This is a genomic window from Streptomyces sp. CB01201 (assembly GCF_002803085.1).
GTDB lineage: Bacteria > Actinomycetota > Actinomycetes > Streptomycetales > Streptomycetaceae > Streptomyces > Streptomyces hundungensis.
On record NZ_NNBJ01000006.1, the window covers coordinates 1 to 113,596 of the forward strand.

Below are 113,596 nucleotides of genomic sequence, written 5' to 3' on the forward strand. Positions count from 1 at the left end.
GCGCGGGGGACGCGGGGGCCGGGGCAGCGGGGGGCGGGGTCGCGCGCAAGGGGGCCGGGGCAGCGGGCCGGGCGGCGGCGGACAGCCGGCCGGGGACGGGCGGGGTCGACCCGGCGCTCGCCTCCCCGGGGGTCCGGCCGCGCCCGACCGGGGTAGCGGTGGACCGTGCGCCGGTGCGGGTGCCCGGCGCGGGGCGCGCGTCCCCGGCCGCGGGCGCGGGGGACTCCCGCCGGGTCAGCAGGCGAGTGTGCAGGGCGGTCAGTTCCGGGCCCGGCGGGACGCCGAGGTCCTCGGCGAGGGTGCGGCGGGTGGCCTCGTAGACCGCGAAGGCGTCCGCCTGCCGGCCGGCCCGGTGCAGGGCCAGCATCAGGAGGGCCTGGGTGCGCTCGCGCAGCGGATGTTCGGAGGCGAACGCGCGTAGAGAAGCGATGGTGGAGACGTGCCGGTCCAGCGCGAGGGCGCCGTGGAAGTGGTCCTCGCGGGCGGACAGCCACAGCTCGGTGAGCCGGTCGCGTTCGCGTTCGGCGTGCGGACCGGGCAGCCCGGCGAGCGGGCTGCCGCCCCACAGGTCGAGCGCGCCGGAGAGTTCGCTGTGGGACGCCGCGACGTCCCCCGCACCGCGCAGCCGGGCGGCCTCGGCGAGCCGCGCCTCGAAGACGCTGGTGTCCAGCGCGGTCGCGGGCACCCGCAGGGCGTAGCCGTCGTCGGCCGACACCAGGAGCCGGGCCGGGGTGCGGGCGGGGCGGTTCGGCTCAAGCAGGGTGCGCAGGCGCGAGACGTAGGTGCGCAGGGTGCCCACTCCGCGCGGGGGCAGCCGCTCGCCCCAGATCGCGTCGAGGAGTTCGGGCATGGACACGGGCCGGCCGCCGCGCAGCAACAGCACGGCCAGCAGCGCCCGTTGCTGGGGCGGACCGAGTCGTAGGGGCCGGCCGTCGAAGTCGCCCTCGACCGGCCCGAGCATCCGGAACCGCAGCCCGCCGGCCCCGCTGCCGGTTATGCCGCCTTCGCCCGTTCCGCCGGAATCCGTCACGCGCCGCCGCCTCTTCCTCTCACTCGTCCCGGCCGTTTCGTCCCCCGACGTTTGCCCTTCCGGCCCCCCGGATCCTGTTCGTCCGGTCACCGAAACGCTACGCCAGGACCTCCCACAGGCCCGCATCAGCACATGTATCGCAAGGAGAAGTTGGCTTGAACTGCCCCCGTATCGCGTGCGCAACCGGACGAAAGGGCACCCTCCCTGCCCCCAAGACGGTCCGGACGCCTCTTCCGTTCCGTAGGAGCGGCGTAAAGAATCGCGAGGCAACGAGCGAGGGGAGTGCATCACCGTGCGGGTCCAGCAGGAACAGCAGGCCGAGCGGAGGCGTACCGCCCCACCGGGCCGCCCCGCGCGCGGATCCGCCTCGGCGCTCGCCGCGCTCCACGCCACGGCCGGCAACGCCGCCGTGGCCCAGCTGTTCGCGCCGGCCGCCTCCCACACCCGGGAACCCGCCCCCGTCCAGCGGATCACCGACCACCCCGGCGGCTCCTACGACGCGCAGCCCCAAGCCGGTGAACGAGGACCCTACTTCGTCTCCCAGGGTCCCGAGGCCCGCTGGGCCATGGGCGCCGGTGACGGCCGCGAGCCGCGCGACATCCGGGAGCGGCTGCGCTACGAACTCGCCGAGGTGGGCCCGGCCGACGCACCGCTGCGGGTGGCCGACGACGGCACGCTCGCCGTGCACGGGGTGGACGAGCCCAAGGAGTTCTACGCCACCCAGGCCGTGGTGGATTCGGCCAATGCCTCGCTGCGCGCGGTCAACAGCACGGTGGAGCTGACCACCGGCGGCCGCAGCATCGGCGTCGGCGGGCTGCGCCTGCTGCGGGTCCAGCCCACCGTCCTGAGCGAGCAGTCGACCGAGGGCCAACTGGGGCAGTTCGCCTCGCTGTTGCGTTCCACCTGCATCTCCGTGGCGTGCAGCCTGATCGGCTCCGAGCACTCCAAGCGCGCCCGCGCGGTGCTCGGCGACGGCACCGACTTCCTGCTCACCCCCGGCTCCGACAGCGACGACCGGGCCAACCGCCTGGCCGACGCGGTCGCCGGGGACACCGCCGGCACGCTCGACACGGCCGGCGCGCTGGCCGCCGCAGGGGGCAGCCAGGCCCCGGGCGCCGACCTCGGCAAACGCTATGGCGAGGCCACCCGGGACGGCGGCCGGGACGCCACCGAGGAACGCCTGGGCATCAACAAGTACGCCTCCCCCGGCCCCGGGGAGGGCTTCGCGATCTTCAGCATGCTGGCGGCCGACGACCGCGACCACTCGGTGTCGCCCCCGGTCGAGCGCGGCGAGAACGTGTGGGGCTACCACTTCGCGGCGGTCGTCGCCCGTTCCCTGGACGGCAGTTGCCAGGTCACGCTGGAGAACTACAGCCGCAACGAGTTCGGCGAGAAGGCCCGCTCGGACCTGTACGACGTGCTGCTCAAGCGGGCCAAGAGCGGCGGCGGCTGGTTCTCGCAGCTCAAGCCGCTCCTGGAGAGCGACGACCAGCAGGCGTTCAAGGCCAAGTTCGACGAGGTGCTCGCCGCGCTGGTCCGCGACCCCGAGGTCAAGAAGAACCGGGGCCTGCCAAGGCTCCAGCTCCAGCGGGACTTCGAGGACCACACCTGCCGTTCCTGGTTCTTCCGGGTCTACGGCGGCGGCGCCGGCGAGAGCTTCCACGAACAGCAGGCCGCATCGGGGTACTTCAACAACCCCATGACGCTACGGGTGGCCCGCCCGGATCCGGCCGGACCCTAGCGCCCGGCCCCACCGGGCTTGGCGCGTAAGGGAGTTGGGGAGCCGCTCCCACTGGCCAGGGGCACCATCGGGGGAGCACGCTGCTTGCAGCACGTACGTACGGACGGTTACTGCACGATCACGGGCTGGGGCGGCGGCGTGGACGGCGTCCGCGCACGTGCCCAGGGGGTGCGCGCCATGGGTGACAGCAGTGCGGAACAGCAGGCGGCGGAGGACCGGCGACGGAGGGAGGAGCTGTTGGAGAAGGTCCGCGAGGCGAACCGGCTGAGCACCGGGCGGCCCTGCCCGCCTCCGGGTGCGGCGATGGGGAACGACGACGAGGACGAGGGCTGACCCGCCCCCGTCCGGAGTCTTCCCCGCGGGCCCCGCCCGCCCCCCTTCCGGGGTTTTCGCCACGAGCGCCGGGGCACCGGTCGGGTACGCGCCGACGCAGGACGGGTTCACGCCAGGTACGGGCCCGGCACGGGTCCGGTGCGCGCCGTACCCGATCCGGCCGGACGAACCCTCCGCGATGACCGGAAGGGCAGCTTGTGCTGCCCTCGCCCACGCACCTTCTTCCCTCCCCGTGCCGCCCGCGCTACGCGAGGCTGGTCCGGTAATTGGCCGGTGGCAGCGTTTCGGGGGGCGGGACGACCGCATGCAGCTCGGATTCGGAGCGAGCCGTCCGCTCCGCTTCGTGGGCCCCTCAGCTTCTGGGCGCTAGCCCACCTCCGTACACCCAGCATCAAGGAGCAGCTTCCCGTGCCCAACTACCTGTCCCCCGGCGTGTACGTCGAGGAAGTCGCCAGCGGATCCCGCCCCATCGAAGGGGTCGGCACCTCGGTGGCCGCCTTCGTCGGGCTCGCGCCCGTGGGGCCGCTCAACGAGCCGACGCTGGTGACCAACTGGTCGCAGTACGTCGCCGAGTTCGGCGAGTTCACGGACGGGTACTACCTGGCGCACTCCGTCTACGGCTTCTTCAACAACGGCGGTACGGCCGCCTACGTGGTCCGTGTCGGCGGCACCGACGACGGCGCCGGAAAGGCCGCCGCCCCGCAGGCATCGGCCACCGCCGCCCCGCAGGCGATCACCGCCGGTGAGGCCGTGGCGCTCGGCACGTTCAAGGTTTCTGCGATCACGGCCGGCACCGCCAACAACGGCGCGCTGACCGTCGAGGTCCAGGACGCCGAGGGCGAGGGCAACGGCGACCGCTTCAAGCTGATCGTCAAGGACGGCGAGACGGTCGTCGAGAACTTCGACGTCAGCGCGAAGAAGTCGGCCCGCAACTACGTCGTCACGCAGGTCAAGCAGCGGTCCAAGACGATCACCGTCGAGGAGGCCGTGGCCGGTGGCCAGCTGGCCAAGCCGGACGCGCAGGCCGTCACCCTGGCCCCGCCGACCCCCGCCGCCGTGCCCGCCCCGACGAGCAACGGCACGGTCGCCCGGATCGAGTCCGGCCAGTTCATCGGCGACTCCGCCGACCGTACCGGCTTCGGCGGCCTGGAGGCCTACGACGAGATCAACATGGTCTCGGTGCCGGACCTCATGTCCGCCTACCAGCAGGGCCTGATCGACCTGGAGCAGGTCAAGGCCGTCCAGCTCGGCCTGGTCTCGCACTGCGAGCTGATGGGCGACCGCATGGCCGTCCTCGACCCGCCGCCCGGGCTCAACGCCCGTGACATCCGCAAGTGGCGCATGGACGTGGCCGGTTACGACTCGCGCTACGCCGCCCTGTACTACCCCTGGATCAAGGTCTTCGACCCGTCCAGCGGCCAGACCAAGGTCGTCCCGCCGTCGGGGCACATGTCCGGCATCTGGGCCCGCAACGACTCCGAGCGCGGTGTGCACAAGGCCCCCGCGAACGAGATCGTGCGCGGCGCCGTGGACCTGGAGCTCCAGATCACCCGCGGTGAGCAGGACCTCCTGAACCCGGTCGGCGTCAACTGCATCCGCGCCTTCCCGGGCCGCGGCATCCGCGTCTGGGGCGCCCGCACCCTCGCCTCCGACCCGGCGTGGCGCTACCTGAACGTGCGCCGCTACTTCAACTACCTGGAAGAGTCGATCCTCATCGGCACCCAGTGGGTGGTGTTCGAGCCGAACGACCAGGCGCTGTGGGCCCGCATCCGCCGCAACATCTCCGCGTTCCTGGTCAACGAGTGGCGCAACGGCGCCCTCTTCGGCCAGCGTCCCGAGGACGCCTTCTACGTGAAGTGCGACCAGGAGACCAACCCGCCGGAGTCGGTCGACCTCGGCCGCGTGGTCTGCGAGATCGGCATCGCGCCCGTCAAGCCCGCCGAGTTCGTCGTGTTCCGACTCGCCCAGTTCTCGGGCGGTGGCGGCGAGCTGGAGGAGTAGGTCACACCCCAACTCGCCCGTCCCCCAGCAGCTTTCGCACGAACAGGAGTAAACCAGCATGTCGCTTCAGCCTGGTGATGCGCTCACTACCCACAACTTCGGTCTTCAGATCGACGGTGTGATGGTCGAGTACCTTCAGGAAGTCAGCAGCCTCTCGATGGAGCAGGACGTCATCGAGTACCAGCAGGTCTCGGCCGACGGCAAGCCGATCATCAAGAAGCTCCCCGGCGTCAAGAAGGCCGGCGAGTGCACGGTGACCCGCGGTGCCACGCAGTCCGCCACGTTCTCCGAGTGGATCAAGCAGTCCATCGACGGCAACATGGGCTCGGCCCGCAAGAACGCCTCGATCATCATGATGGACTACCAGGACAACCCGGTGAAGCGCTACAACCTGCGCAACGCCTGGTGCACCAAGGTGGAGGTCAGCGCGGTCAAGGCCGGCGACGCCTCGGCCATGACCGAGCAGGTCACCATCACCTTCGAAGAGCTGGTCATCGAGTAATGCGCCGCGAAGGTCCTGGAACGGCCGGCGCGCCCGGGGTGGACACCACCACCCCGGCCGTGTCCGGCGCGCGGGAAACCCTGCGCACCGAGTTCGAGTTCGAGCTGCCCCGCGGGTACGTCGACGAGTCGGGCACCGTGCATCGGCGCGGCGCGATGCGGCTCGCCACCGCCCGCGACGAGCTGGTCCCGCTGCGGGACGTACGGGTCCGCGAGAACCCGGCGTACCTCTCGGTGGTCCTGCTCGGCCGGGTCATCACCCGGCTCGGCACGCTCGGGGACGTCCACGACGGCACGGTGGAGAGCATGTTCGCCTCCGACCTGGCCTTCCTCCAGGACTTCTACCGGCAGATCAACGCCGAGGGCCACACCCGCGCCGCGGTGGCCTGCCCGCACTGCGAGCAGTCCTTCGAGGTCGAGCTGGCCGGGAGCCGCCTGGGGGAATCGTGACGTACGCGGCCGACCGGATCGAGGAGGAGACCGCGTACCTCGCCTACCACTTCCACTGGGACATGGACTCCATCCTCGACCTGGAGCATGCGGACCGGCGGGCGTACGTACGGCGGGTGGCGGCACTGGTGGAACAAGGCGAAGGGGAGCGGTGACGGGGGATGGCCCTGTTCAAGCGCCGGCGTAACCGGCCGTCCGAGGCCGGGACGGTCACGACGGCCCAGGCGGCCACGGACGCCGTGACCCCGGTCGCCCCGTCGCCGTCCCCCGCCCAGGGGGACGGCGGCTGGGCCGCCGCGCCCGTGATGCAGCGCGCCCTTGCGGCCCCCCGCCTCACGGCCGAGTCGGGCTTCGGCTCGACGCTGGCCGCGCACCAGGACCTCTCGGTCGTCCGTCCGCTGACCCACGCGGTCTCCCCGACGGCCCCGCACGGCGTCCTCCACAACGCCCTGACCCCGGTCGCGGGCAGCCCCTCGCCCCACCCCCTGCCGGTGCTCCGGCTGCCGGTGGCGGTACGGGAGGCCCAGGGCGGCGGCGCGGGTGCCGACGGGTCCGCTGCGGCGCCGTTCGGCGGGCCCGCGGTCCAGCGGTCGGCCACCTCCGCGGCCCCGGCCGCCAACACCCCTGCGGGTGGCCGTAGTTCGGCCCCCGTCGCTGGTGGTTCGGCCCCGGCGCCCGTACGCCCCGCCACCGCACCCGGCTCTTCGGCTCCGGGCTCCGGCGGCTCCGCTCCGACTTCCGCTCCGGCTCCGGCTCCGGCTCCGGCTGTGCAGCGGTCCGCCTCGCCTTCCACTGGTTCCACGAGGTCCACGGGGTCCACGGGGTCCACGCGCGGCCCGGCCAAGAGCGGCCCGGCCCAGGGCGCTCAGGCTCCCGCGGTGCAGCGCTCGGCCGCGCCTGCCGCCACCCCGCCGATCTCCGCGGCCCCGACCCCGGCCCCTGCCCCTGCCCCTGCCGTACAGCGGGCCGCCACCCCTCCGCGTGGCGCGACGGGGAACGCCGCCGGCACGACGCCGGGTCCGGTCGGGTCGGCCGCTGCCCCCACGCCGTCGACGCCGCCTTCCGCGTCGCCGGTCACCCCGCCAACTGACGCCTCACGCGGCACCGTTGGCCCAGCGGCACGCCCGGCGAGCAACTTCGGGCCGTCGGCTCCGGCGACCCCGGCCGGGCCCGGTACCGGCCCCGCCGTGCAGCGAGCGGCTCGGCCTTCGTCCCCGCAGCCTTCGTCCCACCCGTCCTCGTCGGCTCAGCCCATGCCGGTCAAGCCTTCGCCCGGTGCGGCCGGTGCGCCCGCCGTGCCGAGTGCTACGAACGCTCCGGCGCCGACGACTGCGGCCACCCCGGCGGCTCCGAGCACCCCGGCCGTCCAGCGTGCGGCCACCCCGCCGAACCCGTCGGCGAGCGGCCCCGCCGGTACGCCTCCGTCGGCCGCGCCCCGCTCGGCCCCGGCCGCCCAGCGCCCGGTTCAGCCCTCGCAAGGCGCCCCCTCGACCGCGAGCCCCGCTCCCGGTGCCCGACGCGCCGACGCGCCCGGGAACCCGACTGCCGGGTCAACAGACGCCGTACAGCGGCGGGTTGAGCCGTCGACCAAGCCCGCACAGCCGACCGCCCCCGCGCCCGCGACGCCCCCGACGGCCGCCATTCAGCGAGCCCGGACCGACCGGCCGACGGCTCCGGCGACCCCGGTGCCCCCCGTGCCCCCGGTCTCCCCCGCTCGGCCGGACGCCCCGCAGGGCGACACGGACCTTCCCGTGCGCAGGAGCGGGCGCGACGAGCCCCGATCTCCCGGGTCGTCCGGCATTCCCGCCGTGCAGCGGACCGCCACGCCGCCCGGAAAGTCCCCAACTGGTCAGCCGGGAACGGCCCATGCCCCCGCCATCCCGTCGAACCCGGCCCCGTCGGCCGGCACCAACCCCGGCCCCGCCCCCGCCGTGCAGCGCCCCGTGCCGCCGAGCCCCGCCGCACCCGAGGCCATGCCCGTACGCGGCGAGGGGGCGAAGCCCGGCGCCACACCAGCGCCGGCTCCCGCACCGGCACCGAGTCCCGGGCCGGCTCCGGCGGCCCCGGTCCAGCGGGCCGCACCCGCTCCCGGGCCGGGGGCCACCCCGCCGGCCCGGCCCGGCCGCGCGGACAAGCCCGTTCCGGCGAGCCCCATCGGGCCCCCGATCCAGCGTTCCGCCATGGTGCCGCCCAGCGCCGCGAGCACTCCTGCGAACACCGGCCCCGCCAACCGGCCGGGCACGACCCCGCCCAACCGCGGCGCATCGGCACCGGCCCCTCGGACCGCCGACGCCCCCGCCGTCGTGCAGCGGGCCGGTACGGAAGCCGGTCCGGCGGAGACTCCGCGTGCCGCGACCCGGCCCAAGGTGGGGTCAACTCCGCCGATTCACATGCCGGTTGCGCCTTCGGCCAGCTCCCCCACCCCGGCAAGTCCGGCGAGTCCGGCGAGCCCGTCGGGCAGCGCCGGGCACGGGGTGTCCGGGGTGACGCCGGGGGGTGGGACACCCGGGTCGCGCCCGACGGCCCCCCGCTCGGCGGCTGCTCCGTCCGGCGGGTCCGGGGCGAGTCCCGCGGTGCAGCGGGCTGTCACGGCCCCGCCGAGCCACCCCGGTTCGGCTTCCCCCTCCGCGGTGCCGCAGCGCCAGACCCGCCCGGCCGCGCCCTCGGCGACCCCGGGGAGCACGACCCCGGCAAGCGCCACCCCGGGGAGCACGACCTCTGCGGGCAACGCCGCGCCCGCCACGTCCGCTACGTCCGCCACGTCTTCCGCGTATTCCGCGTCTTCAGCGGCCCCGCAGACCGCGCCCGTGCGTCCTGCGGCACCGGGCGGCTCAACTCCCGTGCTGCCCATGCCCGTTCAGCGGGCCTCGGCTCCCGGTGGGCGGTCGCTCACCTCCGCCCCGCGCGCGGTGGTTCCCTCGTACCAGCTCGACCCCGTCGGCGTGGTGCGGCGCCCTGCCGCGCCCGCCGAGCCCGCCCCCGCTCCCACCCCTGCCACGGCTACCGCCCCCGCTCCCGCCCCTGCCCCTGCCCCGGTGGAGGCCGCGCCGCCCGTGCAGCGCAAGCCCATGGTGCGGCGGGTCAGCCGGGTGCAGAGTGCGGCGGCTCCCGAAGCCGGTCGGCGGCGGCCGCTCATCGGGGCGCCCATCACCCCGGCCCCCGCCCCCGCCCCCGCGCAGACCCCGGCTCCCTCGCCCTTCGCCACACCGGCACCGGCGAGCGCCCCCGCCGTCCAGCGTTCCAGCGCCCCCGAACCGGCGGTCCCGGCGGCCCCGCCGACCCCGGCCGTCCCCTCCGCACCCGTCGAGCCGCTCCGCAAGGTCCGCCTTCCCGGGCCGGCTCCCTTGCAGCGCGCGCTCGCCGCCGGGCCCCCGCTCGCCTCCGCGCGCCCGCTCACCACCCGGCACCAGAGCGCGCCGAGCCTGCCCGGCGTGCCCGACTCCGTTGCGCCAGGCCGGAGTTCGGCCGCATCCCCGGCCCCGCTCAAGCAAGCGCCCGCCTCCGGCGACAGCCGGCCCGTCGTGCCGCTGCGGGGTCCCGCGCCGCGGCCCGGCATCCCGCAGCCCACGGTGCAGCGGGCCGTCGCCGAGCCGGCCCCGGCGCCCGTCGTCCCCGTACGCCGGAGCAGCCCGATGCCCGCCGCGCCGGCCCCGGCGCCCGCGCCGAAGCCCGCGTACTCCGCCCCCGTACAGCGGCAGGCCGATCCGGCCTCCGTGCAGCGGACGGCACCGGCCGCGCACGCCACCGCGAACGCCGCGCCGGCCGCGGACGCCGAGCAGCACTCGCCCGACATCGACGCCCTGGCCCGCAGACTCGTCGCCCCGCTCTCCCGGCTGCTCCGCGCCGAGCTGCGCGGCGACCGCGAACGGATCGGGCGGCTGCGCGACCGCTGACCGGCCACCACCTGCCCGTAACCACTCCCACCGACGGAAGACCACCCCATGCCCTCCACCCTTGACCCCGGCTCCACCGTCTTCTTCAAGCTGACCATCGACGGCCAGAACCTCGGCCTGTTCAACGGGTGCGACGGTCTCGCTTCGGAGGTCGAGGTGGAGCAGCGCCAGGAGGGCGGCAACAACGGGTTCGTGTGGCAGCTGCCCACCCGGGTCACGTTCTCCACGATCCGGCTGACCCGGCCGCTGACCGCCGACACCTCCAAGGTGGCGTCCTGGATCTCCTCGCTGGCCACCGGCATCACCCGGCCCACCGCGCAGATCGCGGCGCTGCGCGCGGACGGTTCGATCGTCGCGCAGTGGGGTCTGGTCGAGGTCCTGCCGGTGCGCTGGACGGGCCCGAGCCTGGACCCGGCGAGCCCGAGCGTGGCCACCGAGACCCTGGAGATCGCCCACCACGGATTCACCGACGCGGGAGGTGCGTGAGCATGGCCGCTCCCACCGGAGGAAAGTCGGCGGGCCTGTCCCGCGCCACCCTCGCCATCCACCAGCCGCCCACCGATCTGGGCGGTTCGATGGGCGGCCGCATCGGCGAGGTGAAGTTCCAGTTCAACCCGTCGCAGGTGCAGCTGGGCCGGTCCGCGAACTGGATCACCACGCCCGCCATCTCCTACAGCAGGGGCGCGCCGCCGAAGTTCACCGGCGCGATGCCTGCCTCGCTGCAACTGGAGGTGTTCCTGGATGCCTCGGGCACGCCCAGCTCCAACACCGTGCAGAACCAGGTGGAGTTGCTCCTTTCCTGCTGCGAGGTGACCTCGCAGAGCATCAGCGCGAAGGCGCCGTCGCCGCCGTGGGTGGAGTTCAGCTGGGGTTCGTTCTCGACGGTCCAGTTCGTCGCGTACGTCACGAGCGTGAATGCCAGTTACACGCTGTTCAGTCCCAACGGCATGCCGCTGCGCGCCACGTGCACGCTGTCGCTGACCGAGGTGTCCAGCGAGACCAAGCGCCAGAACCCCACCTCGGGTGCCCTCTCCGCGCGCCGGGTGCACCGCACGGTGGCCGGGGACACCCTTGCCTCGCTCGCCTGGCGCGAGTACGGCGACGCCACCCAGTGGCGGGTGATCGCCGAGGCCAATGAGATCGACGACCCGATGCGGCTGCGGCCCGGCACGGAACTGCTGCTGCCCGCTTCCTCGGAGGACATCGCGTGACCGAGAAGACCTTCACCACCGTTCTGCACGTCCAGCTGAACGGCACCGTGCTGCCCGACCCGCTGGCGCTGCGCCTCATCGAGGGCTGGGTGGACGCCTCGGTCAATGTGCCGGCCGCCTTCCAGCTGACCTTCAGCGACAAGGACAGCCAGCTCACCACCAAGTTCCCGATGCTGAAGATCGGGGCGAAGGCGGTCCTGAGCCCGTTCACCGACGGCAGGCGGGGCGACCCGATGCTGACCGGCGAGGTCACCGCGATGGAGGTCGACGCCGAGCCCGGCGCCGGCCGCACCCTGGTCGTGCGCGGCTACGACCCCGGCCACCGGCTGCTGCGCAACCGCCGGGTCGAGGGCTACCCGAACATGACGGCCTCCGACATCGCGCGCCGCGTCGCCGGGATGAACGGCCTGTCCATCGGGAAGATCGAGTCGACGTCGACGGTGTACGACCTGGCGACCCAGCCCAACATCACCGACTGGGACTTCCTGTCCCGGCTCGCCGCCGAGAACGACGTGCGCCTGTCCTTCGACAACAAGGGCAAGTTCAACTTCGCGGGGCTGACCCCCGCGTCCGGCGCGCCCTCCGACACCACGGCGGCGGCGCAGAGCCCCTACGTCCTCGACTTCGGCGCGAACACCCTGCACAGCCGGGCCTCGATGACGGCGGCCGGGCAGGTGCGGAAGGTGAACGTGCGCGGCTGGGACATGCGCACCCGCCAGCAGCTCAACGCGCCCTCCCCGGCGGTCACCAGCAAGGACATCGTCGCCGACATGACCCCGGGCCAGGTGACGCTGCCCTTCGGCCCCGCCGAGCTCACCGCCACCCAGGTCCCGCACACCACCCTGTCGGAGGTCACGCACGCCGCGCGCGCCCTCGCCGACGACGTGACGGGCGCGTTCGCCGAGCTGGAGGTCGCCGTCACCGGCAACCCCGAGCTGAAGCCGGGCACCCCCATCGCCGTGAAGGGCGCGGGCTTCCCCTTCGAGGGCAAGTACACCGCGACCGGAGTCCGCCATGTCTTCGCGTCCGGCGAGAAGTACACGACCTGGCTCAACGTCTCGGGCCGCCAGTTCCGTTCGCTGTACGGGCTCGCCTCGGGCGGCACCGACCAGGCACCGCAGATGCCGGGTGTCGCGGTCGCCCTGGTCACCAACACCAAGGACCCGCGGCGCATGGGCCGGGTCAGGCTGCGCTTCCCGTGGCTGTCCGCGACGTACGAGAGCGACTGGTGCCGGGTGGCCCAGTTCGGCGGCCGGGACGGCGGCGGGCTGCTGCTTCCCGAGGTCAACGACGAGGTGCTGTGCGCCTTCGACCGGGGCTCCCTTGAGCACCCGTATGTGATCGCCGGGCTCTACAACGGCATCGACAAGCCCACCCGCGAGCCCGACAACTACCCGGCCGTCGACCCGACCAGCGGCCAGATCAACTGGCGTTCCCTGACGGCCCGCAGCGGACACACCGTCGAGCTGCTCGAAAACGGCGGGGCGGCCCGCATGTCCAGCGGCATCCGGCTGCGCACCGGCAAGGGCAGGCTGCACATCCAGCTGAACGAGGCCCGCACCTCCCTGACGATCAACAGCGACGGCAGCGTCGAGATCAAGGGCATGCGCACCGTCGACATCGAGGCGGGCGGCAACCTGTCCCTGAAGGCCGGCGGCAACCTGAGCCTGAAGGCGGGCGGGGCCATCGAGATCGACGCGGGCATGGCCATCAACGTGAAGGCGGGCCTCGCCCTGGACATGAAGGCGGGCGGCGAGGCCTCCATCGGCGCGGGCGGCCTGATGGCGCTGAACTCGGTCGGCGCGACGACCATCAACGCGATCGCCAACCTCACCATCGACTCGGCGACCGTCCTCGTCAACGCCCCCGCCTTCTCGATCCAGTCGGCCGCCCCGCTGGTCAACGGCGCGCCGATCGTCTAGGAGAGTTGAGATGAGCGAACACTTCGTCGGGGCCGGCTGGGCCTTCCCGATGCGCACCGAGCCGGGCGGCGGCATCGCCCTGGCCCGGCGCGACCGTGAGATCGAGGAGTCCATGCGCCTGGTGCTCGCCACCGCGCCGGGCGAACGCCCCATGCGTCCCGAATTCGGCTGCGCGGTGCACGACTTGGTGTTCGCGCCCGTCAACGACGCCACCGCCGGGCGCATCCGCTACGAGGTGCGCACCTCGCTCGACCGCTGGGAGCCGAGGATCGAGGTCGAGGACGTCACGGTGACCCCGGCACCCGACGAGCCGACCGTGCTCCACATCGACGTGCGCTACTCGGTGCGCGGCACCAACAACCCGCGCAGCCTCGTCTTCCCCTTCTACGTGATTCCCTCCGAGGGCGGCGACCAGCCAGGCCCGACGCCCGGCGAAAGCGAACGAAACTGATGGCCCTGCCCGCACCCCACCTCGACGACCGCCGCTTCCAGCAGTTCGTCGACGACGCCAAGCGCTACGTCCAGCAGCGCTGCCCCGAGTGGAGCGACCACAACGTCTCCGACCCGGGTGTCACCCTGATCGAGGCCGTCGCGCACATGGCGGACCAGCTGGTGTACCGGCTCAACCGGGTTCCGGAGAAGAACCAGCTGGCCTTCCTCGACCTGCTCGGCGTGACGCTCTTCCCGCCGTCGGCGGCCAAGGCGTCGGTGACGTTCTGGCTGTCCGCCCCGCAGTCGGAGCCGATCGTGCTGCCCCGCGGCACCGAGGTCACCACCGGCCGCACCGAGACCGAGGAGGCGGTGGTCTTCGCGACCGACGGCGATCTGACGATCGTGCCCTGCCGGCTCGACCAGGTGCTGCGCCAGCCGGCGGGCTCCGCACCCGAGAACTGCTCGCAGGACGTGCTCGGCGGCACCGACGTCTCGGTGTTCAGCTCCGGCCCGCTCCCCGGCGACGTGCTGCTCTTCGGCCTGTCGGCGGCCCTGCCGAACTGCACGGCCGCGCTGCGCCTGGAGAGCCGTGTCAACGGTGTCGGCGTCGACCCGCGCCAGCCTCCGCTGGTGTGGGAGGCGTGGACGGCCGACGGCTGGGCCGAGTGCGAGGTCGCCGAGGACACCACCGGTGGTCTCAACCGCCCCGGCGAGGTCATCCTGCACATGCCGCCCGCGCACACCGTCTCGCGGATGGGCGGCCTGGACGCGGGCTGGCTGCGCTGCCGCGTCGTGGAGGCGGCCCCCGGCCAGCCGTTCTACAGCGTCTCGCCGACCGTGCGCGGCGCCTCCGCCTTCACCATCGGCGGCACCACGCGCGTCTCGCACGCCGAGTCGGTGCGCGACGAGTCGCTCGGCGACTCCGAGGGCGTCCCGGGCCAGCGCCTGATGCTGGCGCACGCGCCGGTCGTCGGCGGCGTACGCCTGGAGATCTCGGCCGGCGAGGGCTGGGAGGAGTGGGAGATGGTGGGCGACTTCGCGTCCTCCTCCCCCTTCGACCGCCACTTCACCCTGGACGCGGCGACCGGCGAGCTGGCCTTCGGCCCCTCGGTGCGCCAACCGGACGGCTCGGTAAGGCAGTTCGGGGCCGTACCGATCAAGGGCGCGGCCATCCGCGCCTCCCAGTACGGCACCGGCGGCGGCCGCTCCGGCAACGTGGCCCGGGGTGCGATCCAGGTCCTGCGCAGCTCCATCCCGTACATCTCCCGGGTGGAGAACCGGGAGGCGGCGCGCGGCGGGGTGGACGGCGAGACCGTGGAGGAGGCCAAGACGCGGGCGCCGATCGCGCTGCGCGCCCAGGAGCGCGCGGTGACCGCCCGCGACTACGAGGAGCTGGCCCGCAGGGCCGCCCCCGAGACCGCCCGCATCGCGTGCCTGGCGGCGGACGTGGACGAGTCCGGCGACAACGCGGTGCGCGTCCTGGTCGTCCCGCAGGCCGTGCCGGACCGGGGCGGCCGGCTCCGCTTCGAGCAACTGGTGCCCGGTGACGAGCTGTTGGGCCGCGTGACGACCTTCCTCGACGACCGCCGCCCGCTCGGCACCCGCCTCGCGGTGGGCCCGCCGTTCTACCAGGGCGTCACGGTGGTGGCGACGCTGCACTCGTTCCGCGCGGCCAAGGCCGACCACGTACGCGACGAGGCCCTGAACGCGCTGTACTCCTACCTGGACCCGCTGACCGGCGGCGCCCACGGCACGGGCTGGCCCTTCGGGCGTCCGTTGCGGGCGGGCGAGATCTTCGCGGCGCTCCAGCGGGTGCCGGGCGTGGAGCTGGTCGACGAGGTGCTGTTGCACCCGGCCGACCCGCTGACCGGCCGGCGCGGCGACGCCACGGACCGGATCGAGCTGTCCCCCTCCGCCCTGCTGTTCCCCTTCGACCACCGCGTCCGCGTCATCGAGGCCCGATGAGCGCGCGCGGTTCCGTCGACGGTCTTGCCTCCTCGCACCCGCTGGGCGGCCAGCTGCCCGCGGTGTACGCGGACGACGACTTCGCCCAGCGTTTCGTCGAGGGCCTGGACGTGGTGCTCGCCCCGCTGTTCAACGTCCTGGACTGCCTGGAGGCGTACTTCGACCCGGCGATCGCGCCGGAGGACTTCGTGGACTGGCTGACGGGCTGGGTCGGCACCGAGCTGGACGGCACCGAGCCGCTGGAGATCCGCCGGCACGCGGTGGCGACGGCGGTCTCCCTGCACCGGGTCCGGGGCACCGCCGAGGGCCTGTCACGGGCGGTCGAACTCGCCTTCGGGGTACGGCCCGAGATCAGCGAGAGCGGCGGCGCGACCTGGTCGGCGCGGCCGCTCGGGCCGTTCCCCGGCGACGCCAAGCCGTCCCTGCGGGTGACCCTGAAGGTGTCCGACCCGTCCACCGTCGACCCCCACCGCCTCGAAGCGGTGGTGGCGGCCGCCCGTCCCGCACACCTCCCTTTCACGGCCGAGGTATCCGCTCGCAAGACCCTCACCCCCGAAGGGAACTGACCTTTCATGTCCACCCCGGCCATGGTCCCCTGCCCCGACTGCGGCACCCCGGCCCGCGCCACCGGGCAGTCGTTCTGCGACTCCTGCGGGGCGTTCCTCCGCTGGACCGCGCCGGCGGCCCCCGCGAGCCCGCCGGCCGCGGATGCCGCTCCGCCCGCCTCGGCACCGCCCGCCGCAGCACCGCCCGCCTCGACGCCGCCCGCCTCGACGCCCTCCCCGGAGGCCGCCCGGCGGAGCATCGCCCCCGACGCCCCGACGCCGCCGAGCGGCACCCCGGTGTTCGTACCCGGCACGCCCCGCCCCGCGCAACCGGCGACCCCGCCCGCCCGCCCCGACGCGATGACCGTCCCGACCCCGGCGGTGCCGGGCGACGCCCGGGACAACCGGGGCGCGCAGGACACCACCCCGGTGCCCGAGACGCGGGCCGCCTCGGCGTCCGACGCCGCCCGGGCCCTGCTCGTCCCCGTGGCGGAGGCCTCCGCGCCCGCCCCGACGCCCGAGACCCCCGGCACCGTGCTCCCCGGCCGCCCCGAGGCGGCCCGCCCCCGCGTGCGCGCCGCCGGCCCCGTCGAGGAGACCGGCGAGCCGTGCCCGGCCTGCGGCACCGCCAACCACCAGCACCGCAACTTCTGCCGCAGCTGCGCGACGCAGCTCACGCCGCGCCGCCAGGACCACTCGTCCGGCCCGTACGCCGGCCAGCGCCCCGCGCTGCACCGCAACCGCAAGCGCTGGATAGCAAGGGTCCTGGTCGCGATGGCCGTCGTGGCTCTCGTGGCGGGCGGCATCTTCGGCGGCCCCCCGGCCGCGCGCGCGGTGCAGGACCACTTCGCCAAGCGCGTGGCCGTCCACCCCACGGAGTGGAAGGCGTCCCACTCGGACCCCAAGCACGGCCCGGAACTGGCCTTCGACAGCTACTCCAACACCTGGTGGGGCACGGGCTACGCGGGCGACGCGGAGGGCACCTACCTGGAGGCCACGTTCGGCCAGCCGACCGACCTCCTGGCGCTCCTGATCACCCCGGGCACCTCCAAGCGCACGGGCCAGCAGTCGGAACAGGCCCGCCCGCAGGAGTTCGACCTGATCGTCACCGACACGAGCGGCAAGCAGCACCTGTCGCACCGCTCGATCAACGACGGCGGAGTCCAGCAGATCAACGTCCGCGTCCGCGACGCCGCCTCGGTCCGCCTGATCCTCCGCTCGGCCTTCGGCGCGGCGAAGGACAAGCAGGTGGCGATCGCGGAACTGGAGTTCTTCGCCCGCTCGAAGAACAACAACTAGCCCTCGGGGCCCTGCCGTTGGGACCCCCTGCCCCGCCTCGGGGCGGGGGTCCTGCGGGAACCGGTCACCCTCCCGGCATCACGAACCCACGCGTGGCCCCGCTTCCGGCGCCGCGCCGGGAGGCGTGGACACCCTCTGCCGGCTTCATCAACTCCGACGCCGGAGCATCGGCCTCGATGCGATCCCGAACCAGGGGATCAACGCAGTCGTACCCGCCCCACGGCCCCGTCGGGCCGTCCGGATCCACAGGCGCGACCACCGGGGGAAGCCCCAATCGCCTCAGCCTCGCGCCGACTTGCCGAGCCTCTTCCGCGTCCACCGTCCCACCTCTTCGTCTTGCGTACGCACAGCCGAGCTACTCGCCGTCGCCGCCGTGCGTCGCACACCGACCGGGGTTGATCGGTCCGCGGCCCCGCACCCGGTCGGCCCCGGGGGGGGGAGTTGCCGCATCCCACATTCCACCCCACCGCCGGAGGCTTTCGGGAAGGGGCGGGGTGGGGAACAAACAACCCCCCGGGCCGAGGCCCAGGGGGTTGAAAGGGGGGGCAACTGCCCCTACAAGGCTGCTACTTGTCGGCGACCGGCTTGCGCAGCGCGATGTTCAGCTCGCGCAGGCGCGACTCGTCCAGCTCCGTCGGCGCACCCATCATCAGGTCCTGCGCGTTGCCGTTCAGCGGGAACGCGATGGTCTCCCGGATGTTCGGCTCGTCCGCGAGGAGCATCACGATGCGGTCGACACCGGGGGCGATGCCGCCGTGCGGCGGGGCGCCGAGGCGGAACGCGCGCAGCATGCCCGCGAACTCGTGCTCCACCGTCTCGCGGTCGTAGCCCGCGATCTCGAACGCCTTGAGCATCAGCTCGGGCTCGTGGTTGCGGATCGCGCCGGAGGACAGCTCGATGCCGTTGCAGACGATGTCGTACTGCCAGGCCAGGATGTCGAGCGGGTCCTTCTCCTCCAGGTCGGCGAGGCCGCCCTGCGGCATGGAGAACGGGTTGTGCGAGAAGTCGATCTTGCCGGTCTCCTCGTCCTTCTCGTACATCGGGAAGTCGACGATCCAGCAGAACCGGAACACGCCCTCCTCGAAGTGCCCGGCCCGCTTCGCGGCCTCGACGCGCACGCCCGACATGATCTTGGAGACCTCGTCGAACTCGCCCGCGCCGAAGAACACCGCGTGCCCGGGGACCAGGCCGAGGCGCTCGGTGAGCACCTTGACGTTGTCGTCCGTGAGGAACTTGGCGATCGGCCCGGACAGCGAGCCGTCCTCGCCGACCCGCACCCAGGCCAGGCCCTGCGCGCCGAGCGAGACGGCGTACTCGCCGAGCCCGTCGAAGAACTTCCGGGACTGCCCGGCCACGTCCGGCACCGGCAGGGCACGCACGTGCTTGCCCGCGAACGCCTTGAACTCCGAGCCCTCGAACACGTCGGTGATGTCGGCGAGTTCGAGCTTGGCGCGCAGGTCCGGCTTGTCGTTGCCGTACTTCAGCATCGACTCGCGGAACGGGATGCGCGGGAAGGGCGAGGTGACGTGGCGGCCACCGCCGAACTCCTCGAAGAGCTCGGTCATGAGCTTCTCGATGGGCTGGAAGACGTCCTCCTGCTCGACGAAGCTCATCTCGACGTCGAGCTGGTAGAACTCGCCGGGCGAGCGGTCCGCGCGGGCGTCCTCGTCGCGGAAGCAGGGCGCGATCTGGAAGTACCGGTCGAAGCCGGAGATCATGAGCAGCTGCTTGAACTGCTGCGGGGCCTGCGGCAGGGCGTAGAACTTGCCCGGGTTCAGGCGGGAGGGGACCACGAAGTCGCGCGCGCCCTCGGGCGAGGTCGCCGTCAGGATCGGGGTGGCCATCTCGTTGAAGCCGAGCGCGACCATCTTCGAGCGGATCGCGGCGATCACGGCGCTGCGCAGCATGATGTTGCGGTGCATGCGCTCGCGGCGCAGGTCCAGGAAGCGGTACTCCAGGCGCCGCTCCTCGTTGACGCCGTCCTCGGCGTTGATCGTGAACGGCAGCGGGTTCGCGGTGCCGAGCACCTCGACCTCGCCGACCTCGATCTCGATCTCGCCGGTCGCCAGCTCGCCGTTCACGTTCTCGGTGCCGCGCGAGACGACCTTGCCGTCGACGCGGACGACGGTCTCCTTGGACAGCTTGTCCAGGGCCTCCGCGCCGGCCGTGCCGGGCCGGGCGACCAGCTGCGTGATGCCGTAGTGGTCCCGCAGGTCGATGAAGAGAATGCCGCCCAGGTCTCGGCGATTGTGCAGCCAGCCGCTCAGCCGGACGTCGCTGCCGACGTCGGAGGCGCGGAGCTCGCCGCAGGTGTGGGACCGGTAGCGGTGCATCATTCATCCAATTCTTCGCGCGACGGCGCGACTCTTCGCGAGATTCTTCGCGAGACAGGCGGGAATCAACCAGTCCAGGTTACCGCCCGGTGCGCGGCCCCCTCGCGGGTCCGGTCCCCGCCCCGCTCACGACCCGCTCTCGGTGGCGGTGCGTCCCCGGATCTTCTTAAATAGGGGCAATGCGCACAGAGGACGTCCTGGCCGCGATCGCGACCGGCCTGTGGCGCTGGGACAACGGATCCGGGACGGTCACCCTCGACGCGGAGGCCGCCCGGCTCCTCGGGCTGCCCGCCAAGCCCGCCACCCTGACGGAGTCCGCCGTACGCTCCCGGTTCCACCCCGTCGACTGGAACGAGGTCGACGGCATCGTGAACCTCGCCGTCGCCGAGGGCACCCTCGCCGAGGTCCGGCTGCGGATCATGGACGAGCACGGACACGTCCTGCGCACCGTGCGCAGCCGTTCCAAGCCCATCATCAGGGGCGGGGACTACCTGCTGATCGGCACCATCCAGGAAGTCGCCGAGCCCCAGCCCGGCACCACCGCCGCCCATCCCTCGATCACCGGCGACTGGCGGCGCTCGCGCGAGGCCTTCCTGCTCGACGCGGGCCGCGCGCTCGCCGAGGCCCGCTCCACCTCCGAGGTGCTCCGGGTCGCCGCCTCCCTGTCCATGCCGGGGTTCTCGCCGGACGGCCTCGCGGTGTTCGGGGTGGCCGGCGAGCGGCTGACGATCATCGGGCACCACGGGCACAACCCCGGGGACGACGGCCCGTTCACGGACATGGCGCTCGACACCGACTATCCGGCCGCCGACGTCGTGCGCAACGGGCGGGCGATCTACCTGCCGACCCCGCAGGAGTACCGGCGCCGCTTCCCCGCCACCTGGCCGCTGGCCCAGCGCTTCGACCGCCACTCGTGGGCGTTCGTGCCGCTGATCGTCGCCGGGCGCACGATCGGCGCGTGGATGGCCGCGTTCAAGCACCCCGTCGCCTTCACCCCCGACGAGCGCTCGGTCCTCACCACGGTGGCCCGCATGCTGGCGCAGGCGCTGGCCAGGGCGGGCGAGGCGGAGAGCGAACGCGAACTGTCGCTCGGCCTCCAGCGCGCGATGATGCCGACGCTGGGCCCCGAGATCCCCGGCATGACGGTCGCCGCCCGCTATGTGCCGACCGGCGGCGGCCTCCAGGTCGGCGGCGACTGGTACGACATGATCCCGCTGCCCGGCGGCGGCTCCCGCACGGACGGCGACGGCGGCAGGTTCGCCCTGGTCATCGGTGACGTACAGGGCCATGACGTACGGGCGGCCGGCCTGATGGGCCAGCTGCGGATCGCGCTGCGGGCGTACGCGAGCGAGGGCCACAGCCCCGACGCGGTCCTCTCGCGCGCCTCCCGCTTCCTGTACGGGATCACCGAGTCGTACGGGGTGCCCGACCCGTACGGCGACGGGTACGAGGACTACGCGCCGCGCTTCGCGACCTGCCTGTACATCGAGGTCGACCCGGCCACCGGCACGCTCGACATCGCCCGGGCCGGCCACCCCGACCCGGTGATCCGCACCGCCGACGGCACCGCCCTGATCCGCTCCACGGCGGGCGGCCTGCCGCTCGGCATCGAGGCGGACTCCGACTACCCGACGACCCGGCTGGTCCTCGACCCGGCCGAGACGATCATGATCTGCACGGACGGTCTGATCGAGACCGGCGGCCACGACATGGCCAGCGGCTGGACGCGGCTGCGCCCGGTCCTGGAGAAGCACACCGGGGACAGCCTGGAGCAGCTGGCCGACGAACTGGTCCAGGCCGTGCACGGCCCCTCCTCGCACCACACCACGGGCCCGCTGGTGGACCGCCGCGAGGACGACATCGCGCTGCTGCTCCTGCGCCGCAACGCCGTCACCGGCCGGGCCGGTCCCGCCTCGCCCGCCCCGGTCCGCCGCACCGCCCTGACCGTCGCGCAGGCCGAACCGGAACAGATCGCGGGCGCCCGCCGCCAGCTGCGCGAGCTGCTGCACGACTGGGCGGACGACGAGCAGGTCGACTCGGCGGTCCTGATGATCTCCGAGATGATCACCAACGTCCTGGTCCACACCGACGGCGACGCCCTCCTGGTGGCCGAGGCGAGGGGCCCCCTCGGCACCCGCCGCCTGCGCGTGGAGGTCGCCGACGCCAGCGACGAACTCCCCCACCGCCGCCGCCCCGGCGAAATGGCCTCCAGCGGGCGGGGCCTGATCCTGATGGAGATGCTGGCGGACGCGTGGGGTGTGGACCCCCGGGGCGACGGCAAGTCGATCTGGTTCGAGCTCTACGAGACGGGGGCGGAGGGTTCGCTGCCGTCGGCCCCGGAACCGGCGGCGGCCGAGCCGACGGGGCCGACGGGGCCGACGGGGCCGACGGGGCCGACGGGGCCGACGGGGCCGACGGGGCCGACGGAGGGACCTTAGGGCGGATTGAGCGACGGGCCGGCGGGCCGTCCGGCGCGATGAGCGACCGGACGACATCGCGTCACCCGCTCACCCGTTGTACGTCTCGAACCTGACCACCGCGCGCTCGTCGTCCTCCCAGCGAACCTTGATGTCCACGAAGTCGATCCGGCCCTGCGAAGGCGGGACGATCGTCCAGTGGAGCTGATCGCCCCCGCGCGCCTGGACACTCGTACCGCGAAGGCTCACGAACCAGTCGTGGACGTCACGCCGGGGCATGCGGAACTCCCCGGACCAGCCACTCTCGAAGACGTTGCTGACGATCTCCGTGCAGCCGCCCCCGTCCGCGCCGGACGGGAGTTCCCAGCCGATGCTCTTCATCGCCGCCGCGCAGGCGGCCGGGCGCTCCTCGAACGTGGGGGGCTGGATGAACGCGTGGACGAACAGGACCCCCCGGACCAGCATCGCGGCGGCCAGGAGCAGGACCACGCCGATCAGCCCCTTCGCCCACCGGGTCATGGGCCGCTGCGGCGGCGGCTCTTGCCAGACCCCTCGTACCGGTCCCCCCGGATGCCGCGCCCTGTTCGCCATGCCCCCCACGGATCCCCTCCCGAAATTTGAATGTGTTCAAGATCTTTGCACAGGGAGGCCGCGCGGGGCCGGACATCTCGCGGCAAGGGCCCTCGCGCTCCGGGCCGAGCGCCTGCCTACTCCGCTACGGGGCCGGAACCGCCCGGGCCTTCGGCACACCGCTCGCGCAGCTCCCCCACCACGGCGAACCCGGCCGCCGCGACCGGGACGGACAGGAGCATCCCGACCAGGCCCGCCACGCTCGCGCCCGCCGTCAGCGCGATCATGATCATCGCGGGGTGCATCTGGACGGTCCGGCTCTGGATGACGGGCTGGAGGATGTGCCCTTCGAGCTGCTGCACGGCGAGCACGATCCCCAGCGTCCACAGCGCGGTGCCGAACCCGCGGTCGGCGAGCGCGACCAGCACGGCGACGGCGCCGGACACGAAGGCGCCCAGGTAGGGGATGTACGCCCCGATGAAGACCAGCGCGCCGAGGCCGAGGGCGCCGGGGACGCGCAGGATCAGCAGGCCGACGGTGATGCAGACGGCGTCGATGAACGCGATGAACGTGGTGCCCCGCATGAACCCCTCGACCGCCTCGAAGGCCCGGCGCGCCATGGCTTCGACGACGTCCCCCGCGCCGCGCGGGGCCAGGCTGTGGGCGAGGCCCACGGCCCGGTCGGAGTCCTTGAGGAAGAAGAAGGTCAGCAGCAGGGCCAGCACGCTGGTGGCGAGCAGCGAGCCGAGCAGGCTCAGCCCTTCGAGCACCCCGCTGGCCGCGCCCGCGCCGAACTTGGCCAGCAACTGCTTGGCGTTGTCGGCGAGGTTGGTGACGCCGTCCCCGCCGGCCACCCCGAAGTGGTCGGCGACCCACTGTCCGGCCTGCTTGAGCGAGGCGACGATCTGGTCCCCGGTGTCGAGCAGCGCGGTGACGACGACGTACCCGGCGCCCCCGACCACCGCGACGAGCGCGACGCAGGTCAGCGCGGCGGCGATGGACCGCTTCACCCCGATCCGGATCAGCCACCGGTGCACGGGTCCGAGCAGCGCGGTGCCGAGCAGGGCGAGCAGGACGGGGGTGACGGCGGTCTTGAAGATGATGCACAGCCATACGGCGACGGCGACAACGCCGGCGACGAGCAGCACGACGACGCACCAGGCGGCGGTGCGCCGGGCGGCTTCGGGCAGCAGCTGCGGCCGGGGCGTCTCCATCCCGCCAGCGGATCATGGTCCCGGCCCGCGCCGCCTCCGGGACGGTCCACCTGAGTGACGCCCCATCAGGGCGGCTTCGGGCATCGGCGGCTGACGACGAAGAGGCGCCGCCGGGAACGCACGTACGGAATCCTGAGGGCATGGCACAGGCCCCCGACCCCCAGGACCGGCCGCACAGGGCCGGGTGCGCGGCCCTGACCTTGTCGGTCGCGGCCGTCGGCCTCCTCGCCCTCGGCGCCGCACTGGTCCTGGCCGTCTCCGCCTTCCCCGACCGAACCGACACCCCGCCCGAAGAGCTGCTCGCCAAGAAGGCCGGCCTCACCGCGTACCGGCTGAACCAGGCGGCGCGGGACGGAAGCCTCACCGACCAGGAGATCGCCTGGGCGGCTGATGGCCCCTGGATCGTGCAACGCGAACCCCGGGCCATCCGCATCGTCGCCCGTTACACTCCGGGCCCCGCCTGCTACGAATACGTGCTGGTACAGCCGATGGAAGCCCCAACCTCCTTACAGTTCGCTCGACTTGAGCAGTGCCCCCTCTTTCCCGAGCGGGTGCTGTGAACGCCCTTGCCCGGACGCCGCTCCTTTTCAGCTTGCGGACCGTGTCCGCTTCTCGCGCAGTTCCCCGCGCCCCTGAGGGCCTCGATGCTGGCCGGCCCCCTTCGGGCACTTCAGCCCGTGCGGCGTTTGAGGACGAGCGCCGTTCAGGCGCGATAGCGATACGGGGTCAGGGCGGAGCCCCGAACGGGGGTGCAGGGGGCGCAGCCCCCTGCGGGGGTTCGAGGGGCGCAGCCCCTTGCGGGGGTCTGGGGCGCAGCCCCAGGGGCTGAACCCTTCAACCCCTTGCACGGGCGGGCCGGTGGGCAAACCCCCCGGGGCCGGAGCGGAGCCCCGAGGGACCCCGGGTTACATGCCGTGGACCGCCGGGATCGAGCCGAGGCGGCCCTTCTGGAAGTCCTCGAAGGCCTGCTCAAGCTCCGCCCGCGTGTTCATGACGAACGGCCCGTAGTGCGCCATCGGCTCACGGATGGGCTGCCCGCCGAGCAGCACGACCTCCAGGTCCGGCGCGTTGGAGTCCTGCTTCTCGTCCGCGCGGACGGTCAGCGAACCGCCCTCGCCGAACACTGCGGTCTGCCCCATGTGCACGGGCCGCCGCTCCGCACCGACAGAGCCGCGCCCGGCCAGCACGTACGCGAGGCCGTTGAAGTCCTCGCGCCACGGCAGCGTGACGGACGCGCCCGGCCGCAGCGTGGCGTGCACCATCGTGATCGGGGTGTGCGTGATCCCCGGCCCGTCGTGCCCGTCGAGCGAGCCCGCGATGACCCGCATCAGCGCGCCACCGTCCGGCGAGGTGAGCAGCTGAACGGAACCGCTGCGGATGTCCTGGTAGCGCGGGGCCATCATCTTGTCCCGGGCCGGCAGGTTCACCCAGAGCTGGAGCCCGTGGAAGAGCCCGCCCGACATGACGAGCTGCTCCGGCGGCGCCTCGATGTGGAGCAGACCGGCACCGGCCGTCATCCACTGGGTGTCACCGTTGGTGATCGTGCCGCCACCGCCGTTGGAGTCCTGGTGGTCGAAGATCCCGTCGATGATGTACGTGACGGTCTCGAAGCCGCGGTGCGGGTGCCACGGGGTGCCCTTGGGCTCGCCCGGCGCGTACTCCACCTCGCCCATCTGGTCCATCATGATGAACGGGTCGAGGTACTTGTAGTTGATCCCGGCGAACGCGCGGCGCACCGGGAACCCCTCGCCCTCGAACCCCTGCGGAGCAGTGGTCACGGCAAGGACGGGACGGGCCGCGACACCCTCCGGCGCGGCTACGCGCGGCAGGGTCAACGGGTTTTCGACGGTCACAGCAGGCATGGGACGGCCCTCCTTGCGGGGATGCTCTACGTTCAAAGTAGTTGAATGGTGAACAGCTTGCAAGGCGTGCCCATTCCCGACCCCTTCCGGCCCCGCCCCGGACACGCCTCGGGCCCGCACCCCCGAGGGGTACGGGCCCGAAGAACCAAAGGTCAGGCGGTCCTGCTATCCGTACATGCGCCGCATCGCGAAGTCGACCATCTGCTCCACGGCCTTCGCGTCGAAGACCATCCGGTGGTCGCCCTCCATGTCGAGCACGAAGCCGTACCCCGTGGGCAGGAGGTCGATCACCTCGGCGCCGGTGATGACGAAGTACTTGGACTCCTTGCCCGCGTACCGGCGCAGCTCCTTGAGCGAGGTGAACATCGGGATCACCGGCTGCTGCGTGTTGTGCAGCGCCAGGAACCCGGGGTTGTCGCCGCGCGGGCAGTACACCCGGGCCCCCGCGAAGATCTGCTGGAAGTCCTCGGCCGAGAGCGAGCCCGTGGTGAAGGCCCGCACCGCGTCGGCGAGCGACGGCGGCGACGGCTCCGGGTACAGCGGCTGCTCCCCGTAACCGCCCTGCATCTGCTGCTGCGGCGGGGCGTACTGCTGCTGCGCGCCCGGGTTCTGGTCGTAGCCGTACATGCGCCCAAGACTACCGACGCGGGGTCCTGGCGGACAGCGGGTCTCAGCGGCGGAGGCCCCTGCCCTTCACCGCCTCGACGAAGGGCGCCCAGGCGCTGGCCGCGATGATCAGTGCGGGGCCGTTCGGCGCCTTGGAGTCCCGTACGGGGACGACACCGGGGAGGTTGCCGGCTACCTCGACGCAGTCGCCACCGGTCGCATTGCTGTAGCTGCTCTTACTCCACAGCGCGGTGCTCAAGTCAAGCTCTGTGCTTGCCATTTCGGTAGTCCTTCGCCGCTTGCTCGATCATGGCCAGGGACGTGTCCGGCGGTAGTGCCGCGGCCCTGAGCAGATCGTACGACCTGCGGTAGTCCTTCACGAGGGCCGGATAGTCGATCAGTTGGCCGCTGTGCTGACTCTCGATGTAGACCACCGGTGGAGCATCAGGAAAGGCCATAACCTTGATAACCCCCATCATCAACGGATGGGCACCAGCGGTTTCCGGAAGGATCTGCAGAACGCTTTGCGTGGAACGGACCACATAGGAGATGTGGTCCGACTGCTCCGCCATCTCTCCGGGCGGCAGCAGCGGGTTGCGGATCAGCGACTCGTGCAGGACGCCCCAGAACGCTGGGCGATCCTCACACTCCCAGAGCTTTGCGCGCTCCAGCCGGGCCTGCACCTGCTTCTCGACATCTGCTGGACTCAGCCATGGGGCCCCGCTCTGAATGACCTTCCGAACGTACGCCTCCGTCTGTAGCAGGCCTGGGATGAGCGTAGGCGCCCAGTCCTCGATCGTCTCCGCGTGCCGTTCCATCTCCGCAACATCAGCGAAGTACTCCGCATGCCCGGACTGCTTCGCCTTCCGCGCGTCTTCACAGCGCCGCTCGAAAAAGCCGTCGGTCCCCAGCTTCTCGTCCACATGCTTGGCCAGATCCAGGGGCATGCGACGCTCGCCGCGCTCGATCTGGCTCAGGAACGGCACGCCACGGAAGCTACCGTCGGCCAGTTGCTCAAGCGTGAGGCCCGCCGCCTTCCGTTTGTAGCGCAGCTCCGCACCGTAGAAGGACGGCACGTTCGCCGACGCATCGGGATCCTTGTCAGGGGGCACAACTCACCACCGCCATTTGCCAGTTGCCGGGCGCAATGTGAACCACTTCCGACGGTAGGGCACCCAGCGTCACGCTGTGAGGGATTCGTCACACACCGCACTCACAGGAGGCACCCCATGGGCAAGACCCCCCTTCCGCCCCGCCGGGACGACACCTACGCCGTCGTCATGGAGCTGCGAGCCGCGCTCGCAGAGCACGGCATCACGCTGCCCTCCCTCGGGCGGGACTTCGGGACGCCCGCGCTCGTCATCCTCGGGAACTGCAACACCGAGACCGCGCGGGCGCTCACCACGGCACTGGAGCGCCACCCGGCCCACCAGAGTTCCCCTGCCTGACACGTCACAGTTCTCGGCCAGAGGTTGCGCGTTATTACCGGTGGGTAGCATCATCGGAGGTACTGACCTACTTGCTGGTAGATGTAACCGACACCCTGCTTACGGAGCCGTCGCCATGGGGCACTACAAGTCGAATCTCCGCGACATCGAGTTCAACCTCTTCGAGGTGCTCGGACGCGACAAGCTGTACGGCACCGGCCCGTTCGGGGAGATGGACGTCGACACCGCCAAGTCGATCCTGGAGGAGATCGCCCGTCTCGCCGAGAACGAGCTGGCCGACTCCTTCGCGGACGCGGACCGCAACCCGCCGGTCTTCGACCCGGCCACGAACACCGCTCCGGTCCCGGAGTCCTTCAAGAGCTCCTACAAGGCGTTCATGGACTCCGAGTACTGGCGGCTCGGCCTGCCCGAGGAGATCGGCGGCACCGTCTCGCCGCGCTCACTGATCTGGGCGTACGCCGAGCTGCTGCTCGGTTCGAACCCCGCGATCTGGATGTACTCCTCCGGCCCGGCCTTCGCCGGCATCCTCTTCGCCGAGGGCAACGAGCAGCAGAAGAAGATCGCCGAGATCGCGGTCGACAAGCGCTGGGGCTCGACGATGGTCCTCACCGAGCCGGACGCCGGGTCGGACGTCGGCGCCGGCCGCACCAAGGCCGTGCAGCAGGACGACGGCTCGTGGCACATCGAGGGCGTGAAGCGCTTCATCACGTCCGGTGAGCACGACATGGAGGAGAACATCCTCCACTACGTCCTCGCCCGCCCCGAGGGCCACGGCCCGGGCACCAAGGGCCTGTCCCTCTTCCTCGTGCCGAAGTTCCACTTCGACTGGGAGACCGGCGAGCTGGGCGAGCGCAACGGCGTGTACGCGACGAACGTCGAGCACAAGATGGGCCTGAAGGCGTCCAACACGTGCGAGATGACGTTCGGCGACCAGCACCCCGCCAAGGGCTGGCTGATCGGCGACAAGCACGACGGCATCCGCCAGATGTTCATGATCATCGAGTTCGCCCGCATGATGGTCGGCACGAAGGCCATCGCGACCCTGTCGACCGGGTACCTCAACGCGCTTGAGTACGCCAAGGAGCGCGTCCAGGGCAGCGACCTCTCGCAGTTCATGGACAAGACCGCACCGAAGGTGACGATCACTCACCACCCGGACGTGCGGCGCTCGTTGATGACGCAGAAGGCGTACGCCGAGGGCATGCGCTCGCTCGTCCTCTACACCGCCTCCATCCAGGACGCGATCCAGGTGAAGGAGGCGGCGGGCGAGGACGCGAAGGCGCTCGTCGGCCTGAACGACCTGCTGCTGCCCATCGTGAAGGGCTACGGCTCGGAGAAGTCGTACGAGAAGCTCTCGTCCGAGTCGCTCCAGACCTTCGGCGGCTCCGGGTACCTCCAGGAATACCCGATCGAGCAGTACATCCGTGACGCCAAGATCGACACGCTGTACGAGGGCACGACGGCCATCCAGGGCCAGGACTTCTTCTTCCGGAAGATCGTCCGGGACCAGGGCGCGGCCCTGAACACCCTGTCCGAGGAGATCAAGAAGTTCCTCGCGGAGCAGAACGGCAACGCGGAGCTGGGCGGCGCGCTCGACTCGCTCGCCAAGGCGGCCGTCGACCTGGAGGCGATCGTCGGCACGATGATCACCGACCTCACGGCGACGGGCGAGGACGTCAAGAACATCTACAAGGTGGGTCTCAACACGACCCGTCTGCTGATGGCCTCGGGTGACGTGGTGGTCGGCTACCTGCTCCTCAAGGGTGCGGCCGTCGCCGCCGAGAAGCTCTCCTCGGCCTCGGCGAAGGACGTCCCGTTCTACACGGGCAAGATCGCGGCTGCGAAGTTCTTCGCGGCGAACGTCCTGCCGGGCGTCGGTACGGCGCGTGCGCTGGCCGAGACGGTGGACAACTCCCTGATGGACCTGGACGAGGCGGCCTTCTAGGCCTCCGCCGGGAGAGGGGCTCGGGGTGGTCGGACCCCGGGCCCTTTTCGGCGTGTCCCGGGGCCGGACGGACCCCCGCGCCGGGGCGGGAGGGCAGACCCCCCGGGGCCAAACGGGGCAAGACGCTCGGGGCCCGGAGGCGGGGGCGGGGCGCCGCTAGGGTGGCGGCATGAGCACACCGCCCCGCTTCGACCGCGGCCACACCGACGACCTGCTGACCTTCCTCGCTGCGAGCCCGTCGCAGTACCACGCCGTGGCCAACGCGGCCGCTCGGCTGGAGAAGGCCGGGTTCCGGCAGGTCCAGGAGACGGATGCCTGGGACGGCACGCACGGCGGTAAGTACGTGCTGCGCGGCGGCGCCATCGTGGCCTGGTTCGTGCCCGAGGGCGCCGAGCCCCACACCCCGTACCGGATCGTCGGCGCCCACACCGACTCCCCGAACCTGCGCGTGAAGCCGCAGCCGGACTCGGGCGCGTACGGCTGGCGCCAGGTCGCCGTCGAGGTCTACGGCGGGACGCTGCTCAACACCTGGCTCGACCGCGACCTCGGTATCGCGGGCCGTCTCACCCTCAAGGACGGCAGCCACCGCCTGGTCAACGTGGACCGGCCGCTGCTGCGCGTGCCGCAGCTCGCCGTGCACCTGGACCGCTCGGTGAACACCGACGGGCTCAAGCTCGACCGCCAGCGCCACCTCCAGCCGATCTGGGGCCTCGGCGACGACGTGCGCGAGGGCGACCTGATCGACTTCCTGGAGCAGGAGGCGGGGCTCGCCGAGGGCGACGTGGCCGGCTGGGACCTGATGCTGCACTCCGTCGAGGCGCCCGCCTACCTCGGCCGCGACCGGGAGCTGGTGGCCGGGCCGCGCATGGACAACCTGCTGTCCGTGCACGCGGGAGTCGCGGCCCTCGCCGCCGTGTCCGGCGCCGACGCGCTCCCCTTCATCCCGGTGTTCGCCGCCTTCGACCACGAGGAGGACGGCTCGCAGGCCGACACCGGCGCCGACGGCCCGCTCCTGGGCAACGTCATGGAGCGCTCGGTGTTCGCCCGCGGCGGCAGCTACGAGGACCGCGCCCGCGCCTTCGCCGGGACCGTCTGTCTGTCCTCCGACACCGGCCACGCCGTCCACCCCAACTACGCCGAGCGGCACGACCCCACGCACCACCCGCGCGCCAACGGCGGCCCCATCCTCAAGGTCAACGTGAACGCCCGGTACGCCACCGACGGCGCCGGCCGTGCCGTGTTCGCGGCGGCCTGCGAGCGCGCCGACGTGCCCTGGCAGACCTTCGTCTCCAACAACGCGATGCCCTGCGGCACCACGATCGGCCCGATCACCGCGGCCCGGCACGGCATCCAGACCGTCGACATCGGCGTGGCCATCCTGTCGATGCACAGCGCGCGCGAGCTGTGCGGCGCGGACGACCCGTACCTGTTGGCCAACGCGCTCACCTCGTTCCTCACCGACTGAGCCGACCGAGCCACCGATACGGCTGATACGGCCGATACGGCTGATACGGCTGATACGGCCGGAAAGCGCCCATAAGGCCGAACCCGCTTGCCACGCACGGGGGTTGGGCGTCCGGGGCCCGGGTACTCGGACGGTCCACCACCTTTCACGGAGGCGAGTTCCATGGGCTTGGGCGGCTGCATCATCCTCATCGCGGTGGGGGCCATCCTCACGTTCGCGACGGACTGGCACACCAGCGGTGTGAACGTCCACGTCGTCGGCCTGATACTCATGGCCGTCGGCATCATCGGCGTCGCCGTCTTCACCAGCGTGCTGCGCAGGCGGCGCATGGTGCCGGGGGCGACCATCGTCGAGGAGGACCGCGACCACCTCATGTGAGCCCCGGCCCCCGCCCCGCGGGCCCGGACCACCCCAGGTGGCCGCCCTGCACCGGGGCCACCTCATGTGCCCCTTGCGCGCGCCCCGCGTATCCTCGACTCTCCGGGCCCTGACCAGGCCCGGGTGGGAACGGGGAGCAAGGGGGTGTCGCCACCGTGGAGTTCCGCGTCCTGGGAACGGTGGCCGTGGCGACGGAGGACGGCGCGTTCCTCCCGCTCGGCCCCGCCAAGCGCCGCAGCCTGCTCGCCATGCTGCTGCTCCAGCCCAACACGGCCGTCCCGGTGGAACGCCTCACCGAGGCCCTGTGGGACGAAGAGCCGCCCCTGCACTCCCGCACCGTCCTCCAGGGCCACATATCCCGGCTGCGCGCCCTGCTCGCCGAGCACGGCGCCGAGGCGTACGGGATCGAACTGGCCACCCAGGGGCCGGCGTACGTCCTGCGGCTCCCCGAGACCCTCATCGACGCGCACCGCTTCGAGGAACTCGTCTCGCTCGCCCGCGCCCAGCGCGGCCCCGGCGACGCGGTCCTGATGCTGCGCGAGGCGCTCGCCCTGTGGCAGGGCCCCGCCCTCACCGGCACCGTCACCAGCCCGCCGCTCCAGACCGCCGCCCACGCCCTCGAAGAGCTCAGACTAGCCTCCGTCGAGGCGCTCGCCGAGGCGTACGGGGAACTCGGCGAGCATGGGCGGGCCGCCGCCGTCCTGCGCACCGAGGCCGTCGCCCACCCCTTGCGCGAGCCCCTCTCGGCCGCCCTGATGCTGGCCCTGAGCCGCTCGGGCCGCCAGTCGGACGCCCTCGAATGGTTCCACCGCACCCGCCGCCTGCTCGCCGACGAACTCGGCGTCGACCCGGGCCCCGCACTCTCCGACGCGTACGCCACGATCCTGCACACCGGCACCCCCGTCGCCCCGGTGGAGCAGAGTGCGAAGAAGCCCGAACCAGCCACCTGCGTACCGGAGTTGCTGCCCCGCAGGCCGCGCGGATTCACCGGCCGGCAGGCCGAACTCGACGCGCTCGGCGCGGCCGCCGACGGGCAGTACGGCCCGGTCGCGGTGGTCACCGGCGGCGCCGGGGTCGGCAAGACCGCGCTCGCCGTGCACTGGGCGCACGAGCGCAGGGCCGACTTCCCCGACGGCCGCCTCTTCGTCGACCTGTGCGGCTACAGCGACACCCCGGCCCGCCAAGTCACCGTCGTACTGCGGGAGTTCCTGCTCGCCCTCGGCGTGCCCGTCCAGCGCATACCCGAGACCGAGGCCGGCATGGGCGCGCTGTACCGCTCACTGACCGCCGAGCACCGGATGCTGGTCGTGCTCGACAACGCCCGCGACTCCGAGCAGGTCCGCCCGCTGCTCCCGGGCGGCGACCACTGCGTCACCCTGGTCACCAGCCGCGACCGGCTCGGCGGCCTCGTCGCCTCCGACGCCGCGCGCCCGGTCCGCCTCGACGAACTGCCCGCCGCCGACTGCGCCGCCCTGCTCGGCGCGGTGCTCGGCGAGGACCGGGTCGCCGCCGAACCCGAAGCGGCCGCGCGCCTCGCCGCGCTCTGCGACGGGCTGCCGCTGGCCCTGCGCGTCACCGCCGCCCGGCTCGCCGCCCGCCCGCAGTGGACGCTGGCCGCGCTCGCCGGTGAACTCGCCGACGAACAGCAGCGGTTGGGGCTGCTGAGGGTCGAGGACACCGGAGTGGCCGCCGCACTGCGCCTGACCGTGCAGCAACTCCCGGAACAGGCACGGAGGATGTTCCGGTCGCTCGGCCTCCACACCGGCTCCGAGCTCGACCGCTACACGGCCGCCGCCCTGGCCGGCTGCACCCCGGACCAGGCCGCCGTGGCCCTCGAACGGCTCGCCGCCGCCCACCTCCTCGTGGAGTCGGGCCCGCACGGCCCCGACCCGCGCACCCGCCCCGACTCCTACGCCCTGCACGATCTCGTACGCCTCTACGCCCGCGCGCTCGCCCCCGAGGCCGACCCGGACGGCCTCACCCGGCTCCTGGACCACTACCTGCACACCGGCCTGGTCGCGACCGCCACCGCCGAACCGGGCAGCCAGCCCTGCTTCGTGCCGCCGCCCGGGTCCCGGCGGCCCGCGGCGGTGCGCGAGTTCGAGGACCGCCAGGCCGCGCTCGCCTGGTACGAGGCCGAACGGGCCACCCTGCGCGGGGCGGTGGCCGCCGCCGTCACCGCCGGAATGCACGACCGGGCCTGGCGGCTCGTGCTGCTCCAGTGGCCGCTCATCCTGTGGCGGGTCCGCGACGGCTGGGGCCCACTGCTCGAACAGGCCCTGGAATCGGCCGAGTTGGAGCAGGAGCTGGACGCACAGTCGCGCACCCGCGCGCTGCTCGGCTGGGTGCTGCACGAGGAGGGCCGCTGGGACGAGGCGCTCGCGCAGCTGGAGAAGGCACCCGATCTGGCCCGCCGGGCCGGCTGTGTCACCAGCGAGGCCATCGCCCGGATGAACCTCGCGCTCGTCCTCGCCCAGTACGGCGATGCGGACCGGGCCGGTGAACTCCTCGGCCAGGCACTCACGTTGGCCGGCCGGGCCCGCGACCGCTCGACCGTGATGCTCGCCCACCAGCACCTGGCCCGCCACTTCCTGGACGCGGGCGACCACGAACGTGCCCTGGAACACGCTTCCACGGGCCTCGAACTGGGACCCTCGCCGGAGGCCATCCCGCGCCGGGTGCTGCTGCGCACCAGCTACGGCGAGGCGCTGGCCGGCCTCGGCCGCATCGACGACGCCCGCCGCCAGCTCACGGACGCGGCCCACGAGGCCGACGACCACGGCTACGAGGAAGGGGCCGCGGCAGCCCGCGCCCAACTGGCCAAGCTGGCCTGCGCGTAGGCTCACGCGGCGTTAGCCGAGCGATAGCGGCGGGCGTGAGGCTGGTGCGGCACACGGATACCCAGGGGCACACGGACACTCGGCGGCACACGGATTCTCAGAAAGGGCGGGGCGCGATGCGCGGGGGCAGGGGGAGTACGGGCGGGGGCACGGCCGTCGTCGGCCTGGTCGCCGCCGTGCTGCTCGGCGCCCTGACCGGCTGCACGGACCGGGTGCCCGCCGCTCCCGCCACCTCCGTGAAGTCGGTGGCGCACAGCTCCCCGGCGCCGAGCGCCGCGACACCGCGGGAGCGGCCGACTCCGTCCGCCTCCGCTTCGGGGACCGGGGCGGGGACGGGCCTGCCCGGGTCCACCCCCTCGGCCGGTGCCGGGTCCGCGGCGCCTTCGGGGTCGGCCGGGGCGACTCCGCCGCCGGGGAACCCGGGCACGGGTACGGGCACGCCCACCGGCCCGGCCGACGACGGGGGCGAGGACGCCCGGGTCTTCTGCTCGCCCACCGCGCTGTCCTTCACCTTCCGCCTCGTCGACCCGCCGGGCAGGGGCGCCCCGCGCCACGGCGCCGACGCCCGGGCGGGCGGCGACGCGGTCCTGGTGGCCCGCAACACCTCCGGGCACATCTGTGTGCTGCACGGCACCCCCACGCTGACCGTCCTGGCCGACGGCGGCCGGGGCGCCCCGCTCGTCTCCACTCCGGCCCAGCCGTTCGCGAAGCCCTTCGCGCTGCACCCCGGCGCCGGCGGGGTGGCCCGCGTGCACTACTCGCCCCGCCGCGGCTGCCCGGCCGTCGGTTCGACGGTGCGGGTGACCCTGCCCGGCCACGGCGCCGCGATCATGGTCGCGGTCCTGGACGCGCACGGCCACCCGGCCGCGCTGCCGCTGTGCGGGCCGGCCCCGCGGACCGGGCCGTTCAAGCCGGGCTTCGCCTAGGACCCGGAGCGTGGCGGCCCCGGGCCCGGACGGCTAGGAGGCCTCGGCCGGGTCCATCCCGGCCAGCACCAGGGACAGCCGGCTCGTACCGCCCTCGACGAGCCGTACGGGCACGCCCCAGTCCTGCTGGTGCATGTGGCAGGCCGGGTACTCGTTGGCCCCCGCGGCGGAGCCGCTATGTGACGCAGTGTCGTCGCAGGAGGCGGCCATCGCCGACACATGCAGTACGCCCTCGGTGACCTCGGGGTTCAGGGCGAGCTCGCGCGCGAGGTCGGTGCCCGTGCCCTCACCCGTGAGCAGCAGCTCGGGCGGCGTCGAGGAGACGAGCAGCCGGGTGGAGGGCCCGTAGCGGGTGTCCAGCTTCTGACCGGCCGGCGCCTGGAACACCACGTCCAACTGGAGCCTGCCCGGCGCGACTTCGGTGGCCGCACGCTGGGTGCGGTGCGCCACCGACTCGACTCGTACCGCCTCCTCGGGCAGCCTCAGCCGGGTCAGCCGGTGCCGCGCCGACTCGACGACGACGATGTCGTCCCCGACCAGGACCGCGTCGCTCGGCTCCCTCAAGTCCGTTGCCAGCGTGGTGACTTGACCCGTCGCCGGGTCGTAGCGGCGCAGCGCGTGGTTGTACGTGTCGGACACGGCGACCGAGCCGTCCGGCAGCGCGGTCACGCCGAGGGGGTGCTGGAGCAGCGCCTGGGCGGCGTCCCCGTCGCGGTGCCCGAAGTCGAAGAGGCCGGTGCCGACGGCGGTGTGCACCGCGCCCTCGGGATCGACGTAGCGCAGCGCCGAGGTCTCCGAGTCGGCGACCCAGAGCCGGTCCTCGGTGGCCGCGAGCCCGGACGGCTGCGCGAACCAGGCCTCGTCACCCGGCCCGTCGACGAGCCCCTCGTTGGTGGTGCCGGCCGCGACCTCGACGGTCTCCGTCTCCGGGTCGTACGTCCACAGCTGGTGCACCCCGGCCATGGCGATCCACACCTTGCCCCGCCACCAGGCCACGTCCCACGGCGAGGAGAGGTCGACGTCGAGGGCGGGCCCGGAGGTGGGCTGCCCCTGCCACCACTGCCTGCCGGTGCCGGCAAGCAGCTCGATCTCGCCGGTCGCCGGGTCGAAGGTGCGCAGCGCGTGGTGCACGGTGTCGGCGAGGACGACCTTGCCGTCCGGGAGCAGCGCGAGTCCCTGCGGCTCCTTGAACTGCCCGTCCCCGCCGATCCGGCGCACCACGCCCTCGCCGTCCGGGCCGAGCTCGACCAGCTGGTGGCGGGTGGTGTCGGACACCAGGAGGTTCCCGCTCGGCAGCGCGATCGCCTTGCCCGGGAAGCGCAGGTCGGTGGCGACGGGCTCCGGCGCCACATAGGGGCCGTCGCCGCGCCGCAGCGTGCCCTTGGCGCCGTGCTCGGCCTCCAGCTCCTCGACGAGCCGCTCAATGGCGTGAGCATGCCCCTCACCGGCGTGCTGGGCGACGACATACCCCTCGGGGTCGATCACCACGAGCGTGGGCCAGGCCCGCACCGCGTACTGCTTCCAGGTCGCCAGCTCGGGGTCGTCGAGCACCGGGTGCTCCACCCCGTACCGCTCGACGGCGTCGACCACGGCCTGGTGCTCGGCCTCGTGCACGAACTTCGGCGAGTGCACGCCGACGATCACGACGGTGTCCCGGTGCTTCTCCTCCAGCTCGCGCAGCTCGTCGAGGACGTGGAGGCAGTTGATGCAGCAGAACGTCCAGAAGTCGAGGATGACGATCCGCCCGCGCAGCTCGGCGAGGCTCAGCTCCTTCCCTCCGGTGTTCAGCCAGCCACCCTTGCCGATCAGCTCGGGGGCACGGACACGGGCACGGCGGGGGGCGGGCGCGGGGGTGGGCGCCGGGGCTGCGTCGTTCATGCTTCAAGCTTGCCATCCCGGTATGAACACCCTGTGTCGCCGTTCGGCGGGGCCGTGGGGCGGGCAGGTGTGTAGCCATGAAATACCTCGTGCGGGACAAGATCTTCGCCATCGGCGACGACTACTGGATCGAGACCGAGGACGGCCGCCAGGCGTTCCTCGCCGACGGCAAGGCGCTGCGGCTGCGCGACACCCTGGAGCTGAAGGACCCGGCCGGACGGGTCCTGATCACGCTGCGGGAGAAGATGTTCAGCCTGCGGGACGCGATGACCATCGAGCGGGACGACCAGGCGCTCGCGACGGTCCGCCGCAAACGCCTCTCGCTGCTGCGCAACCACTACCGGGTCCGGCTGGTGGAGGGCACGGAGCTCGACGTCACGGGCCGGATCCTGGACCGCGAGTTCACCGTCGAGTACGACGGCGAACTCCTGGCCCATGTCTCGCGCAAGTGGTTCCGGGTCCGCGAGACGTACGCGGTGAACGTGGTGCGGGAGGACGCGGATGTGGCGCTGCTGATCGCGGTGGTGATCTGCGTGATCCGCATGGACGAGAAGGACCGCGACGACGACTGACCCCCGGGGCTCTGCCCCCAGACCCCCATGCCGGGCTGAAATGCCCGATGCCGACCAGCACCGCCGAATCCTTCAGGGGCGCGAGGAACTGCGCGACCAGCCACCCACGGCCCGCAGCCGAAAACGGGTTTTTGGGGGCGCGGGGAACTGCGCGACCAGGCACCCACGGACCGAGGACGAAAACGGGGTGAAGGGGCGCGGGGAACTGCGCGAACGGCCGCCACGGGACCGCACCCGGGACCCGCACCCCCGGCGGAGCTACCGCTTGGGCGCTTCCAGGCCGAGGACCCTGTCCTTGAGGGCCGGGAAGACCTCCCGGGTCTCGGCCACCCGCGCCGGGTCGAGATCCACGGTCAGGACCTCCTCCCCCGGCCCCGCCTCGGCGAGCACCTCACCCCAGGGGTCGACGGCGATGCTGTGCCCCGCCTGCTCGACCCCCGCGTGCGTACCCCCCGTGCCGCAGGCCAGCACGTACGCCTGGTTCTCGACCGCCCGCGCCCGCGCGAGCAGCGTCCAGTGCGCGCGGCGCCGCTCGGGCCAGCCGGCCGGGATCACGAAGGCCTGCGCGCCCGCGTCGACCAGACCCCGGAACAGCTCAGGGAAGCGCAGGTCGTAGCAGGTGGCCAGGCCGAGCGTGAGGTCGGGCAGCGGGACGGTCACGAGCTGTGAACCCGCACCCATCAGCACCGCCTCGCCCTTGTCGAAGCCGAACCGGTGGATCTTCCGGTAGCTGTGCGCGAGTTCGCCGTCGGGCGAGAAGACGAGGGAGGTGTTGTAGAGCACCCCGTCCGCGCCCCGCTCCGGCACGGACCCGGCGTGCAGCCAGACCCCGGCCTCCCGGGCCGCCTCGGACATCTCCCGCACGGTGGCCCCGGCCGGCGCCCCGCCATCCGTGCCGGCCGGCAACCCGTCACCGGCCCCGGCCGGCGCCTCACCCGTCCCGGCCAGCGTCTCGGCCTCGTCCGCGAAGAGTTCGTAAGCGAACGCCCCCACCGTCCACAGCTCGGGGAGCACGACCAGATCGCTGCCGCGCTGCTCGCGAATCAGCGAACCCACGCGTCGGCGGCGGGAATTGATGGACTCGTCCGGGTTTACGTCGATCTGAATGAGCGAGGCGCGCACGGTACCACCGTCCTGTCCTTCGAGCCGTCAGCACTATGGGAAACAGCCTACGATCGTCACACGAAAGCACTGCCGGGGTGCTGCCCGGCAGCGTAACTTAGCGACCAAGCCTCCCACGCAGTCCCGCAGTCCAGCCCGCGTACAAAAGAACCGCCGAGGGGTCCCGTGACCGTCCATCCCAGCCTTCAGACCTACGCCGATGCCTGGACCCACTCCATCGAGGCGATATCCGAGCTGGTGATGCCGCTCGTCGAGGGTGAGTGGAACCGGGCGACACCCTGTCCCAACTGGTCGGTACGGGACATCGTGTCGCACATCATCGGCATGGAGTGCGAGCAACTGGGCGATCCGAGGCCGATCCACACCCTGCCGCGGGACATCTTCCATGTGCAGACCGATCTCGCTCGCTATATGGAGATGCAAGTAGATGTGCGCCGGCACCATACGGCGCCGGAGATGACCTCCGAGCTGGAGTACACGATCATCCGCCGGGCGCGTCAGCTGCGCAACGAGAACCGCGACCCCGACACCAAGGTCCGCGCCCCCCTCGGCACCGAGCAGACCCTGGAACTCGCGCTGCGGATGCGGGCGTTCGATGTGTGGGTGCACGAGCAGGACCTGCGCTGGGCCCTCAACAAGCCGGGCAACCTGGACTCTCCGGGCGCGTACGTGGCCCGCGACATCCTGCTGCACACGCTGCCCCGCGTCGTGGCGAAGGACGCGGGCGCGCCGCCGAGCTCCGCGGTCGTCTTCGACATCCACGGGCCGGTGGAGTTCCTGCGGACGGTACGGGTCGACGCGGACGGGCGCGGCACGGTGGACGGCGCGCCCTCGCTGGGCCCGCTGGTCACCCTCGTCATGGACTGGGAGACGTTCGTGCGGCTCGCGTGCGGCCGGGTCCGCCCGCACGCGGTGGCCGACCGCATCAAGGCCGAGGGCGACCAGGCGCTGGCCGACGCCATCCTGCGGGAGTTCGCGGTCACTCCGTAGCCCCGACGGGCCGCGGCGGCCCGCGCTACACCGGCACGTGCACCGCTTCCACCCTGCTGGCCACCAGGTGGTCCCGCTCGCGGCGCTGGGCCCGCGCCCGCAGCCGCAGGATCTGTGCGAGGCCGAGGGCCTCCAGGAAGAACACCGACGAGAACGCGATCCGGTAGTTGTCCCCGGTCGCGTCGAGCAGCACACCCACCGCGAGCAGCGTCGTCATGGAGGCGATGAAGCCGCCCATGTTGGTGATGCCGGACGCGGTGCCCTGGCGTTCCGGCGGGTTGGCCGGGCGGGAGAAGTCGAAGCCGATCATCGAGGCGGGGCCGCACGCCCCGAGCACCAGGCAGAGTGTGACGAGCAGCCACATCGGCGCATGCGCGCCGGGGTAGGCGATGGTGGCGGCCCATAGGAGCGCGGTGGCTCCCACGGTGCCGAGCGCCAGCGGAAGCCGGGCCGCATGGTGGCGGGCGATGACCTGGCCGTACACCAGGCCCACAACCATGTTGGAGAGCACCACCAGGGTCAGCAGTTCGCCGGCCGTGCCCCGGCTCAGCCCCTGCGCCTCGACGAGGAACGGCATCCCCCACAGCAGCAGGAACACCATGGCCGGGAACTGCGTCGTGAAGTGCACCCACATCCCGAGCCGGGTGCCGGGCTCGCGCCACGACTCGGCGATCTGCCGGCGGACGAACGCGGCCCCGGCGTGGTGCGCGGGCGGCGGCTCGTGGCCCTCGGGGTGGTCGCGCAGGAAGAGCAGCACCAGGACCAGGACCACCACTCCGGCGAGCGAGCTGCCCGCGAAGGTCTGGGTCCAGCCGATGCCGTGCAGTGAGCGGGCGATGACGATGGTCGACACCAGGTTGCCGGCCATCCCGAACAGCGCGGCGACCTGCCCGATCATCGGGCCGTGCTTGGCGGGGAACCAGCGCGAGCCGAGCCGCAGCACGCTGATGAACGTCATCGCGTCACCGCAGCCGAGCAGCGCCCGGGAGCCGAGCGCGGTGGCGTACGAGGGTGACAGGGCGAAGCCGAGCTGTCCGACGGTGAACAGGACGGTCCCGAGGACCAGGACCTTCTTGGTGCCGAGCCGGTCGACCATGAGGCCGACGGGTATCTGCATCCCCGCGTACACGAGCAGCTGGAGTATGGAGAAGGTGGACAGGGCCGAGGCGTTGACGTGGAAGCGCTCGGCGGCGTCCAGTCCGGCGACCCCGAGCGAGGTGCGGAAGATGACGGCGACGAAGTAGACGCCGACGCCTATGCTCCACACGAACGCGGCCCGGCGCCCGCCCAGCGGCCGTGGTGCGGGCAGTGCGGCAGAACTCATCGGTCGTCCCCCCTGACCAGAACCTTGACCCAGCTGAGGTGCTGGCGCACACAGTGCGCGGCGCGCTCGCCGTCGCCGGCCCTGATCGCCTCCAGCATCTCCTCGTGTTCGGCGATGTTCTTGGCGATGCGGTCCGGCTGGGCGTGCATGACGGCGACCCCCATGCGCAGCTGGCGGTCCCGCATCTGGTCGTAGAGCCGGGCCAGGATCTCGTTCCCGGCGTTGCGCACGATCTCGGCGTGGAAACAGCGGTCGCTGACGGCGACGGCGGCCAGGTCTCCGGAGGCGGCGTGCGCCTTCTGCTCGGCGAGCAGCTCCTGGAGGCGCCCGATCAGCCGCTCCGGCGCGGGGACCGCCCTGCGTACCGCGAACTCCTCGACCAGCAGCCGGGTTTCGACGACATCGGCGGTCTCCTGCGCGGAGACGGCGAGCACCAGCGCGCCCTTCTTCGGGTAGAGCTTGATCAGCCCTTCCACTTCGAGCTTGAGCAGCGCCTCGCGCACCGGTGTCCGCGACACCCCGACCGCCTCGGCGAGCTCGCCCTCGGTGAGCAGCGTGCCGCCCTCGTAGTGGCGGTCCAGCACGGCTTGCTTGACGTGCATGTAGACGCGGTCGGCGGCGGGCGGCTGCTTGGTGGCGGGAGCCGGGGCGGGAGGCATGCGCACAGGATAGATACAACAGGGGTGCATCAGAAAGCGCCGTCCGGATCGCGGGACGGCGTCTACCTGGCGGCGGCCTTCCGGCAGTTCTCGGCCGGCCGGGGGAAGTCCTGCACCTGGTACGGGGCCTGCGCGCCGCCCTCGACCTTGGTCCGCAGCCGGGGTGCGGGCCCGTACGGGGTGAGAATCTCGGCGCTGATGCCGGCGGACGCGGGCAGCGCGGGGTGACTGCGGTCGAGCCTGCCGAGACTCGGGATCGGATGGCCGGGGCCGTCCTCGAAGGTGACCTCGGGGCCGGACGGGCCGAAGATGAGCCGCGCGGTGACACCGGCACCGATGGAGACTTCGCGGGAGGCGGTGCACGTCGTCGCGGAGGGCGCGGGGGACACGGGCGCCGGGCGCAGGGTCGACACCGGGGCCACGGACGACGCGGGGGCCATGGACGACGCCGGGGCCATGGTGGACGCGGCAGACACGGGCGGGCGCGCGGTGGCCGGGTCGAGCAGGGCTCCGGCCAGGGCGACCCCGGCGAGTGCCGCGCCGATCGGGACACGGGCGTACATCCGCATGCGCTGCTCCCTCGGCCCGGCCTGCCCCCTGCCTTCACTCTCGGCCCGGGCCGAGGCCCTGTCCACCGGGACCGGGCGCCGGTTGCTCCTCCGCCCGGCCCGGGGTGGGACCCCGGGCCTGCCTCGGCCCCCGGCGCGAGAACACGCGCCGGGGGCCGAGGCAGGGACTCGTCAGGCCCAGGTGATGAGCCGCTTCGGCTGTTCCAGGATCGCCGCCACATCGGCGAGGACCTTCGAGCCGAGCTCGCCGTCAACCAGGCGGTGGTCGAAGGAGAGCGCGAGCGTGGTGACCTGGCGCGGCTTGACCTTGCCCTTGTGGACCCAGGGCTGGAGCTTGATCGCGCCGATCGCGAGGATCGCGGACTCGCCCGGGTTCAGGATCGGGGTGCCGGTGTCCACGCCGAACACGCCGACGTTGGTGATGGTCACCGTGCCGCCCGACATCGCCGCGGGCGACGTCTTGCCCTCACGCGCCGTCGACACCAACTCGCCCAGCGACTGGGCGAGTTGGGGCAGGGTCTTGTCGTGGGCATCCTTGATGTTCGGGACGATCAGACCGCGCGGGGTCGCCGCCGCGATGCCCAGGTTCACATAGTGCTTGAGCACGATCTCCTGGTTCGCCTCGTCCCACGAGGCGTTGACGTCCGGGTTGCGCTTGATCGCCACGAGCAGCGCCTTGGCGATCAGGAGCAGCGGGTTGACCCGCAGGCCCGCCATCTCCTTGTCGGACTTGAGCTCTTCGACCAGCTTCATCGTCCGGGTCACATCGACCGTCACGAACTCCGTGACGTGCGGCGCCGTGAACGCCGAGCCGATCATGGCCTGCGCGGTCGCCTTGCGTACCCCCTTGACGGGAATGCGCGTCTCGCGGGCGTCCCCCTGAACGGGCGCCGCCGGAGCGGGAGTTGTTTCACGTGAAACGGGGGCGTCCTCGACGACCGGAGCCACCGCCGCGTGGACGTCCTCGCGGGTGACGATCCCGTCGGGGCCGGTCGGCACCACGGTGGCGAGGTCGATGCCGAGGTCCTTGGCGAGCTTGCGGACCGGCGGCTTGGCGAGCGGCCGGGCCGGTGCGGGCAGCTGCCCGTTCAGCTCGGTCTGCACGGCACGCAGCGCCTCGGCCGGGGCCTGCTCGGGGACCTGGGCGCCGCCCTTGCGCGGGCGGCGCTTGGTCGAGGCCTCGGAGACCCCGTAGCCGACGAGGACGGGCTGGCGGCCCTTGGGCGCCTCGTCCTCGGCGGACGAGGCGGGCGCGACGGACTCGGCGGGCGCGGTGACCGCAGCGGGCGCGGTGGCCTCCGCGGCCTCGGCGGGCGGGGCGTCGTTCCCGCTGCCGGGGGCCACGTCGATGGTGATGATGGACGTACCCACGTCCACCGTCACGCCCTCGTCGAAGTTCAGCTTGTGCACCACACCGTCGTAGGGGATGGGCAGTTCGACGGCCGCCTTGGCGGTCTCGACCTCACACACCACCTGGCCGTCGGTCACGGTGTCGCCGGGCTGGACGTACCACTTGAGGATCTCCGCCTCGGTGAGCCCCTCGCCGACGTCCGGCATCTTGAACTCGCGGTAGCGGGCTGCGTTCTCAGTCATTGTCGTCACGACCATTCCCTCAGTACGCCAGCGAGCGGTCGACGGCGTCGAGCACCCGGTCAAGGCCCGGCAGGTACTCCTCCTCAAGGCGGGCCGGCGGGTACGGGGCGTGATAGCCGCCGACCCTGAGCACCGGGGCCTCCAGGTGGTAGAAGCAGCGCTCGGTGATCCGGGCGGCGATCTCCGCGCCGGCGCCGTAGAAGACCGGAGCCTCGTGCACGACGACCAGCCGGCGGGTGCGCTCGACCGAGGCCTGGACGGCGTCGAAGTCGATGGGCGACATCGAGCGCAGGTCCACGACCTCGATCGACTTGCCCTCCTCCTGCGCGGCGGCCGCGGCTTCGAGGCACACCTTCACCATCGGCCCGTAGGCGACCAGGGTCAGGTCCGAACCGTCGCGCACCGTACGGGCCTTGTGCAGCGGGCCCGGGATGGAGTCGGTGTCGACCTCGCCCTTGTCCCAGTAGCGGCGCTTGGGCTCGAAGAAAATGACGGGGTCGTCGGACTGGATGGCCTGCTGCATCATCCAGTACGCGTCGGACGCGTTGGACGGGCTGACCACCTTGAGGCCGGCCACGTGCGCGAACAGCGCCTCGGGCGACTCGGAATGGTGCTCGACCGCGCCGATGCCGCCGCCGTACGGGATGCGTACGACGACCGGCAGCTTGATCTTGCCGAGCGCGCGGGCGTGCATCTTCGCGAGCTGGGTGACGATCTGGTCGTAGGCGGGGAAGACGAAACCGTCGAACTGGATCTCCACGACGGGCCGGTAGCCGCGCAGGGCCAGGCCGATCGCGGTGCCGACGATGCCGGACTCGGCGAGCGGGGTGTCGATGACCCGGTCCTCGCCGAAGTCCTTGAACAGGCCGTCGGTGACCCGGAAGACACCGCCGAGCTTGCCGACGTCCTCGCCCATGATCAGGACCTTGGGGTCGGTCTCCATCGCCTTGCGCAGCGACTCGTTGATCGCCTTGGCGATCGGCAACTTCTGTACGGCCATGGCTAGTTGCCCTCCCCGTCCGAGAACGACGCCTGGTAGGCGGCGAACTGGGCGCGCTCCTCGTCGACCAGCGCGTGGCCGTCGGCGTAGATGTTCTCGAAGATCGCCATCGGCTCGGGGTCGGGCATCGCACGCACGGCCTCGCGCACCCGCTTGCCCAGCGTCTCCGACTCGCTCTCCAGCTCCTCGAAGAAGGCGGCGTCCGCGTGCCCGGCCTTCTCCAGGTAGCTGTGCAGGCGCAGGATCGGGTCCTTGGCCTCCCAGGCCTCGCGCTCCTCGTCGGCCCGGTACTTCGTCGGGTCGTCGGAAGTGGTGTGTGCGCCCATCCGGTAGGTGAACGCCTCGACCAGGGTGGGCCCTTCGCCCCGGCGGGCCCGCTCCAGGGCGGACCGCGTCACGGCCAGGCAGGCCAGCACGTCATTGCCGTCGACCCGCACACCGGGGAAGCCGAAGCCCTGCGCGCGCTGGTAGAGCGGCACGCGCATCTGCTTCTCGGTGGGCTCGGAGATGGCCCACTGGTTGTTCTGACAGAAGAACACGACGGGGGCGTTGTAGACGGCGGAGAAGGTGAAGGCCTCCGCCACGTCGCCCTGGCTGGAGGCGCCGTCGCCGAAGTAGGCGACGACCGCGCTGTCCGCGCCGTCCTTGGCGACGCCCATCGCGTACCCGGTCGCGTGCAGCGTCTGGGAGCCGATGACGATCGTGTACAGATGGAAATTGTTGCTGTTGGGGTCCCAGCCACCGTGGTTGACGCCACGGAACATGCCGAGCAGGTTCGTCGGGTCGACGCCGCGGCACCAGGCGACGCCGTGCTCGCGGTAGGTCGGGAAGACGTAGTCGTCGTCCCGCAGCGCACGTCCGGAGCCGATCTGCGCGGCCTCCTGACCGAGCAGCGAGGCCCACAGACCCAGTTCGCCCTGCCGTTGCAGGGCGGTGGCCTCGGCGTCGAAGCGGCGCGTGAGGACCATGTCGCGGTAGAGGCCGCGCAGTTCCTCCGGGCTCAGGTCGACGTCGTAGTCAGGGTGCTCGACCCGCTCGCCCTCGGGCGTCAGCAGCTGTACGAGCTCGGGCTCGGCGGCCGTCTTCCTTGCGCCGGCCCCGGCGGTGCGCTTGCTGCTGCGGCGCGGTTTGCGCGCGGCAGTGCTCTCCACGGTCACGTGCGTGCTCCTCCGTCTGTCCGGCTCCCGGGTTCGCCGGTGAGCCTGGGGGTCCCCCCGGCTCGACCAGAGCGTGGGGGAGGCTCGCCTGTCCGTCTCAAGTGCACGGGGGTGTGCGCGCTCGGCCGGGATCAGGCGTGACAGGTGTTCCGGCGAGCGCCCTGACAAAAGCACGTTACCCAGTGCTGCGCATTACTGCGAAACCCCACTTGACCTGCGATTTTGCTTGGATTTCCAAGTAAATCGAGAAAGTGGGGAACAGTCGCTGGTCACAGCCTTGCAGGCCGCCGGAACAACGGCACGTTATCCCGGCCGCGCGGGTTCGGGAAGGGGTCTCCTACGGCACCTTCCGGCGTCCTTCGGATGAATGTGTGAGACTGATTCCGTGCGCGAAACAGGCAAAATCACCGTATTCCTGCTGGACGACCACGAGGTGGTCCGTCGCGGCGTCCACGAAATGCTGTCCGTGGAGGACGACATCGAAGTGGTCGGCGAGGCCGGCACCGCGGCGGACGCCCTGGTCAGGATCCCCGCCACCCGTCCCGATGTCGCCGTGCTCGATGTCCGGCTGCCGGACGGCAGCGGGGTCGAGGTCTGCCGGGAGATCCGTTCGCAGAACGAGGACATCAAGTGCCTGATGCTCACCTCGTTCGCGGACGACGAGGCGCTCTTCGACGCGATCATGGCCGGTGCCTCCGGATACGTCCTCAAGGCGATCCGCGGCAGCGAACTGCTGACCGCGGTCCGTGACGTGGCGGCCGGCAAGTCGCTGCTCGACCCGGTGGCCACCGCCCGGGTCCTGGAGCGGCTGCGCGACGGCGGCAAGAGCAAGGGCGACGACCGCCTGGCCAACCTCACCGAGCAGGAACGCAAGATCCTCGACCTCATCGGCGAGGGTCTGACCAACCGCGTCATCGGTGAGCGCCTGCACCTCGCAGAGAAGACGATCAAGAACTACGTCTCCTCGCTGCTCTCCAAGCTCGGCATGGAACGCCGCTCCCAGGCCGCCGCGTACGTGGCCCGCATCCAGGCCGAGAAGAACCACTGACCGCCTCCTGGAAGAGCCCGGGCGCCGCGCATTAAGGGACCTACGGCCCGCACGCGTGGGGCGCCGGGCTCTTTCAGCGGACGGGTGCCGGGCGCGAAGGTGGGGGCATGTCCTCCGAGGAAGCCCGCGCCATCGAGCTGCTCGGCCGTGTTCCGTACGGCCGCGTGGCGACCAGCATGCGAGCCCTGCCGTTCGTGGCCCCGGCCCGCCACATCGTGGTCGACGGCTGTGTGATGCTGCGGCTGCACGCGGGGCTCGGCTACCACCACGCCTGCCTGGGCAGCGTGGTCGCGTACGGCGCCGACAATCTGAGCACGGGCGAGCAGCACGTGTGGTCGGTGCAGTTCACCGGGACCGCGGAGCCCTTCGAGCCGACCGCCGCGCAGCTCAAGCTGTTCGGCAGCGACCCGCGCGAGGTGGACGGGGAGCCCTTCGACGCCGTGTACATGCGGATCGAACCCCAGTTCGTGACCGTCCATTCGCTGGACTACTCCACGGAGCGCCGACTCAAACACGCTGCGTGATCTAACATCTGACGAGTGCCGCGCTCATCTGCAATCCCTCCCGTGAGCGAGCTACTGCGCCGCTACGAGACCCCCGGTGAGCCGCTCTCCTGTGAACGGGTCGCCCAGGGCCTGCTGAACCGCGGCTACCGGCTCGCCACCACCCGCGGCGACTACTTCCTCAAGCACCACCTGGACGGCGACCACGAGGCCATCGCCCGCCAGCACCGCGCCACCGAGCGCCTCCAGACCCTGGGCGTGCCCGTGGCTCCGCCCGTCCCGGACGCCGACGGCGACACCGTCGCGGTGATCGGCGGCCACTGCTACGCCCTGCACCCCTGGGTGCACGGCCGCCACCGCGACGGGGCCCAGCTGTGCGCCGTGGAGTCCCGCAGGCTCGGCGCGCTGCTCGGGCTCGTGCACACCTGCCTTGCGCAGGTCATGGAGCCCGATGTGCCGCAGGCGGAGCACCGCAGCGCCGACCCGGCCGACACCCTCGCACTCATCGACGACCTGGTGGCACGGGCCCGCAGACACCAGCCACGGGACGCCTTCGACGAGCTCGCCGAGCACCGCCTTCTGGAGCGCCGCTTACTCCTCGGCCTGCACGCCCACCGTCGCCCGGCGGCCCCCGCGACCGGCGCCTGGGTGCACGGCGACTTCCATCCGCTGAACCTGCTGTACCGGGGCGAGGGCCGCTCGGCCGAGCCCGCCGCGATCGTCGACTGGGACCGCCTCGGCGTCCAGCCGCGCGCCGAGGAGGCGGTCCGGGCCGCGGTGATCTTCTTCGTCCGCCCCTCTGGCGAGCTGGAACTGGCGAAGGTACGCGCCTACGCCCGCGCCTACCGCCGGGCCGCCGGAGCCGACGCCGAGGAACTGGCGGCCGCCGTGCACCGGGTGTGGTGGGAGCGGCTCAACGACTTCTGGATCCTGCGCTGGCGCTACCAGCTGCACGACCGAAGGGCCGACCCGCAGTTTCCTGCGGCGTCGGCCCTTGCGGTGTGGTGGACCCGCGAGTACGAGGCGGTGTGCGAGGCCTTCGCGGGGTGAGGAGGTGCCGGTCAGGGGCTCGGCTTGGTGCCCCCGGGGCCGGCCGCGGTGCCGGTGTTCCCGGCGCTCGTGCCGGTGTTCCCGGCCGACGTTCCCGTGTTGCCACTGGAGGTGCCGGTGTTCCCCGAGGTCGTGCCCTCGGTGGTCCCGGTGTTCCCGGTCGACGTTCCCGTGTTGCCGCTGGAGGTGCCGGTGTTCCCCGAGGTCGTGCCCTCGTTCCCCGAGGTCGTGCCCTCGGTGTCCGTGCCCTCGCTCGTCCCGGACGTCGTGCCCTGGCTGGTGCCCGGCGAGTGCGAGGACTGCGACTTGCTCGGCGACGGCGAGGCGGAGCGCGAGCGGTGGCGCGAGGGCGACTCGCCGTTGCCGTTGGAGCTGCTGCCGTAGGTCTGGCCCTGGCTGGTGCCCGGGGTGTCCGGCGTGGAGGGCGTGTCCGACGGGGAGACCGACGGCGAGGTCTTCGGGGAGTTCGAGGTCGTGCCCCCGCCGCCCCCGGAGCTTCCGCCCGTGTTCTGCGTGGCCTTCAGCGCGAAGGCCACGCCCACCGCGATCGCGACGATCGCGAGCACCACGAACAGCACCATCTTGCCGCCCCGGCCGCCGCCCTGCTTGTGGCCGCCGTGGTCGTAGCCGTCGTATCCGCCGTCGTTCGGATTCATCGGCGGCAGGATCGGGCCGCCGAACTGCGAGGTCTCCCCGTGCATCGGGTGGCCCATGGCCGCCGTCGCGCCGGGGCTGCCCATCGCGGGTGTGTGGCCGCCCTCGTGCATCAGCTCGACCGGGCCGGTGTTCCAGGTGCCGGTGTGGCCGCCCTGCTGCTGGAGCATTTGCAGGCCGTACTGGACCAGGCCGCGCATCTCCTCGGCGGACTGGAAACGGTCGTCCGGGTCCTTGGCGAGCGAACGCATGACGAGGCCGTCGAGCTCCGGCGGCGCCACGTGCGCCACCTGCGACGGCGGCACCGGCATGTCCTGGACGTGCTGGTAGACCACGCTCAGCGGCGTCTCACCGATGAACGGGGGCCGCAGCGCGAGGAGTTCGTACAGCAGACAGCCCGTGGCGTACAGGTCGGAACGGTGGTCGACGGCCTTGCCGAGCGCCTGCTCCGGCGAGAGGTACTGCGGGGTGCCCATGACCATGCCGGTCTGGGTCATCGTCGACTGGGCGCCGTGCAGCGCCCGCGCGATGCCGAAGTCCATCACCTTGACCGCGCCGGTGTCCGTGATGATCACGTTGGCGGGCTTGATGTCACGGTGCACGATGCCGTGCTGGTGCGAGTAGGCGAGCGCCTCCAGGACGCCGGACACGATGATCAGCGCCTGCTCCGGCGGCGGGGCGTCCGCGTCGACCAGGAGGTCGCGGATGGTGCGGCCCTCGACCAGCTCCATCACGATGTACGGGACGGTCTGGCCGCCCACGAAGTCCTCACCGGAGTCGTACACGGCCACCACCGCGTGGTGGTTGAGTCCGGCCACCGACTGTGCCTCACGCGTGAAGCGCGCCTTGGACACCGGGTCCTCGGCCAGATCGGCGCGCAGCAGCTTCACGGCGACGGTACGGCCCAGGCGCACGTCCTCGGCGGCGAACACCTCCGCCATGCCGCCGCGCCCGAGGCGGTGCGTGAGGCGGTAGCGGCCGTCGCCGACGAGTCCGCCGACCCACGACTCGTGGTCCTGCGCATCGGCCATCCCGGCGCCGTTTCCGTCGGGTTCGGGTGCCATCAGTCCTCGCCGTCGTATCTGGCCGCGTCAGCGGTCTTCTTTACGGTCTTCCGTCGTGCTCATCACCTGGTTGTGCAGTAGTGCACGCTACAGCGTTCGCGCGGGGCGCCGGTCCGGGATGGACCGGCCATCCAATCGGTTCCGTGTGTACCCATGCAAATCCCGTACGTTTTCCATGCTGGTCCTGTAACGCTTGCGAGACTCTTCCAGCGCGTACGGTCACGGAACGGGCACGCGGCTTGACGTGTCCGACCCCTCGGGCAGACTTGGCCTGAAAAATCGAGGATCAGCACTGGCCGCCGGGCCGAGGGGGAAGCACAGTCATGAGCCAGGACGGCGCACACGGCCGGTATGCGGGCGGTTCCATCGCGGGCGGGCGCTACCAGCTGCGCGATCTCCTCGGCGAGGGCGGCATGGCCTCGGTGTACCTCGCGTACGACTCCGCCCTCGACCGCCAGGTCGCCATCAAGACCCTGCACACCGAACTCGGCCGGGAACAGTCGTTCCGCGAGCGGTTCCGCCGCGAGGCGCAGGCCGTCGCCAAGCTCCAGCACACCAACATCGTCTCCGTCTTCGACACCGGCGAGGACACGGTCACCTTCAGCGGCTCCGCCGCGGACGGCGGCGTCATGCCGTACATCGTCATGGAGTACGTCGAGGGCGAGCCGCTCGGCTCGACGCTGCACCGCGACATCCAGCAGTACGGCGCGATGCCCGCCGACAAGGCCCTCAAGGTGACGGCCGACGTGCTGGCCGCCCTGGAGGCCAGCCACGAGATGGGCCTGGTCCACCGGGACATCAAGCCGGGCAACGTGATGATGACCAAGCGCGGCGTCGTCAAGGTGATGGACTTCGGCATCGCCCGCGCGATGCAGTCGGGCGTCACCTCGATGACCCAGACCGGCATGGTCGTCGGCACCCCCCAGTACCTGTCGCCCGAGCAGGCGCTGGGCCGCGGCGTGGACGCCCGCTCGGACCTGTACTCGGTCGGCATCATGCTCTTCCAGCTGCTGACCGGACGGATCCCCTTCGACGCCGACTCGCCGCTCGCGATCGCGTACGCGCACGTCCAGGAGGAGCCGGTCGCCCCCTCCTCCGTCAACCGGTCGATCACCCCGGCGATGGACGCGCTGGTCGCCCGCGCCCTGAAGAAGAACCCGAACGAGCGCTTCCCGAGCGCCCAGGCCATGTACGACGAGATCCACCGGATCGCGGCCGCGGGCCAGACGGGCGGTGCCCCGGTCATCACCGGTGGCGCCCCGCCGGTCAGCGGCGCGGGGCTCGGCGCGACGGTCTTCCCGCCGCTCGACTCGCAGGCCGCGCCCGGCTTCCAGGGTGGTGTGCAGACGCCGTACCAGCCGGGCCCCTACGGTCCGCCCACCCCGGCGCCGACCCCGCAGCACCAGCCCTCGTACGGCTATCCGCAGCAGCACGCCCCGATGGCCCAGACACCGCCGCCGTACCCGATGTCCCCGACGCAGACACCCGCGTCCGGATCGGGTGGTGCGAAGCGGAACACCCCGGTGATCGTGGGCGCGATCGCGGTGGCCCTGCTCGCGATCGGCGGCCTGATCACGGTGCTGACGATGAACAACAAGGACAGCGGCAGCAGCGGCGGCGGCAGCGCGAAGGCCAGCGGTTCCGCGGTGGCCGGCCACAAGGGTCCGGAGCGCGACCGCACGATGGACACCAACAAGTGCACCTCGCCGCAGATCTCCACGGTGGACCCGGGCAAGGTGCAGGCGCCCGACTTCACGTACAAGGACATCCTCTCGGTGAAGTCCTGCATCCAGGCCGCGGGCTGGAAGGTCAACACCGAGACGATCGACAGCGGCCAGTGGGGCCAGGACGTGGTCGTCACCCAGTTCCCGGCGGCCGGGGTGGACGTGGACAAGAAGGAAGCGCAGTTCACGCTCCAGATCTCGTCGGGCAACGCGCCCGCCCAGTAGGCGCACAGCTCGTTCCGTGCAGGCCCGGCACCCTCGTGCCGGGCCTGCACGCGTGGGGCCGCAGGTGACGGTCCGGCTCGTTCGGCGCAGGACCGACGGCTCCCGGGATGCCGGGCAACTCCCCCCGTGTGACGCTGATTCGGTCACCCAGGCGTTTCACGTCCGTACGGGAGGGGGCCCCTCGCATGGCTCCAGGGATCCGGTCGCTGACAGCGACCGTCTCGCTGACGGGAGCGCTGCTCCTGGCACCCCTGCCGTACGCGGTCGCCGTCGATACCCCCTCACCCGGTCCGCCGTCGAGCGCGGCCCCCTCCGGCATGGCGCACGCGCACCCGTCGTCACAGGCCGTCTCCGAGGACCAGCACCTCGCCGGCAGCCGGGCGGGGGAGGGCCGCAGACGCCCGGGACGCGTGGAACCGCAGCAGAACCTGGACCCGTACGCGTTCGAGGCGGTGGCCGCCGACGAGGTGGCTCAGGCCCAGGACACGGGAAACCTGCCGCCCTCCCCACAGGTCCAGCCCCCCGAGCCCCCGGCGCCGTCGCCGCCGCAGCCGCCGTCGACGGCCGCCGCCACCCCGGACGGGACGCTGCCACCCCCGCGCCACCACCACCGCCAGCCGCAGGCCCTTCCCCGCAGCTCCGACCTGCGCGCCCACGTCCTCTCCCTGGGGGCGGGGCTGACCCTGACCGGCCTGGGACTCGGATTCCTGGCGCTGCGGCTCCGCAGGCCGTGAAAAGGGCGCGCCCGGGTGGTCGCCGTTTCACGTGAAACGTCGCCTCCTCGGCGGGAATCGTCGCCCGTCAGGGGGTGGATCACCCCTTCCCGGGGGCACAACGTGATGTGAGGCACGTGTGCGAGAGAATGGGCGGCATGGAGATGCCGAGGAACGACAAGTCGCCGGACAGCCCCCACATCCTGGTCGTAGGCCAGGACGGTATGGCCATCGGCGGTGGAGACGACGAGTCCCGCGAGGTCCCGGTGACGGAGATGGTCGAACAGCCCGCCAAGGTCATGCGGATCGGCAGCATGATCAAGCAGCTTCTTGAGGAAGTCCGCGCGGCTCCTCTCGACGAGGCGAGCCGCGTTCGCCTCAAGGACATCCATGCCTCTTCGGTGAAGGAACTCGAAGACGGTCTGGCGCCGGAACTGGTGGAGGAGCTGGAGCGGCTCTCGCTGCCGTTCACGGAAGAGGCGATTCCCTCCGAAGCCGAACTCCGCATCGCTCAGGCCCAGTTGGTGGGCTGGCTCGAAGGGCTCTTCCACGGCATCCAGACGGCTCTGTTCGCCCAGCAGATGGCGGCCCGCGCCCAGCTGGAGCAGATGCGCCGTGCGCTGCCGCCCGGCACCTCGCACGAGGACGACGAGGAGGGCGGCCCGCACGCGGGCGCACGTTCGGGCCCGTATCTGTAAGGCCGCATTCGTAGGCAGGTCCGCCGGATTCGGCGATGGAGAGGGGGCGCCTTCCCGGCGCCCCCTCTCCACGTCCCCGCGGCCGTCAGGCCGTGAGCAGGACCTTGCCGACGTGGCTGGAGGCCTCAAGCACCCGGTGTCCTTCGGCCGCGTCCGCGAGCGGCAGCGTCCGGTCCACTACGGGACGCACCCGGCCGCCCGAGATCAGCGGCCACACATGCTCACGCACGGCCGCCACGATGGCGGCCTTCTCCGCCGCGGGGCGGCCGCGCAGCGAGGTCGCGGTGACCGCGGCCCGCTTGGTGAGGAGCGCGCCCAGGTTCAGTTCGGCCTTGGCGCCGCCCTGGAGGCCGATGATGGCGAGGCGGCCGTTGACCGCGAGGGCCCGTACGTTCCGCTCCAGGTACTTCGCGCCCATGATGTCGAGAATGACATCGGCGCCGCTGCCGTCCGTGGCCTTCAACACCTCGTCCACGAAGTCCTGTTCGCGGTAGTCGATGAGGATGTCCGCGCCGAGTTCGGCGCAGCGCGCCAGCTTGTCGGGGCCGCCCGCGGTGACCGCCACCTTGGCGCCGACCGCCTTGCCGAGCTGAATCGCCATGGTGCCGATCCCGCTGGCCCCGCCGTGCACCAGAAGCGTCTCGCCGGGGCGCAGGTGGGACACCATGAACACGTTGGACCAGACGGTGCAGACGACCTCGGGCAGCGCCGCCGCCGAGGCCAGGTCCACGCCCTCGGGCACGGGCAGCAGCTGCCCGGCCGGGACGGCCACCTTCTGGGCGTAGCCCCCGCCGCTCAGGAGCGCGCACACCTCGTCGCCGACGCTCCACCCGGACACCCCGGGCCCGAGCGCGGCGATCCGCCCGGAGCACTCCAGGCCCGGGTAGGCAGAGGCGCCGGGAGGCGGGTTGTAGAAGCCCTGCCGCTGGAGCACATCGGCCCGGTTGACGGCGGCGGCGGCCACCTCGACGAGGACCTCGCCCTCGCCCGGTACGGGATCGGGCACCTCGGCCCAGATCAGCGCCTCGGGACCGCCCGGCTCAGGAATCGTGATCGCATACATGCGGCCGACGCTACTCCGGCCCGGCCTCCGCCGCCGTACCGCCGGCTCGCACGATCGTGATGAGCCGGTCGGTCAGCTGGAGCGGGCTCGCCTTGGCATCGTCGTACGCCAGCAGCCGATGGCCCCGCAGCACGCTCACCACCAGGTCCTCGGTCTCCCGCACTCCCCGCCCGACCTCGCTCTTCCGCACGGGCCGCTCCACCATGTCCAGCCCGCTGCCCTGCTGGATCAGGTCCTCCATCACGGTGCCGGCGCTCGGGCTGAGCACGGAGAGGCCGAGCAGCCGGCCGGCGGCGCTGGCACTGGTGATGACGGCGTCCGCGCCGGACTGGCGCAGCAGCGGCGCGTTCTCCTCCTCGCGGACCGCTGCGACGATCTTCGCGCCCCGGTTGAGCTGGCGGGCCGTCAGCGTGACCAGGACCGCGGTGTCGTCCCGCTGGGTGGCGATGATGACCCGGCCGGCCTTCTGCACCTCGGCGCGCAGCAGCACATCGCTGCGGGTGGCGTCGCCGATGACACCGACGAAGCCTTCCGCGTTGGCGGTCTCGATCACCTTGGCGCTCGGGTCGACGATGACGACCTGGTCCTTCTTCAAGCCCCTAGCGCACAGGGTCTGGATCGCCGAGCGGCCCTTCGTCCCGAAGCCGACGACGACGGTGTGCTGTCGCAATTGAGCCTTCCAGCGGTTGAGCCGCCACTCTTCACGCGTCCGTTCGGTGAGGACTTCGAGAGTGGTTCCGACGAGGATGATCAGGAACAGCACGCGCAGCGGCGTGATCAGCAGGATGTTGGTGAGCCGGGCGCTGTCGCTGTAGGGGACGATGTCGCCGTAGCCCGTCGTGGAGAGCGTGACGGTGGCGTAGTAGACGGCGTCGAGGAAGTCGACCTTGCCGTTGGCGTTGTCGTGATAGCCGTCGCGGTCGATCCAGACGATGAACGTCGTCAGCGCCAGTACGGCGAGCGCCATCAGGATCCGCTTGGCGACCTGGCGGAGCGGTCGGTCGACGACCCGGCGGGGCAGCGCCACTCGCCGGGTGATCAGGTTCTCGCCCGCCTGGCGTGCCATGACGTCATGGCCGGGCAGTTTCACGTGAAACACCCGCCGCCCGGACCGGCCTGTGCCCAGGGAAGGTCGAGGATCTCGACCTCCTCACCGGCCCGCGCCCCGCCGGGCGGCACGACCGCGAGGCCGTCGGCGGCCGCCACCCCGCGCAGCATCGCCGGGCCGTTGTAGTGCAGCGGCACCACCTGCTCCGCGCGGTGCACCACCGGAACGAGCCGGCTGTCGTGCGGATGCCCCTGCACCTCGTTGCGCAGCGGCGCCGTGTACGTCATCGGCGTCGGTCGCCGGGCGACTTCGCGCAGCAGCGGCTCGGCGAGGGTGAGCAGTCCGGAGACCGCGGCGAGCGGGTTGCCCGGCAGCCCCACCAGATGCTTCGCCACGTCGATGCGGGCCAGCAGCATGGGGTGTCCGGGCCGCACGGCGACCCCGTCGACCAGGAGCTCGGCCCCCGCGGTGCGCAGTACGGGGTGGACGTGGTCGAGGGGTCCGGAGGCGGTGCCGCCGGTCGTGATCACCAGGTCGGCCGAGGAGCCGGTGACGGCTGTCAGGAGCGCCCCCGCGTCGTCCTTGAGGCGCCGGGTCCCGATGACCTCCGCGCCCAGCGCCCGCAGCCAGAACCCGAGCATCGGGCCGAGTGCATCGCGGATGAGCCCGTCATGCGGGAGCCCCCGGGTGAGCAACTCGTCGCCGAGGACCAGGATCTCGGCCCGGGGCCTCGGTACCGTACTCAGCTCGTCGTACCCGGCGGCCGCGGCAAGCCCGAGCACGGCCGGGGTGACCAGGGCGGTCGCGGGCAGCAGTACGTCGCCCGAGCGGCACTCCTGGCCGCGCGGGCGGATGTCCTGGCCGTGCAGCACCACACGGTCGGCATGGAGCTGGGTGCGGGCCTCGTCGCTGCGGGCGTGTTCGCTGCGGATCACCGCGGTGGCACCGGAGGGGATGCGGGCCCCGGTGGCGATGCGTACCGCCTCGCCGTCGGCGAGGGTGCCGGCCGCCGCGTGTCCGGCGAGGACACCGCCGTCCTGCACCCTCCAGGGTCCGGGTCCGGCGACGGCCCAGCCGTCCATGGCGGAGGTGTCGAACGACGGCAGGTCGGTGAGCGCGGTGAGCGGTTCGGTGAGGATCTCGCCCAGGGCCGACTCCAGCGGCACCCGATGGGAGCGGACCGGAACGGCGCGGCCGGCCCGGGCGGCCACCGCGCGGGCGTCGGTCCAGGCATCGGCGCGATGACGGGGAGCCTGGCGGGCGGCCGGCGGCTCGGGCTCGGCGGCGCCTCCGGCGGTGGGCGGCGTCTCGCGTTGCGGGGTCTTCGGCGGCGCTTCGCGCAGCAGGGCGAGGGCTTCGTCGGATCCGTCGTCCGCCCCCGCGCTCCGGGCGGTCATCCGGCGTCGTTCTTCGGGCCGTCCGCCTCGGCCTCGGCCGCCCAGCGCAGGGCGAGCGCGGTCGCTTTGCGCGCCGCGTCCGCCACGTCCTTGCCCGAACCGCCCGCCTGTGCGGCCGCGTAGCCGACCAGGAAGGTGGTGAGGGGGGCGGCGGGCCGGGCGACGCCGTGGGCGGCGTCCCTGGCCAGGTCGAGCAGAACGCGGGTGTCGACGTCCAGCTCGATGCCGAGTTCGTCCTTGACTGCGGTGATCCATTCGTCCAGCACGTCCCCATGGTCCCTGATCCGGGCCCGAGCGGCGGCGAGGTCCTCCCAGGTGTCGCAGTCGAACGAGGCGAGCGGGTCCGCCTCGACGCGGGCGACGTCGAGTTCGCGGGTGAGCAGCCGCAGCGGGAGCCCGGCGAGCGAGCCGTGCTCGGTGGCGAGCAGCGCGAGTTCACGGCGCAGGGGTTCGGCGCGGTAGACGGCGACGAGCGGCTGGTCCCGGCCGTCGGCGTCGGTGCAGAGCACGCCGTCGCGGCCGGTGCGCCGCAGTTCCCCCAGGAGGGCGTCGACGGTCGGCGCGGCCAGGAACGGCAGATCGGCCGAGAGCACGAGCACGCTCAGGGCCGAGGTGCGGCGCACGCCCGCGTCCAGGGCGGCCAGCGGTCCGCCGCCGGCCGGTTCCTCGCGGGTCCACACCACGGGCCGTGCGGTGGGCCGGCGTCCGCCGACCACCACGGTCGTCGCGGCACCGGCGCAGGCGGTGAGCACCCGGTCGAGCAGGGCCCGGCCGCCCACGCTGAGCCCCGGTTTGTCGGCGCCGCCCAGCCGCTTGGCGGCGCCTCCGGCGAGCACCACGGCGTCGTACGCGGTGGATACGGCGTCGTACGCGGGTGCTGCGGCGTCATACGCGGTCATCTTCCGAGTATGGACCGCCGGACGATCACGGCTGTCCCCGCGAACGTCCCGAGTTCGCGGGGACGTTCGTCACAGGGTGCGCAGCAGGACGGCCGGCTGTTCCACGCAGTCCGCGACATGGCGCAGGAAGCCGCCCGCGGTGCCGCCGTCGCACACCCGGTGGTCGAAGGTGAGCGAGAGCTGGACCACCTGGCGCACGGCCAGCTCGCCCTCGTGCACCCAAGGCTTGGCAATGATGCGCCCCACGCCCAGCATCGCCGCCTCGGGGTGGTTGATGATCGGCGTGGAGCCGTCGACGCCGAAGACCCCGTAGTTGTTGAGGGTGAAGGTGCCTCCGGTCAGTTCGGCCGGGGTCAGCGAGCCGGTGCGGGCGGCCTCGGTGAGCCGGGCGAGTTCGGCGCCGAGCGAGTCGACGTTGCGGCGGTGCGCGTCGCGGACGACCGGGACGACCAGACCGCGTTCGGTCTGCGCCGCGAAGCCCAGGTGCACCTCGGGCAGCCGCACGATCTCGCGGGCCGCCAGGTCCACCGTCGAGTTGAGCTCGGGGTGGCGGGTGAGGGCCGCGGTGCAGATCCGGGCGAGCAGCGCGAGGACGGACACCTTGGGTCCGCCCGCGCTGTTCATCGCGGCGCGGGCCGCCATGAGTTCCGTGGCGTCCGCGTCCACCCAGCAGGTGGCGTCGGGGATTTCGGTGCGGCTGCGACTGAGCTTGTCGGCGACCGCGCCCCGGATGCCCTTCAGCGGGACGCGCTCACCGGCCGGAGCCGTGGAGGCAGCGGCGGGTCGGAAGGCGCGTGCGTCGGCGGATGCGGATACGGATGCGGCAGGTCGGGAGGCGTGTGCGGCTGCGGGTTCGACGATGGCCGCGGCGGGCTCGGCGGGCCGGGCCGGGGCTTGTACGGCCGATACGACGTCGGCCCGCAGGATCAGGCCCTCGGGCCCCGTGCCCCGCAACTCCCGCAGATCGAGGCCGTGTTCGCGGGCGAGCCGGCGCACCAGCGGCGAGATGACCGGCACCGGACCGGTGGCCCGTACCGGGGCAGGGGCCGCCTTGGGGGCAGGGGCCGCCTTGGGGGCAGCGGCCGCCGGGGCGGCGGGCCGCACGCGCGAGCGGCGCCGGGCGGTGGCCGCCGCGGTCCCGTAGCCGACCAGGACATTGCCCGAGTACTCGGAGGACTCGGCGCCCTCGGAGGGTTCGGTGGACTCGGTGGACTCGGCATCCTCGACGCCCCCGGTCCTGGAGCGCTCCTGCGGCGGGCCGACCGCGACCGTCAACAGGGGTGCTCCGACGGGCAGTTCACTGCCCTCCTCGCCGAATCGGGCGGTGACGACACCACCGTAGGGACACGGCACCTCGACCATCGCCTTGGCCGTCTCCACCTCGACGACCGGCTGGTCCACGGCCACGACTTCCCCGACCTCGACGAGCCAGCGCACGATCTCCGCCTCGGTGAGCCCCTCTCCGAGGTCGGGCAGCTTGAACTCAAGCACCTTCGGCATCAGTGCTCCGCCTCCCACTGCAACCGCGCCACCGCGTCCAACACCCGGTCCACTCCCGGCAGATGGTGCTTCTCCAGCATCGGCGGCGGATAGGGGATGTCGAAGCCGGCGACCCGCAGCACGGGCGCCTCCAGATGGTGGAAGCAGCGCTCGGTGACGCGCGCGGCGATCTCGCCGCCGGGGCCGCCGAACCCGGCCGACTCGTGGACGACCACGGCCCGCCCGGTGCGCCGCACCGAGGCGCACACGGTCTCGTCGTCGAACGGCACCAGGGAGCGCAGATCGACGACTTCGAGGTCCCAGCCCTCCTCGCGCGCCGCTTCGGCCGCTTCCAGGCACACCGGGAGGGACGGCCCGTAGGTGAGGAGCGTGGCGCTGCTGCCGGGGCGCCGTACGACGGCCCGGCCGATCGGCTCGACGGGCGCGGGATCCTCGGGCGACCAGTCGGACTTCGACCAGTAGAGCCGCTTGGGCTCCAGGAAGACGACCGGGTCGTCGTCGGCGATGGCCTCCCTGAGCAGGCCGTACGCGTCCTCCACGGTGGCCGGCGTGACGACCTTCAGGCCGGGCGTGGCCATGTAGTAGGCCTCGCTGGAGTCACTGTGGTGCTCGACGCCGCCGATGCCGCCACCGTAAGGCACGCGCACCACGATGGGCATCGCCATCGCGCCGCGGGTGCGGTTGCGCATCTTGGCGACATGGCTGATGAGCTGCTCGAACGCCGGATAGGCGAAGGCGTCGAACTGCATCTCGACGACCGGCCGCAGCCCGTACATCGCCATGCCGACCGCCGTGCCCAGGATGCCCGCCTCGGCGAGCGGGGTGTCGGTGCAGCGGTCCTCGCCGAACTCCTTGGCGAGCCCGTCGGTGACCCGGAAGACGCCGCCCAGGGTGCCGACGTCCTCGCCGAGGACGTGGACGGTCGGGTCCTCGGCCATGGCGTCGCGCATCGCGCGTTGCAGGGCCTGCGCCATGGTGGCGGGTTTCTTGTCGGTGGCGGTGGTCATCACCGGGCCTCGGCTTCCAGCTCGGCGCGCAACTGGGCTGCCTGCTCGCGCAGTTGGCCGCTCTGCGCGGTGTAGACCTCGGCGAACAGGTCCATCGGGTTCAGGGCCGGCTCGGCGTTCATCTGCTCGCGCAGGGCCGCGGCCATGGTCTCGGCGGCCTCGGCGGCGGCGCGTATGCCGTCCTCGTCGATCAGACCGCGGGCGGTCAGCTCGCCTTCCAGGAGGCGGATCGGGTCGTGCTCGCGCCAGGCGTCGACCTCGGCGGAGCCCCGGTAGCGCGTCGCGTCGTCGGCGTTGGTGTGCGCCTCCATGCGGTAGGTGACGGCCTCGATCAGGGTGGGGCCGCCGCCGCGCCGGGCCCGGCCGATGGCCTCGGACAGCACCTGGTGCACGGCCGGTGCGTCGTTGCCGTCCACCAGGCGGCCCGGCATTCCGTAGCCGACGGCCTTGTGGGCGAGGGAGGGCGCGGCGGTCTGCTTGGCTAGCGGCACGGAGATCGCGAAGCCGTTGTTCTGAACCAGGAAGACCACCGGGGCCTGCCAGACGGCCGCGAAGTTCAGCGCCTCGTGGAAGTCGCCCTCGCTGGTGCCGCCGTCGCCGACCAGGGCGAGCGCCACCACGTCGTCGCCCTTGAGGCGGGCCGCGTGGGCCAGGCCCACGGCGTGCGGGAGCTGGGTGGCGAGCGGGGTGCACAGCGGGGCGATGCGGTGCTCGCGCGGGTCGTAACCGGTGTGCCAGTCGCCGCGCAGCAGCGTCAGGGCCTGCACGGGGTCCAGGCCGCGGGCGACGGCCGCGAGGGTGTCGCGGTAGCTCGGGAACAGCCAGTCGCGCTCCTCCAGGGCCAGCGCGGCGGCGACCTCGCAGGCCTCCTGGCCGGTGGACGAGGGGTACACCGCGAGGCGGCCCTGCTTGGTGAGGGCGGTCGCCTGGGCGTTGAAGCGGCGGCCGCGGACCAGCTCGGCGTACAGCTTCAGCATCAGCGGGCGGTCGAGCTCGGCTCCGGTGCCGAGGACCCGGAACGGCTCGGGGTCCGGGAGGAGCGGCGCGGGGTCGGTGCGGGGCCTCCAGGCGGGGGGAGGGGTCGGCCGGTATGCGGCGGCACCGGGGAGCTCTTGGACCGTCATGCCAATGCACCTCCTTGTCGGAGCGGACATCCATGGGTGAGGCGCGACTGTGACGCCCCTCACCTACCGATTGTTCGGTCGTGGACGCATTTTGGCTACAGGCACCTTCAGCCTGTGGACAAACGGTTCTCCACAGCCTGGGATGGGAACAGGTCGTCCACAACAGGAAGGCGGGGGGACATGGCAGCTGAACAAATGGCCACCGGCGAGAACCGGCCGGTGCCGCCCCGGCCGCTGGACCAGATCGACCACGACATCCTGCGCATCCTCCAGACGGACGGCCGGGCCTCGATACGCTCCGTGGCGGACCGGGTGCACGTCTCGCGCGCCAACGCCTACGCACGCATCAACCGGCTCGTCGAGGACAGCGTCATCCAGGGTTTCACCGCGCGCGTGGACCACGAACGGGCGGGCCAGGGCGCTGCCGCGTACATCACGCTCAAGATCGTGCAGAACTCCTGGCGCACCGTGCGCGAACAGCTCAAGGAGCTGCCGGGGGCCGCCCACATCGCCCTGGTGAGCGGCGACTTCGATGTGCTGCTCCTGGTCCACACACCGGACAACCGGGCGCTGCGGGAGCTGGTCCTGACCCGGATCCAGTCCATCCCCGAGGTGCTGTCGACGCGCACGCTGCTGGTGTTCGAGGAGACCGACCTCGACCCGGCGTAGGGCCCGCCCGGCTCGGCGGTTCCGCTCAGTAAGTACGGCTCACGTGCAGTAAGTACGGCTCACGTGCAGTACTTCCTCAGGAAGGCCAGGACGGTGTCCCAGTCGGCCGGCGTGGCCAGGAGGGCCACCCCGTGCGCGGCCGAGCCCTTGACCTGCACGAGCCGGTTCTCCGGGGCCCTGGTACTGGCCGCGCTCAGCTCGCGGGCGGCCGTGGCGAAGGCGCCGTCCTGGGCGCCCGCCATGTAGAGCACCGGGACGTCGAGGCCCGCCACGGCGTCGAGAGCGTCGATCGTGCCGTACTTCTCGGGGGCGGACAGGGAGACCACCGCGTCCGGCTTCAGCAACATGCGGGCGGCCGCCCCGAGCGTGGCGGTGCCCCCCTTGGACGCGCCCATGAGGAGCAGCTTCCAGGCACCCTCGGCGCGCAAAGTGCTCGCCGCGCCCTCGATCTCGGCGGCCTCGTCGACGGTCGTACTGTTGACGGCGAGGACCCGGAAGCCGACCTTGCCGAGTTCGACGGCCTTGTCCTTCCACTGGCAGACGTTCCCGTCCGACTGGTGGGCGAGCACGATCCCGGTGTTGCCGCTGCCGGTCAGAAACCCGCCCACCGGCGCCCCGGTCGCGCTCTTGAAGACGATGGAACCCGCCGCGGCCTGCGCCGGCGTCAGACAGCCGAAATCGTCGCCCTTGGCCGGCGCGGCGGGCGACGGATCGGCCTTCTTGACGGCGGCCCGGGTGTCCTGCGACCGGGGTGCCGCGTCGTCCTTGCCGCTCCCGCCGCTGCATCCGGCCAGCGTCAGACCCGCGAGCAGCACTGTGACGCAACCGGACACGAGGGACGCGGGTGTTCGCAAGGCAGCCATGACCGTGGATGCTGATCCGCTTCGATGCCCCAGTCAACGGCACCGGAACTCAATGGCCGGTCCGCAACCCCTCGAAGGCCATCCGTACGACGGTGTCGGCCACCTGGTCCCCGTCCGCCTCCCCCTCGCGCTGCGGCCGGTACCACTCCACCAGCGAGTTGACCATGCCGAAGAGCAGCCTGGTCGCGAGGCGAATGTCCAGGTCGGCGCGGAGATCGCCGTCCGCGACGGCCGCCTTGAGCAGATCGGCGACCCGCTGGTCGAACTCCCGGCGGCGCTCCATCGCCCAGCGTTCCGTCTTGGTGTTCCCGCGGACGCGCAACAGCAGTGTGACGTAGGGAAGTTCGGCCATCAGGACCTCGACCGTACGTCGCGTGACGTACTCGACCCGCTCGATCGACCGGCCGCGCCCGGCGCCCGGCTCGTCCAGGACGCCGAAGAGCCCTTCGATGGCGCGGCTGACGGCCCGGTGGAGAAGCTCCTCCTTGCCGGCGACGTGATGGTAGATGGACGACTTGGAGATCCCGGCCGCTTTGGACAGGTGCTCCATCGAAGTGCCGTCGTAACCCCTCTCGTTGAAGATCCGGACGGCGACCGTGAGCAGCGTCTCGGGCGTGTAGGTGTCGCGCTTGGGGGTGGTCATGAGCCCGTCTCCTCGTCGCCCGCGTACGCCTGCCGGTAGAGCGCGAGCGAGGGGGCGTAGCGGCCGGTGGGGCAGCGCTCGTGCAGCGCCGAGAGCAGGTCGTACGCCCAGTCCTGGCCCAGGCGCCGGTTCCATTCGACGGGCCCCAGCGGGTAGTTGACGCCGAGCCGCATCGCGGTGTCGATGTCCTCGGGCGAGGCCACGCCCTTGGCGACGGCGTCGGCGGCGAGGTCGACGAGCATCGCGACGGTACGGGCGACGATCATGCCCGGCACGTCCCCGATGACGCTGACCTCCTTGCCGAGCCTCTGGAACAGGCCGACGGCCTCGCTGACGGCCCGCTCGGAGGTGTCCTCGCTCGCGGAGAGCGCGATGCGGGTGGCGCCCCGGTAGTCGAGGGCGAGGTCGAAGTAGACGACGTCGGCGAACTCGACGGACGTCCTGCCGTCGGCGGGGACGAGCTGTCCATCCCCCGGAAGCTCGATGTAGGGGCCGCCCTCGTTGACGGTCTTCACCGCGATGCCGGCCTCGCCCATCATCGCCACGAGATCGCGGGCCGGGCCCAGGTCACCGACCACGGTGACGGCCCCGGGCGCCTCGGCGGGCGGCGCGGTGTGCGGGGCCGGGCGCACCGCCTCCTGGGAGGACGCGCCGGGCGCCTCGTAGGCGTACCAGCCGCGCCCGCTCTTGCGCCCGTGCCGCCCGGACTCGACGAGGCGGCGCTGGGCCAGGGACGGCGTGAACTTGGGGCTCCGGAAGAAGGACTCCCAGACCGAGCGCGTCACCGCCTCGTTGACGTCCTGCCCGATGAGGTCGGTGAGCTCGAAGGGGCCCATGCGGAATCCGCCGCACTCACGCAGCACCGCGTCGATGGTGGCCGGGTCGGCGCCGCGCTCCTCGTGGATCGCGAAGGCCTCCGCGTAGAAGGGCCGGGCGATGCGGTTGACGATGAAGCCCGGGGTGTCGGCGCAGCGCACCGGCGTCTTGCCCCACGCCTTCGCCGTCTCGTACGCCCGGGTCGCCGCGGTCTCGTCGGTGGCGAAGCCGCTGACGACCTCGACCAGCGGGAGCAGCGGGGCCGGGTTGAAGAAGTGCAGGCCGACGAAGCGGCCCGGGTGCCGCAGCTTCCCGGCGATCGCGGTCACCGAGAGCGAGGAGGTGTTGGTGGCGAGCAGGCAGTCCTCGCCGACCACGTCCTCAAGCGCGCCGAACAGCTCCTGCTTGACCGGGAGTTGTTCCAGGACGGCCTCGACGACGAGCGCCGCGTCCGCGAGCTCGGCGAGTCCGTCGGCCGGACGCAGCCGGGCCAGCGCCGCGTCGCGCTCGGCGGCATCGAGCCGGCCCTTGTCGACCAGGCGGCCCAGGCGCCCGGCGAGCGCGTCGGCTGCCTCGCGCGCCCGGCCCGGCACGGCGTCGTAGAGCCGTACGGGGTGTCCGGCGACGAGGGCGACCTGGGCGATGCCCTGCCCCATGGTCCCGGTGCCGACGACGGCGACGGTACGGCTCGGCGCGATCGCTGCGGCGCTGGCGGTTTCGGTCATGAACGCGATCCTCCCCTACGGCTCGCCCAGGGGCCCGGCGGGCCCCCTCCCGGGCCGCACAGCGGGGGCCGCGGGGGGCTTGGCCGGTAGTTGTCCACAGGTTTCCCCGGGCCCCCTTGTCCCGACCGATCGTTCGGTTACTCTAACGATGTCCGGCTCTCCCTGCCCAGCTCGAAGACTCGACGAGGAGTTGCTCCATGCAGCTGACCGAGAAGCACAGGCCCACCCTGGACGGGGCCCTGGAGGCAATCCGCACGCGTGCGTACTGGTCGCCGCATCCGGAGCACCCCAAGGCGTACGGAGAGACGGGCGCCGAGGACGGCAAGGCGGCCTTCGACGCGCTCCTGAACCGCCGCTTCGACCTCGACCAGCCGGGCACGGACGACTGGACGGGCGCTGAAGTCTCCCCCTACGGCATCGAGTTGGGCGTCCAGTACCCGCACCCCGACCTCGACGTGCTGCTGCCCGCGATGCGTGCGGGCATGGCCGCCTGGCGGGCCGCCGGGCCCGAGACGCGGGCGCTGGTCTGTGTCGAGATCCTGGCCCGCATCGGCGCCCGGACGCACGAGTTCGCGCACGCGGTCATGCACACCAGCGGCCAGGCCTTCATGATGGCGTTCCAGGCGGGCGGACCGCACGCCCAGGACCGCGGCCTGGAGGCCGTCGCGTACGCCTACCAGGAGCAGACGCGCACGCCGTCGGGCAGCGCCGCCTGGTCCAAGCCCCAGGGCAAGCGCGAGCCGCTGGAGCTCGCCAAGACGTTCACGCCGGCCGGCCGCGGCATCGCCCTGCTGATCGGCTGCAACACCTTCCCGACCTGGAACGGCTACCCGGGCCTGTTCGCCTCACTGGCGACCGGCAACCCGGTTCTGGTCAAGCCGCACCCGCGCGCGGTCCTGCCGCTCGCGATGACGGTGAAGGTGGCGCGCGAGGTCCTGGCCGAGGCGGGCTTCGACCCGAACCTGGTGGCGCTCGCGGCCGAGCGGCCCGGCGAGGGCATCGCCAAGACCCTCGCGGTGCGCCCCGAGATCAAGATCATCGACTACACGGGCTCCTCCGCGTTCGGCGACTGGCTGGAGACCAACGCGCGCCAGGCGCAGGTCTACACGGAGAAGGCCGGCGTCAACACGGTGGTCATCGACTCCACCGACGACTACAAGGGCATGCTCGGCAACCTGTCCTTCTCGCTGTCCCTCTACAGCGGCCAGATGTGCACCACCCCGCAGAACCTGCTGATCCCCCGCGACGGCATCACGACGGACGCGGGAAAGAAGACCTTCGACGAGGTGGTGGGCGACCTCGCGGCGGCGGTCGGCGGCCTGCTCGGCGACGACGCCCGGGCCAACGCGCTGCTCGGCGCCCTGGTCAACCCGGACGTGAAGTCCCGCCTGGAAGCGGCCTCCGGCCTCGGTGAAGTCGCCCTGGCCTCCCGGGAGGTGACCAACCCCGAGTTCCCGGACGCGGTGGTGCGCACCCCGGTCATCGTCAAGCTGGACGGCGCGAAGCCGGACGCCGAGGCGGTCTACCTCGCGGAGTGCTTCGGCCCGGTCTCCTTCGCCGTCGCCGTCGACTCCACGGCGGACGCGGTCGAGCTGCTGCGCCGCACGATTCGCGACAAGGGTGCGATGACGGTCGGCGCGTACACCACCTCCGAGGAGGTGGAGCGTGCGGTGGAGGACGTCTGTCTGGACGAGTCGGCCCAGCTGTCGCTGAACCTGACGGGCGGGGTGTACGTCAACCAGACGGCCGCCTTCTCCGACTTCCACGGCTCGGGTGGCAACCCGGCGGCCAACGCGGCGCTGTGCGACGGGGCGTTCGTGGCCAACCGGTTCCGCGTGGTGGAGGTCCGCAGGCAGGCCTGAGCCCGCTTCGGCGGGAAGGGGCGGGCTCTCGACCCGGTCCAGCAGGAGCCCGGGGGGCGGGCCCGGTCAGGGGTGGAGCGGGGGCGGGCCCGGTCCGAGGTGGTGCGGGGGCGGGCCCGGTCCGAGGTGCTGCGGGGGCCGGCCCGGTCCGAGATGGTGCGGGGGCGGGCCCGGTCCGAGATGGTGCGGGGGCGGGCCCGGTCCGAGATGGTGCGGGGGCGGGCCCGGTCCGAGGTGCTGCGGGGGCGGGCCCGGTCCGAGATGGTGCGGGGGCGTGTCAGCCGGGGACGACGGCGTGCCGCTGCACCCAGGCGTGCATCGCGATGGCCGCCGCGGCCCCCGCGTTGATGGAGCGCGTGGAGCCGAACTGGGCGATGGAGCACACCAGTTGGGCATGCTTACGGGCTTCCTCGGTGAGTCCGGGCCCCTCCTGGCCGAAGAGCAGCACACAGCGGCGCGGCAGCTCGGTGCGCTCCAGCGGCACCGCGCCGGGCAGGTTGTCGATGCCGATGATCGGCACGCCCTCGGCGAGCGCCCACGCGGTCAGCGACTCGGTGTCCGGGTGGTGGCGTACGTGCTGGTACCGGTCGGTGACCATGGCGCCGCGCCGGTTCCAGCGGCGCCGCCCCACGATGTGGATCTCCTTGGCGAGGAACGCGTTCGCGGTCCGCACCACGGAGCCGATGTTGAAGTCGTGGCCCCAGTTCTCCACGGCCACGTGGAAGTCGTGCCGCCGGGTGTCGAGGTCGGCGACGATCGCCTCGCGCGTCCAGTACCGGTAGGCGTCGACGACATTGCGACGGTCGCCGTGCGCGAGCAGCTCCGGGTCGTAGCGCTCGCCCTCGGGCCAGGGCCGCGGGTGCGGGCCGACCCCGACCTCGGCCGGGCCGAAGCCTTCGTCGTACTGGATGGGGTCGCCGGCCGGGGCGTCCTCGGCCGGGACCGGATGATCGGTGCTGCTCACCCCACGAGCGTACGTGGCCGCCCGGGCTCCTCCGCCCGCTCCCGGCGCTGCGCGGGAAGGCGCGCGCCCGGCCGCAGCCGGCCCGCGTACGCGCCCACCCCGCGCAGGAAGGGCGTCGGCAGGAACACGGCGTCGGCCGCGATCATCGCGAGCGAGAAGAACGGCAGACCCAGCAGGACCGCGATCCCGGCGTGCTCCAGCATCATCGCCACGAGCAGCACGTTCTTGACCCGCCGGTTGAACAGCGTGAACGGGAACGCCACTTGGACCATGACCGTTCCATAGGTGAGCAGCATCACGATCACCCCGCTCGTGCCCAGGAGGGAGGAGAGTTCGGGCCACGGCGAGAAGTAGTCCAGTTTCAACGGGTAGAACAGCGCGGTGCCGTCCTGCCAGCGGCTGCCCTGGATCTTGTACCAGCCGGCCGTCGCGTAGACCAGGCAGACCTCCGCCATGATCACGACCATGGCCGCGTTGTGGACGAGGTTCGCGAGGATGTCGAGCAGCGCCCGCGCGTCGGCGTCGGCATGGCGGCCCACCGCCCACCACAGCCCCTGGGCGGCCCACATGCCCCAGAACACGACCCACAGCCACCACTCGCCGCCGCCGAAGACGCCGGATCCGGACGTGCGCCAGGTGGCGGCCAGCAGTCCGAGGCCGCACACCGCCCACAGCACCGGGCCGACGCGGTCGCGGGCCACTGCGCGCGCGGCGCGCCGCGCATCCAGGGACCAGACCTGCGCACAGCGCGTGAAGACCAGATACATCGCCATCAGATGGATGACGTTGTCACCGCCGTCGCCCATGAAGACGGAGCGATTCTGCAACGACAGCACGCCGATCATGAAGAGCACGGACATCGTGCGGGTGCGCCAGCCGACCAGCAGCAGCGCGCTCGACACGATGGCGAGCGCGTACACGAACTCGAACCAGAAGGTGCTGTCGGTCCAGAGCAGCGCGGTGAAGGCGTGGTTGCCGGACACCAGACGGTTGCCGAGGCCGAAGCTCCAGGGCCCGTCCGGGCCGTACAGCTGGTGGCGGTTGGGCAGCTCGCGCAGCAGGAAGAGCAGCCACGTCGCGGAGAAGCCGATCCGGACGACGGCGCTCTGGTAGGGCCCGAGGGCGGCGGCCGACACCATCCGCACGGCCCGCGCCGCCCGCGTCTCGCCGCCGTCCGGCGCGGAGCCGGACGGCTTGGCGGCCGCGGCGGGAACGGGAGGGGAGGCGGGAGCGGCAGCGGGCGTGGCAGCGTCGGCGCCGGAGGTGGTGTCGGAGGCGGCGTCGCAGGTGGTGTCGGGACCGGGTGCCGGGGGATGAACGGCCGGCGGGGTGGCGGGGGCGGTCCTGGTCGGGCCGTCGTGGTCGTACGTGCTCAACGCTTCGCCTCCGTACGTGCGTCACCGGCGCCCGAGGGCAGGTCGGCCGGGGTCACCGTCCACCACGGCACCTCCCGGTAGGACGGCCGCGTATCGCTCTTCTCGTCGCTCCACGGCGGGTTCTTGACCGAGGTGGTCATGGACCTGACCTGGATCCGGTCGACGGTGCCGCCGTCGCGGTGCGTGCCGAGCCGGAGCACCACGATCCGGCGCAGATACTGCTCGGACAGCTCGCCGCGCAGGCCATTGGCCTTGTTGTCGTCGGTGTGCGACCCCACGAAGAAGTCCCAGGCGCGGCGCAGTTCGTTCTGCTCGGTGTGGCTGGGCAGCGGGTTGTGCCGGATCGCGGCGCCGTCCTGTGCCGAGAAGTCGATCCAGCCGGTGGTCCGGACGCTGCCGTTCGGCATCTTGATCTCGGCGCGCGCTTGGACGTCGATGTTCTGCTGGAGCGGATTGGGCGCGAAGAGCTTCCAGTTCTGCTCGAACTCGGGGTAGATCCAGTCGTCCACGGCCTTGCCGTACTGCTTGCTGACCGTGTTGGGCGGCGCCACGTGCAGGAAGACCATCCCTATGTGCACGCAGGCGATCACGCCGATGACCGCGAGCGCGAGTGCGGCCACCACCTGGAAGCGGAAGGGCAGCCCGGCGATCCCCCGCGAGGAAACGTCCCCGCCGGGGCCTGCGGGGTTGGCGGGGCCGGCCGGCCGGGGGTCGCCGAGGCCGGTGCCGGTGCCGGTTACGGCATCGGCCGGGCCGGAGTCGGGGGCGGCCGGGCCGGGGCCGGGGGCGGCGGCCACGCCCGCGTCCAGCTTCGGCCACGGGGTGCGGCCACGGCCCGGCTGCGCGGGCCCGGTCGGCTCGGCGGGCTCCGCGGGCCCGGTCGGCTCGGCTCCGGACGGCCCCGTGGCGGGATCCGGTGCCCGGTCGGGCGCCGCCCGTGGGGCGGAAGGCGGGTCGGAGACCGCCGCCGAATCGAAAACGGCGTCCTCCGCAGGGCCGGACGCGGTTTCCGTTCCGGCGTCCCCACCCCGTTCGGCCGAACCCCCGCCCCCGCTCCCCGTAGGGCCGACAGTCTCGGCCGCAGTGGCCTTGACCTGCCCGGATTCCGCTCCGTCGGCCTTGCCGCCGGCTTCGGTCCCGTCCTTGTACGAATCCATCCCGCCCCGATCGGCACCCGCTGAGTTATCCACAGGGTTGACACCCTACGGGCCGCCGACTCACCATTGAAGTCATTGAACCGAACGATCGGTCGGTTGGTCCACAACCGCACAGCAGCTCGGCAGGGGGCCGGAATGACCGGAGTGACCGCGACAGCCACGGCAGCCGCAGGTACGGACGCGTCGTACCTGGCGGTGTTCGACGCGGCGGTCGCCGCGGACGAGCGGATCGAGCCACGCGACTGGATGCCCGAGGAGTACCGCTCCACGCTGGTCCGCCAGATGGCGCAGCACGCCCACTCCGAGATCATCGGCATGCAGCCGGAGGCGAACTGGATCACCCGTGCCCCGTCCCTGCGGCGCAAGGCGATCCTGATGGCCAAGGTGCAGGACGAGGCGGGTCACGGCCTCTACCTCTACAGCGCCGCCGAAACGCTCGGCACCAGCCGCGACGATCTGCTCGACAAGCTGCATTCGGGCCGCCAGAAGTATTCGTCGATCTTCAACTACCCCACCCTGACCTGGGCCGACGTCGGCGCGATCGGCTGGTTGGTGGACGGCGCGGCGATCACCAACCAGGTCCCCCTGTGCCGCTGCTCCTACGGGCCGTACGCGCGGGCGATGGTCCGCGTCTGCAAGGAGGAGTCCTTCCACCAGCGGCAGGGGTACGAGCTGCTGCTGGCCCTGTCCCGGGGGACGCCCGAGCAGCACGCGATGGCGCAGGACGCGGTGGACCGCTGGTGGTGGCCCTCGCTGATGATGTTCGGCCCGCCGGACGACGAATCGGCGCACTCGGCGCAGTCGATGATCTGGAAGATCAAGCGTCACTCGAACGACGAGCTGCGCCAGCGCTTCGTGGACATAGCGGTCGGCCAGGCCGAAAGCCTCGGCCTCACCCTGCCCGACCCGGATCTGCGCTGGAACGAGGAGCGCGGCCACCACGACTTCGGCGCGATCGACTGGACGGAGTTCTGGGAGGTCCTCAAGGGCAACGGCCCCTGCAACGAGCAACGGCTCACGCAGCGGCGCCGCGCCCACGAGGAGGGCGCGTGGGTACGGGACGCGGCCGCCGCGTACGCCACGAAGCAGCAGGGGCGGCAGGAGCAACAAGAGCGGCAGGAGCGGCAGGAGCAACAAGGCCGGTCGAGCGAGCCGGGCCAGCCGGGCCAGCAGAAGCAGCACGGACAGCACGGGCAGCACGCGAACGGGGAGGCGACGGCATGAGCACGCACGACTGGCCGCTCTGGGAGGTGTTTGTGCGCGCGCGCCGCGGGCTGTCCCACACCCACGCGGGGAGCCTGCACGCGCCGGACGCCGAGATGGCCCTGCGCAACGCCCGCGATCTGTACACCCGCAGGTCGGAGGGCATCTCGATCTGGGTCGTGCCGTCGAGCGCGATCAGCGCGTCCTCGCCCGACGAGAAGGACTCCTTCTTCGACCCGGCCGCCGACAAGCCCTATCGCCATCCCACGTTCTACGAGATCCCGGAAGGGGTGAAGCACCTGTGACCGCCACCGTCCCGGCGCAGGCCGCCCTCGCCCTCGGCGACGACGCCCTGGTGCTGTCGCACCGGCTCGGGGAGTGGGCCGGGCACGCCCCCGTCCTCGAAGAGGAGGTCGCCCTGGCGAACATCGCCCTCGACCTGCTCGGCCAGGCCCGGCTGCTGCTCTCGCTGGTCGGCGACGAGGACGAGCTGGCCTACCTCCGCGAGGAGCGGGCCTTCCGCAACCTCCAGCTCGTCGAGCAGCCCAACGGCGACTTCGCCCACACCATCGCCCGCCAGCTGTACTTCTCGACGTACCAGCACCTGCTGTACGGCGAACTGGCAGCGGGCGGCGGCGAGTTCGCGCCTGTCGCCGCCAAGGCGGTCAAGGAGGTCGAGTACCACCGCGACCACGCCGAGCAGTGGACGCTGCGGCTCGGCGACGGCACCGAGGAGAGCCACGGTCGGATGCGGCGGGCCGGCGAGGCGCTGTGGCGCTTCACCGGCGAGATGTTCCAGCCGGTGCCCGGCCTGGACCTCGACTGGGGCGAGCTGGAGGCCCGTTGGACGGCTTCGGTGACCTCGATCCTGGGCCGGGCCACCCTGACGGTCCCCGAAGGCCCCCGCACCGGAGGCTGGGCGGCGGGGGCGGGCCGGCAGGGCCTGCACACCGAGCCGTTCGGGCGGATGCTCGCCGAAATGCAGCACCTGCACCGCAGCCACCCGGGGGCGTCATGGTGACCGACACCGCCCCCACCGCCCCCACCCCCCTGGAGACCGAGCTGCGCCGCCTGGCCGGCTCGGTCCCCGACCCGGAACTGCCGGTCCTGAGCCTCGGAGAACTGGGTGTGCTGCGCGCCGTCCATGTCGAGGGCCCGGGCCGGGTGCGGGTCGAGCTCACCCCCACCTACACCGGCTGCCCCGCCGTCGAAGCCATGTCCTCGGACATCGAGCGCGTCCTGCACGACCACGGCATGGAGCACGTATCGGTCGTTCGGGTGCTGTCCCCCGCCTGGTCGACGGACGACATCAGCGCGGAGGGGCGGCGCAAGCTCGCCGAGTTCGGTATAGCTCCGCCCCGCCCGCACACCGCCGAAGGGCCCGTCGCGCTCACCCTGTCGGTGCGCTGTCCGCACTGCGGGTCCACCGACACGGAGCTGCTCAGCCGCTTCTCCTCCACGGCCTGCAAGGCGCTGCGCCGCTGTGTGTCGTGCCGTGAACCGTTCGACCACTTCAAGGAGTTGTAGATGTTCCATCCGCTCCGGGTCAGCGAGGTCGAGCGGCTCACCGACGACGCGGTGGCCGTCACCTTCGCCGTGCCGCCCGAGCTCCGCGAGGCCTACCGGCACGTCCCCGGCCAGCATCTCGCCCTGCGCCGCGGCGTGCGGGGCGAGGAGATCCGCCGTACGTACTCGATCTGCGCGCCCGCCGTGGAGGCGCCGGGGGAGCCGGTGCTGCGGGTCGGCATCCGCCTGGTGGAGGGCGGCGCCTTCTCCACGTACGCCTTCAAGGAGCTGGCCGTCGGCGACACCGTCGACGTCATGGAGCCGATGGGCCGCTTCGTCCTGCCCCCGCGCGCCGGGCACTTCGCGGCGATCGTCGGCGGCAGCGGCATCACCCCGGTCCTGTCGATCGCGGCGACCCTGCTCGCCCGCGAACCGGAGGCGCGGTTCTGCCTGATACGCAGCGACCGCAGCGCCGCGTCGACGATGTTCCTTGAGGAGACGGCCGACCTGAAGGACCGCTATCCCGAGCGGTTCCAGCTGGTCACGGTGCTGTCCCGGGAGGAGCAGCAGTCCGGTCTGCCTTCGGGCCGGCTCGACCGCGAGCGTCTGAGCGGACTGCTGCCCGCGCTGCTCCCGGTGGCGGACATCGACGGCTGGCTGCTGTGCGGCCCCTTCGGCCTGGTGCAGGGCGCCGAGCGGGCCCTGCACGGGCTCGGCGTCGACCGCGGCCGCATCCACCAGGAGATCTTCCACGTGGACGCGGCCCCGGCACCCGCCGCCCCGGCTGCCGCACCCGCGCACGCCACGCTCACCGCGACCCTGGACGGGCGCTCGGGCAACTGGCCGGTGCGGGAGGGCGAGTCCCTCCTGGAGACCGTGCTGCGCGCCCGCGCCGACGCCCCGTACGCCTGCAAGGGCGGGGTGTGCGGGACGTGCCGCGCCTTCCTGGTCAAGGGCGAGGTACGGATGGAGCGGAACTTCGCGCTGGAACCGGAGGAGACGGAGGCCGGCTACGTCCTGGCCTGCCAGTCGCACCCGGCGACGGGGGAGGTGGAGCTGGACTTCGACCGGTGAGGCGGAAGCGGGCTACGGGCGCGCCCACTTGAATGCCTCCTGCGCCGGAGGCGTGAGCGCGTCCTGCCCCGGAGAACCGCCGCCGCACCCCGCGCCCCCGCACCCCGGCACGGCAGGGCAGGGCGCGGCAGGGCAGGGCACGGGGACGACAGGCCTGCCTCCCCCTTCCCGTGAACGGGCCCATTCCCATCCCGTAGAACCTGTTCTATCTTGACGAACCGTCAGATCCGTTCGGGGAGCGCGCTGTTCATGCCGTGGCGCGCGCTCGGCCCGGACGGAACCGGTGCGTGCGGGAGGACTGAGCCGTGGACTTCACCTTCACCGAGGAGCAGCTGGCCGCCGTAGAGGCGGCCAAGGCGGTCTTCTCCGGCGTCGCCCCCGACGCGGTACCCAGCCCCGCGCTCACCGCGGGCGCCGTCGCCGAGGACTTCGACCGCCCGCTGTGGGCCAGGCTCGCCGCGTCCGACCTGCTGAGCCTGGTTCTCGACGCCGAGCACGGCGGGGCGGGGCTCGACCCGATCGCCCTGTGCCTGGTGCTGCGCGAATCGGCCAAGGTCCTCGCCCGGCTGCCGCTCCTGGAGACCAGCGCCGTCGCGCTGACCGTACAGCGGTACGGGCAGGCCGAGTTGGCGCGGGAGCTGCTGCCCGCGATCGGCCGGGGAGAGCTGGCGCTGACCGTCGCCGCCAACGGCCGCACCGGCCACGACGGGGCCGAACTCGCCGTCACCGCCCGCCGGGACGGCGAGCACTGGGTGTTCGACGGCATGCAGACGGGCGTGCCCTGGGCCCCGACCTGCGACCGCATCGCCGTGCCCGCCCACACCGCCGACGGCCACACCGTCCTCGCGCTGCTCCCCCGCGCCGAGCGGGGCGTGACGCTCGCCGAACAGATCTCCACCAGCGGGGAACGGTTCGCCGAACTGCGCCTCGAAGCGGTACGCGTAGACGCGGACGCGGTCATCACCGCGGACGGTGCCTGGGAGTGGCTGCGCAACCTGCTCGCGACCGGAACCTGCGCCCTGGCCCTGGGCCTCGGCGAGGCCGTGCTCACTCTGACCGGTCAATACACCGGAAAGCGCGAGCAGTTCGGGCATCCGGTGGCGACGTTCCAGGCCGTCGCCGTCCAGGCGGCCGACCGCTACATCGATCTGCGCGCCATGGAGGCGACGCTGTGGCAGGCGGCCTGGCGCATCAGCACCGGCGCGGACAGCGCGCTGCCCGTCGCCGGTGATGTCGCGGTCGCCAAGATCTGGGCCTCCGAAGGGGTGCGCCGCGTCGTGCAGACCGCCCAGCACCTGCACGGCGGGTTCGGCGCCGACACGGACTACGCGCTGCACCGCTACCACGCCTGGGCCAAACAGCTGGAGCTCGCACTGGGCTCGGCCGCGGCCCACGAGGAGGCCCTGGGTGACCTCCTCGCCGCCCACCCCCTCGGGCAGCCTGCCTGAGCCGCCTCCGACGGGGTCAGACGACCGTGCCCGGCGCGCCCTGGTCGTCGACGACCTTGCGGCCCGAGGCCTCCCAGACCTGCATGCCGCCGTCGATGTTCACGGCGTCGATGCCCTGCTGGACCAGGTACTGGGTGACCTGGGCCGAGCGTCCGCCGACCCGGCACATCACATAGGCCCGACGCCCGTCCGCCACCGCTTCGGTCACCTCGCCGAAGCGGGCCACGAAATCACTCATCGGCACGTGCAGCGCGCCCTCGGCGTGCCCCGCCGCCCACTCGTCGTCCTCGCGGACATCGAGCACCAGGGCATCGGCCGGGACCTCGGCGACATCCACCGAGGGCAGCTGGGCGAAATTCATGGGTCATGCCTTCTCTCGTACGAACCCGGCAGGTCCCCCGAACGCTACTGCACCAGCTTCGCGAGCTCAGCCTCTCGACCGGCCACCTCCGCCAGCAGCTGCTCGGCGATCTCCTCAAGGAGCCGGTCCGGGTCGTCCGGCGCCATCCGCAGCATCGAACCGATCGCGCTGTCCTCCAGCTCCCGGGCCACCAGCGCGAGGAGTTCCTTGCGCCGGCTCAACCACTCCAGCCGGGCGTACAGCTCCTCGCTCTCGCTGGGCCGCACCTCCTCCGGCGCCGGACCGGCCTCCCACTCCTCGGCCAGCTCGCGCAGCAGCGCCTCGTCGCCCCGCCCGTAGGCGGCGTTGACCCGGGCGATGAACTCGTCCCGGCGCTCGCGTTCCTTGTCCTCCTGTGCCAGGTCCGGGTGGGCCTTGCGGGCCAGCTCGCGGTAGAGCCTGCGCACCTCCTCGCTCGGCCGGACCCGCTTGGGCGGCCGCACCGGCTGGTCGGTGAGCATCGAGGCGGCCTCGGGGGAGAGCCCGTCGGAGTCCATCCAGTCGTGGAAGAGCTCCTCGACGCCCGGCATGGGCATGACCGCGGCCCGGGCCTCCTGCGCCTTGCGCAGATCCTCGGGATCACCACTCCGTACGGCTCTGGCCTCGGCGATCTGCGCGTCCAGCTCATCGAGCCGGGCGTACATCGGGCCGAGCTTCTGGTGGTGGAGCCGGGAGAAGTTCTCCACCTCGACCCGGAAGGTCTCCACCGCGATCTCGAACTCGATCAGCGCCTGCTCGGCCGCCCGCACCGCCCGCTCAAGCCGCGCCTCGGCCCGCTCACCCCCCGCACTGGGCGGGGTGACCTGCGGGTCCACGTCGTTCCGGGCAGTCGTACCGCCAACACCTTCGTCCGTCACCGCTCCAGCGTACGGGCGCCGGCTCAGCCGTCATTCCTCGGCCGGTCGAAGCCGCTGCCGAGCGGCCTCAAGCAGCTGGTCGTAGTTGGATGCGAACAGTCCGGGAAGCGACTTGTCCAGCGTCGCGGCGATGCGGTGGATCGGCGCCCAGACCGCCCGATCGTCGACAACCCGGCCCAGGTCCGTCATCTGCAGCTTCTCCAGCCAGTCCGACAGCACCAGCGCCTCGTCACCCGTCAGCTCGATCGTGACGTGGCTATCACCCATGAACATCCCTCTGGCTCGGCCCCACTTTCGACCACACGAAACCACTGGTCCTCGGCTTTGACCAAACAAACCGGGGGCCCCGCCCCCGCCCCCTCCCCCTCCCCCCTCGGCCCCTCAGACCCCCAGCTCCGCCGACACGCGGCCCGTGCGGATTGCCGCGGTCAGGGTGGCGTGGTCGGCCTCGGTGCGGTCGGCGTAGGTCACCGCGAAGGCGGCCACCGCTTCGTCCAGCTCTTCGTTCTTGCCGCAGTAGCCGGCTATGAGGCGCGGGTCGACGCTGTGGGCGTGGGCCCGGGCGAGGAGCGCGCCCGTCATGCGGCCGTAGTCGTCGAGCTGGCCGGGGGCGAGGGCGGCGGGATCCACGCTGCCCTTGCGGTTTCTGAACTGCCTTACCTGATACGGGAGTTCGTTGAGCGTCGTCCAGCCGAGCAGAATGTCGCTGACCACCTGCATCCGCTTCTGGCCGAGCACCACACGGCGCCCCTCGTGCTCCGGCTCGGGCGTCTTGAAGCCGGCCTTCGCCAGGTGCGGCAGCAGCGCCGAGGGCCTGGCCTCCTTGACCTGGAGCACCAGCGGTTCGCCCCGGTGGTCCAGGAGCAGCACCACGTACGACCGCGTCCCGACGCTCCCGGTGCCCACCACCCGGAAGGCCACGTCGTGGATCGCGTACCGGGCGAGCAGCGGCAGCCGGTCCTCGGACAGGGTGTGCAGATACTGCTCCAGCGAGGCGGTGACCGCCGCCGCCTCGGCGTCGGTCACGCGGCGCAGCACCGGGAGCGCGTCGACGAACCGCCGGCTGCCGTCCGCCACCTGTTCCGTCGCCTTCGCCGCGAAGCGCGCACTGGTGTTGTTGCGGGCCTTCCCGGAGACGCGTTCCAGCGTGCCGAGCAGGTCATGGGCGTCCGCGTGGGAGACGAGCTCCTCGTCGGCTATCGCGTTCCAGGCGTCGAGCACCGGCAGCTTCGCCAGCAGGCGCATGGTGCGACGGTAGGCGCCCATCGCGTCGAACGCGGCTGCCCGGCAGGTCTGTTCATCGGCGCCGGCCTCCCGCCCGGCGAGCACCAGGGACACGGCGAGCCGTTTGACGTCCCATTCCCAGGGCCCGGTCACGGTCTCGTCGAAGTCGTTCAGGTCGATGACGAGGCTGCCGCGGGCGTCGCCGTACAGGCCGAAGTTGGCAGCGTGCGCGTCGCCGCAGATCTGTGCGGCGACGCCGGTGACGGGTGTGCCGACCAGGTCGTGGGCCATCAGCCCGGCGGATCCGCGCAGAAACGCGAACGGGCCGGCGGCCATGCGGCCCACCCGTATCGGGGTGAGTTCGGGCACCCGGCCCGTGTTGGATTCCTCCACCGCGCGGACCGCGTCCGGGCGGTCGGCGGACAGCAGGAGCGAATCGTGCGAGGAGCGCGGGAAGCGTTCCCGCAGCGCCTTGCCCTCGGCCTTGGGTGACACCTGCGTGCGACGGCCTCCCGCCCCGGCCGCGTGCCGGTGGTGGGCGAACCCCGGCACCTGCGGAATCCTCACCCGCCCGTCGTCCACTCCACCCCGCTGTGCCGGAACCGCCGCCTCGACCTCGCCCATGGCGCGCCGCCTCCCCCGTCTCGTACAACGCCCAGACCAACAGACCAAAAGACCAACATCAAGAGTTCAACTGCCCCTGACCGTACAGGCGCTGGCCCAAGGGCGTATCCCCCTGTGGATAACTCTGCCGCCGCCCTGGCCCCGCGGACGTTTCACGTGAAACGGCGGAACGCCCCCGGGCCGCGCGGCACCGCCCCGGGACCGCCGCAGGGCCTCCCTACAGCCCCGCGTCGCGGGCGAGCAGCGCCGCCTGGACCCGGTTCTCGCAGTCCAGCTTCGCCAGGATGCGGCTGACGTACGTCTTCACCGTGGCCTCGCTCATGTGGATCCGCTTGCCCGCGTCCGCGTTCGAGAGCCCCTCGCCGAGGAGGGCCAGCACCTCCCGCTCGCGCTCGGACAGCACGCCGACGCGGCGCCTCGCCTCCTCGGCGCGGGCCGCCGCCCGGCCCGTGGCGAGCTGGTCGACGACGTGCCGGGTCGCGCCGGGCGAGAGGTAGGCGTCCCCGGCCGCGGCGGCCCGCACGGCCCGGATCAGCTCGGCGGGCGCGGTGTCCTTGAGGAGGAAGCCCGCGCCCCCGTGTTCCAGGGCGCGCAGGACGTTCTCGCGCTCCCCGAACGTCGTGAGGATGATCACGCGTGCCGCCGGTACGGTCCGGCGCAGCTCGGCCAGCGCGGCAAGGCCGTCCATCTCGGGCATCTGGATGTCGAGCAGCACCACGTCCACACCGTGGGAGCGGGCGAGTTCGACGGCTTCGCGGCCGTTGGTGGCCTCCGCGACGACCTCGATCGCCGCGTCCGAGGTGAGGATCATGCGGATCCCGGCCCGGATGAGGGGCTCGTCGTCGGCGATCACGACCCTGATGCGAGGTCCCGTCACACCCATCCCGTTCTGGTCCTGTCCGGTACGTCGCCCCCGGCCACCCCGGTGTCCCGGGCCGTCCCGGGCCGTCCGGTGGCACCGCTAGCGCGACACGTCGTACGACTTCTTCTCGATCAGCTTGCCGTCCTTGAAGCAGAACCGGAACACCGGCTCGGTGTTCAGGTTGTCACCGGTCTCGGAGGACATCAGCACCAGGCACCGGGAGCCTTCCGGTTCGGCGGGCCCCTTTCCGGCGAGACCGGAGACCAGGACGGTGTCGCCGCTCGGCAGTTCCTCGCGGACCGCCGCCTCGGGCGTGCCGACCTTGATCCTGTCGTACTCGGCCGGGTCGATCATGCCCTTCTGGGCCGAGCCGGCCAGGAAGAACAGGCCGACTCCGACCGCGATCGCGAGCAGCACCACCGCCCCCACGGCGATTCCGCACCCCAGCGCGATGCCGCCGCCCCTGTTTCTGGTGCCCATGCCCAGCTCCTTCTCCGCGATGTTCCAGTCCACGACCGGACCACCGTCGCCGAGGGGCGGGGCGGAGGACTGCTGGCGGAAGTCGTCGGGGGCGTCGACGAACGTCGCGGCCTCGGCCGTCCCGTAGGGCAGTACGCCCGCGACGCGGAAGCCGCCGTCTCCGGTCGGGCCGGTGTGGACCATGCCGCCGACGAGCCGGGCCCGCTCGTGCAGCCCGGTCAGGCCCTGTCCTCCGCTGACGACTTCGCCGGCCTGGTCCGCGGCCGTGCGGTCGACGATGCCGTTGACGACCTCGACGACGAAGGAGTCCGGTTCGTAGCGCAGTTCCACCGTGATGGGGGCGCCGGGCGCATGCTTGTAGGCGTTGGTCAGGGCCTCCTGGACGATCCTGTACGCCGCGTGGTCGGCGGCCGCCGCCAGTGGCCGCGGCTCGCCGCCGGCGCGCAGGTCCACGGCGTTCCCGGCGGCCCGCGCGGCCGTCACCAGGGCTTGGATTCCGGCGGTGCCGCGGGTCGCGGGCCGGGCGCCGTCCGGCGCGGCGGGGGCTTCGACACCGTCCCGCAGGATGCCGACGACCTCGCGCAGTTCGTGCATGGCGGCGACCGACGCCTGCCGCAGCACGCCCACGGCTTCGCGCTGGCGGCCGGTGAGTTCGGGGTCCACCTCCAGGGCGCCGGTGTGCACGGAGATGAGGGCGAGCTGGTGGCCGAGGCTGTCGTGCATGTCCTGGGCGATGCGCTGGCGCTCACGCAACCGGGCCTGCCCGGCGACCATGGCGCGTTCGCGCAGGAGTTGGGCGTTGTGCTCCTGCATGGCGCGCAGCAGGGTGCGCCGCTGCGACCAGTACCGGCTGGTGATGCCGGGCACGACGGCGACGGCCAGGAAGAAGAGGGTGCCGAAGACGGTGACGAGGATCGGCTGGGGGATGGGCCACAGCGTGACGAGTGCGAGCACCTCGTAGATGACGAAGGCTCCGCTGAAGGCGACCAGTGCCCGCCCGGCGCCGACGATCCGGCGGCCCGCCGTCCAGGCCGCGACCAGCAGCAGCGGGGTGGCCTCCGAGGCCGTCGCGGACAGGGCGGCGGCCGCGAGCAGCACTCCCGTGGGCAGTGAGCGGCGCAGCAGGGACAGCACGGCGACGGCGAGCGCCACGGCGGTGCCCCGCACGGGGTCCCCGCCGAGCAGCACGACGGCGCCCGCCATGAGGGCCAGGGCGAGCGAGAGCGCGGCCTCGCCGACGATCCGGCGCCGCGACCAGGGCTCGGGCCCCTTCAGCAGGCGCCGGACGCTACGGGCCCTCGATGACACATCCACGCCCGCACCCTAGACAGCACGGACCGGCGCGTGCGGCTCTCTTTCGTCGCGCCTCGCCGCGACGAAGGTCGCGCGCCCCGGGGACGCGGCCGTGTTCAGCGGGGCGGACCGAACCACGTGCCGAGCAGTCCTTCGAGGCCGTCGTCCGCGGAGGTCCAGGCGAGGTAGCCGTCCGGGCGCAGGAGCAGGGCGTCCCGCGCGAGGGGGCGCTCGCCGTGCACGCGCACCGTCCGCACCAGGGGGTCCCAGGCCCGTGCCGCCGCCGCGTGCACGGCACCGGAGTCGGCGTGGTGCAGCAGCAGCGGACGCCCCTCCCGCAGCAGTTCGGTGACGCTTTCCGCGCCGCGGTCCGTCTTGAACCACTGCTGGGGAAGGAACGCGCCGGTCCCCGCGCCCGCGCGGTCCCGGCCCACGGCGGGGACCGCCTCCTGCGCGCTGACGGCGCCGCCGAGGAAGGCGCTGACGTCGTCCAGGGTCAGGAGCCGGGCGAACAGCTCGCGCAGCGGGTCGAGTCCGGGGTCGGGGCGCATCAGGGCCAGCTGCGCGCGGGTGTGGTGGACGACCTGTTCGGCGACGGGGCGGCGTTCGGCGTCATAGGTGTCGAGCAGGGCGTCGCCCGAGCCGGTCCGTACCGCGGACGCGATCTTCCACGCCAGGTTGAAGCCGTCGCCGATCCCGGTGCTCAGGCCCTGTCCGCCGATGGGGAAGTGGATGTGCGCCGCGTCGCCGGCCAGGAAGACCCGGCCGCGCCGGAAGTCGCGCGCGACGCGGGTGAAGTCGCTGAACCTGCTCAGGTACGGGGCCTCGGTCATGGGCACGTCGCGCCCGAGGACGTAACCGACCTGGGCGCGCAGGGCGTCGAGCGTGGGGCGCTCGCGCCGGTCGGCCGGCCCGTCGTCGAAGTTCAGCACACGGATCACCCCCGTCCCGTCGGACTCGGGCCGGCACACCACCCAGCCCCGCGGGGTGCGCTGCCAGCCCCGCGGTGCGGCGCCCGGGTCGGCGAAGCGCACCTGGCCCATCAGGGCGGAGACCGTCGCGGGGCTGGTGTCGGCGGCGAAGCCCGACTGCTCGCGTACGGTGCTGGAGCCTCCGTCGGCACCCACCAGATAGCGGGCCGTGAAGGACGCGGTACCGCTCGGGGTGCGCGCTTCGACGTGGACCCGGTCCGCGTCCTGGGTCACCCCGGTGACCTCGTGGGACCGCAGCACGCGTACGCCGTGGGCCACCGCGCGCCGCTCCAGGAGGCGTTCGAGCTCGGCCTGCGCGAGCTTGAGGATCGCCGTCGGCTCGTCCTGGGGGGCGGCGATGTCCAGGCCCGGTATGCCGGCGAAGTGGAACGGCTGCGGCCCGGCCCGCGCCACGTCCGCCACCCCGTCCAGATAGCCGCGCCTGGCCAGGCTCTGTACGGCTCGGGCGTGCAGGGTGTTGGCCTTCGGCCGGGCCGAGGCGGCGGGCCGTGCCTCCAGGACGACCGCCCGCACGCCGAGCAGCCCGAGTTCGGCCGCGACGAGCATCCCGACGGGGCCGCCCCCGACCACGGCCACCTCGGTGTCAACGATCCGTTCCATGCCGCCCCTCCCGTGCCGGTGCCGCCACATGCTAAGTGGGCCGGGTTCCGCTCCGCCGCCCCGGGGCAGGCCTGAGCAGGCAGGTCAGACGGGCCGTGCAGATCCGCCGGTCCTGCTGGTCCGTGATGACGATCCCGTACGTCGCCGTGGTCCGGCCGCGGTGCACCGGGGTCGCCACGGCCGTGATCGTTCCCGCGTCCGCACCGCGGTGGTGGGTGCAGTTGAGGTCGACGCCGACGGCGATGTGCGCGGGTCCGGCGTGCAGCGCGGCGCCGATCGAGGCGACCGTCTCGGCGAGGACGGCGGACGTGCCGCCGTGCAGCAGTCCGAACGGCTGGGTGTTGCCCGCCACCGGCATGGTGGCGACGGTCCGCTCGGCGGAGGCTTCCGCCAGTTCGATGCCCATGCGCCGGGCGAGTTCGCCCAGCGGGAAGGAGTCCGTCATCACAGGCCCCAGACGTGCTGGCGCAGCGGCGCGATGCGCAGGATGACGCGGTCGGAGCCGATGTCCTCCTGCGGGTAGGGACGGCCGTTGTACCGCAGGGCCAGTTCGTCGATGTGGGCGCGGGCGGTGGGCCCGGTCTCCTCCGCCACCACCCGGCCGCGCACCTCCGCGTAGACGTAGGGGTTGTCGCGCTTCCAGATCATGAGGGTGGCCCGGGGGTCGCGCCGCAGGTTGCGCACCTTCTGGCGCGCCACCTCGCTGTTGATCACCAGCAGATCTCCCTCGGCCGCCACCCACACCACCTGGGACTGCGGAGTGCCGTCGGGCATCAGCGTGGTCAGGGCGGCGAAGTTGGGGCCGAGGGCCAATTCGCGGACCGCCGGCTCCAGCGGGCGGAAGGCGTCGTCGTGGGTCATCGCTCGGATTCCTTTCCGGCCGTCAGCGGCCGATGATCACCTTGGGGTCGCCGGTCGACCAGACGTTCTCGACGTGCACCCGGCGCATCCGCCAGCGGGCGCCGTCGGGCACCAGGTCGACCGCGTAGAGGTTCTTCAGGAGCAGCTGCCGCGTGTGGTCGGCGCTCGGCAGGTGCTGGGCCTCGACCAGTGCGGTGAGGCGGGCCCCGTCGTCGTCGATCCGGGTACGGCAGTTGGAGACGGTGTGCGTGGTGTCGAGCGGCACGGCCGGGTCGAGCACCACGTCCGCGATCACGGCGCGGCCCGTCATGAGCGGCAGGTCGAGGCCGAGCCGCCGGGCCACCGGCCGGAAGTCGAAGGTGGCGTCCTCGGTGAACGCGGACTCCAGGAGCGAGCGGTCCCGCAGGTCGCGGCCGAGCGCGAAGCGGTACAGCGCGTCGATGACCTCGGTCCGGTCGACGAGTTCGCGGAGCACCGCGTCGCCCTCGTGCGACGACAGGGCCTGTGGTCGGGTCACGTACATGGGAGCGTCCTGCTTTCTCGATCGTGGGTCAGTGCGCCGGGGGGCGGAACCCGGCGCGCAGCACGGCCCGGCGCGGCTTGCCGGTCGGGGTGCGGGGAATGTCGGCGGCGGCCATCGGCACGACGTGGGCGACCCGCACGCCGAACCGGTCCAGGACCAGCTCCGCGATCCGCGGGCCGGCCTGCTCCGGCGCCGGTCCTTCGGGGCGCAGCACGCAGAAGACGGCGAGTTCACCGTTGTCCAGGACGCAGGCCGCGGTGCCGCCCGCCTCGACGAAGCCGAGCGCGTCGACCTCGGCCTCGATCTCGTGGCCCTGGCAGCTGCGGCCGTCCTGGGTGATCAGGTCGTCGGCGCTCCCGGTCACGGTCAGTGCCCCGTCGCGCACGAAGGCCATGTCCCCGGTGCGGAACCAGCCGTCGGGCGTGAACGCCCGCCCGCTCAGTTCGTCTTCGCCGTAGTAGCCACTGAAGACCGGCGCCCCCTTGACCTGCAAATGCCCCAACTCGCCCAGCGGGAGCACCTGTTGGGAGTCGTCCACGACCCGGACGCTGACTCCGGGGTGGGGCCGGCCCACCGGCACATGGCGGTCGCTGTCGCGGACGGAGTCCAGGTCCATGCGGTGGTCGACGACACCCGACGAGGTCTCGGACATCCCCCAGCCGGGGCGCATGGCATCGCCCGGCATGCCGTGCGCGGCCAGCGCCGCCACGGCCCGGCGGACCGTGCGCGGCCGTACGGGCGCGCCGCCGTTCATGACGTACCGCAGACAGCTCAGGTCCCAGCGGCGCTCCCCGGTGCGCCCGGCGTCCGCCAGGCGCGCGGTGAGCGCCTCGAAGGCGGAGTTGGCGGCCCAGGTGGTGTCCACCCGGTGGCGGTGGACCACGTCGAGCCAGCGCAGCGGGTCGGCGAGCACCCAGTCCCGGGGGGCGTGGATCTGAGTGGCGGCCGTGACGACGTCGCGGATGTGGAACATGACGAGGCCGCTGACGTGGTCGAGCGGCATCCAGTTGAAGGTGACGCTGTGCGGGCCGAGGTCATTGGCGCGGGCCGTGCCGTGGGAGCGGCCGAGCACCTGGCCGTGGGTCAGCGCCACCGCCTTGGGGGTGCCGGTGCTGCCCGCCGTCAGGACCAGGACGGCGGGGGCCGACCGGCGGTCCGCGTCCGCGTCCCACCGGGCCGGCCCGGGGTGGCGCAGCCCGCTCGGGTCCCTCAGCAGGCGGGCACCGCCGAGGCGGCGGCAGATCGCGTCCACCGCCGGGGCGTCCAGGGCCCGGCTGACCGGGACGGGCACGAAGTCGCCGAGCACACAGGCCCAGAACGCCCCCAACAGGGCTCTGTCGTCGGCCGGTTGAAGCACCACGAGGTCGCCCGGGGCCGTTCCGGTCGCCCGCAGACCGCCCAGGACGCGGGCGGCGTCGTCCAGCAGTTCGGCGTAGCGCAGCAGGCTCTCCCGGCCCTCGCCGTCGATCAGCCGGATCGCCGGCTCGGTGCGCAGCCGGGCGGCCCGGGCCAGCGCCTGCGCGAGGGAGGTCACCCCCGGGTCGGTCAGCTCGCCGCCGTGCAGGACCGACTCGCCGCTCGCCTCGTGAACGCGCGGCTCGGGCACGCGCGTCTCCTGAACAATCCGCACTGGGTCACACCTCTGGTCTCGGACGGCGCGCACACGCACCCGGGACCGGCCGTGCAGGGCCGGTCCCGGGTGGGTGGCGCGTAGGTCGGTCAGTTGCCGGCGGTCTGCCGCGCCCGGCGCTTCGCCGCCCCGCGCAGCGCGGAGACCAGGGCGAGCACCATGGTGACCGCGGCGATGCCCGTCACCACGTACACACCGTCGCGGTAGCGGTCCATCAGGGACGCGGCGGCACCGGCGCCCCGGCCGGCCTTGTCGTCGACGGCCATCGTGGCGGTGACCACGGCGAGCACGACGGCCGCGCCCACCTGGTAGCCGGTCTGGAGCACACCGGCGGCCAGCCCCTGCTCGGAGTCGGCGACGCCGGACGTTGCCTGGACGTAGGCGCCGGTGAAGGAGAACGGGAAGGCGACACCGATGAGGAGCATCGTCGGCAGCATGGTGGCCACATAGCCGGAGTCCGTGTCGGCCTGGAGGAACAGCAGGTAGGCCCCGGTGTAGGCGACGAAGCCCGCGAAGATCATCCAGGCCGGGCCGAACTTGCCGACCAGCTTGCCCGTGTTCGGGGCGACGGCGGCGATGAGCAGGCCGGCGGGCAGGAAGGCCAGGGCCATCTCCAGCGGGGACCAGCCGCGCAGCGTCTGCATGTAGAGCGACCCGACGAACTGGAAGCTCATGTAGGTGCCGAGGATCGCGGCGGCGGCGAGGGCGGCACCGACAAGGCCCTTGTTGCGCAGCAGTCCCAGGCGCAGCAGCGGCTCCTTCACCCGGAGTTCGACGGTGACGAACACGGCCAGCAGGACGGCGGTGGCGGCGAACTGGCCGATGGTGCGGGCGCTCGCCCAGCCGAAGGTGGGGGCCATGACGATGGTGTAGACGAGCAGCAGCATCGCCGCGGAGACGGTGACGGCGCCGACGATGTCGTAGCTCCGCCTGCCGGGCGCACGGGCCGCGTCACGCGGAACGAGGGCGGTGGCGCCGAAGAAGACGGCGAGGGCGACGGGGACCGGGAGCAGGAAGGTCCAGCGCCAGCCCAGCTCGGTGAGCAGACCGCCGAGGATGAGGCCCAGCGAGAAGCCGGCGGCGCCACACGCCGTGTAGATGCTGACGGCCCGGTTGCGCGCCGCGCCCTCCGGGAACGTCGTCATGATGATGGCGAGACCGGCCGGAGCGGTGAAGGCGGCGCTGGCGCCCATGACGAAGCGGGCCGCGATCACCAGGGCGCCGTTGTCCGCGATGCCGCCGACGAGCGAGGCGAGCGCGAAGACCGCGACCGCCGAGAGCAGGATCCGGCGGCGGCCCAGCAGGTCCGCGAGGCGTCCGCCGAGCAGCAGGAAGCCGCCGAAGCCGAGCACGTAGGCGCTGACGACCCACTGCACGGAGGCGGTGGACATGTGGAGGTCGGACTGGATGGGCGGCACGGCGATGCCGACCATCGCGTTGTCCAGCGCGTCGAGGAACATCGCGCCGCACAGCACGATCAGCATGCCCCACAGCCGGCCGCCCCAGCGGCCGTCGGTCTGCTCGGGGCCCGGTTTCCGTGCGGATGCGACGTCCAGGTCGATTGCGGGTTCGGTCGTGGTTGCCATCAGGCTGGTCCCAATTCCTTCGTCGGTGATGGTGGGGATCCGGCGGCGGGCCGGTGGGGGTCGGCGGTCAGACGACGCTGCCGACCGTGTACGCGTTCTGCGGAGTGCCGCCGAGCAGATGGGCGCCCGCGGACTGGATCACCTGGTCCTGGGCGATGACGTGCTGGCACATCGTGTTGAGGTCGCGCAGCCAGCGGTCCAGCGGCGAGGGCCGGTACACGGCCGGGGTCGCCACCAGGTCGAAGAGGCGGGCGACGACATCGCGCGCGGTGCGGAAGGCGCCCACCCGGGCGAGCACGGAGGCCACCTGCTCGTCCGGGGTCTGCCGGCCGCCGGCCTCAAGGAGCTCCCACTGCTCGCGCAGCGAGCCGTAGACCGCGTAGCGGGCGGCGCCCAGGTCCATCTCGGCCTGGGCGATCACCGTCTGCACCCGGTAGCTCTCGGCCCAGGGCGTCTGCGCCGCCCGGTCGAAGCGGGTGGCGGCCATCTCGCGGACGTGGTCGAGCGCGGCGCGGGCCACGCCGAGCGGCACGCCCGGCATGTTGCGCAGTACGGCGTCCGAGGTGGCCGCCGCGCCGGTGACGCGCGGTGTGGCGAAGCTGAAGGTGTGCTCCTCGGGCACGAACAGGTCCCGCACCGTGTAGTCACGGCTGCCGCTGCCGCGCAGGCCGGTGGTGTCCCAGGTGTCCTGGATCTCGAACCTCTCCTGCGGCGCCACCACGATCCGCCAGTGCGGTCCCTCGCCGGTGCGGGGGTTGGTCTCCAGCTCGCCGTCGACGGTCACGAGCACCCCGCCGACGACCCACTTGCTGTGCGTGATGCCGCTGCCGAAGAACCACTGGCCGCTGACCCGGTAGCCGCCGGGCACCCGCTCCGCCCGGCCCATCGGCATGATCGCGCCCGCCGTGACGACGTCCGGGTCGTCGAACAGCTCGCGGGCGACGGCCTCGTCGAGGAAACCGGCGTAGATCGGGGTGTCCATGCCGATCATGGCGCACCAGGCGGCGGAGGCGTCGCCGACCGCGAGGGCCTCGATGACCTCCGTCTGCTGGACGGCGTCCAGTTCGGGGCCGCCCCAGGAGGCGGGGACGGCCATCCGGAAGACACCGGTGCCGCGCAGCAACTCCACGATGTCCTGCGGAAGTTGGCGGTTGTCCTCGATCCGCTGGGCATTCTCCCGCAGGATCGGGGCGATGGTCTTGGCGCGGGCCAGGATGTCCTCGGCCGTGCGGGGGGCCACCGAGGTCTCGGGGGCGTCCAGGATCGTCATGCGGCGTTCTCCCAGCGTGCGTGGTGACAGTGACGGGGTACGGGAAGGGGGGTGCGGGATGCGGGGGTTCGGGATGCGGGGGTTCGGGATGTGCGGGATGCGGGGGTTCGGGATGTGCGGGGGCGCGGGGGTACGGGAGGCCGGCCCGCGGCGCCGGTCTCAGGCGTAACGGCCGGGCGCGATGGCCTGGTTGGGGTCGAGGGCGGCCTTGATGCGGCGGCCGAGTTCCCGGGCGCCCGGATCGACGGCGAGCGCGTCCGCGTAGCGGGTGTGCTCGATGTCCAGGCGGTAGGGCAGATAGCCCTGCGCGGTGAAGAGTTCATGGACGCGGTCCAGGGCCCGGTGGGCGCGGGCCGACTCGTCCGCGTCGGTGCGGTCGAACTTCATCGTGACGACGCAGTCGACGACGTCCGCGTCGAGCGCGTTGAGGGTGGCACCGCAGCGGATGCCCGTCTCGGCCCGTACCCGGTCGAGGAGTTCGACGGCGCGGGCGAGGTCGGTGCCGGTGAACGGCACCAGCGGCAGGAAGAACAGGAAGCCGCCGTCCGGGTCGATCCGGCCCGCGGGACGCCCCATCTTCGCCTCGAACAGGGCGTCACCGCGGTCCGGGTCACCGGCGTAGGCGCGCTCGACGCGGACGGCGACCTCGTGGTTGGGCGCGTCGGGGTCGGTCGCGTCGGTGGTGGACACCTCGGTGAACAGGCCCGACGCATGGGCGGCCGCGACCACGACGCCGGTCATCGCGGTGACGGACTCGGGAGTGCCGTCGACGCACACATGGAGCAGGAAATCGTCCCCGGTGTGGCCGTAGGCCCGCGCCGCGGCCGGGTTGTAGGCCTTGACCACGCCGCTGGCCAGCCCCTGGGCGACCCATCGGCGCACCTCGTCGAGGGCCGCGGCGATCGTGTCGGCGGCGAAGCCGAGCCGGACGACCGTCAGCGCCTCGGGGCGCGGAAGCAGCCGGACGGCCGCCGCCGTCACGATCCCGAGGTCGGACTGGACGAAGGTCTGGAGCAGGGACGGGCCCAGGCCGTACGGGTAGACCGGCGTCGAGCGATCCGGCCGCGGCCACCAGCCGACATGCACCAACTCGCCGTTGGGCAGCGCGACTTCGAGGCCCACGAGGTCCTCCACGCGCTGGTGGCGCAGCCCTACGCCGCGGTCCAGCGCATTGCCGACCACGCCGGTGTGGGCCGACGACACGGTGACGTTGATCATGCGGTCGGTGTCGCGCAGCGCATCGGCCAACTGCGCCTGGGTGACGCCGGGTTCGACGACTGCCCAGCCCTCGTCGGTGTTGAGCTCGCGGATCCGGTCCAGGCCGCTCAGATCCAGCACCACGGCCCCGTCGCGGGCCGGCTCACGGGAGCCGAGGCCCCAGTTGCCGCCGGTGCTGTAGGCGTGCAGCGAACCGGATCCGGCGGACTCGCCGTGGATCCCGACGATCCGGCGGACTTCGTCCGCCGTACGCGGCCGCAGGAGACCGCGTATCTCGCGGGAGCGGAAGAGGCTCGCGTTCGGGCCCAGGGTGGCCGCGGACGTGTCGGAGCCGACGGAGGGGGCAGGAGCAACACGGTCGGCTCCGGCCGCCCGGGCCGCCGGGCCGAGGACGTCCTGTCCGGTGGTGGCAGAGCTGAGCACGGTCATGGAAGCACCTCGGGGTTCCCTCGTCTCCGGGCCTGATCGGCTGGTCGGTGGCGACGCTAGAGAACAAGCCGAGGCGTTTCTTTCTGGATCGCGCACGCACTGTGCCTGGTTCGCGCACGCGCATCCGGGAGGGACGCGAATCAGCCAAGAGCGATCACTGCGGGCCCGTACGCCAATACAGACCTTTGCGCTGGTTTTATGATCGTGAAGACGGCCGCCGGGGAAGTCCGTGTCGCGCCACGAGGCTTCCGGCCTCCCCCAGGTCGTGCCCACCCCCACCAACTGGAGCCCCCCATGAAACAGGAACGTGCCGTGCGGACTCGGCGGGCGCTCCTCCAGGCTGCATCGGAGACCTTCGAGCGCCACGGCTACGACCAGGCGCGGCTCTCGGACATCAGCACCGGGGCCGGGGTCAGCGTCGGCGCGCTGAACTTCCACTTCAAGACCAAGGCCGCGGTGGCCGAGGCCGTGGAGAACGAGGCGGTCGGCACGCTGCGGCGCGTCGCCCGGGCCACGGGCCGCCACGAACAGGCGCTTCAGCGGCTGACCGACATATCCCACACCCTGGCCGACCGGCTGATGCGCGATGTGGTGGCACGCGCCGGTCTGCAATTGAGCTACGCGGCGAAGGACCGCACCAGCCTGGACCTGCTCCAGGAGTGGCAGGGCTGTGTCCAGCAGCTGATCGCGGAGGCGGCCGACCAGGGTTCGCTCGCCAGGACGGTGGACCAGCAGGAGCTGGCGGCCACGATCGTGGCCGCCACCACCGGAATCGAGGCGCTGGGCCGGCGCAACAGCGAGTGGCTCTCGCCGCCGACCCTCACCGCGTTCTGGCGCCTGATGCTCCCTCAGATCGCCACCGAGGACGTACTGGAGGAGCTGATGCCGGCCGGCAGCCCTTATGCCCGGCCCGAGCCGGTCCCGCTGCCCGCGGCCGTCGGCCCCGAGGACTCCCAGGAACCCGACGAGCCGGCGGAACCCGGCGAGGCGGACAGCCTGCCCCGGCGGGCACCGCTCAACGGGCCGGCCGGAGATCGGCGGAAGCGGACCGCGTGAAGGCGCTCCGGTGGTCGGCGGCCCACTCCTCGTAGGAGCGGGGGGCGCGCCCGGTGATCTCCCGTACGGTGTCGCAGACCCGGGCCTTGGCCCCGTCCCGCTGCCGTGCCGCGCTGTCCAGGAGTGCTTGCACGATCGGCGCCGGATATCGGCGCGACAGCGCGTCCCGGGCCGCGTCGAAGTCCAACTCCTCGCATCTGAGCGGCAGTTCGAGCACGCGCGCCAGCGTCGCGGTCTGCTCCACCGCCGTGATCGCGGTCGGTCCGGTCAGGGTGTACGTCCGGTGCGCGTGCCCCGGCCCGGTCAGCGCGTGGACCGCCGTCTCGGCCACGTCCCGTGGATCCACGCAGGCGTTGGCGGACGTCCCGTACAGGGCCCGCACGATCCCGGCCTCCTGGATGGACGTGCGCCAGGACAGCGTGTTGGACATGAACGAGCGGGGCCGCAGGATCGTCCACTCGCACCCCGAGGAACGCAGGATCCGCTCGTTCTCCCGCTGCCGGCGGGTGATCCCGTCCCGGGCCGCGGGGTCCTCGACGGCGGCGGCCGAGAGCTTGACCACCCGCTCGACGCCGGCCGCCCCGGCCGCCGCCAGGAACCGCGCGTCGTCCCCCTCGGCCGACGGAACGGTGACCAGGAAGGCGGCTCGCACTCCGCGCAGGGCCCGGCGCAGGGAGGACTCGTCGGCGTAGTCCCCCCGCACCACCTCGGTGCCCGGCGCGGTGACGGTGATGCGCCCGGGGTCGCGGGTCAGCAGGCGCACCGGGTGCTCGGCCGCCAGCCGCCGGGCCACGACCCGGCCGATCGTCCCGGTCGCTCCGCCGACGAGGATCACATCGACCGCCCGCCGGTGCCCACGAGCGTGCCCGCCTCGACCGGCGGGTCGAGGAGCGCGCGTTCCTGGAGCGTCGCGGAAAAAACCGGTGCTCCGTTTTGTTCTCCGCTGATGCGAATGCCACCGTCTGCGGCCGGACGTTCGGCGCGTATCAGGCACGGGACGTCGAACTCCGCGTAGCGCTGGAAGGTGATCTCGCCGCCGGCCGGGACGAAGGGCGTCGGCGACCGCAGCGCGGACGCGGCCTGCCGGGCCGCCTCAAGCAACAGCATGCCGGGCACGTGGTCCTTGCGGCCCTGGAAGAGCACGGGATGGGCGGTGTCCACCCGCAGCAGCCATTGGCAGGGGTCCGGCGTCGGCGCTATCAGGACGTCGTCGGCCCGGGTCCGCCCGGCCAGCAGCGGCCTGACGGGGGCGGCGGGGGAGACCCAGGAGCGCGGGACCGCGCGGTCGCCGCGCAGCCGGACATAGGTGCCGGGGTTGATGAACTCCGCGTCCACGTCCCCCCGCGCCACCACGTTCCCACCCCGGCGCACGGTCATGGCAACCTTCATGGACCGGGGACGCAGCCCCCGCCAGACGATGTCGGAGCACCGGACCAGGATGTCCACGTCAGCGGGCCAGGCGTCCACCCTCAGCAGTTCGGGCACACAGGAGTAGCGCAACTTGCTGAGCAGGAAACGATATTCGAGCGGCAGGGCGTAAGCGGCGTGGACGATCAGGATGCCTGCCTGACGCATGGTCTCGGCGACCAGGAGCGGATCGTAGGTGAGATCGACGGACGGGGTGAAAGGGTGCGCTCCGGGCCATCGCCCGCTGACGGCGAACGATCCCTCGGCCGCCGTGCGCTGCCAGTCGGTGACGAAGGCGTCCTCGCCCCTGGCCCGGTGCACGAAGGCCAGGGGCACGCCGGGGCGCCCCATTTCCCCGCGTTGTTCGCTGATGGTGCACTGTGCCGCATCGGACATGATGCCCCCCAAGTCCTTATGCGCCCGTGCGGCTCCCCGCCACGAAAAAATACAGGCGCACTGGTTTTTTTAGAATGATGCACACAGTCGTCGCAGGATTCAAGATCCAATTTTCAACAGGAGGAGGCATGGCAGTGCAGGACCGCGCCATCCGCACGCGCAGGGTCATCCTGGAAGCCGCTGCGTCGGTCTTCGAGAAGCGGGGGTTCGAAGCCGCCACCATTTCCGAGATCTTCGCCACCGCGGGCGTGACCAAGGGAGCGCTGTACTTCCACTTCCAGTCCAAGGAGGACCTGGCCCTGGGGGTGCTGTCGGAACAGGACTACACGCTGAAGGTGCCCGCACGGGCGTACAAGGTCCAGGAGCTGGTGGACGTCGCGATGCTGCACGCCCACCGCATCATGACGGACCCGCTCGTGCGCGGCGCCGTGCGGCTCTCCATGGACCGCAAGGCCCAGGAGCTGGACCGCGGGGGTCCGTTCATCCGGTGGAGCGAGGTCGCCCTCGACCTCCTGGACGAGGCCCGGTCACGGGGCGAGCTGCTCCCCCATGTGGTCACCTCGGAGACCGCCGCCACCTTCGTCGGCTCCTTCGCGGGCGTGCAGTCGATGTCCCAGGCGGTGGGCTACGCGGACCTCACCGAGAAGGTGAGCTGGCTCCTTCGGCACATCATCCCGTCCGTCGTGGCGCCGCCCCTGCTGATGTCGCTCGACCTGTCGCCGGATCGCGGGCGCGATGTGCACAGGGAGGTCCTGGAGAACCCGCCGCCCGCCGACCCGCCGCCCACCGGGCCGGAGAACGGTGATCCGGAGAACGGCGATCCGGAGGACGGCGCCCCGGGGAACACCGGCCCGGGGAACGCGGAGCCGGCGGCGCCGAGCCGTGCACCGCGCCGGGCATCCGCCCCCCGGTCCCGGCAGTGAACCGAGCCGAGCGATCAGCACGGCGGACACCGGGCGCTCACCTCGCGCTTGGCCCTCAACTCCCTTGCAGGGAGGGCATGTTGACGTCGCCAACACTCGCAGGGCGGGCGCGGGCCGCCGCGGCGGCCCGCCGCATGGCTCCGGTCACCGGCTCGGTGCGCCCGGTCATCATCGCGATCTGCACGGCCGCCTGACCGATCAGCATCGGCAGTCCGTCCACGGCCCGGCCGCCCCGCGCGGTCACGGCGGCCACCAGCGGCGTCGGTGCCACGCCGTAGACCACGTCAAGCAGCGCGGCACCCGGGCGGGCGAGGTCGCGGGCGAGCGCGTCGGCCGCGCCCGGCGGGAGGGTGGAGACCGTGAGGGCGGCGCCGGCGGCAAGCCGTCCGGCCCGGTCCAGGGTGTGCACCCGCAGGTCCAGGCCGAGGCGGGCCGCCACCTCGCGCAGCCGTGCGGCGCGGGCCGGTTCGCGCACCATCGCGTCCACGTTCCGCGCACCGAGCGCGTGCAGCGCCGCCAGGGCGGAGCACGCGGTGGCGCCCGCGCCGAGCAGCAGCGCGCCGTCCACCCGCGGCGGCGCGAGGTGCTCCAGCGCGGCGACGAGTCCGGCGACGTCCGTATTGGCGCCCTCCCAGCGGCCGTTCGCGCGGACGAGCGTGTTGACGGCGCCGGTGACGGCCGCCTGCTCGGACACCGCATCGGCGAGGTCGAGCGCCGCGTACTTGAGCGGCATGGTCAGCGAAAGGCCGACCCATGAGTCGTCCAACTCGCCTACCAGGTGCGGCAGTTGCTCGGCACGGCAATCGATCGCCGTATAGCGCCAGTCGAGGCCGAGCGCGTCGTACGCGGCCCGGTGCAGCACCGGTGAGAGCGAGTGCGCCACGGGGGACCCGAGGACCGCGCAGCGCGGGCGGGGGGCGGTGGGGCGAGCGGGGCGCGGGGAGTTCAAGGCGGTCACCGTTCTTCGGTCGGGGCACCCACGGGTGGTGGCGTGGAGGGCCTGTCGGCAGTGTGCACGCGAGTCCGTCCCGGACCGCCGTCCGGTGGGTCCAGGGATCGCAGTTTCCGATACCGGTTGGAAACCAACGCTGGAGATTGTTTTATCGACAGGACCTCTGCCGGTGACGGACGCCTCCCGGGATCGATGGGGAACAGCGTCCCGGCCGACAACGCGGGTGCACCGACCATGGAGTAGCCACATGATCAACCTTGATGACATCCGCCGGCACGCCGCCGGCTGCCCCGGGGGAGTCGCGCTCACCGACGGGGAGAAGCGGCTCACCTGGCAGGAGTTCGCCGAGGCCGTGGAGCGGGTGGCGGCCGGCCTCGCCCGGCGGATCCCGCGGCAGGGGCCCGTCCGCTCGGTCTTCCTGGCGGACCGGGGCTGGGAGCTGGTGGTCGTGATGGCCGCCTGCGCCACCCTCGGGGTCTCCTGCACCGGTCTCGACCCGGCCGCGGACACCGATCGGCTCACCCACGTCCTGGACCGGCTCGAACCCTCGCTGGTGTTCACCAGCGGCGCCCACCGCCCGGTCCTCGACCGGTGCCTGTGGCCGGCCGGCTCCCAGGCCCTGCACATCCTGCTCGACGGCCCGGTGACCGAGCGCACCCCGGGCCAGCGCACCGGGCCGTGCCTGGTCGGCCTCCCCGAACTGCTCGGCACCCCGCCGCTCACCGAGCTGCCCGACGCCCGGCCCTACGAGTCCTTCGCGATGGCACCGGACCACGACCTGACCCGGGTCGCGGTCCGACGCAACCCCGGCGAGCAGCGTCAACTGGTCGATCTCGTCGACGAGTTCGGCTTCGACTCCACCGATGTCCATCTGCTCGCGGCGCCGCTGTGGCAGCAGACCGCGCAGGACCTGACCCGGGCGATGCTGGTGCTGGGCGCCCGCGTCGTCATCGGCCCCGAACAGGACCCGGCCGCCCTGGCGGCCACCGTGCGCACGGCCCGGGCGACCACCGGCGTCATCGCACCCACGACGCTGTCCGAACTGCTCGCGCACCCGGATTCGGCGGGCCTGGCCGACACCGGACGGCTGCGCTGCCTGGTCACGCCCGGCCGGCACGTGGGCCGTTGGGTGGTGAACGCCGCCTGGGAGCGCCTGGGCCCCGCGCTCCACCTGGCGCACTGCTCCCCGGAGACCGGCCTGACCGGCATCATGACGCCGGAGGAGTCGCTGGTCGTGCCGATGCGCTCGGCACGGCCCACGCTGGGCAACACCGTCGTCGTCCTGACCGAGCACGACGAGGCCGCCGCCCCCGGCGTCACCGGGCGGGTGGCCGTGGCCGGGACCCGGGTGATGGACGGCTACCTGGACGACGACGGTCCGCGGCGCTTCCTCAGCCTCGACATCGGCCAGGGTGAACAGCGCTTCCTCGTCACCGGCGAACTGGGGCACCTGGACGAGCAGAGCCGTCTGGTGGTGACCGGCCGGGCCGGCGGGGCGCCCCTGCTGGAGCGGGACACCGCGGTGGACGCGGCGCTGCTGCGCCTGGAGGCCGACCTGCTCAACCTGCCGTGCCTGCGCGACATCGCCGTGATGCGGGTCAACCACCCCGAGCTCGGGGACAGCCTGGTGGTGCCGTTCGTCGCGGTCGCGGTGGGCCGCGAGGCGACCGGGGTGAAGGCCCTGACCGCCACCTGCGCCCGCCGGCTGCCGTCACTGGCGACCCACGTCCTGGCCGTCGACGACATCCCGTACAGCCCGACGGGCCGGATCAGGGAGACCGAACTGCTCGACGCGGTCGTCCCGATCATCGCCCTGAACCTCCAGTTGGAACAGTCCATGCACCAGGAGATGTCCTCATGAGCACCGCCCTCGACGAGCTGTACGCCCACGACCGGTTCGAAGCGGACGAACAGACCGGATTCGACGAGGGGTTCGCCGCGCTGGAGCGGGAGCTGCTCGAACTGCCCTGTGTGCGCGAATGCGCCGTCGTCCACACCCGGCTGCCCGACCTGGGCGAGACGGTGGTGGTGGCGTTCGTCCCGGTCGCCGGCGAGCAGGAGGCGAGCGGACGCCGGGCCGTCCTCGCGGCCTGCGAGCGCTGCCTGCCCTGGCTGTTCGGACAGGTCGTGGCCGTGGACGCCATCCCCCGCACCGCCGCCGGCGATGTGCGCGCGGGTGCGCTGATCGACCGCGCGCTGCCCCAGATCGCACGGGATCTGATGTCCCCGGTGGCCATGTCCGACTGACCGCGGTACCGGTGCCCGCGGCCCCCGCTCCTGCCGGAGCGGGGGCCGCGGGCTTCCTCGTGCGGCCAGGTCACGGCTTCCGTCCGGCGGGCGCAATCCAGTCGTCCAATAACCGGATCGCTGGTATGTTTTTGGCCAGGGCATCGGGGTGGGGACAACGTCGTCCGGCAAGCCATCCACGAGACAGGAACCATCTACCCGAAGAGGATGGCCGTGCAGTTGCAACACTTGCGCGCATTCTGCGAGGTGGCGGACGAACTGAGCTTCACCCGGGCCGCGAAGAACCTCAACTATGCGCAGTCGAGCATCACCGCGCAGATCCGCAGCCTGGAAGCGTCCTTCGGCGTGCCGCTCTTCGACCGCGGCGGACGCCAGGTCGCGCTGACCCCCGCGGGTGAGCGGCTGCTGCCGCACGCCCGCCGCGTCATCCGGCTCCTGGCGGAGGCGCACCAGGACGTGCGGGGCGCCTACGCCTCCCGGACCCTGCGCCACCGGCACCGCCCCCAGCGCGTCTGAACCGCCCCGGCGACCGGGCCCGGCGCGGCCCGGTCGCCCAACTCCCCGACACGGGCGCGTATTTGAGCTAGTCGCCGTGCGCTGCACAGCAACTCCCGACGCGCGGGGCTTCCTAAGGTGTTGGTCATCGAACCGTTCCCCTCGGTGGGACAGCCGGTTCCAGCGAAGACCGTCGTCCGCCGGGCAGCACCCCTGTTCTCCCGGGCGGACCACGCAGTCCCTGCCGCACCTTCCCGTCCCGGAGAGGATCAACCATGGGTCACGTCCCAGCAGTGGACCAAGAGGCCAGCGCCGCCGAAGCGTCGAGCGACCTGCGTGACGTGATGCGTCACTTCGCCACGGGGGTCTGTGTCGTCAGCACGTACGAGGAGTGCGACGGCGAGCGGGTGCACGACGCGATCACCGTCAACTCCCTGACCTCCGTCTCCCTCACGCCTCCCCTGATCTCCCTCAGCTTCCGCAGCGACTCCGGCTTCCTGGCCAAGCTGATGGGCACTCAGCAGTGGGGGATCTCCATCCTGGACGCCGACTCCGAGCACACCGCCCGGCGCTTCGCCCGGCCCCGGCAGGAGCGCGAAGCGGCGCTGCGGACCCTGCCGTCCGAGCCGGGACACCTCACGGGAGCCCTGCTGTTCGGGGCCTCGGGGTGGATGGAGTGCCGCTACCGGGACCACCTGGTCGTCGGCGACCACGTGATGGTCATCGGCGAGGTGCTCGGCCTCGGCGTCCACGACTCCCCGGCTCCGCTGATCTTCCTCCAGGGCGGCTTCCACCGCTTCGAGCCGCAGCGCTGACCCCTGACCCGTCCCGCAGCAGACAAGGAAGGCGCACGAGGCGGCCGGCCCCGGCCGACCCGCCGTCCCACGCCTTGCGCACAGTGATAGGTGACTGAACACATGTCCCGTGGATTCTCGCTCGGTGTCGTCGGCGGCGGCGCCTCCGCCGTCTGCCTGATCGACGCCCTCGCCCAGGCCGAGGTCGAGCCGGGCTCGCTCACCGTCTTCGAACCCTCGCCGCACCTGTGGCGCGGCCGTGCCTACCAGGTCGACACCGAGACGCTCAAGGTCAACGCGACGCCGGACGACATGTCGGTGCGCGCCCACGACCCCGGGCACTTCGAGCGCTGGCTGGAGAACCGGGACCGGGTCGTCGGCGTCAAGCAGGGCATCGACCGGTACTCCGGCGCCCGGTTCGCGCCGCGGCCCGTCTACGGCGACTACTTGGAGCAGTCCGCCTACACCGCGCTGGGTGAACTGCGCCGCAAGGGCTGGAAGGTGGACATCATCGGCGAGGCCGTGACCACGGCGAGCCGGCAGCCCCACCAGGTGCTGCTGCGCACCGGGCACGGCCGGGCGCGCGCCTTCGACTACGTGGTGCTCGCGGTCGGCGGCGACAGTCCCAAGGACGTCTACGGGCTCACCGGCACCCCCGGATTCGTGGCCGACCCCTACCCCCTGTCCGCGACCCTGGAGAACATCGAGGAGGAGGACCACGTCGCCGTCATCGGCAGCGGCCTGACCTCCGTCGACATCGTCCTCACCCTGGCGGCCCGGGGGCACCGCGGCCCCATCAGCCTGCTGTCGCGGCGCGGTGTGCTGCCGGGAGTGCGCCAGCGGCCCGTCCCGTTCGAGCTGCGGCATCTGACGCCGGACCGGATGAAGGCCCTGGCCGAGGACCGGGGCGAGCTGGCCATCGAGGACATCGCCGAGGTGCTGCGCGCCGAGTTCCGCGACGCGGGCGCCGATCTCGACGCCGTCGTCGGCGAGATGCTCCGGGTGGACCTGGAGGACCCGGTCGACCGGCTGCGCCGCCACATCGACGACGTCGACTCGCCGCATCTGGGTCTGCGCATCCTCCAGCGGGCGGTGCCGGAGACCGGCCCCGACGTGTGGCCCGCGCTGCGCGAACAGGAGAAGGTGCAGATCCTGCGCGCCCACTACCGCACCATCATGAGCCTGTGCTGCCCGATGCCGCCGGCCAGCGCGAGCGTGCTGCTCGAACTCGTCGACAGCGGCCGGCTGCGGATGCTCTCCGGTCTCCAGGACATAGCCGCCGCCGAGGGGGCGGGCTTCGACGTGATCGCCGCCGACGGCACGGAGTTCCACGCCGACAAGGTGATCAGCGCGGTCAACGCCTCCGAGGGACGCATCCCCACCAGCGCCCTGCCGCTGGCCACCTCCCTGATCCGGGCCCGGGCCGCCAGCCGCCACCCGCACGGCGGTCTGCACCTGGCCCGCGCCACCAGCCGGCTCACCGTCAACGACCGCCCCGACCCGCGTCTGTACGGCCTCGGCAACATCGCCGCCGGCTCGCTCTTCTTCACCTTCGGCATCCCCTCCCTGGTCGACCGCAGCGTCGACATCGTCGCCGCGGTCCGGGAGCACGCCGCCACCGTCGACGCGGCCCGCGCCGACCGCCAGGCCCTCGCCGCCTGACCCCGGACCGCATCCACCCTTCGAGCCATGCCCGCACGGGGCAGGAAGGCCGTATCCCATGACGCCCACGACCGCCGTCGCCGACGCCGCACCCCGACCCGAGTTCCTGGCCGACACCCACACGGGTCTGCCCATCCCCGGTGAGCCGGAGTTCGCCACCTACGAGGACGCCCGGCGCCACCGCAAACAGCGCCTGGCCGCCGCGCTGCGCCTGTTCGGCAAGTACGGCTTCGGTGAGGGGATTTCTGGCCATATATCCGTGCGCGACCCGGAGTTCACCGACCGCTTCTGGGTCAACCCCTTCGGCGTCTCCTTCAAGCACGTCCGGGTCGCCGACCTGATCTGCGTGGACTCCGCCGGACACGTGGTGCACGGCACGCACCGGGTCAACCCCAGCGCGTTCGTCATCCACTCGGCCATCCACGAGCTGAACCCCCGCGCGGAGGCCGCGGCCCACGGCCACACCGCGCACTCCCGGGCGCTCGGCGCGCTCGGCCGCCTCCTGGAGCCGATCGACCAGGAATCCGCCGCGTTCTACGGCAAGCAGGTCCTGTACGGCGACTACGAGGGCCCCTCCACCACCGTGGAGCAGGGCCGGGACATCGCCGAGAAGCTCGGGGACAACCGGGCGATCCTGCTGCGCCACCACGGCCTGATCACCGTCGGGGGCACCCTCGACGAGGCCGTGCACTGGTTCTTCACCTACGACAGCTGCGCCGAGGTCCAGCTGCTCGCCCAGGCCGCCGGCACCCCCCGGACCTTCACCCACGAGCAGGCCCTGGCCGCCGGGGACGGGTTCGGCGACGAGCAGCTGGGCTGGTTCAGCTTCCAGCTGCTGTGGGACGAGATCGTCCGTGAACAGCCGGATCTGCTGGAGGAGTAGCCCTCCTCCGACCCCGTCCCGTACGCCCCGCCGACGCCGACACAGATTGAGGCACAGCCCACCATGAACCTTGCCCAGACCGTCACGGAACCGGACACCTGGCGCCGGCTGCCGGCCGCCCAGCAACCCGACTGGCCGGACCGGCAGGCACTGCGGTCCGTGACCGACGAACTCAGCGCCTTCCCCCCGCTGGTCTTCGCCGGCGAGTGCGACCAGCTGCGCGGGCGGCTCGCCGCCGTGGCCCGGGGCGAAGCCTTCGTCCTCCAGGGCGGCGACTGCGCCGAGACCTTCGACGGCGTCTCCGCCGAGCAGGTGCGCGACAAGGTCAAGACCCTGTTGCAGATGTCGGCCGTCCTGACGTACGCGACCTCGGTCCCCGTCGTCAAGATCGGCCGGATCGCCGGTCAGTACTCCAAGCCCCGCTCCAAGCCGGTCGAGGTGCGCGGCGGGGTCGAACTCCCCGTCTACCGCGGCGACGCGGTCAACGCACTCGACTTCACCCCCCAGGCACGCACCCCGGACCCGGAGCGGCTGAAGCGGATGTACCACGCCTCCGCCGCGACCCTGAACCTCATCCGCGCCTTCACCACCGGCGGCTACGCGGACCTGCGCCAAGTGCACGAGTGGAACCAGGACTTCGTCGCCAAGTCCCCCGTCGGCGAGCGCTACGAGTCCATCGCCAAGGAGATCGACAACGCGCTGGCCTTCCTCGCCGCGTGCGGCGCCGACCCGGCCGAGTTCCACTCCGCCGACGTCTTCTCCAGCCACGAGGCGCTGCTCCTGGACTACGAAGCGGCCCTGACCCGCACCGACGAGCGCACCGGGCTGCCGTACGACACCTCGGGCCACATGATCTGGATCGGCGAGCGCACCCGTCAACTGGACGGCGCGCACGTCGAGTTCGCCGCCTCGGTGCGCAACCCGGTCGGGGTGAAGCTGGGCCCGAGCACCACCGCGCAGGAGGCCCTCGCCCTCGTCGAGCGGCTCAACCCGAACAACGAGCCGGGCCGGCTGACCTTCATCACGCGCATGGGCCGCGACCAGGTCCGCGACGTACTGCCCGGGCTGGTGGAGGCCGTCACCGGCGCGGGCGCCACGGTCGCCTGGATCTGCGATCCGATGCACGGCAACACCTTCGAGGCGACGTCCGGCCACAAGACGCGCCGCTTCGACGACGTCCTGGACGAGGTCAAGGGCTTCTTCGAGGTGCACCGCTCGCTCGCCACCCACCCCGGCGGCATCCACATCGAGCTGACCGGCGACAACGTCACGGAGTGCGTGGGCGGCGGCGACGCGATCCTCGTCGACCATCTGCACCGCCGCTACGAGACGGCCTGCGACCCCCGTCTCAACCGCCTCCAGTCGCTCGACCTCGCCTTCCAGGTGGCGGAGTTGTACCGCGAGCGCAACCTGCCGCTCGACGAGCTGCTCGAACCGGCCGTCCCGGCCGCGGCCTGACCCACCCAGCAAGCGAGCAGCGACAACGGCAAGGAGGAGAGCACAGTGGCGGTACGAGCGGTGCGCGGGGCGATCCAGCTGGAGCGGGACGACAAGATGCTGCTTCTGGACGCGGTGAAGGAGCTGTTCCAGGAGGTACTCGACGCGAACGGCCTGGACCGGGAGAGCCTGATCAGCGTCATCTTCACGTCGACCCCGGACCTGCGGTGCGGGTTCCCCGCGGTGGCGGTGCGCGAACTCGGCCTGTCCGACGTCCCGTTGATGTGTGCCCAGGAACTCGACATCCAGGGCGCACTGCCCCGGACCGTACGGCTCCTGCTGCACGTGGACACGGTGCGCGCGAAGTCCGAGATCCGGCACGTCTACCTCGGCGGCGCCGCGGCGCTGCGCCGCGACCTGGCGCCGCTGGCGGCCGGGGCAGCCGCGTGATCCGTACGGCCGCCGTGGTCGGTACCGGGCTCATCGGCACCTCCGTCGCGCTCGCCCTCACCCGCCGGGGCGTCCGGGTGCACCTCCTGGACGCCGACGAGTCCGCGGCCCGCACCGCGGAGTCGCTGGGCGCGGGTGTGTGCCGGACGCCGGACGGGACGGTCGACCTGGCCGTCCTGGCCGTGCCCCCCGGGCGCGTGGGCAGGGTGCTCGCGGACAAGCAGGCCTGCGGACTGGCCCGCAGCTACACCGACGTCTCCAGCGTCCAGGCGGGCCCGCAGGCCGAGGTCGTCGCCTGCGGGGCCGATCCGGCCCGGTTCATCGGCGGCCATCCGATGGCGGGGCGGGAGCGCTCCGGGCCGCTGGCCGCCTGCGCCACCCTCTTCGAGGACCGGCCCTGGGTGCTCACGCCCTGCCCGGCCACGAACCGGGAGACCCTCAACCGCGCGCTGGAGCTGGTCGCTCTGTGCGGGGCGACCCCCGTCCTGATGGAGGCCCCCGCGCACGACCGGGCCGTGGCGGTGGTCTCGCACGCCCCGCACGTGGTGGCCGCCCTGATGGCGGCCCGGCTGATCGGCATCGAGGACGACGCCTCCCGGCTCGCCGGGCAGGGGCTGCGGGACGTCATCCGCATCGCGGGCGGGGATCCGCGGCTGTGGACCGACATCCTGGCGGCGAACGCCGCGGCCGTCGCCGACGTGCTCGCCGAGCTGGCCGACGACCTGTCCACCACGGTCGTCGCGCTGCGCGCCCTGACCTCCGCCGACCCGGCCGACCGCGCGCTCGGCGACCGGCTGGTGTCCGGGCTGCTGGCCCGGGGCGTCGAGGGCCGGGCCGGCCTGCCGGGCAAGCACAGCGGCGTACTGCCCGTGTGTGCCCCGGTGCGCGTGCTGATCGGTGACCAGCCGGGTGAGCTCGCCCGGCTCCTCGCCGCCGCCTCCGAACTCGGCGTGAACATCGAGGACATGAGCATCGACCACTCGCCCGGCTCGCCGAGCGGTCTGGTCGAACTGGCCGTCACGGCCACCTCTGCCACGCACATGGCCCAGCGGCTCCGGGCGGACGGCTGGAACGTCCAGCGCGTGCCCGCCGTCCTGGGTGACCGGTTCACCGCGCCGGTCCCCGCCCCCGATCCGGAAACCGCCGCGACAGCGGCCTGACCGCCACCGGCCGCACGGCCCCTGACGAAGGAAACGCATTGACCACGCTGCGCTGGCTCACCGCCGGTGAATCGCACGGACCGGCCCTGACCGCCGTCCTCGAAGGACTGCCCGCCGGGGTGGAGATCACCACCGAGCGGGTCGCGGCCGCCCTTGCCCGGCGGCGCCTCGGGCACGGCCGCGGGGCCCGCATGAAGTTCGAGCGCGACGAGGTGAGCTTCCTCGGCGGCGTGCGGCACGGCCGCACCCAGGGCGGCCCCGTGGCCGTCCAGGTGGGCAACACCGAGTGGCCCAAGTGGCAGACGGTGATGGCCGCCGACCCGGTCGACGGGGCAGGGCTCGCGGGCCTGGCCCGCAACGCACCGCTGACCCGGCCGCGCCCCGGCCACGCCGATCTGGCCGGCATGCAGAAGTACGGCTTCACCGATGCCCGGCCGGTCCTGGAGCGGGCCAGTGCCCGGGAGACGGCCGCCCGGGTCGCCCTCGGCGAGGTCGCCCGCGCCTTCCTCGCCCAGGCCTACGGCATCCAACTCGTCAGCCACGTCGTGGAGTTGGGCGGCGCCGCCGGCCCCGGCACCGCACTGCCGGGGCCGGACGACGTGGAGTGCCTGGACGCCGACCCGGTGCGCTGCTTCGACCCGGCCGGCTCGGCCGCCATGGTGGAGCGCATCGAGCGGGCCCATGCCGACGGCGACACGCTCGGCGGGGTGGTGGAGGTCCTGGCCTACGGTCTGCCGCCGGGCCTCGGCAGCCATGTGCACTGGGACCGGCGCCTCGACTCGCGGCTCGCCGGGGCCCTGATGGGCATCCAGGCCATCAAGGGCGTGGAGTTCGGCGCCGGGTTCGAGCTGGCCCGGGTGCCGGGCTCGGCGGCCCACGACGAGATCCTGCCCGACGAGGGCGGACTGCGGCGGCGCACCGGGCACGCGGGCGGAGTCGAGGGCGGCATCTCCACCGGGGAACTCCTTCGGGTGCGGGCCGCGATGAAACCGATCGCCACCGTGCCGCACGCCCTGGCCACCGTGGACCTGGCCACCGGCGAGCCGGCCGCCGCCCACCACCAGCGCTCCGACGTGTGCGCGGTGCCCGCGGCCGGGGTGGTCGCCGAGGCCATGACCGCGCTGGTCCTCGCCGAGGCGGCGCTGGAGAAGTTCGGCGGCGACAGCCTCGCCGAGACGGCGCGCAACCACGCCGCCTACCTCTCCCACCTGGTCGTCCGATGAGCACCCCGCACGCCCACCGCCCCCTCACCCGGATCACGGTGCGCCGTCGGCCGCCCTACGACGTCGCCATCGGCCCCGGCCCCACCGACGGTCGACTCCCGTTCCCGCAAGGCGAGCGCCCCGCCCGGCCGCCGCGGCGCGGCCCGCTCCCGCCTCCGCTCGCCGAGCGGGTGCTGGGGAGCCTGCCGCCGCGGGCCCGCCGGGACGCGCTGCGCCACATCGCGGAGCGCGCCGCGGGGCGGGAGCCCGAGCCCGTCCGGCACGACTGGGACTGGATGCCCGTGCGCCGCGCCCTCGCCGACGCGGTGTACGAGGACGGCCGTCCCCTCGCCCTCGCCGCGCGCGCGGCCGTCGTCCCGTGCGCCGGCGTACGGGACGTCGGCGCCGAGGAGTTCACCGATCCGCGCACCGGCCGCCGGATGGCCGGCCGGCGGGTCGTCGGCCTGTGGCTGGTGACCGCGCGGGGCAGCGTCCCGGTGGACCGGCGCCTGATGCTGACGCCCCGCTGGCTCGAACCGGGGCCCCGGCAACGCGCGGGCGTCCCGGACGACGCCCCCTCGGGCGGCAGCGTGACCCAGGGGATCGACATGGCCGTGGGCCTGCGGCCCCCCGGGCTCGTCCCGCTGCTCCTGGACGCCCGCCGGGCCCATGTGCCCGGCGTGCTCAAGGCGCTGCGCTCGGGCGGCCTGCCGTATGTGCTGCGCGTCTCCGGCTCCCAGTTCGTCAACCCCGTCCGGGCCGTGGCGGACGGGCCCGCCCCCGACGGTTTCGTCACCGCCCGGCAGGCCGCCGCCGAGGCGGCGGACCGGGGCGGCTCGGTGCTCTCGCTCGCCGGCCGCGACGGCCGCCCGGCGGGGCGCGCGTTCGTCCGGCTCGACTGCCGCACCCTGCCCGTCCCCGGGACGCGCAAGGGCAGGATGGTGCTCCTGGCCGAGCAGGACCCGCACCACCCGGCCCGGGGCGGGTACTGGCTGACCAACCTGACCGGCCATTCCACCGCGCACCTGCTGCGTCTGGTGCGGCTGCCGGAACCCGAACCGCCGCTGCCCGCCCCCGCCGGGGCGGGGCACGGCCATCCGGCCTCGTACGGCGACTGGCACCGGCACACCACGCTCGACTCGGTCGCCCGCGCCGCGGTGCTGCTCGCCCCTTCGCACGGCGCGCCCCGTCCGGCCGCCGGCCGCACCTCCCGCGTCGCCTGACGCCGACTTCCGCCACTGCTCAGCCGAGAGAGGAACCATGACCGCTCAACTGACCGCGCCGGATCCCGTCGAGATCCCGGAGTGGACGCACGCCGACCGCCGTGCGGTCGACGTCGCCAAGGGCCTGGCCATCGACGCGGTGGAGGCGGCGGGCCACGGCCACCCCGGTACGGCGATCAGCCTGGCCCCCGCCGCCCATCTGCTCTTCCAGAAGCTGCTGCGGCACGACCCGGCCGATCCCACCTGGGAGGGGCGTGACCGGTTCGTCCTGTCCTGCGGGCACGCGAGCCTGACCCTCTACACGCAGCTCTACCTGGCCGGCTACCCGCTCGCCCTGGACGACCTCAAGGCGCTGCGCACCGAGGGCAGTGCGACGCCGGCGCACCCCGAGTACGGCCACACCCCCGGAGTGGAGACCACCACCGGGCCGCTCGGCCAGGGGCTCGCCAACGCGGTCGGCATGGCGATGGCCGCACGGCGCGAGCGGGGCCTGTTCGACCCGGACGCCGAGCCGGGCACGTCCCCCTTCGACCACACCGTGTGGGTCTTCGCCTCGGACGGGGACCTGGAGGAGGGCATCAGCCACGAGGCCAGTTCGCTGGCGGGCCACCAGCGCCTCGGCAACCTGGTGGTGCTGTGGGACGACAACCGCATCTCGATCGAGGACGACCGGGCGGTCGCGAGCTCGGAGGACGTCCTCGCCCGCTACCGCGCCTACGGCTGGCACGTGCAGCAGGTGGACTGGACGGCGACGGGCGGCTACGCCGAGGACGTCGAGGCGCTGCACCGGGCCATGGCCGAGGCGCGCGACCGGTCCGACCGGCCCTCGCTCGTGGCCTTGCGCACGGTGATCGGCTGGCCCTCGCCGGGCAAGCAGGACACGGGCGCGATCCACGGGGCGCGTCTCGGCGCGGCCGAGGCGGCGGCCACCAAGGTGCTTCTCGGTCTCGACCCGGACCGCACGTTCCAGGTGCCGGACGAGGTGCTCGCGCACACCCGGCGAGCGACCGAGCGGGGGGCACGGCTGCGGGCGCACTGGCAGCGGGAGTTCGAGGCCTGGCAGAAGGCGCAGCCCGACCGCGCGGCCGAACACGCCCGCATCTCGCAGCGGAAGCTGCCCCGGGACTGGCACCGGGCGCTGCCCCGGTTCGAGCCCGGCGAGCAGGTGGCCACCCGGCGCGCCTCGGGCGAGGTCCTCTCGGCGCTCGCCTCCGTACTGCCCGAACTGTGGGGCGGATCGGCCGACTTGGCCGGTTCCAACAACACCACCATGCGCGGTGAGCCCTCCTTCCTGCCCGACGAGCACGCCACCGCCGCCTTCCCGGGCCACCGCTACGGCCGCACCCTGCACTTCGGCATCCGTGAGCACGCCATGGGCGCCATCCTCAACGGCATCGCCCTGCACGGCGGCACGCGTCCCTACGGCGGCACGTTCCTGGTCTTCTCCGACTACATGCGGCCGGCCGTGCGGCTCGCGGCGCTGATGCGCCTGCCCGTCACGTTCGTGTGGACGCACGACTCCATCGGACTCGGCGAGGACGGCCCCACCCATCAGCCGGTCGAGCACCTGTGGGCGCTGCGGGCCATCCCGGGTCTCGACGTGGTCCGCCCCGCCGACGCGGGCGAGACCGTCGCCGTCTGGCGCGCCCTGCTGGAGCGCGCCGACCGGCCGGTGGGCCTGGCGCTGACCCGGCAGGACGTTCCGGTCCTGGACCGCGGCCCGCACGGCGGCCTCGCCCCGGCCGACCTCGCCGCGCGCGGCGGCTACGTCCTGGCCGAGGCGTCCGGCGGCGAGCCCCAGGTCCTGCTGATCGCCACCGGCAGCGAGGTCGCCATCGCCCTGGCGGCGCGCCGCATCCTGGAGGACGAGCGGATCGCCACCCGCGTGGTGTCGATGCCCTGCCTCGAATGGTTCGCCGACCAGGACCAGGAGTACCGCGACGCCGTGCTGCCGCCCCAGGTGAGTGCCCGGGTCTCGGTGGAGGCCGGCAGCGCGCTCGGCTGGTACGCGCTGCTCGGCGGCGCCGGACAGGCCGTCAGCATCGAGCAGTTCGGCGCAAGCGCTCCGTACGAGAGCCTGTACCGCCGGTTCGGCATCACTCCCGAGCGGGTGGCCGCCGCCGCCCGCACCAGTGTGGACCGTGCCCGCAGGAGCGCCCGATGACCCGTACACCGATCGGACGCCTCCGGCAGGCCGGCACCTCCCTCTGGCTCGACCACCTCAGCCGGGCGGACCTGCACGACGGGAGCCTCGCCGAACTGGTCGCCGGGCACGGCGTCCTGGGCATCACCTCGAATCCGACCATCCTCGCCCAGTCCCTGGCGAGCGGTGCCGAGGCGTACGCCCCGCACCTCGACGTGCTGGCCCGCAAGGGCGCTTCGGCCCGGGACGCGCTGCGCGAGCTCGCCACGTACGACGTGCGGCGCGCCGCCGACCTGCTGGAGCCCGTGTACCGGGAGACCGGGGGCGAGGACGGGCATGTCTCCCTGGAGGTGGATCCGGCCCACGCCCACGACGCCGACGCCACCCTCACCGAGGCCCGGCTCCTGCGGGCCGAGGTGGGCCGCCCGAATCTGATGGTGAAGATCCCGGCCACCCCCGAGGGCCTGCGGGCCGTCACCGGCGCGCTGGCCGAGGGCATCAACGTCAACGCCACGCTCATCTTCTCCCGGGAGCGGTACGCGCGGGTCGCCGAGGCCTTCCTGACCGGCCTGGAACAGGCCCATCGGGCGGGCCACGACCTCAGCCGGATCGCCTCGGTCGCCTCGTTCTTCGTGAGCCGGGTCGACACCGCGGTCGACCGGGAGCTCGACCGGGCCGGCGGCGACGAGCCCCGGGCCCTGCGGGGCCGGGCCGCGGTGGCCAACGCCCGCCTGGCGTACGCACGTTGGGAGGAGGTCGTGGCCGGTCCGCGCTGGCGCCGGCTGGCCGCGCTCGGCGCCCGCCCGCAGCGCCTGCTGTGGGCCTCCACCGGGGTCAAGGACCCGACGTACGAGGACACCCGGTACGTGGACGAGCTGGCCGCCCCGGCCACCGTCAACACCGTTCCGCCGGCCACCCTGCGGGCCGTCGCCGACCACGGCCGCGCCGACGGGCGCAGTCGCATCGCGGGCACGTACGACGACGCGCGCCGGGTGCTCGGCGCGCTGCCCTGCTTCGGCATCGACTTCGACGCGCTGACGGACCGTCTGGCCCGCGAGGCGCTGGCCGCGTTCAAGGCGTCCTGGGAGCAGATGTCCCGGCAGGTCGACGAGAGCCTCATGACCCGGCGCGTGCTCCAGGAGGCGGCGTGAGCACCGCGACCCTGGCCGCCGGGGTGGCCCGGATCCCCGGATCCAAGAGCATCACCAACCGGGCGCTGCTGCTCGCCGCGGCCGCCCGCGGCACGACCCGGCTGCGGGCGCCCCTGGTCAGTGACGACACGGTGGCCTTCCGCCAGGGCGTCGAGGCGCTCGGCGCCCCGGTGCGCGAGGCGGACGGCGACTGGTGGGTGACGGGCCTGGGCGGGGCGCCCCTGCGCACCACCAGTGTGTGGTGCGAGGACGCGGGCACGGCCGCGCGCTTCCTGCCGGTGTTCGCGGCGGCCGGGCAGGGGGACATCCTGTTCGACGGCTCGGCCCAGCTGCGCGCCCGGCCGCTGCACCCGCTGGCCGACGCGCTGCGGCGGCTGGGGGTGGCGGTGGTGCCGGGCCCGGGTGGCGGACTGCCCCTGATGGTGCGCGGGCGCGGGCTCGACGGCGGGGACGTGCACCTGGACTCCTCCAGCAGCAGCCAGTACCTGACCGGTCTGCTGCTGTCGGCGCCGCTGGCCCGCGAGACCCTGACCATCCACGCCCACGATCTGGTCAGCGGCCCCTACATCGACATGACCCTGGCGCTGATGCGGCGCTTCGGCGCGGACGTCGAGCGGCGCGACGGCACGTTCCGGGTGCGGCCGGAGGGATATCTGGCCACCGACCTGGCCGTCGAGCCGGACGCCTCGACCGCGTCGTACTTCTTCGCCGCGGCCGCGGTCACCGGCACCACCGTGCTCGTGCCGGGGCTCGGCGCGGGCAGCCTCCAGGGTGATCTGCGCTTCCTTGAGGTGCTGGCACGCACCGGTGCGCGGGTGCGGATGACCGCGGCCGGCGCCGAGGTGAGCGGCCCGGGCCGGCTGCGGGGCGGGTTCACCGTCGACATGGGGGACATCTCCGACACCTTCATGACCCTGGCCGCCGTCGCGCCCCTCGCGGACGCCCCGATCACCATCACGGGCATCGGGCACGCCCGGCTGAAGGAGTCGGACCGGATCGCGGCGGTGGCGGGCAATCTGCGCGCCCTCGGCATCACGGTGGCCGAGGGGCCCGACCGGCTCACCGTGCACCCGGGCACTTCGGAACCGGCCCGGATCGCCTGCCACCGCGACCACCGGATCGCCATGGCGTTCTCGGTGCTGGGGCTGCGCGCCGCCGGCCTCACCTTGGACGACCCGGCCTGTGTGAGCAAGACGTTCCCCGCCTTCCACGACGAGTTCGCCCGGCTCTTCGGCTAGGGCCGGACAGGCCCGCCGGACCGGGCCGCCGGACAGGCCACGGCCTGGGCCGGGCCGGGCCGGGCCGCCGGGCCGGGCCGTCAGTGCTGCCAGGCGCCGGCCACCTTCAGGAAGCGGTCGTTGGCCGCGGGGGTGCCGATCGTGATCCGCACGCCCTCGTCCGGGTAGGGGCGCACCATCAGCCCCGCGTCCTCGCACACCGCGGTGAAGGCGGCCGTGCGCCGCCCCAGGCGCAGCCAGACGAAGTTGGCCTCGCTGTGCGGCAGTTGCCAGCCCTGGGCCCGCAACTCGCCCCCGACGCGCCCGCGTTCACGCACGATCCGCTCGACCCGCTCGTCGAGCTCGGACCCGGCGCGCAGCGAGGCGAGGGCGGCCGCCTGCGCCGGGCCGCTGACCCCGAACGGCACGGCGCAGGCGCGCAGCGCGGCGGCGACGGGCGGGTGTGCCACGGCGTAGCCGACCCGGAGCCGGGCCAGGCCGTAGGCCTTGGAGAAGGTGCGCAGCACGGCCACATGGGGGTGGCGCAGATGGACCTCGATGCCGTCGGGCACCTCGGGGTCGCGGACGAACTCCCGGTACGCCTCGTCCAGGACGACGAGCACATCGCGGGGAACCCGGTCGAGGAACCGGTCCAGTTCCGCCCGGCGCACGGGGGTGCCGGTGGGGTTGTTGGGGTTGCACACGAAGATCAGCCGGGTGCGGCCGGTGACCGCGTCGGCCATCGCGTCGAGATCGTGGCCCTCCGCGGCGAGCGGGACCTGCACGGGCGTGGCGCCCGCCGCCCAAGTGATGAGCGGGTAGGCCTCGAACGAGCGCCAGGCGAAGAGGACTTCGTCGCCCTCGCCCGCGGCCGCGCGGACCAGGTGGTGGGTGACGGCCACCGAGCCGGTCCCCGGCACGATGTGCTCGCCGGGCACCCGCAGCCGCTCCGCGAGCGCGGCGACCAGCTCGGTGCTGCCGGGGTCGGGGTAGCGGTGGAACTGCCCGAGCTCCGCACGCACCGCCTCCCGCACCGACGGCAGCGGCTCATAGGGCAGTTCGTTGGAGGACAGCTTGTACTCGGGGTCTCCCACGGCCGCCCTTCCCGGAATGTAGCGGGGCAAGGTGGACAGGTCGACGCGCAGCCGGGGCCCGGAAACCATACTCATGTGCCTCTTTTCTGAATCAGAAGAAACCGGACACTAGAGCAGCCGCCCCACCCGGAATGCGCGAAATGCGCAGCACTTCTCTCCAATTCGCCCACGAAGGACGCGCGTTGACGCCCCGGGGATCCTCCGTACCGTCGATCGAAGCTTCCGATCCCAGTAGAAAAAAGGAAACGGAGAATGTTTCTCTGTCCTTGGCGTCATGACGTCACTGATGTCATCCGGACATTGTCGGGGAGGGCAAGAAGATGCTGGTCCTGAGCCAGTCGAGATCCCACAGCACCGAATCGGTCAGCGCCGGCCGGGCTCCCGACGGCTGTGGGACGGTGCAGATCGTCCGAAGCCACGACGAGGAACTGCGGGACACCACCCGCTGCCGCCGGTTCGGCGAGATCAGCGTGCGCCTGGTGGCCGGCGGTCCGGCCGAACTCGTGCGCCCCGCCCGGCTGATCGACCCCGGCTGCCCCGGGGTCCTGCGGGTGATCCGCCCGCTGGCCGGCGAGGCGCTGCTGTGGCAGGACGGCAGGCATGCCACGGTCCGCTCCCCGGAGCTGATCTGCCTCGACAGC

The 113,596-nt window shown here is 72.7% G+C and carries 104 protein-coding genes and 1 pseudogene (1 of these 105 cut by a window edge); 55 read left to right on the forward strand and 50 right to left on the reverse strand.

The window, feature by feature from the left end; all coding sequences use genetic code 11:
* The coding region (locus CG740_RS14095; protein ID WP_234376255.1) for an AfsR/SARP family transcriptional regulator at positions 1–1,030 on the reverse strand (1,030 nt) is incomplete at its 3' end.
* A gap of 292 nt (positions 1,031–1,322) precedes the next feature.
* Between CG740_RS14095 and CG740_RS14100 the strand changes: the two genes are divergently transcribed.
* The 6 genes from CG740_RS14100 (at position 1,323) to CG740_RS40320 (ending at position 6,211) form a co-directional block, all read left to right on the forward strand.
* Positions 1,323–2,771 carry a hypothetical protein gene (locus tag CG740_RS14100; RefSeq protein ID WP_100575461.1) on the forward strand — a complete coding sequence of 483 codons (1,449 nt, stop codon included), beginning with the start codon at positions 1,323–1,325 and terminating at the stop codon, positions 2,769–2,771.
* A gap of 84 nt (positions 2,772–2,855) precedes the next feature.
* Positions 2,856–3,104, forward strand: a complete 249-nt coding sequence (locus tag CG740_RS14105; protein WP_100575462.1) for a hypothetical protein — start codon at positions 2,856–2,858, stop codon at positions 3,102–3,104.
* A gap of 408 nt (positions 3,105–3,512) precedes the next feature.
* A complete protein-coding gene (locus tag CG740_RS14110; RefSeq protein WP_100575463.1) occupies positions 3,513–5,105 on the forward strand; it encodes a phage tail sheath family protein in 1,593 nt (530 codons plus the stop codon).
* A 58-nt stretch (positions 5,106–5,163) separates the two neighbouring features.
* Positions 5,164–5,607 (forward strand): phage tail protein, encoded by a 444-nt coding sequence (locus CG740_RS14115; protein WP_100575464.1) that lies wholly within the window; start codon positions 5,164–5,166, stop codon positions 5,605–5,607.
* Positions 5,607–6,056, forward strand: a complete 450-nt coding sequence (locus CG740_RS14120; RefSeq protein ID WP_100575465.1) for a hypothetical protein — start codon at positions 5,607–5,609, stop codon at positions 6,054–6,056. The genes CG740_RS14115 and CG740_RS14120 overlap by 1 nt, the downstream gene beginning before the upstream one ends.
* Positions 6,053–6,211 (forward strand): DUF6760 family protein, encoded by a 159-nt coding sequence (locus tag CG740_RS40320; RefSeq protein ID WP_162952566.1) that lies wholly within the window; start codon positions 6,053–6,055, stop codon positions 6,209–6,211. The genes CG740_RS14120 and CG740_RS40320 overlap by 4 nt, the downstream gene beginning before the upstream one ends.
* A 1,694-nt stretch (positions 6,212–7,905) precedes the next feature.
* Here the strand turns inward: CG740_RS40320 and CG740_RS39635 are convergent.
* Both CG740_RS39635 and CG740_RS14125 read right to left on the reverse strand, forming a co-directional pair.
* Positions 7,906–8,274 (reverse strand): hypothetical protein, encoded by a 369-nt coding sequence (locus tag CG740_RS39635; protein WP_159030294.1) that lies wholly within the window; start codon positions 8,272–8,274, stop codon positions 7,906–7,908.
* A 168-nt stretch (positions 8,275–8,442) separates the two neighbouring features.
* On the reverse strand, positions 8,443–8,817 hold the full coding sequence (locus CG740_RS14125) for a hypothetical protein (RefSeq protein WP_100575466.1): 375 nt from the start codon (positions 8,815–8,817) through the stop codon (positions 8,443–8,445).
* A gap of 88 nt (positions 8,818–8,905) precedes the next feature.
* Between CG740_RS14125 and CG740_RS14130 the strand changes: the two genes are divergently transcribed.
* Genes CG740_RS14130 through CG740_RS14165 form a run of 8 tightly spaced genes read left to right on the forward strand, consistent with a single transcriptional unit; the run spans position 8,906 to position 17,323 of the window.
* On the forward strand, positions 8,906–9,949 hold the full coding sequence (locus tag CG740_RS14130) for a hypothetical protein (protein ID WP_159030295.1): 1,044 nt from the start codon (positions 8,906–8,908) through the stop codon (positions 9,947–9,949).
* A 48-nt stretch (positions 9,950–9,997) separates the two neighbouring features.
* Entirely contained in the window at positions 9,998–10,435 is a 438-nt protein-coding gene (locus tag CG740_RS14135; RefSeq protein WP_100575468.1) for a phage tail protein, read from the forward strand.
* A 2-nt stretch (positions 10,436–10,437) separates the two neighbouring features.
* Positions 10,438–11,160 (forward strand): CIS tube protein, encoded by a 723-nt coding sequence (locus CG740_RS14140; RefSeq protein WP_100575469.1) that lies wholly within the window; start codon positions 10,438–10,440, stop codon positions 11,158–11,160.
* Positions 11,157–13,082, forward strand: coding sequence for a VgrG-related protein (locus CG740_RS14145; protein ID WP_100575470.1), 1,926 nt, complete (start codon positions 11,157–11,159; stop codon positions 13,080–13,082). The genes CG740_RS14140 and CG740_RS14145 overlap by 4 nt, the downstream gene beginning before the upstream one ends.
* 10 nt (positions 13,083–13,092) lie before the next feature.
* Positions 13,093–13,533 carry a GPW/gp25 family protein gene (locus tag CG740_RS14150; RefSeq protein WP_100575471.1) on the forward strand — a complete coding sequence of 147 codons (441 nt, stop codon included), beginning with the start codon at positions 13,093–13,095 and terminating at the stop codon, positions 13,531–13,533.
* Positions 13,533–15,479 (forward strand): putative baseplate assembly protein, encoded by a 1,947-nt coding sequence (locus tag CG740_RS14155; RefSeq protein WP_100575472.1) that lies wholly within the window; start codon positions 13,533–13,535, stop codon positions 15,477–15,479. Before CG740_RS14150 ends, CG740_RS14155 begins: the two co-directional genes overlap by 1 nt.
* Positions 15,476–16,045 (forward strand): phage tail protein, encoded by a 570-nt coding sequence (locus CG740_RS14160; protein ID WP_100575473.1) that lies wholly within the window; start codon positions 15,476–15,478, stop codon positions 16,043–16,045. Before CG740_RS14155 ends, CG740_RS14160 begins: the two co-directional genes overlap by 4 nt.
* A gap of 6 nt (positions 16,046–16,051) precedes the next feature.
* Positions 16,052–17,323 carry an NADase-type glycan-binding domain-containing protein gene (locus CG740_RS14165; RefSeq protein WP_100575474.1) on the forward strand — a complete coding sequence of 424 codons (1,272 nt, stop codon included), beginning with the start codon at positions 16,052–16,054 and terminating at the stop codon, positions 17,321–17,323.
* Between the two features lie 566 nt (positions 17,324–17,889).
* On the opposite strand, the gene aspS is transcribed toward CG740_RS14165, so the two are convergent.
* Complete coding sequence (aspS, locus tag CG740_RS14175) at positions 17,890–19,656, reverse strand: aspartate--tRNA ligase (protein WP_100575476.1); 1,767 nt, start codon at positions 19,654–19,656, stop codon at positions 17,890–17,892.
* A gap of 179 nt (positions 19,657–19,835) precedes the next feature.
* Here aspS and CG740_RS14180 point away from each other — a divergent pair, with 179 nt between their 5' ends.
* Positions 19,836–22,094 (forward strand): ATP-binding SpoIIE family protein phosphatase, encoded by a 2,259-nt coding sequence (locus tag CG740_RS14180; protein WP_100575477.1) that lies wholly within the window; start codon positions 19,836–19,838, stop codon positions 22,092–22,094.
* Between the two features lie 69 nt (positions 22,095–22,163).
* Here CG740_RS14180 and CG740_RS14185 read toward each other — a convergent pair whose 3' ends face one another.
* Together CG740_RS14185 and CG740_RS14190 are read right to left on the reverse strand one after the other, a co-directional pair.
* Positions 22,164–22,592 carry a hypothetical protein gene (locus tag CG740_RS14185; RefSeq protein ID WP_100575478.1) on the reverse strand — a complete coding sequence of 143 codons (429 nt, stop codon included), beginning with the start codon at positions 22,590–22,592 and terminating at the stop codon, positions 22,164–22,166.
* Positions 22,593–22,780: 188 nt separating this feature from the next.
* A complete protein-coding gene (locus CG740_RS14190) occupies positions 22,781–23,857 on the reverse strand; it encodes an AI-2E family transporter (RefSeq protein WP_100575479.1) in 1,077 nt (358 codons plus the stop codon).
* Positions 23,858–23,997: 140 nt separating this feature from the next.
* Here CG740_RS14190 and CG740_RS14195 point away from each other — a divergent pair, with 140 nt between their 5' ends.
* The gene (locus CG740_RS14195; RefSeq protein ID WP_100575480.1) at positions 23,998–24,417 is read left to right on the forward strand and encodes a hypothetical protein; all 420 of its coding nucleotides are present in this window, start codon (positions 23,998–24,000) and stop codon (positions 24,415–24,417) included.
* A gap of 345 nt (positions 24,418–24,762) precedes the next feature.
* On the opposite strand, the gene CG740_RS14205 is transcribed toward CG740_RS14195, so the two are convergent.
* The 4 genes from CG740_RS14205 to CG740_RS14220 all read right to left on the reverse strand — a co-directional run bounded on the left by CG740_RS14205 (position 24,763) and on the right by CG740_RS14220 (position 27,437).
* On the reverse strand, positions 24,763–25,719 hold the full coding sequence (locus CG740_RS14205) for a pirin family protein (protein ID WP_100575482.1): 957 nt from the start codon (positions 25,717–25,719) through the stop codon (positions 24,763–24,765).
* 165 nt (positions 25,720–25,884) lie between these two features.
* Positions 25,885–26,346: an SseB family protein gene (locus CG740_RS14210; RefSeq protein WP_100575483.1), complete on the reverse strand. Its 462-nt coding sequence runs from the start codon at positions 26,344–26,346 to the stop codon at positions 25,885–25,887.
* A 43-nt stretch (positions 26,347–26,389) separates the two neighbouring features.
* On the reverse strand, positions 26,390–26,605 hold the full coding sequence (locus CG740_RS14215; protein WP_100575484.1) for a DUF397 domain-containing protein: 216 nt from the start codon (positions 26,603–26,605) through the stop codon (positions 26,390–26,392).
* The gene (locus CG740_RS14220) at positions 26,586–27,437 is read right to left on the reverse strand and encodes a helix-turn-helix domain-containing protein (protein ID WP_100575485.1); all 852 of its coding nucleotides are present in this window, start codon (positions 27,435–27,437) and stop codon (positions 26,586–26,588) included. Before CG740_RS14220 ends, CG740_RS14215 begins: the two co-directional genes overlap by 20 nt.
* A gap of 117 nt (positions 27,438–27,554) precedes the next feature.
* Here CG740_RS14220 and CG740_RS14225 point away from each other — a divergent pair, with 117 nt between their 5' ends.
* From CG740_RS14225 to CG740_RS14250, 6 genes are all read left to right on the forward strand, one after another.
* Complete coding sequence (locus tag CG740_RS14225; RefSeq protein WP_100575486.1) at positions 27,555–27,773, forward strand: hypothetical protein; 219 nt, start codon at positions 27,555–27,557, stop codon at positions 27,771–27,773.
* A 115-nt stretch (positions 27,774–27,888) separates the two neighbouring features.
* Positions 27,889–29,718, forward strand: a complete 1,830-nt coding sequence (locus CG740_RS14230) for an acyl-CoA dehydrogenase (RefSeq protein WP_100575487.1) — start codon at positions 27,889–27,891, stop codon at positions 29,716–29,718.
* A 169-nt stretch (positions 29,719–29,887) separates the two neighbouring features.
* Positions 29,888–31,183, forward strand: coding sequence for a M18 family aminopeptidase (locus tag CG740_RS14235; RefSeq protein ID WP_100575488.1), 1,296 nt, complete (start codon positions 29,888–29,890; stop codon positions 31,181–31,183).
* Between the two features lie 162 nt (positions 31,184–31,345).
* Positions 31,346–31,561 carry a DUF6458 family protein gene (locus CG740_RS14240; protein WP_100575489.1) on the forward strand — a complete coding sequence of 72 codons (216 nt, stop codon included), beginning with the start codon at positions 31,346–31,348 and terminating at the stop codon, positions 31,559–31,561.
* 155 nt (positions 31,562–31,716) lie between these two features.
* Entirely contained in the window at positions 31,717–34,401 is a 2,685-nt protein-coding gene (locus tag CG740_RS14245) for an AfsR/SARP family transcriptional regulator (RefSeq protein WP_100575490.1), read from the forward strand.
* Between the two features lie 116 nt (positions 34,402–34,517).
* Positions 34,518–35,327, forward strand: a complete 810-nt coding sequence (locus CG740_RS14250) for a DUF4232 domain-containing protein (protein ID WP_100575491.1) — start codon at positions 34,518–34,520, stop codon at positions 35,325–35,327.
* Between the two features lie 33 nt (positions 35,328–35,360).
* Here the strand turns inward: CG740_RS14250 and CG740_RS14255 are convergent, their stop codons facing one another.
* Entirely contained in the window at positions 35,361–37,205 is a 1,845-nt protein-coding gene (locus CG740_RS14255; protein ID WP_100575492.1) for an NHL domain-containing thioredoxin family protein, read from the reverse strand.
* Between the two features lie 77 nt (positions 37,206–37,282).
* Between CG740_RS14255 and CG740_RS14260 the strand changes: the two genes are divergently transcribed.
* On the forward strand, positions 37,283–37,777 hold the full coding sequence (locus CG740_RS14260; protein ID WP_100575493.1) for an LURP-one-related/scramblase family protein: 495 nt from the start codon (positions 37,283–37,285) through the stop codon (positions 37,775–37,777).
* Positions 37,778–38,035: 258 nt separating this feature from the next.
* On the opposite strand, the gene CG740_RS14265 is transcribed toward CG740_RS14260, so the two are convergent.
* Positions 38,036–38,899 (reverse strand): carbon-nitrogen family hydrolase, encoded by an 864-nt coding sequence (locus CG740_RS14265; RefSeq protein WP_100575494.1) that lies wholly within the window; start codon positions 38,897–38,899, stop codon positions 38,036–38,038.
* Between the two features lie 165 nt (positions 38,900–39,064).
* On the opposite strand from CG740_RS14265, the gene CG740_RS14270 reads away from it, so the two are divergent.
* Positions 39,065–39,889, forward strand: a complete 825-nt coding sequence (locus CG740_RS14270) for a maleylpyruvate isomerase family mycothiol-dependent enzyme (protein ID WP_100575495.1) — start codon at positions 39,065–39,067, stop codon at positions 39,887–39,889.
* Between the two features lie 25 nt (positions 39,890–39,914).
* Here the strand turns inward: CG740_RS14270 and CG740_RS14275 are convergent, their stop codons facing one another.
* From CG740_RS14275 to pdhA (CG740_RS14300), 6 genes are all read right to left on the reverse strand, one after another.
* Positions 39,915–41,213, reverse strand: a complete 1,299-nt coding sequence (locus CG740_RS14275) for an MFS transporter (RefSeq protein ID WP_100575496.1) — start codon at positions 41,211–41,213, stop codon at positions 39,915–39,917.
* Entirely contained in the window at positions 41,210–41,872 is a 663-nt protein-coding gene (locus CG740_RS14280; protein ID WP_199846442.1) for a GntR family transcriptional regulator, read from the reverse strand. The genes CG740_RS14275 and CG740_RS14280 overlap by 4 nt, the downstream gene beginning before the upstream one ends.
* A 62-nt stretch (positions 41,873–41,934) precedes the next feature.
* Positions 41,935–42,441 (reverse strand): hypothetical protein, encoded by a 507-nt coding sequence (locus tag CG740_RS14285; RefSeq protein WP_100575498.1) that lies wholly within the window; start codon positions 42,439–42,441, stop codon positions 41,935–41,937.
* Between the two features lie 171 nt (positions 42,442–42,612).
* Positions 42,613–44,043, reverse strand: coding sequence for a dihydrolipoamide acetyltransferase family protein (locus CG740_RS14290; RefSeq protein ID WP_100575789.1), 1,431 nt, complete (start codon positions 44,041–44,043; stop codon positions 42,613–42,615).
* Between the two features lie 10 nt (positions 44,044–44,053).
* On the reverse strand, positions 44,054–45,034 hold the full coding sequence (locus CG740_RS14295) for an alpha-ketoacid dehydrogenase subunit beta (protein WP_100575499.1): 981 nt from the start codon (positions 45,032–45,034) through the stop codon (positions 44,054–44,056).
* 2 nt (positions 45,035–45,036) lie between these two features.
* Entirely contained in the window at positions 45,037–46,191 is a 1,155-nt protein-coding gene (pdhA, locus tag CG740_RS14300; RefSeq protein ID WP_100575500.1) for a pyruvate dehydrogenase (acetyl-transferring) E1 component subunit alpha, read from the reverse strand.
* 385 nt (positions 46,192–46,576) lie between these two features.
* Between pdhA (CG740_RS14300) and CG740_RS14305 the strand changes: the two genes are divergently transcribed.
* The 3 genes from CG740_RS14305 (at position 46,577) to CG740_RS14315 (ending at position 48,792) form a co-directional block, all read left to right on the forward strand.
* Positions 46,577–47,239 carry a response regulator gene (locus tag CG740_RS14305; protein ID WP_100575501.1) on the forward strand — a complete coding sequence of 221 codons (663 nt, stop codon included), beginning with the start codon at positions 46,577–46,579 and terminating at the stop codon, positions 47,237–47,239.
* A 107-nt stretch (positions 47,240–47,346) separates the two neighbouring features.
* Positions 47,347–47,763 carry a pyridoxamine 5'-phosphate oxidase family protein gene (locus CG740_RS14310; RefSeq protein WP_100575502.1) on the forward strand — a complete coding sequence of 139 codons (417 nt, stop codon included), beginning with the start codon at positions 47,347–47,349 and terminating at the stop codon, positions 47,761–47,763.
* Between the two features lie 15 nt (positions 47,764–47,778).
* Positions 47,779–48,792 (forward strand): phosphotransferase, encoded by a 1,014-nt coding sequence (locus CG740_RS14315; RefSeq protein ID WP_100575503.1) that lies wholly within the window; start codon positions 47,779–47,781, stop codon positions 48,790–48,792.
* 11 nt (positions 48,793–48,803) lie between these two features.
* Here the strand turns inward: CG740_RS14315 and CG740_RS14320 are convergent, their stop codons facing one another.
* Complete coding sequence (locus CG740_RS14320) at positions 48,804–50,510, reverse strand: protein kinase domain-containing protein (protein ID WP_100575504.1); 1,707 nt, start codon at positions 50,508–50,510, stop codon at positions 48,804–48,806.
* A 323-nt stretch (positions 50,511–50,833) separates the two neighbouring features.
* On the opposite strand from CG740_RS14320, the gene CG740_RS14325 reads away from it, so the two are divergent.
* The 3 genes from CG740_RS14325 to CG740_RS14335 all read left to right on the forward strand — a co-directional run bounded on the left by CG740_RS14325 (position 50,834) and on the right by CG740_RS14335 (position 53,870).
* Entirely contained in the window at positions 50,834–52,459 is a 1,626-nt protein-coding gene (locus CG740_RS14325; RefSeq protein WP_100575505.1) for a protein kinase domain-containing protein, read from the forward strand.
* Between the two features lie 185 nt (positions 52,460–52,644).
* A complete protein-coding gene (locus CG740_RS39645; RefSeq protein WP_159030296.1) occupies positions 52,645–53,193 on the forward strand; it encodes a hypothetical protein in 549 nt (182 codons plus the stop codon).
* A gap of 137 nt (positions 53,194–53,330) precedes the next feature.
* Positions 53,331–53,870 (forward strand): bacterial proteasome activator family protein, encoded by a 540-nt coding sequence (locus CG740_RS14335; RefSeq protein ID WP_100575507.1) that lies wholly within the window; start codon positions 53,331–53,333, stop codon positions 53,868–53,870.
* An 85-nt stretch (positions 53,871–53,955) separates the two neighbouring features.
* Here CG740_RS14335 and CG740_RS14340 read toward each other — a convergent pair whose 3' ends face one another.
* The 7 genes from CG740_RS14340 to pdhA (CG740_RS14370) form a co-directional block, all read right to left on the reverse strand.
* A complete protein-coding gene (locus CG740_RS14340; protein WP_100575508.1) occupies positions 53,956–54,933 on the reverse strand; it encodes an NAD(P)H-quinone oxidoreductase in 978 nt (325 codons plus the stop codon).
* Positions 54,934–54,943: 10 nt separating this feature from the next.
* Complete coding sequence (locus tag CG740_RS14345; RefSeq protein WP_100575509.1) at positions 54,944–55,999, reverse strand: potassium channel family protein; 1,056 nt, start codon at positions 55,997–55,999, stop codon at positions 54,944–54,946.
* Between the two features lie 20 nt (positions 56,000–56,019).
* Positions 56,020–57,378: a molybdopterin molybdotransferase MoeA gene (locus CG740_RS14350; RefSeq protein ID WP_100575510.1), complete on the reverse strand. Its 1,359-nt coding sequence runs from the start codon at positions 57,376–57,378 to the stop codon at positions 56,020–56,022.
* Positions 57,375–58,277 carry an NTP transferase domain-containing protein gene (locus CG740_RS40915; RefSeq protein ID WP_100575511.1) on the reverse strand — a complete coding sequence of 301 codons (903 nt, stop codon included), beginning with the start codon at positions 58,275–58,277 and terminating at the stop codon, positions 57,375–57,377. The genes CG740_RS14350 and CG740_RS40915 overlap by 4 nt, the downstream gene beginning before the upstream one ends.
* Before the next feature lie 69 nt (positions 58,278–58,346).
* Positions 58,347–59,777: a dihydrolipoamide acetyltransferase family protein gene (locus CG740_RS14360; RefSeq protein WP_100575512.1), complete on the reverse strand. Its 1,431-nt coding sequence runs from the start codon at positions 59,775–59,777 to the stop codon at positions 58,347–58,349.
* Positions 59,777–60,784: an alpha-ketoacid dehydrogenase subunit beta gene (locus CG740_RS14365; RefSeq protein ID WP_100575513.1), complete on the reverse strand. Its 1,008-nt coding sequence runs from the start codon at positions 60,782–60,784 to the stop codon at positions 59,777–59,779. The genes CG740_RS14360 and CG740_RS14365 overlap by 1 nt, the downstream gene beginning before the upstream one ends.
* Entirely contained in the window at positions 60,784–61,908 is a 1,125-nt protein-coding gene (pdhA, locus tag CG740_RS14370) for a pyruvate dehydrogenase (acetyl-transferring) E1 component subunit alpha (protein ID WP_100575514.1), read from the reverse strand. The genes CG740_RS14365 and pdhA (CG740_RS14370) overlap by 1 nt, the downstream gene beginning before the upstream one ends.
* A 180-nt stretch (positions 61,909–62,088) precedes the next feature.
* Between pdhA (CG740_RS14370) and CG740_RS14375 the strand changes: the two genes are divergently transcribed.
* Entirely contained in the window at positions 62,089–62,577 is a 489-nt protein-coding gene (locus tag CG740_RS14375; RefSeq protein ID WP_100575515.1) for an Lrp/AsnC family transcriptional regulator, read from the forward strand.
* Between the two features lie 59 nt (positions 62,578–62,636).
* On the opposite strand, the gene CG740_RS14380 is transcribed toward CG740_RS14375, so the two are convergent.
* From CG740_RS14380 to CG740_RS14390, 3 genes are read right to left on the reverse strand one after another with little or no spacing between them, the layout of a single operon-like run.
* On the reverse strand, positions 62,637–63,440 hold the full coding sequence (locus tag CG740_RS14380) for an alpha/beta hydrolase family protein (RefSeq protein ID WP_159030297.1): 804 nt from the start codon (positions 63,438–63,440) through the stop codon (positions 62,637–62,639).
* A gap of 49 nt (positions 63,441–63,489) precedes the next feature.
* Positions 63,490–64,083 (reverse strand): TetR/AcrR family transcriptional regulator, encoded by a 594-nt coding sequence (locus CG740_RS14385; protein ID WP_100575517.1) that lies wholly within the window; start codon positions 64,081–64,083, stop codon positions 63,490–63,492.
* Positions 64,080–65,624: a 3-hydroxyacyl-CoA dehydrogenase gene (locus tag CG740_RS14390; RefSeq protein ID WP_100575518.1), complete on the reverse strand. Its 1,545-nt coding sequence runs from the start codon at positions 65,622–65,624 to the stop codon at positions 64,080–64,082. Before CG740_RS14390 ends, CG740_RS14385 begins: the two co-directional genes overlap by 4 nt.
* 197 nt (positions 65,625–65,821) lie before the next feature.
* On the opposite strand from CG740_RS14390, the gene paaN reads away from it, so the two are divergent.
* Positions 65,822–67,486 (forward strand): phenylacetic acid degradation protein PaaN, encoded by a 1,665-nt coding sequence (paaN, locus tag CG740_RS14395; RefSeq protein WP_100575519.1) that lies wholly within the window; start codon positions 65,822–65,824, stop codon positions 67,484–67,486.
* A 277-nt stretch (positions 67,487–67,763) separates the two neighbouring features.
* Here the strand turns inward: paaN and CG740_RS14405 are convergent, their stop codons facing one another.
* The 3 genes from CG740_RS14405 to CG740_RS14415 all read right to left on the reverse strand — a co-directional run bounded on the left by CG740_RS14405 (position 67,764) and on the right by CG740_RS14415 (position 70,983).
* Complete coding sequence (locus tag CG740_RS14405; protein WP_100575520.1) at positions 67,764–68,450, reverse strand: TrmH family RNA methyltransferase; 687 nt, start codon at positions 68,448–68,450, stop codon at positions 67,764–67,766.
* Positions 68,447–69,589: an HTTM domain-containing protein gene (locus CG740_RS14410; RefSeq protein ID WP_100575790.1), complete on the reverse strand. Its 1,143-nt coding sequence runs from the start codon at positions 69,587–69,589 to the stop codon at positions 68,447–68,449. Before CG740_RS14410 ends, CG740_RS14405 begins: the two co-directional genes overlap by 4 nt.
* A 233-nt stretch (positions 69,590–69,822) precedes the next feature.
* Positions 69,823–70,983, reverse strand: coding sequence for a DUF5819 family protein (locus CG740_RS14415; RefSeq protein WP_199846444.1), 1,161 nt, complete (start codon positions 70,981–70,983; stop codon positions 69,823–69,825).
* A gap of 135 nt (positions 70,984–71,118) precedes the next feature.
* Between CG740_RS14415 and paaA the strand changes: the two genes are divergently transcribed.
* From paaA to CG740_RS14445, 6 genes are all read left to right on the forward strand, one after another.
* Positions 71,119–72,207, forward strand: a complete 1,089-nt coding sequence (gene paaA / locus CG740_RS14420; protein WP_234376256.1) for a 1,2-phenylacetyl-CoA epoxidase subunit PaaA — start codon at positions 71,119–71,121, stop codon at positions 72,205–72,207.
* Complete coding sequence (paaB, locus tag CG740_RS14425) at positions 72,204–72,491, forward strand: 1,2-phenylacetyl-CoA epoxidase subunit PaaB (protein WP_100575521.1); 288 nt, start codon at positions 72,204–72,206, stop codon at positions 72,489–72,491. Before paaA ends, paaB begins: the two co-directional genes overlap by 4 nt.
* Entirely contained in the window at positions 72,488–73,207 is a 720-nt protein-coding gene (gene paaC / locus CG740_RS14430; RefSeq protein ID WP_100575522.1) for a 1,2-phenylacetyl-CoA epoxidase subunit PaaC, read from the forward strand. Before paaB ends, paaC begins: the two co-directional genes overlap by 4 nt.
* Positions 73,201–73,713, forward strand: a complete 513-nt coding sequence (paaD, locus tag CG740_RS14435; RefSeq protein WP_100575523.1) for a 1,2-phenylacetyl-CoA epoxidase subunit PaaD — start codon at positions 73,201–73,203, stop codon at positions 73,711–73,713. Before paaC ends, paaD begins: the two co-directional genes overlap by 7 nt.
* The gene (locus tag CG740_RS14440) at positions 73,714–74,766 is read left to right on the forward strand and encodes a 2Fe-2S iron-sulfur cluster-binding protein (RefSeq protein ID WP_100575524.1); all 1,053 of its coding nucleotides are present in this window, start codon (positions 73,714–73,716) and stop codon (positions 74,764–74,766) included.
* A 305-nt stretch (positions 74,767–75,071) separates the two neighbouring features.
* Positions 75,072–76,214 (forward strand): acyl-CoA dehydrogenase family protein, encoded by a 1,143-nt coding sequence (locus tag CG740_RS14445; RefSeq protein WP_100575525.1) that lies wholly within the window; start codon positions 75,072–75,074, stop codon positions 76,212–76,214.
* 16 nt (positions 76,215–76,230) lie between these two features.
* Here CG740_RS14445 and CG740_RS14450 read toward each other — a convergent pair whose 3' ends face one another.
* From CG740_RS14450 to CG740_RS40325, 14 genes are all read right to left on the reverse strand, one after another.
* Positions 76,231–76,575: a rhodanese-like domain-containing protein gene (locus CG740_RS14450; RefSeq protein WP_100575526.1), complete on the reverse strand. Its 345-nt coding sequence runs from the start codon at positions 76,573–76,575 to the stop codon at positions 76,231–76,233.
* Between the two features lie 44 nt (positions 76,576–76,619).
* On the reverse strand, positions 76,620–77,429 hold the full coding sequence (locus CG740_RS14455) for a J domain-containing protein (protein ID WP_100575527.1): 810 nt from the start codon (positions 77,427–77,429) through the stop codon (positions 76,620–76,622).
* A gap of 72 nt (positions 77,430–77,501) precedes the next feature.
* Positions 77,502–77,744: a hypothetical protein gene (locus CG740_RS14460; RefSeq protein WP_384494046.1), complete on the reverse strand. Its 243-nt coding sequence runs from the start codon at positions 77,742–77,744 to the stop codon at positions 77,502–77,504.
* A 108-nt stretch (positions 77,745–77,852) separates the two neighbouring features.
* On the reverse strand, positions 77,853–79,319 hold the full coding sequence (locus CG740_RS14465) for a DUF2252 domain-containing protein (RefSeq protein WP_100575528.1): 1,467 nt from the start codon (positions 79,317–79,319) through the stop codon (positions 77,853–77,855).
* A 217-nt stretch (positions 79,320–79,536) separates the two neighbouring features.
* The gene (locus tag CG740_RS14470; protein WP_199846445.1) at positions 79,537–80,202 is read right to left on the reverse strand and encodes a response regulator transcription factor; all 666 of its coding nucleotides are present in this window, start codon (positions 80,200–80,202) and stop codon (positions 79,537–79,539) included.
* A gap of 78 nt (positions 80,203–80,280) precedes the next feature.
* Complete coding sequence (locus CG740_RS14475; protein WP_234376257.1) at positions 80,281–81,975, reverse strand: sensor histidine kinase; 1,695 nt, start codon at positions 81,973–81,975, stop codon at positions 80,281–80,283.
* A 95-nt stretch (positions 81,976–82,070) separates the two neighbouring features.
* On the reverse strand, positions 82,071–83,546 hold the full coding sequence (locus CG740_RS14480; protein ID WP_100575529.1) for an FAD-dependent monooxygenase: 1,476 nt from the start codon (positions 83,544–83,546) through the stop codon (positions 82,071–82,073).
* A 31-nt stretch (positions 83,547–83,577) separates the two neighbouring features.
* On the reverse strand, positions 83,578–83,991 hold the full coding sequence (locus tag CG740_RS14485) for a PaaI family thioesterase (RefSeq protein ID WP_100575530.1): 414 nt from the start codon (positions 83,989–83,991) through the stop codon (positions 83,578–83,580).
* The gene (locus CG740_RS14490; protein WP_100575531.1) at positions 83,991–84,407 is read right to left on the reverse strand and encodes a PPOX class F420-dependent oxidoreductase; all 417 of its coding nucleotides are present in this window, start codon (positions 84,405–84,407) and stop codon (positions 83,991–83,993) included. Before CG740_RS14490 ends, CG740_RS14485 begins: the two co-directional genes overlap by 1 nt.
* A gap of 22 nt (positions 84,408–84,429) precedes the next feature.
* Positions 84,430–84,930 carry a nuclear transport factor 2 family protein gene (locus CG740_RS14495; RefSeq protein ID WP_100575532.1) on the reverse strand — a complete coding sequence of 167 codons (501 nt, stop codon included), beginning with the start codon at positions 84,928–84,930 and terminating at the stop codon, positions 84,430–84,432.
* A gap of 28 nt (positions 84,931–84,958) precedes the next feature.
* Positions 84,959–86,536 carry an AMP-binding protein gene (locus tag CG740_RS14500; protein ID WP_100575533.1) on the reverse strand — a complete coding sequence of 526 codons (1,578 nt, stop codon included), beginning with the start codon at positions 86,534–86,536 and terminating at the stop codon, positions 84,959–84,961.
* A gap of 113 nt (positions 86,537–86,649) precedes the next feature.
* Positions 86,650–88,146 (reverse strand): MFS transporter, encoded by a 1,497-nt coding sequence (locus CG740_RS14505; protein ID WP_100575534.1) that lies wholly within the window; start codon positions 88,144–88,146, stop codon positions 86,650–86,652.
* A 67-nt stretch (positions 88,147–88,213) separates the two neighbouring features.
* The gene (locus CG740_RS14510) at positions 88,214–89,416 is read right to left on the reverse strand and encodes an acyl-CoA dehydrogenase family protein (protein WP_100575535.1); all 1,203 of its coding nucleotides are present in this window, start codon (positions 89,414–89,416) and stop codon (positions 88,214–88,216) included.
* 159 nt (positions 89,417–89,575) lie between these two features.
* The gene (locus CG740_RS40325) at positions 89,576–91,063 is read right to left on the reverse strand and encodes an FAD-binding oxidoreductase (RefSeq protein ID WP_100575536.1); all 1,488 of its coding nucleotides are present in this window, start codon (positions 91,061–91,063) and stop codon (positions 89,576–89,578) included.
* A 294-nt stretch (positions 91,064–91,357) separates the two neighbouring features.
* Between CG740_RS40325 and CG740_RS14520 the strand changes: the two genes are divergently transcribed.
* Entirely contained in the window at positions 91,358–92,119 is a 762-nt protein-coding gene (locus CG740_RS14520) for a ScbR family autoregulator-binding transcription factor (RefSeq protein ID WP_100575537.1), read from the forward strand.
* On the opposite strand, the gene CG740_RS14525 is transcribed toward CG740_RS14520, so the two are convergent.
* Both CG740_RS14525 and CG740_RS14530 read right to left on the reverse strand, forming a co-directional pair.
* Entirely contained in the window at positions 92,079–92,954 is an 876-nt protein-coding gene (locus CG740_RS14525) for an NAD(P)H-binding protein (RefSeq protein ID WP_100575538.1), read from the reverse strand. The genes CG740_RS14520 and CG740_RS14525 overlap by 41 nt on opposite strands.
* On the reverse strand, positions 92,951–93,922 hold the full coding sequence (locus CG740_RS14530; RefSeq protein WP_100575539.1) for a ScbA/BarX family gamma-butyrolactone biosynthesis protein: 972 nt from the start codon (positions 93,920–93,922) through the stop codon (positions 92,951–92,953). Before CG740_RS14530 ends, CG740_RS14525 begins: the two co-directional genes overlap by 4 nt.
* Before the next feature lie 128 nt (positions 93,923–94,050).
* Here CG740_RS14530 and CG740_RS41520 point away from each other — a divergent pair.
* Positions 94,051–94,680 (forward strand): annotated as a pseudogene (locus CG740_RS41520) (ScbR family autoregulator-binding transcription factor); the annotation flags it as partial.
* A gap of 220 nt (positions 94,681–94,900) precedes the next feature.
* Here CG740_RS41520 and CG740_RS14540 read toward each other — a convergent pair.
* Entirely contained in the window at positions 94,901–95,803 is a 903-nt protein-coding gene (locus tag CG740_RS14540) for a shikimate dehydrogenase (RefSeq protein WP_442802827.1), read from the reverse strand.
* Between the two features lie 241 nt (positions 95,804–96,044).
* Between CG740_RS14540 and CG740_RS14545 the strand changes: the two genes are divergently transcribed.
* From CG740_RS14545 to aroA, 14 genes are all read left to right on the forward strand, one after another.
* Positions 96,045–97,658: a class I adenylate-forming enzyme family protein gene (locus CG740_RS14545; protein WP_100575542.1), complete on the forward strand. Its 1,614-nt coding sequence runs from the start codon at positions 96,045–96,047 to the stop codon at positions 97,656–97,658.
* The gene (locus CG740_RS14550; RefSeq protein ID WP_100575543.1) at positions 97,655–98,044 is read left to right on the forward strand and encodes an AMP-binding enzyme; all 390 of its coding nucleotides are present in this window, start codon (positions 97,655–97,657) and stop codon (positions 98,042–98,044) included. The genes CG740_RS14545 and CG740_RS14550 overlap by 4 nt, the downstream gene beginning before the upstream one ends.
* Positions 98,045–98,257: 213 nt before the next feature.
* Entirely contained in the window at positions 98,258–98,560 is a 303-nt protein-coding gene (locus CG740_RS14555; RefSeq protein WP_100575794.1) for a LysR family transcriptional regulator, read from the forward strand.
* 254 nt (positions 98,561–98,814) lie between these two features.
* A complete protein-coding gene (locus tag CG740_RS14560) occupies positions 98,815–99,354 on the forward strand; it encodes a flavin reductase family protein (RefSeq protein WP_100575544.1) in 540 nt (179 codons plus the stop codon).
* A gap of 102 nt (positions 99,355–99,456) precedes the next feature.
* A complete protein-coding gene (locus CG740_RS14565) occupies positions 99,457–100,995 on the forward strand; it encodes an FAD/NAD(P)-binding protein (protein ID WP_100575545.1) in 1,539 nt (512 codons plus the stop codon).
* A 58-nt stretch (positions 100,996–101,053) separates the two neighbouring features.
* Entirely contained in the window at positions 101,054–101,878 is an 825-nt protein-coding gene (locus CG740_RS14570; RefSeq protein WP_100575546.1) for a class II aldolase/adducin family protein, read from the forward strand.
* Positions 101,879–101,941: 63 nt separating this feature from the next.
* Entirely contained in the window at positions 101,942–103,336 is a 1,395-nt protein-coding gene (locus tag CG740_RS14575) for a class II 3-deoxy-7-phosphoheptulonate synthase (protein ID WP_100575547.1), read from the forward strand.
* A 45-nt stretch (positions 103,337–103,381) separates the two neighbouring features.
* A complete protein-coding gene (aroH, locus tag CG740_RS14580) occupies positions 103,382–103,765 on the forward strand; it encodes a chorismate mutase (protein WP_100575548.1) in 384 nt (127 codons plus the stop codon).
* Positions 103,765–104,925 carry a prephenate dehydrogenase gene (locus CG740_RS14585; protein WP_100575795.1) on the forward strand — a complete coding sequence of 387 codons (1,161 nt, stop codon included), beginning with the start codon at positions 103,765–103,767 and terminating at the stop codon, positions 104,923–104,925. Before aroH ends, CG740_RS14585 begins: the two co-directional genes overlap by 1 nt.
* Positions 104,926–104,963: 38 nt before the next feature.
* The gene (gene aroC, locus CG740_RS14590) at positions 104,964–106,148 is read left to right on the forward strand and encodes a chorismate synthase (protein WP_100575549.1); all 1,185 of its coding nucleotides are present in this window, start codon (positions 104,964–104,966) and stop codon (positions 106,146–106,148) included.
* The gene (locus CG740_RS14595) at positions 106,145–107,350 is read left to right on the forward strand and encodes a transposase (protein WP_100575550.1); all 1,206 of its coding nucleotides are present in this window, start codon (positions 106,145–106,147) and stop codon (positions 107,348–107,350) included. Before aroC ends, CG740_RS14595 begins: the two co-directional genes overlap by 4 nt.
* A 37-nt stretch (positions 107,351–107,387) precedes the next feature.
* The gene (gene tkt, locus CG740_RS14600) at positions 107,388–109,514 is read left to right on the forward strand and encodes a transketolase (protein ID WP_100575551.1); all 2,127 of its coding nucleotides are present in this window, start codon (positions 107,388–107,390) and stop codon (positions 109,512–109,514) included.
* On the forward strand, positions 109,511–110,644 hold the full coding sequence (tal, locus tag CG740_RS14605; RefSeq protein WP_100575552.1) for a transaldolase: 1,134 nt from the start codon (positions 109,511–109,513) through the stop codon (positions 110,642–110,644). The genes tkt and tal overlap by 4 nt, the downstream gene beginning before the upstream one ends.
* On the forward strand, positions 110,641–111,882 hold the full coding sequence (gene aroA, locus CG740_RS14610) for a 3-phosphoshikimate 1-carboxyvinyltransferase (protein WP_234376259.1): 1,242 nt from the start codon (positions 110,641–110,643) through the stop codon (positions 111,880–111,882). The genes tal and aroA overlap by 4 nt, the downstream gene beginning before the upstream one ends.
* Before the next feature lie 80 nt (positions 111,883–111,962).
* Here the strand turns inward: aroA and hisC are convergent, their stop codons facing one another.
* Entirely contained in the window at positions 111,963–113,024 is a 1,062-nt protein-coding gene (gene hisC / locus CG740_RS14615) for a histidinol-phosphate transaminase (protein WP_442802829.1), read from the reverse strand.
* 251 nt (positions 113,025–113,275) lie between these two features.
* On the opposite strand from hisC, the gene CG740_RS14620 reads away from it, so the two are divergent.
* Positions 113,276–113,596: the start of a helix-turn-helix domain-containing protein gene (locus CG740_RS14620; RefSeq protein ID WP_100575554.1), read on the forward strand. It continues 624 nt past the right edge of the window; only the first 321 of its 945 coding nucleotides appear in the window; its start codon is at positions 113,276–113,278; the stop codon falls past the right edge of the window.

What these genes read in the sequence shown, in the direction of transcription:
- CG740_RS14115 (WP_100575464.1), top strand. Translation starts at nt 5,164, where the DNA reads ATGTCGCTTCAGCCTGGTGATGCGCTCACTACCCACAACTTCGGTCTT.
- CG740_RS14120 (WP_100575465.1), top strand. Translation starts at nt 5,607, where the DNA reads ATGCGCCGCGAAGGTCCTGGAACGGCCGGCGCGCCCGGGGTGGACACC.
- CG740_RS14130 (WP_159030295.1), top strand. Translation starts at nt 8,906, where the DNA reads ATGCCCGTTCAGCGGGCCTCGGCTCCCGGTGGGCGGTCGCTCACCTCC.
- CG740_RS14135 (WP_100575468.1), top strand. Translation starts at nt 9,998, where the DNA reads ATGCCCTCCACCCTTGACCCCGGCTCCACCGTCTTCTTCAAGCTGACC.
- CG740_RS14140 (WP_100575469.1), top strand. Translation starts at nt 10,438, where the DNA reads ATGGCCGCTCCCACCGGAGGAAAGTCGGCGGGCCTGTCCCGCGCCACC.
- CG740_RS14150 (WP_100575471.1), top strand. Translation starts at nt 13,093, where the DNA reads ATGAGCGAACACTTCGTCGGGGCCGGCTGGGCCTTCCCGATGCGCACC.
- CG740_RS14155 (WP_100575472.1), top strand. Translation starts at nt 13,533, where the DNA reads ATGGCCCTGCCCGCACCCCACCTCGACGACCGCCGCTTCCAGCAGTTC.
- CG740_RS14160 (WP_100575473.1), top strand. Translation starts at nt 15,476, where the DNA reads ATGAGCGCGCGCGGTTCCGTCGACGGTCTTGCCTCCTCGCACCCGCTG.
- CG740_RS14165 (WP_100575474.1), top strand. Translation starts at nt 16,052, where the DNA reads ATGTCCACCCCGGCCATGGTCCCCTGCCCCGACTGCGGCACCCCGGCC.
- aspS (WP_100575476.1), bottom strand. Translation starts at nt 19,656, where the DNA reads ATGCACCGCTACCGGTCCCACACCTGCGGCGAGCTCCGCGCCTCCGAC.
- CG740_RS14180 (WP_100575477.1), top strand. Translation starts at nt 19,836, where the DNA reads ATGCGCACAGAGGACGTCCTGGCCGCGATCGCGACCGGCCTGTGGCGC.
- CG740_RS14185 (WP_100575478.1), bottom strand. Translation starts at nt 22,592, where the DNA reads ATGACCCGGTGGGCGAAGGGGCTGATCGGCGTGGTCCTGCTCCTGGCC.
- CG740_RS14190 (WP_100575479.1), bottom strand. Translation starts at nt 23,857, where the DNA reads ATGGAGACGCCCCGGCCGCAGCTGCTGCCCGAAGCCGCCCGGCGCACC.
- CG740_RS14195 (WP_100575480.1), top strand. Translation starts at nt 23,998, where the DNA reads ATGGCACAGGCCCCCGACCCCCAGGACCGGCCGCACAGGGCCGGGTGC.
- CG740_RS14205 (WP_100575482.1), bottom strand. Translation starts at nt 25,719, where the DNA reads ATGCCTGCTGTGACCGTCGAAAACCCGTTGACCCTGCCGCGCGTAGCC.
- CG740_RS14210 (WP_100575483.1), bottom strand. Translation starts at nt 26,346, where the DNA reads ATGTACGGCTACGACCAGAACCCGGGCGCGCAGCAGCAGTACGCCCCG.
- CG740_RS14215 (WP_100575484.1), bottom strand. Translation starts at nt 26,605, where the DNA reads ATGGCAAGCACAGAGCTTGACTTGAGCACCGCGCTGTGGAGTAAGAGC.
- CG740_RS14225 (WP_100575486.1), top strand. Translation starts at nt 27,555, where the DNA reads ATGGGCAAGACCCCCCTTCCGCCCCGCCGGGACGACACCTACGCCGTC.
- CG740_RS14230 (WP_100575487.1), top strand. Translation starts at nt 27,889, where the DNA reads ATGGGGCACTACAAGTCGAATCTCCGCGACATCGAGTTCAACCTCTTC.
- CG740_RS14235 (WP_100575488.1), top strand. Translation starts at nt 29,888, where the DNA reads ATGAGCACACCGCCCCGCTTCGACCGCGGCCACACCGACGACCTGCTG.
- CG740_RS14240 (WP_100575489.1), top strand. Translation starts at nt 31,346, where the DNA reads ATGGGCTTGGGCGGCTGCATCATCCTCATCGCGGTGGGGGCCATCCTC.
- CG740_RS14250 (WP_100575491.1), top strand. Translation starts at nt 34,518, where the DNA reads ATGCGCGGGGGCAGGGGGAGTACGGGCGGGGGCACGGCCGTCGTCGGC.
- CG740_RS14255 (WP_100575492.1), bottom strand. Translation starts at nt 37,205, where the DNA reads ATGAACGACGCAGCCCCGGCGCCCACCCCCGCGCCCGCCCCCCGCCGT.
- CG740_RS14260 (WP_100575493.1), top strand. Translation starts at nt 37,283, where the DNA reads ATGAAATACCTCGTGCGGGACAAGATCTTCGCCATCGGCGACGACTAC.
- CG740_RS14275 (WP_100575496.1), bottom strand. Translation starts at nt 41,213, where the DNA reads ATGAGTTCTGCCGCACTGCCCGCACCACGGCCGCTGGGCGGGCGCCGG.
- CG740_RS14280 (WP_199846442.1), bottom strand. Translation starts at nt 41,872, where the DNA reads ATGCCTCCCGCCCCGGCTCCCGCCACCAAGCAGCCGCCCGCCGCCGAC.
- CG740_RS14285 (WP_100575498.1), bottom strand. Translation starts at nt 42,441, where the DNA reads ATGCGGATGTACGCCCGTGTCCCGATCGGCGCGGCACTCGCCGGGGTC.
- CG740_RS14295 (WP_100575499.1), bottom strand. Translation starts at nt 45,034, where the DNA reads ATGGCCGTACAGAAGTTGCCGATCGCCAAGGCGATCAACGAGTCGCTG.
- CG740_RS14310 (WP_100575502.1), top strand. Translation starts at nt 47,347, where the DNA reads ATGTCCTCCGAGGAAGCCCGCGCCATCGAGCTGCTCGGCCGTGTTCCG.
- CG740_RS14320 (WP_100575504.1), bottom strand. Translation starts at nt 50,510, where the DNA reads ATGGCACCCGAACCCGACGGAAACGGCGCCGGGATGGCCGATGCGCAG.
- CG740_RS14325 (WP_100575505.1), top strand. Translation starts at nt 50,834, where the DNA reads ATGAGCCAGGACGGCGCACACGGCCGGTATGCGGGCGGTTCCATCGCG.
- CG740_RS39645 (WP_159030296.1), top strand. Translation starts at nt 52,645, where the DNA reads ATGGCTCCAGGGATCCGGTCGCTGACAGCGACCGTCTCGCTGACGGGA.
- CG740_RS14335 (WP_100575507.1), top strand. Translation starts at nt 53,331, where the DNA reads ATGGAGATGCCGAGGAACGACAAGTCGCCGGACAGCCCCCACATCCTG.
- CG740_RS14340 (WP_100575508.1), bottom strand. Translation starts at nt 54,933, where the DNA reads ATGTATGCGATCACGATTCCTGAGCCGGGCGGTCCCGAGGCGCTGATC.
- CG740_RS14345 (WP_100575509.1), bottom strand. Translation starts at nt 55,999, where the DNA reads ATGGCACGCCAGGCGGGCGAGAACCTGATCACCCGGCGAGTGGCGCTG.
- CG740_RS14350 (WP_100575510.1), bottom strand. Translation starts at nt 57,378, where the DNA reads ATGACCGCCCGGAGCGCGGGGGCGGACGACGGATCCGACGAAGCCCTC.
- CG740_RS40915 (WP_100575511.1), bottom strand. Translation starts at nt 58,277, where the DNA reads ATGACCGCGTATGACGCCGCAGCACCCGCGTACGACGCCGTATCCACC.
- CG740_RS14360 (WP_100575512.1), bottom strand. Translation starts at nt 59,777, where the DNA reads ATGCCGAAGGTGCTTGAGTTCAAGCTGCCCGACCTCGGAGAGGGGCTC.
- CG740_RS14365 (WP_100575513.1), bottom strand. Translation starts at nt 60,784, where the DNA reads ATGACCACCGCCACCGACAAGAAACCCGCCACCATGGCGCAGGCCCTG.
- pdhA (WP_100575514.1), bottom strand. Translation starts at nt 61,908, where the DNA reads ATGACGGTCCAAGAGCTCCCCGGTGCCGCCGCATACCGGCCGACCCCT.
- CG740_RS14375 (WP_100575515.1), top strand. Translation starts at nt 62,089, where the DNA reads ATGGCAGCTGAACAAATGGCCACCGGCGAGAACCGGCCGGTGCCGCCC.
- CG740_RS14380 (WP_159030297.1), bottom strand. Translation starts at nt 63,440, where the DNA reads ATGGCTGCCTTGCGAACACCCGCGTCCCTCGTGTCCGGTTGCGTCACA.
- CG740_RS14385 (WP_100575517.1), bottom strand. Translation starts at nt 64,083, where the DNA reads ATGACCACCCCCAAGCGCGACACCTACACGCCCGAGACGCTGCTCACG.
- CG740_RS14390 (WP_100575518.1), bottom strand. Translation starts at nt 65,624, where the DNA reads ATGACCGAAACCGCCAGCGCCGCAGCGATCGCGCCGAGCCGTACCGTC.
- paaN (WP_100575519.1), top strand. Translation starts at nt 65,822, where the DNA reads ATGCAGCTGACCGAGAAGCACAGGCCCACCCTGGACGGGGCCCTGGAG.
- CG740_RS14410 (WP_100575790.1), bottom strand. Translation starts at nt 69,589, where the DNA reads ATGGTGTCGGCCGCCGCCCTCGGGCCCTACCAGAGCGCCGTCGTCCGG.
- CG740_RS14415 (WP_199846444.1), bottom strand. Translation starts at nt 70,983, where the DNA reads ATGGATTCGTACAAGGACGGGACCGAAGCCGGCGGCAAGGCCGACGGA.
- paaA (WP_234376256.1), top strand. Translation starts at nt 71,119, where the DNA reads ATGACCGGAGTGACCGCGACAGCCACGGCAGCCGCAGGTACGGACGCG.
- paaB (WP_100575521.1), top strand. Translation starts at nt 72,204, where the DNA reads ATGAGCACGCACGACTGGCCGCTCTGGGAGGTGTTTGTGCGCGCGCGC.
- paaD (WP_100575523.1), top strand. Translation starts at nt 73,201, where the DNA reads ATGGTGACCGACACCGCCCCCACCGCCCCCACCCCCCTGGAGACCGAG.
- CG740_RS14440 (WP_100575524.1), top strand. Translation starts at nt 73,714, where the DNA reads ATGTTCCATCCGCTCCGGGTCAGCGAGGTCGAGCGGCTCACCGACGAC.
- CG740_RS14450 (WP_100575526.1), bottom strand. Translation starts at nt 76,575, where the DNA reads ATGAATTTCGCCCAGCTGCCCTCGGTGGATGTCGCCGAGGTCCCGGCC.
- CG740_RS14460 (WP_384494046.1), bottom strand. Translation starts at nt 77,744, where the DNA reads ATGTTCATGGGTGATAGCCACGTCACGATCGAGCTGACGGGTGACGAG.
- CG740_RS14465 (WP_100575528.1), bottom strand. Translation starts at nt 79,319, where the DNA reads ATGGGCGAGGTCGAGGCGGCGGTTCCGGCACAGCGGGGTGGAGTGGAC.
- CG740_RS14470 (WP_199846445.1), bottom strand. Translation starts at nt 80,202, where the DNA reads ATGGGTGTGACGGGACCTCGCATCAGGGTCGTGATCGCCGACGACGAG.
- CG740_RS14480 (WP_100575529.1), bottom strand. Translation starts at nt 83,546, where the DNA reads ATGGAACGGATCGTTGACACCGAGGTGGCCGTGGTCGGGGGCGGCCCC.
- CG740_RS14485 (WP_100575530.1), bottom strand. Translation starts at nt 83,991, where the DNA reads ATGACGGACTCCTTCCCGCTGGGCGAACTCGCCCGGCGCATGGGCATC.
- CG740_RS14490 (WP_100575531.1), bottom strand. Translation starts at nt 84,407, where the DNA reads ATGACCCACGACGACGCCTTCCGCCCGCTGGAGCCGGCGGTCCGCGAA.
- CG740_RS14495 (WP_100575532.1), bottom strand. Translation starts at nt 84,930, where the DNA reads ATGTACGTGACCCGACCACAGGCCCTGTCGTCGCACGAGGGCGACGCG.
- CG740_RS14505 (WP_100575534.1), bottom strand. Translation starts at nt 88,146, where the DNA reads ATGGCAACCACGACCGAACCCGCAATCGACCTGGACGTCGCATCCGCA.
- CG740_RS14510 (WP_100575535.1), bottom strand. Translation starts at nt 89,416, where the DNA reads ATGACGATCCTGGACGCCCCCGAGACCTCGGTGGCCCCCCGCACGGCC.
- CG740_RS40325 (WP_100575536.1), bottom strand. Translation starts at nt 91,063, where the DNA reads ATGACCGTGCTCAGCTCTGCCACCACCGGACAGGACGTCCTCGGCCCG.
- CG740_RS14520 (WP_100575537.1), top strand. Translation starts at nt 91,358, where the DNA reads ATGAAACAGGAACGTGCCGTGCGGACTCGGCGGGCGCTCCTCCAGGCT.
- CG740_RS14530 (WP_100575539.1), bottom strand. Translation starts at nt 93,922, where the DNA reads ATGTCCGATGCGGCACAGTGCACCATCAGCGAACAACGCGGGGAAATG.
- CG740_RS14545 (WP_100575542.1), top strand. Translation starts at nt 96,045, where the DNA reads ATGATCAACCTTGATGACATCCGCCGGCACGCCGCCGGCTGCCCCGGG.
- CG740_RS14550 (WP_100575543.1), top strand. Translation starts at nt 97,655, where the DNA reads ATGAGCACCGCCCTCGACGAGCTGTACGCCCACGACCGGTTCGAAGCG.
- CG740_RS14560 (WP_100575544.1), top strand. Translation starts at nt 98,815, where the DNA reads ATGGGTCACGTCCCAGCAGTGGACCAAGAGGCCAGCGCCGCCGAAGCG.
- CG740_RS14565 (WP_100575545.1), top strand. Translation starts at nt 99,457, where the DNA reads ATGTCCCGTGGATTCTCGCTCGGTGTCGTCGGCGGCGGCGCCTCCGCC.
- CG740_RS14570 (WP_100575546.1), top strand. Translation starts at nt 101,054, where the DNA reads ATGACGCCCACGACCGCCGTCGCCGACGCCGCACCCCGACCCGAGTTC.
- CG740_RS14575 (WP_100575547.1), top strand. Translation starts at nt 101,942, where the DNA reads ATGAACCTTGCCCAGACCGTCACGGAACCGGACACCTGGCGCCGGCTG.
- CG740_RS14595 (WP_100575550.1), top strand. Translation starts at nt 106,145, where the DNA reads ATGAGCACCCCGCACGCCCACCGCCCCCTCACCCGGATCACGGTGCGC.
- tkt (WP_100575551.1), top strand. Translation starts at nt 107,388, where the DNA reads ATGACCGCTCAACTGACCGCGCCGGATCCCGTCGAGATCCCGGAGTGG.
- tal (WP_100575552.1), top strand. Translation starts at nt 109,511, where the DNA reads ATGACCCGTACACCGATCGGACGCCTCCGGCAGGCCGGCACCTCCCTC.
- hisC (WP_442802829.1), bottom strand. Translation starts at nt 113,024, where the DNA reads ATGGTTTCCGGGCCCCGGCTGCGCGTCGACCTGTCCACCTTGCCCCGC.